The sequence below is a fragment of the Streptomyces sp. NPDC012474 genome, assembly GCF_042955185.1.
Taxonomy (GTDB): Bacteria; Actinomycetota; Actinomycetes; order Streptomycetales; family Streptomycetaceae; genus Streptomyces; species Streptomyces cahuitamycinicus.
On the sequence record NZ_JBIBEP010000017.1, the window covers coordinates 1 to 114155 of the forward strand.

Annotated in this window: 100 protein-coding genes and 4 pseudogenes (1 of these 104 running past the window's edge); 55 read left to right on the forward strand and 49 right to left on the reverse strand. The window is 70.8% G+C overall.

Going from position 1 to position 114155, the window contains the following annotated elements:
- Positions 1-545: 545 nt before the first annotated feature.
- Complete coding sequence (locus tag ACFY9S_RS30205; RefSeq protein ID WP_391134388.1) at positions 546-1199, reverse strand: hypothetical protein; 654 nt, start codon at positions 1197-1199, stop codon at positions 546-548.
- A gap of 117 nt (positions 1200-1316) precedes the next feature.
- Between ACFY9S_RS30205 and ACFY9S_RS30210 the strand changes: the two genes are divergently transcribed.
- The gene (locus ACFY9S_RS30210; protein WP_391134391.1) at positions 1317-1964 is read left to right on the forward strand and encodes a TetR family transcriptional regulator; all 648 of its coding nucleotides are present in this window, start codon (positions 1317-1319) and stop codon (positions 1962-1964) included.
- Between the two features lie 485 nt (positions 1965-2449).
- Positions 2450-5626: a glycoside hydrolase gene (locus ACFY9S_RS30215; RefSeq protein WP_391134394.1), complete on the forward strand. Its 3177-nt coding sequence runs from the start codon at positions 2450-2452 to the stop codon at positions 5624-5626.
- 49 nt (positions 5627-5675) lie between these two features.
- Here the strand turns inward: ACFY9S_RS30215 and ACFY9S_RS30220 are convergent, their stop codons facing one another.
- Positions 5676-7130, reverse strand: a complete 1455-nt coding sequence (locus ACFY9S_RS30220; RefSeq protein WP_391134397.1) for a glyceraldehyde-3-phosphate dehydrogenase — start codon at positions 7128-7130, stop codon at positions 5676-5678.
- 157 nt (positions 7131-7287) lie between these two features.
- Here ACFY9S_RS30220 and ACFY9S_RS30225 point away from each other — a divergent pair, with 157 nt between their 5' ends.
- The 4 genes from ACFY9S_RS30225 to ACFY9S_RS30240 all read left to right on the forward strand — a co-directional run bounded on the left by ACFY9S_RS30225 (position 7288) and on the right by ACFY9S_RS30240 (position 12024).
- A complete protein-coding gene (locus tag ACFY9S_RS30225) occupies positions 7288-8154 on the forward strand; it encodes a hypothetical protein (RefSeq protein ID WP_391134400.1) in 867 nt (288 codons plus the stop codon).
- Between the two features lie 176 nt (positions 8155-8330).
- Positions 8331-8768 (forward strand): transcriptional repressor, encoded by a 438-nt coding sequence (locus ACFY9S_RS30230; RefSeq protein ID WP_391134403.1) that lies wholly within the window; start codon positions 8331-8333, stop codon positions 8766-8768.
- A gap of 75 nt (positions 8769-8843) precedes the next feature.
- The gene (katG, locus tag ACFY9S_RS30235) at positions 8844-11063 is read left to right on the forward strand and encodes a catalase/peroxidase HPI (protein WP_391134406.1); all 2220 of its coding nucleotides are present in this window, start codon (positions 8844-8846) and stop codon (positions 11061-11063) included.
- A gap of 178 nt (positions 11064-11241) precedes the next feature.
- Complete coding sequence (locus ACFY9S_RS30240) at positions 11242-12024, forward strand: carbonic anhydrase (protein WP_391134409.1); 783 nt, start codon at positions 11242-11244, stop codon at positions 12022-12024.
- A 45-nt stretch (positions 12025-12069) separates the two neighbouring features.
- Here ACFY9S_RS30240 and ACFY9S_RS30245 read toward each other — a convergent pair whose 3' ends face one another.
- Both ACFY9S_RS30245 and ACFY9S_RS30250 read right to left on the reverse strand, forming a co-directional pair.
- On the reverse strand, positions 12070-13461 hold the full coding sequence (locus ACFY9S_RS30245; protein ID WP_391134412.1) for a Tat pathway signal sequence domain protein: 1392 nt from the start codon (positions 13459-13461) through the stop codon (positions 12070-12072).
- Positions 13462-13589: 128 nt separating this feature from the next.
- Entirely contained in the window at positions 13590-15308 is a 1719-nt protein-coding gene (locus tag ACFY9S_RS30250) for a VanW family protein (RefSeq protein ID WP_391134415.1), read from the reverse strand.
- A gap of 216 nt (positions 15309-15524) precedes the next feature.
- Between ACFY9S_RS30250 and ACFY9S_RS30255 the strand changes: the two genes are divergently transcribed.
- From ACFY9S_RS30255 to ACFY9S_RS30265, 3 genes are all read left to right on the forward strand, one after another.
- Positions 15525-16790, forward strand: a complete 1266-nt coding sequence (locus ACFY9S_RS30255) for a glycosyltransferase (protein ID WP_391134418.1) — start codon at positions 15525-15527, stop codon at positions 16788-16790.
- Positions 16787-17746 (forward strand): transferase, encoded by a 960-nt coding sequence (locus tag ACFY9S_RS30260; protein WP_391134421.1) that lies wholly within the window; start codon positions 16787-16789, stop codon positions 17744-17746. Before ACFY9S_RS30255 ends, ACFY9S_RS30260 begins: the two co-directional genes overlap by 4 nt.
- 190 nt (positions 17747-17936) lie before the next feature.
- Positions 17937-18596: a YceI family protein gene (locus ACFY9S_RS30265; RefSeq protein ID WP_391134424.1), complete on the forward strand. Its 660-nt coding sequence runs from the start codon at positions 17937-17939 to the stop codon at positions 18594-18596.
- Positions 18597-18789: 193 nt separating this feature from the next.
- Here ACFY9S_RS30265 and ACFY9S_RS30270 read toward each other — a convergent pair whose 3' ends face one another.
- The 5 genes from ACFY9S_RS30270 to ACFY9S_RS30290 form a co-directional block, all read right to left on the reverse strand.
- Positions 18790-19785: an MASE1 domain-containing protein gene (locus tag ACFY9S_RS30270; protein ID WP_391134427.1), complete on the reverse strand. Its 996-nt coding sequence runs from the start codon at positions 19783-19785 to the stop codon at positions 18790-18792.
- A gap of 60 nt (positions 19786-19845) precedes the next feature.
- Positions 19846-20676, reverse strand: a complete 831-nt coding sequence (locus ACFY9S_RS30275; protein WP_391134430.1) for a SpoIIE family protein phosphatase — start codon at positions 20674-20676, stop codon at positions 19846-19848.
- A gap of 105 nt (positions 20677-20781) precedes the next feature.
- The gene (locus ACFY9S_RS30280; RefSeq protein ID WP_391134432.1) at positions 20782-21603 is read right to left on the reverse strand and encodes a DUF817 family protein; all 822 of its coding nucleotides are present in this window, start codon (positions 21601-21603) and stop codon (positions 20782-20784) included.
- 27 nt (positions 21604-21630) lie between these two features.
- Complete coding sequence (locus ACFY9S_RS30285) at positions 21631-22245, reverse strand: hypothetical protein (protein ID WP_391134435.1); 615 nt, start codon at positions 22243-22245, stop codon at positions 21631-21633.
- A 20-nt stretch (positions 22246-22265) separates the two neighbouring features.
- On the reverse strand, positions 22266-23264 hold the full coding sequence (locus ACFY9S_RS30290; protein ID WP_391134438.1) for an inorganic phosphate transporter: 999 nt from the start codon (positions 23262-23264) through the stop codon (positions 22266-22268).
- 137 nt (positions 23265-23401) lie between these two features.
- Here ACFY9S_RS30290 and ACFY9S_RS30295 point away from each other — a divergent pair.
- The 3 genes and pseudogenes from ACFY9S_RS30295 to ACFY9S_RS30305 all read left to right on the forward strand — a co-directional run bounded on the left by ACFY9S_RS30295 (position 23402) and on the right by ACFY9S_RS30305 (position 26237).
- Positions 23402-24012 (forward strand): annotated as a pseudogene (locus tag ACFY9S_RS30295) (DUF998 domain-containing protein).
- A gap of 77 nt (positions 24013-24089) precedes the next feature.
- The gene (locus ACFY9S_RS30300; protein ID WP_391134441.1) at positions 24090-25295 is read left to right on the forward strand and encodes a beta-1,3-glucanase family protein; all 1206 of its coding nucleotides are present in this window, start codon (positions 24090-24092) and stop codon (positions 25293-25295) included.
- Positions 25296-25565: 270 nt separating this feature from the next.
- Positions 25566-26237, forward strand: a complete 672-nt coding sequence (locus tag ACFY9S_RS30305; RefSeq protein ID WP_391134444.1) for a hypothetical protein — start codon at positions 25566-25568, stop codon at positions 26235-26237.
- 86 nt (positions 26238-26323) lie between these two features.
- Here the strand turns inward: ACFY9S_RS30305 and ACFY9S_RS30310 are convergent, their stop codons facing one another.
- Positions 26324-26749: a DUF6003 family protein gene (locus ACFY9S_RS30310; RefSeq protein WP_391134447.1), complete on the reverse strand. Its 426-nt coding sequence runs from the start codon at positions 26747-26749 to the stop codon at positions 26324-26326.
- A 250-nt stretch (positions 26750-26999) separates the two neighbouring features.
- Complete coding sequence (locus ACFY9S_RS30315) at positions 27000-27755, reverse strand: restriction endonuclease (protein ID WP_391134450.1); 756 nt, start codon at positions 27753-27755, stop codon at positions 27000-27002.
- A gap of 360 nt (positions 27756-28115) precedes the next feature.
- Between ACFY9S_RS30315 and ACFY9S_RS30320 the strand changes: the two genes are divergently transcribed.
- Positions 28116-28505 (forward strand): hypothetical protein, encoded by a 390-nt coding sequence (locus tag ACFY9S_RS30320; protein WP_391134453.1) that lies wholly within the window; start codon positions 28116-28118, stop codon positions 28503-28505.
- A 123-nt stretch (positions 28506-28628) separates the two neighbouring features.
- Here the strand turns inward: ACFY9S_RS30320 and ACFY9S_RS30325 are convergent, their stop codons facing one another.
- Entirely contained in the window at positions 28629-29900 is a 1272-nt protein-coding gene (locus ACFY9S_RS30325) for an alpha/beta fold hydrolase (protein ID WP_391134853.1), read from the reverse strand.
- 131 nt (positions 29901-30031) lie between these two features.
- Between ACFY9S_RS30325 and ACFY9S_RS30330 the strand changes: the two genes are divergently transcribed.
- Positions 30032-30649: a WHG domain-containing protein gene (locus ACFY9S_RS30330; protein WP_391134456.1), complete on the forward strand. Its 618-nt coding sequence runs from the start codon at positions 30032-30034 to the stop codon at positions 30647-30649.
- Between the two features lie 43 nt (positions 30650-30692).
- Here the strand turns inward: ACFY9S_RS30330 and ACFY9S_RS30335 are convergent, their stop codons facing one another.
- From ACFY9S_RS30335 to ACFY9S_RS30345, 3 genes are all read right to left on the reverse strand, one after another.
- On the reverse strand, positions 30693-30944 hold the full coding sequence (locus tag ACFY9S_RS30335; RefSeq protein WP_391134459.1) for a hypothetical protein: 252 nt from the start codon (positions 30942-30944) through the stop codon (positions 30693-30695).
- Between the two features lie 179 nt (positions 30945-31123).
- A complete protein-coding gene (locus ACFY9S_RS30340; protein WP_391134462.1) occupies positions 31124-31645 on the reverse strand; it encodes a DUF4232 domain-containing protein in 522 nt (173 codons plus the stop codon).
- Positions 31646-31835: 190 nt separating this feature from the next.
- On the reverse strand, positions 31836-32804 hold the full coding sequence (locus ACFY9S_RS30345) for a WYL domain-containing protein (protein WP_391134465.1): 969 nt from the start codon (positions 32802-32804) through the stop codon (positions 31836-31838).
- Between the two features lie 136 nt (positions 32805-32940).
- Here ACFY9S_RS30345 and ACFY9S_RS30350 point away from each other — a divergent pair, with 136 nt between their 5' ends.
- Positions 32941-33336, forward strand: a complete 396-nt coding sequence (locus ACFY9S_RS30350; protein ID WP_391134856.1) for a Rid family hydrolase — start codon at positions 32941-32943, stop codon at positions 33334-33336.
- A 69-nt stretch (positions 33337-33405) separates the two neighbouring features.
- Positions 33406-33891 (forward strand): DUF488 family protein, encoded by a 486-nt coding sequence (locus ACFY9S_RS30355; RefSeq protein WP_391134468.1) that lies wholly within the window; start codon positions 33406-33408, stop codon positions 33889-33891.
- A 71-nt stretch (positions 33892-33962) separates the two neighbouring features.
- Here ACFY9S_RS30355 and ACFY9S_RS30360 read toward each other — a convergent pair whose 3' ends face one another.
- Positions 33963-34709: a dienelactone hydrolase family protein gene (locus ACFY9S_RS30360; protein ID WP_391134859.1), complete on the reverse strand. Its 747-nt coding sequence runs from the start codon at positions 34707-34709 to the stop codon at positions 33963-33965.
- A gap of 656 nt (positions 34710-35365) precedes the next feature.
- Between ACFY9S_RS30360 and ACFY9S_RS30365 the strand changes: the two genes are divergently transcribed.
- The 3 genes from ACFY9S_RS30365 (at position 35366) to ACFY9S_RS30375 (ending at position 37297) form a co-directional block, all read left to right on the forward strand.
- Positions 35366-36133 (forward strand): methyltransferase domain-containing protein, encoded by a 768-nt coding sequence (locus ACFY9S_RS30365; protein WP_391134471.1) that lies wholly within the window; start codon positions 35366-35368, stop codon positions 36131-36133.
- Between the two features lie 142 nt (positions 36134-36275).
- Positions 36276-36971 (forward strand): hypothetical protein, encoded by a 696-nt coding sequence (locus tag ACFY9S_RS30370; protein ID WP_391134474.1) that lies wholly within the window; start codon positions 36276-36278, stop codon positions 36969-36971.
- A 32-nt stretch (positions 36972-37003) separates the two neighbouring features.
- A complete protein-coding gene (locus ACFY9S_RS30375; RefSeq protein WP_391134477.1) occupies positions 37004-37297 on the forward strand; it encodes a hypothetical protein in 294 nt (97 codons plus the stop codon).
- Positions 37298-37321: 24 nt separating this feature from the next.
- Here the strand turns inward: ACFY9S_RS30375 and ACFY9S_RS30380 are convergent, their stop codons facing one another.
- Together ACFY9S_RS30380 and ACFY9S_RS30385 are read right to left on the reverse strand one after the other, a co-directional pair.
- A complete protein-coding gene (locus ACFY9S_RS30380) occupies positions 37322-37495 on the reverse strand; it encodes a hypothetical protein (protein ID WP_355835261.1) in 174 nt (57 codons plus the stop codon).
- Positions 37496-37516: 21 nt separating this feature from the next.
- A complete protein-coding gene (locus ACFY9S_RS30385) occupies positions 37517-38092 on the reverse strand; it encodes a dihydrofolate reductase family protein (protein WP_391134480.1) in 576 nt (191 codons plus the stop codon).
- Between the two features lie 173 nt (positions 38093-38265).
- On the opposite strand from ACFY9S_RS30385, the gene ACFY9S_RS30390 reads away from it, so the two are divergent.
- Positions 38266-39363, forward strand: a complete 1098-nt coding sequence (locus ACFY9S_RS30390; RefSeq protein WP_391134483.1) for a barstar family protein — start codon at positions 38266-38268, stop codon at positions 39361-39363.
- 87 nt (positions 39364-39450) lie between these two features.
- On the opposite strand, the pseudogene ACFY9S_RS30395 reads toward ACFY9S_RS30390, so the two are convergent.
- A pseudogene (locus tag ACFY9S_RS30395) lies at positions 39451-39624 on the reverse strand (NAD(P)-dependent oxidoreductase); the annotation flags it as partial.
- Here ACFY9S_RS30395 and ACFY9S_RS30400 point away from each other — a divergent pair.
- Positions 39599-39769, forward strand: a pseudogene (locus tag ACFY9S_RS30400) (TetR/AcrR family transcriptional regulator); the annotation flags it as partial. The pseudogenes ACFY9S_RS30395 and ACFY9S_RS30400 overlap by 26 nt on opposite strands.
- A 26-nt stretch (positions 39770-39795) precedes the next feature.
- Here the strand turns inward: ACFY9S_RS30400 and ACFY9S_RS30405 are convergent.
- Positions 39796-40329: a GNAT family N-acetyltransferase gene (locus tag ACFY9S_RS30405; protein WP_391134486.1), complete on the reverse strand. Its 534-nt coding sequence runs from the start codon at positions 40327-40329 to the stop codon at positions 39796-39798.
- A gap of 122 nt (positions 40330-40451) precedes the next feature.
- On the opposite strand from ACFY9S_RS30405, the gene ACFY9S_RS30410 reads away from it, so the two are divergent.
- From ACFY9S_RS30410 to ACFY9S_RS30420, 3 genes are all read left to right on the forward strand, one after another.
- Positions 40452-40847 (forward strand): GNAT family N-acetyltransferase, encoded by a 396-nt coding sequence (locus tag ACFY9S_RS30410; RefSeq protein ID WP_391134489.1) that lies wholly within the window; start codon positions 40452-40454, stop codon positions 40845-40847.
- A 779-nt stretch (positions 40848-41626) separates the two neighbouring features.
- A complete protein-coding gene (locus ACFY9S_RS30415; RefSeq protein WP_391134492.1) occupies positions 41627-43708 on the forward strand; it encodes a SpoIIE family protein phosphatase in 2082 nt (693 codons plus the stop codon).
- 164 nt (positions 43709-43872) lie between these two features.
- Positions 43873-46023, forward strand: a complete 2151-nt coding sequence (locus tag ACFY9S_RS30420; RefSeq protein ID WP_391134495.1) for a SpoIIE family protein phosphatase — start codon at positions 43873-43875, stop codon at positions 46021-46023.
- Positions 46024-46050: 27 nt separating this feature from the next.
- On the opposite strand, the gene ACFY9S_RS30425 is transcribed toward ACFY9S_RS30420, so the two are convergent.
- Positions 46051-47238 (reverse strand): type III polyketide synthase, encoded by a 1188-nt coding sequence (locus tag ACFY9S_RS30425; RefSeq protein WP_391134498.1) that lies wholly within the window; start codon positions 47236-47238, stop codon positions 46051-46053.
- Between the two features lie 775 nt (positions 47239-48013).
- Between ACFY9S_RS30425 and ACFY9S_RS30430 the strand changes: the two genes are divergently transcribed.
- Positions 48014-49993, forward strand: a complete 1980-nt coding sequence (locus ACFY9S_RS30430) for a glycosyltransferase (RefSeq protein WP_391134501.1) — start codon at positions 48014-48016, stop codon at positions 49991-49993.
- On the opposite strand, the gene ACFY9S_RS30435 is transcribed toward ACFY9S_RS30430, so the two are convergent.
- Entirely contained in the window at positions 49956-50870 is a 915-nt protein-coding gene (locus ACFY9S_RS30435; RefSeq protein WP_391134504.1) for an NAD-dependent protein deacetylase, read from the reverse strand. The two genes, ACFY9S_RS30430 and ACFY9S_RS30435, sit on opposite strands and share 38 nt — an antisense overlap.
- A gap of 179 nt (positions 50871-51049) precedes the next feature.
- Between ACFY9S_RS30435 and ACFY9S_RS30440 the strand changes: the two genes are divergently transcribed.
- The gene (locus ACFY9S_RS30440) at positions 51050-51328 is read left to right on the forward strand and encodes a GlsB/YeaQ/YmgE family stress response membrane protein (RefSeq protein WP_391134507.1); all 279 of its coding nucleotides are present in this window, start codon (positions 51050-51052) and stop codon (positions 51326-51328) included.
- A gap of 88 nt (positions 51329-51416) precedes the next feature.
- Here the strand turns inward: ACFY9S_RS30440 and ACFY9S_RS30445 are convergent, their stop codons facing one another.
- The 9 genes from ACFY9S_RS30445 to ACFY9S_RS30485 form a co-directional block, all read right to left on the reverse strand.
- On the reverse strand, positions 51417-52238 hold the full coding sequence (locus ACFY9S_RS30445; RefSeq protein WP_391134510.1) for an endo alpha-1,4 polygalactosaminidase: 822 nt from the start codon (positions 52236-52238) through the stop codon (positions 51417-51419).
- A complete protein-coding gene (locus ACFY9S_RS30450) occupies positions 52235-52897 on the reverse strand; it encodes a spherulation-specific family 4 protein (protein WP_391134513.1) in 663 nt (220 codons plus the stop codon). The genes ACFY9S_RS30445 and ACFY9S_RS30450 overlap by 4 nt, the downstream gene beginning before the upstream one ends.
- Positions 52894-53796, reverse strand: a complete 903-nt coding sequence (locus tag ACFY9S_RS30455; RefSeq protein WP_391134516.1) for an NAD-dependent epimerase/dehydratase family protein — start codon at positions 53794-53796, stop codon at positions 52894-52896. Before ACFY9S_RS30455 ends, ACFY9S_RS30450 begins: the two co-directional genes overlap by 4 nt.
- A 7-nt stretch (positions 53797-53803) precedes the next feature.
- Positions 53804-54517, reverse strand: a complete 714-nt coding sequence (locus ACFY9S_RS30460; RefSeq protein ID WP_102908350.1) for a sugar phosphate nucleotidyltransferase — start codon at positions 54515-54517, stop codon at positions 53804-53806.
- A 68-nt stretch (positions 54518-54585) separates the two neighbouring features.
- Positions 54586-55587 carry a GDP-mannose 4,6-dehydratase gene (locus ACFY9S_RS30465; RefSeq protein ID WP_391134519.1) on the reverse strand — a complete coding sequence of 334 codons (1002 nt, stop codon included), beginning with the start codon at positions 55585-55587 and terminating at the stop codon, positions 54586-54588.
- Positions 55588-55639: 52 nt separating this feature from the next.
- Positions 55640-57058: a hypothetical protein gene (locus tag ACFY9S_RS30470; protein WP_391134522.1), complete on the reverse strand. Its 1419-nt coding sequence runs from the start codon at positions 57056-57058 to the stop codon at positions 55640-55642.
- Positions 57055-58575: a GT4 family glycosyltransferase PelF gene (gene pelF, locus ACFY9S_RS30475; RefSeq protein ID WP_391134525.1), complete on the reverse strand. Its 1521-nt coding sequence runs from the start codon at positions 58573-58575 to the stop codon at positions 57055-57057. Before pelF ends, ACFY9S_RS30470 begins: the two co-directional genes overlap by 4 nt.
- Positions 58576-58672: 97 nt before the next feature.
- Positions 58673-60796 (reverse strand): hypothetical protein, encoded by a 2124-nt coding sequence (locus tag ACFY9S_RS30480; protein ID WP_391134528.1) that lies wholly within the window; start codon positions 60794-60796, stop codon positions 58673-58675.
- A gap of 400 nt (positions 60797-61196) precedes the next feature.
- Positions 61197-61724, reverse strand: a complete 528-nt coding sequence (locus tag ACFY9S_RS30485) for a hypothetical protein (protein WP_391134531.1) — start codon at positions 61722-61724, stop codon at positions 61197-61199.
- A 540-nt stretch (positions 61725-62264) separates the two neighbouring features.
- Between ACFY9S_RS30485 and msrA the strand changes: the two genes are divergently transcribed.
- Positions 62265-62774 (forward strand): peptide-methionine (S)-S-oxide reductase MsrA, encoded by a 510-nt coding sequence (gene msrA / locus ACFY9S_RS30490; RefSeq protein ID WP_391134534.1) that lies wholly within the window; start codon positions 62265-62267, stop codon positions 62772-62774.
- A gap of 293 nt (positions 62775-63067) precedes the next feature.
- Complete coding sequence (locus ACFY9S_RS30495) at positions 63068-64021, forward strand: GNAT family N-acetyltransferase (protein WP_391134537.1); 954 nt, start codon at positions 63068-63070, stop codon at positions 64019-64021.
- A 17-nt stretch (positions 64022-64038) separates the two neighbouring features.
- Here the strand turns inward: ACFY9S_RS30495 and ACFY9S_RS30500 are convergent.
- A pseudogene (locus ACFY9S_RS30500) lies at positions 64039-64221 on the reverse strand (ABC transporter ATP-binding protein); the annotation flags it as partial.
- Positions 64222-64381: 160 nt separating this feature from the next.
- Between ACFY9S_RS30500 and rph the strand changes: the two are divergent.
- Positions 64382-66979, forward strand: a complete 2598-nt coding sequence (rph, locus tag ACFY9S_RS30505; protein ID WP_391134540.1) for a rifamycin-inactivating phosphotransferase — start codon at positions 64382-64384, stop codon at positions 66977-66979.
- 189 nt (positions 66980-67168) lie between these two features.
- Here the strand turns inward: rph and ACFY9S_RS30510 are convergent, their stop codons facing one another.
- Positions 67169-67534, reverse strand: a complete 366-nt coding sequence (locus ACFY9S_RS30510) for an anti-sigma factor antagonist (RefSeq protein ID WP_391134543.1) — start codon at positions 67532-67534, stop codon at positions 67169-67171.
- A gap of 168 nt (positions 67535-67702) precedes the next feature.
- On the opposite strand from ACFY9S_RS30510, the gene ACFY9S_RS30515 reads away from it, so the two are divergent.
- The gene (locus tag ACFY9S_RS30515; protein ID WP_391134546.1) at positions 67703-68161 is read left to right on the forward strand and encodes an ATP-binding protein; all 459 of its coding nucleotides are present in this window, start codon (positions 67703-67705) and stop codon (positions 68159-68161) included.
- A gap of 43 nt (positions 68162-68204) precedes the next feature.
- Here the strand turns inward: ACFY9S_RS30515 and ACFY9S_RS30520 are convergent, their stop codons facing one another.
- From ACFY9S_RS30520 to ACFY9S_RS30530, 3 genes are all read right to left on the reverse strand, one after another.
- The gene (locus ACFY9S_RS30520) at positions 68205-68714 is read right to left on the reverse strand and encodes a hypothetical protein (RefSeq protein ID WP_391134549.1); all 510 of its coding nucleotides are present in this window, start codon (positions 68712-68714) and stop codon (positions 68205-68207) included.
- Between the two features lie 360 nt (positions 68715-69074).
- Positions 69075-69278 carry a hypothetical protein gene (locus ACFY9S_RS30525; RefSeq protein ID WP_391134551.1) on the reverse strand — a complete coding sequence of 68 codons (204 nt, stop codon included), beginning with the start codon at positions 69276-69278 and terminating at the stop codon, positions 69075-69077.
- A 161-nt stretch (positions 69279-69439) separates the two neighbouring features.
- Positions 69440-73093 carry a LamG-like jellyroll fold domain-containing protein gene (locus ACFY9S_RS30530; RefSeq protein ID WP_391134554.1) on the reverse strand — a complete coding sequence of 1218 codons (3654 nt, stop codon included), beginning with the start codon at positions 73091-73093 and terminating at the stop codon, positions 69440-69442.
- A 470-nt stretch (positions 73094-73563) separates the two neighbouring features.
- Here ACFY9S_RS30530 and ACFY9S_RS30535 point away from each other — a divergent pair, with 470 nt between their 5' ends.
- The 12 genes from ACFY9S_RS30535 to ACFY9S_RS30590 all read left to right on the forward strand — a co-directional run bounded on the left by ACFY9S_RS30535 (position 73564) and on the right by ACFY9S_RS30590 (position 85809).
- Positions 73564-74592 (forward strand): substrate-binding domain-containing protein, encoded by a 1029-nt coding sequence (locus ACFY9S_RS30535; RefSeq protein WP_391134556.1) that lies wholly within the window; start codon positions 73564-73566, stop codon positions 74590-74592.
- A 126-nt stretch (positions 74593-74718) separates the two neighbouring features.
- A complete protein-coding gene (locus tag ACFY9S_RS30540; RefSeq protein WP_391134558.1) occupies positions 74719-75960 on the forward strand; it encodes an extracellular solute-binding protein in 1242 nt (413 codons plus the stop codon).
- Positions 75961-75970: 10 nt separating this feature from the next.
- Positions 75971-76954, forward strand: coding sequence for an ABC transporter permease subunit (locus ACFY9S_RS30545; protein ID WP_391134561.1), 984 nt, complete (start codon positions 75971-75973; stop codon positions 76952-76954).
- Entirely contained in the window at positions 76951-77775 is an 825-nt protein-coding gene (locus tag ACFY9S_RS30550) for an ABC transporter permease subunit (protein WP_391134564.1), read from the forward strand. Before ACFY9S_RS30545 ends, ACFY9S_RS30550 begins: the two co-directional genes overlap by 4 nt.
- An 82-nt stretch (positions 77776-77857) precedes the next feature.
- Complete coding sequence (locus tag ACFY9S_RS30555) at positions 77858-79594, forward strand: trehalase family glycosidase (protein ID WP_391134567.1); 1737 nt, start codon at positions 77858-77860, stop codon at positions 79592-79594.
- 104 nt (positions 79595-79698) lie between these two features.
- Positions 79699-79866 carry a hypothetical protein gene (locus ACFY9S_RS30560; RefSeq protein ID WP_184853584.1) on the forward strand — a complete coding sequence of 56 codons (168 nt, stop codon included), beginning with the start codon at positions 79699-79701 and terminating at the stop codon, positions 79864-79866.
- 191 nt (positions 79867-80057) lie between these two features.
- On the forward strand, positions 80058-80798 hold the full coding sequence (locus ACFY9S_RS30565; RefSeq protein WP_391134570.1) for a methyltransferase domain-containing protein: 741 nt from the start codon (positions 80058-80060) through the stop codon (positions 80796-80798).
- Positions 80799-81012: 214 nt separating this feature from the next.
- Positions 81013-81447: a hypothetical protein gene (locus ACFY9S_RS30570; protein ID WP_391134573.1), complete on the forward strand. Its 435-nt coding sequence runs from the start codon at positions 81013-81015 to the stop codon at positions 81445-81447.
- A 56-nt stretch (positions 81448-81503) separates the two neighbouring features.
- A complete protein-coding gene (locus tag ACFY9S_RS30575; RefSeq protein ID WP_391134576.1) occupies positions 81504-82739 on the forward strand; it encodes a CoA transferase in 1236 nt (411 codons plus the stop codon).
- An 85-nt stretch (positions 82740-82824) separates the two neighbouring features.
- Positions 82825-84000: an acyl-CoA dehydrogenase family protein gene (locus ACFY9S_RS30580; RefSeq protein ID WP_391134579.1), complete on the forward strand. Its 1176-nt coding sequence runs from the start codon at positions 82825-82827 to the stop codon at positions 83998-84000.
- Between the two features lie 26 nt (positions 84001-84026).
- Positions 84027-84809: an electron transfer flavoprotein subunit beta/FixA family protein gene (locus ACFY9S_RS30585; protein WP_391134582.1), complete on the forward strand. Its 783-nt coding sequence runs from the start codon at positions 84027-84029 to the stop codon at positions 84807-84809.
- A 34-nt stretch (positions 84810-84843) separates the two neighbouring features.
- Positions 84844-85809 carry an FAD-binding protein gene (locus ACFY9S_RS30590; RefSeq protein WP_391134585.1) on the forward strand — a complete coding sequence of 322 codons (966 nt, stop codon included), beginning with the start codon at positions 84844-84846 and terminating at the stop codon, positions 85807-85809.
- A 79-nt stretch (positions 85810-85888) separates the two neighbouring features.
- Here the strand turns inward: ACFY9S_RS30590 and ACFY9S_RS30595 are convergent, their stop codons facing one another.
- Both ACFY9S_RS30595 and ACFY9S_RS30600 read right to left on the reverse strand, forming a co-directional pair.
- Positions 85889-86383 carry a flavin reductase gene (locus ACFY9S_RS30595; RefSeq protein ID WP_391134588.1) on the reverse strand — a complete coding sequence of 165 codons (495 nt, stop codon included), beginning with the start codon at positions 86381-86383 and terminating at the stop codon, positions 85889-85891.
- The gene (locus ACFY9S_RS30600; protein ID WP_391134591.1) at positions 86380-87561 is read right to left on the reverse strand and encodes an acyl-CoA dehydrogenase family protein; all 1182 of its coding nucleotides are present in this window, start codon (positions 87559-87561) and stop codon (positions 86380-86382) included. The genes ACFY9S_RS30595 and ACFY9S_RS30600 overlap by 4 nt, the downstream gene beginning before the upstream one ends.
- 251 nt (positions 87562-87812) lie before the next feature.
- Between ACFY9S_RS30600 and ACFY9S_RS30605 the strand changes: the two genes are divergently transcribed.
- Positions 87813-88763: a helix-turn-helix domain-containing protein gene (locus ACFY9S_RS30605; protein ID WP_391134594.1), complete on the forward strand. Its 951-nt coding sequence runs from the start codon at positions 87813-87815 to the stop codon at positions 88761-88763.
- 2 nt (positions 88764-88765) lie between these two features.
- Here ACFY9S_RS30605 and ACFY9S_RS30610 read toward each other — a convergent pair whose 3' ends face one another.
- From ACFY9S_RS30610 to eno, 6 genes are all read right to left on the reverse strand, one after another.
- Positions 88766-89632, reverse strand: coding sequence for a 3-hydroxybutyryl-CoA dehydrogenase (locus ACFY9S_RS30610; RefSeq protein ID WP_391134597.1), 867 nt, complete (start codon positions 89630-89632; stop codon positions 88766-88768).
- A gap of 220 nt (positions 89633-89852) precedes the next feature.
- Entirely contained in the window at positions 89853-90758 is a 906-nt protein-coding gene (locus ACFY9S_RS30615; RefSeq protein ID WP_391134600.1) for a LysR substrate-binding domain-containing protein, read from the reverse strand.
- Between the two features lie 88 nt (positions 90759-90846).
- Positions 90847-91956: an alcohol dehydrogenase catalytic domain-containing protein gene (locus tag ACFY9S_RS30620; protein WP_391134603.1), complete on the reverse strand. Its 1110-nt coding sequence runs from the start codon at positions 91954-91956 to the stop codon at positions 90847-90849.
- Positions 91957-91990: 34 nt separating this feature from the next.
- Positions 91991-92548, reverse strand: coding sequence for a carboxymuconolactone decarboxylase family protein (locus ACFY9S_RS30625; RefSeq protein WP_391134606.1), 558 nt, complete (start codon positions 92546-92548; stop codon positions 91991-91993).
- Positions 92549-92590: 42 nt separating this feature from the next.
- Complete coding sequence (locus ACFY9S_RS30630) at positions 92591-93595, reverse strand: VOC family protein (RefSeq protein ID WP_391134609.1); 1005 nt, start codon at positions 93593-93595, stop codon at positions 92591-92593.
- A 59-nt stretch (positions 93596-93654) separates the two neighbouring features.
- The gene (eno, locus tag ACFY9S_RS30635; RefSeq protein WP_391134612.1) at positions 93655-94965 is read right to left on the reverse strand and encodes a phosphopyruvate hydratase; all 1311 of its coding nucleotides are present in this window, start codon (positions 94963-94965) and stop codon (positions 93655-93657) included.
- Between the two features lie 405 nt (positions 94966-95370).
- Between eno and ACFY9S_RS30640 the strand changes: the two genes are divergently transcribed.
- Positions 95371-95937 (forward strand): NAD(P)H-dependent oxidoreductase, encoded by a 567-nt coding sequence (locus ACFY9S_RS30640; protein ID WP_391134615.1) that lies wholly within the window; start codon positions 95371-95373, stop codon positions 95935-95937.
- 680 nt (positions 95938-96617) lie between these two features.
- Here the strand turns inward: ACFY9S_RS30640 and ACFY9S_RS30645 are convergent.
- Positions 96618-97649, reverse strand: coding sequence for a substrate-binding domain-containing protein (locus tag ACFY9S_RS30645; RefSeq protein ID WP_391134618.1), 1032 nt, complete (start codon positions 97647-97649; stop codon positions 96618-96620).
- Positions 97650-97790: 141 nt separating this feature from the next.
- On the opposite strand from ACFY9S_RS30645, the gene ACFY9S_RS30650 reads away from it, so the two are divergent.
- Positions 97791-98615, forward strand: a complete 825-nt coding sequence (locus ACFY9S_RS30650; protein WP_391134621.1) for a fumarylacetoacetate hydrolase family protein — start codon at positions 97791-97793, stop codon at positions 98613-98615.
- Positions 98616-98709: 94 nt separating this feature from the next.
- Here the strand turns inward: ACFY9S_RS30650 and ACFY9S_RS30655 are convergent, their stop codons facing one another.
- The gene (locus tag ACFY9S_RS30655; RefSeq protein WP_391134624.1) at positions 98710-99978 is read right to left on the reverse strand and encodes an MFS transporter; all 1269 of its coding nucleotides are present in this window, start codon (positions 99976-99978) and stop codon (positions 98710-98712) included.
- A 758-nt stretch (positions 99979-100736) separates the two neighbouring features.
- Between ACFY9S_RS30655 and ACFY9S_RS30660 the strand changes: the two genes are divergently transcribed.
- Genes ACFY9S_RS30660 through ACFY9S_RS30670 form a run of 3 tightly spaced genes read left to right on the forward strand, consistent with a single transcriptional unit; the run spans position 100737 to position 103376 of the window.
- The gene (locus ACFY9S_RS30660) at positions 100737-101741 is read left to right on the forward strand and encodes an NAD(P)-dependent oxidoreductase (protein ID WP_391134627.1); all 1005 of its coding nucleotides are present in this window, start codon (positions 100737-100739) and stop codon (positions 101739-101741) included.
- Positions 101738-102799: a phosphotransferase gene (locus ACFY9S_RS30665; RefSeq protein ID WP_391134630.1), complete on the forward strand. Its 1062-nt coding sequence runs from the start codon at positions 101738-101740 to the stop codon at positions 102797-102799. Before ACFY9S_RS30660 ends, ACFY9S_RS30665 begins: the two co-directional genes overlap by 4 nt.
- A gap of 46 nt (positions 102800-102845) precedes the next feature.
- Entirely contained in the window at positions 102846-103376 is a 531-nt protein-coding gene (locus ACFY9S_RS30670) for a cupin domain-containing protein (RefSeq protein WP_391134633.1), read from the forward strand.
- 88 nt (positions 103377-103464) lie between these two features.
- On the opposite strand, the gene ACFY9S_RS30675 is transcribed toward ACFY9S_RS30670, so the two are convergent.
- From ACFY9S_RS30675 to ACFY9S_RS30685, 3 genes are all read right to left on the reverse strand, one after another.
- Positions 103465-104682 carry a GNAT family N-acetyltransferase gene (locus ACFY9S_RS30675; RefSeq protein WP_391134636.1) on the reverse strand — a complete coding sequence of 406 codons (1218 nt, stop codon included), beginning with the start codon at positions 104680-104682 and terminating at the stop codon, positions 103465-103467.
- 331 nt (positions 104683-105013) lie between these two features.
- Positions 105014-106165 carry an alpha-lytic protease prodomain-containing protein gene (locus tag ACFY9S_RS30680; RefSeq protein ID WP_391134639.1) on the reverse strand — a complete coding sequence of 384 codons (1152 nt, stop codon included), beginning with the start codon at positions 106163-106165 and terminating at the stop codon, positions 105014-105016.
- Positions 106166-106472: 307 nt separating this feature from the next.
- Positions 106473-108728 carry a SpoIIE family protein phosphatase gene (locus ACFY9S_RS30685; protein ID WP_391134642.1) on the reverse strand — a complete coding sequence of 752 codons (2256 nt, stop codon included), beginning with the start codon at positions 108726-108728 and terminating at the stop codon, positions 106473-106475.
- A gap of 191 nt (positions 108729-108919) precedes the next feature.
- On the opposite strand from ACFY9S_RS30685, the gene ACFY9S_RS30690 reads away from it, so the two are divergent.
- From ACFY9S_RS30690 to ACFY9S_RS30720, 7 genes are all read left to right on the forward strand, one after another.
- Complete coding sequence (locus tag ACFY9S_RS30690; protein WP_391134645.1) at positions 108920-109138, forward strand: hypothetical protein; 219 nt, start codon at positions 108920-108922, stop codon at positions 109136-109138.
- A gap of 150 nt (positions 109139-109288) precedes the next feature.
- The gene (locus ACFY9S_RS30695; RefSeq protein WP_391134648.1) at positions 109289-110374 is read left to right on the forward strand and encodes an S-(hydroxymethyl)mycothiol dehydrogenase; all 1086 of its coding nucleotides are present in this window, start codon (positions 109289-109291) and stop codon (positions 110372-110374) included.
- The gene (locus tag ACFY9S_RS30700) at positions 110374-111009 is read left to right on the forward strand and encodes an MBL fold metallo-hydrolase (RefSeq protein ID WP_391134651.1); all 636 of its coding nucleotides are present in this window, start codon (positions 110374-110376) and stop codon (positions 111007-111009) included. The genes ACFY9S_RS30695 and ACFY9S_RS30700 overlap by 1 nt, the downstream gene beginning before the upstream one ends.
- Before the next feature lie 374 nt (positions 111010-111383).
- Positions 111384-112214, forward strand: coding sequence for a dihydropteroate synthase (folP, locus tag ACFY9S_RS30705; RefSeq protein ID WP_391134654.1), 831 nt, complete (start codon positions 111384-111386; stop codon positions 112212-112214).
- Positions 112215-112383: 169 nt separating this feature from the next.
- On the forward strand, positions 112384-112746 hold the full coding sequence (locus ACFY9S_RS30710) for a bifunctional 3-phenylpropionate/cinnamic acid dioxygenase ferredoxin subunit (RefSeq protein ID WP_102910345.1): 363 nt from the start codon (positions 112384-112386) through the stop codon (positions 112744-112746).
- Positions 112743-113906 (forward strand): FAD-dependent oxidoreductase, encoded by a 1164-nt coding sequence (locus ACFY9S_RS30715; RefSeq protein ID WP_391134658.1) that lies wholly within the window; start codon positions 112743-112745, stop codon positions 113904-113906. The genes ACFY9S_RS30710 and ACFY9S_RS30715 overlap by 4 nt, the downstream gene beginning before the upstream one ends.
- A gap of 92 nt (positions 113907-113998) precedes the next feature.
- Positions 113999-114155: the 5' end (the start) of an SRPBCC family protein gene (locus ACFY9S_RS30720; RefSeq protein WP_391134661.1), read on the forward strand. The gene runs 974 nt beyond the window's last position; the window shows 157 of its 1131 coding nt (coding positions 1-157); its start codon is at positions 113999-114001; its stop codon lies beyond the right edge, outside the window.

Below are 114155 nucleotides of genomic sequence, written 5' to 3' on the forward strand. Positions count from 1 at the left end.
CAGGATCTCGGGGGGGAGACGTACTGTTACTTGCATACTAAGATGTTCGTATCACGTTTGAGCCGGTCCACGTCTCGTCCCGTTGGGGGGGGGGGGGCCCGCGCCCCGGGGGCGCCCCCCCCACCGCCCTGTGCCGAGGATCTCGACGCCGAGGGACGACTCGCCCGTCACGCCGCAGAGGCCCCTTCCAGGGGGAAGTGGCAGGCGGCTCCGTGAAGCGGCGCATCGGGCGGTGGCTGGGAACGGTTCGGCGCCCAGGTCACGCACGCGCGGGGGCACCGGGACCGGAACCGGCTCCGGAGGGCGGGTCGGCCGGTGACGGGAGTTCACCGGTGAGCAGCAGCAGCACACGCCGCCTTCGGTCGGCGCCCCGCCGGCCACGGGGGGGCGTGGCGGACAGCAGAGCCTCCGCGACGAGAAGAGCGCTGGCGCAGAGATGGCCGAGCCGCAGATACGAGCGACCCGCTGCATCCGATGCGCCCGTTCGGCATCTTCCCGATCGCCGCAGCGAAATACCTCCGGGCGGCGCACCCGAGCAGCGCGCGCTAGTTCGCCACGCTGTCGAGCAGCCGGCTGTAGCGCAGGCGCAGCGCCCGCTCCATGCTGCCGAGTGCGGCCGCCGCCCCGAGAGTGATGTTGAGCCATAGCGGGAGATGGAGAGGCGAGTCGAAGCTGCCGATGCGTGCGGCGACCGGCGGAATCTCGGAAACCGGTTCCGCGATCTGCAGGATGAGAAGGGCGGCGCCGACGAGAAGCGCGAGCAGCGAGCAGGAGCCGATCGCACGACTGAGCGCCGGGTGGTTGCGGACGAGGCGGGCACGACGCCCTTCCGCCGACGCAGGGTCCGGAGTGAGCTGACGCTCGGCGCCGTCCGGTGTGACGTAGTGGCAGCGCTTGAGTCCGAAGCCGCTCATCGCCACTTCGATCGACCCGCCCGGCACAGGGAAGACCGCGGGGATTTTCGACTCGGCGTGGAGCCTGCCGTCCAGATAGAGATGGGCCTTGACGTTGCCCGAGGATTGGTTCTGCCAGTGCCGTACATCCACGGCGTACGTCGGCGGACGGTCGCCGGCCTGCGCCGGCTGCATGTATAACAGGGCGCGGCCAGGCAGCTGCCACCAACGGAAGGGCTGAAGTGGGCGTCCGTCTCCCGGTTGTACGCGCCGTAGTGCCCTGCGCCGCCGTCGCTCCTTGAACATCTCCCAGCCTCTCGTGCGCCCGCCAGAACACGACACTAGTACGCTGTGCTAGTGCCCTCCGGGCCAGAGTAGCACGTTGTACTAGTACGGCGTATTAACACGATGGGTGGAAGAACTGTGACAGAGAAGGAACCCAAGGCCGGCGCCCGGGGCCAAAGGGGCACCCGTGACAGGATTCTTGCGGCGGCCGCGGAGATGATCGCGGAGAACGCTGGTGCGACCCTGAGCGTGCGGGCGGTCGCGGCGCGGGCCGGGGTGAGCACCGGATCCCTCAGACATTTCTTCCCGACGCAGCGTGAACTGCGGGACGCGGTGCTCGCCGGCATCTACGACGTGGTGGTCTCCGGGGAGTGGATCCAGGACCGTTCGGTTCCGGCGCGGGACCGGCTCGTCCACCGTCTCCGAGAGGTCATGGCCCCCGCCGGTGTGGGGGAGCAGGCGCGACAGACATGGGGCAAGGTCTACGAGGCGTTCATCGCCCCCGAGCCGACCGACGCGCTACGGGCCGCCTACCACGCCATGGACCAGGAGGGGCAGCGCCGAATCGAGTCCTGGCTGGCGGGTCTCACGCAGGAAGGTGCTCTGGCCGCCGGGGACAACAAGCGCCGTGCGCGGTTCCTGACGACCGTACTCAACGGGCTCCTGACCGAACGGGCGTTCCCTACTGAGGAGTCGACCCTGCTCTCCGAGACGGAGACCCTCTACATGGCCGTCGACAGCATCCTCAAGCCGGACCACCAGGAGGCCGGCCAGGGCCTGTTGTGAAGGTGCCGGTCACCCGCACTCGACCACGCGCCGTTCACCTGGCGTCCGTCTCGGTCGGACTGGGGCACTCGGCCGCCTCCCGGCCCCGAGCAGTTTCCTCGTGAGCGGCGGCTCAGCGGAGAACGCCCGCGCCAACGAGGCCCCATGAGTCGTCGCCTCACCCAGGCTGCGACCGCGGACCGTCGTCGAGTGACCGCATAGCGAACCGTCGGAGAAACGGCGCCCGTCAGCCGGTGCTCCCCGCGAAGACGGGCTCCCACCTGCTCTGCAAGCCACTTCACGCCGTGCGCTGCCGTGATGGTGGCCCGCGCCACCCTGCCCGTCGCCGTGTGGACGATCATTCTTGGGGTGCCCGGCCGGAACACGTCAAGGGGTGTGCGTCGGTTCTCAACTCGTCCCACCTCTTGACGTGTTGATTGCCGTCCTAAAACATTCGGGAAACTCGATTGGTTCTGCGCGGTTCTGTTCGCTCTCGAAGGGAATTCATGTCCAGCAGACATCGCCTCGCCCGGGTGGCACTGGCGATCACCGTCCCCCTGGCGCTCGGTGCGGGCCTCATGGCCGTGCCTCCCGCCGCCGCTGCCGCCGACCCGCCCGCGAGTGCGGTTACGGTTCGGATCGACCCGTCATACCGGCAGCAGGAGTTCGAAGGGTGGGGGACGAGCCTCGTCTGGTTCGCCAACATCACCGGCCGCTACCCCGAACCCATCCGGCAGAAGCTCGCCGACATGCTGTTCGGCAAGGACGGACTCCGCCTCAACATCGCGCGCTACAACATCGGCGGCGGCAACGCCCCTGACGTCCGCAAGGACTACATGAAGACCGGCGCGACGATGGACGGCTTCTGGAAAGCCCCCGAGGGCACCACGAGGGAGGACACCGACTGGTGGAACCCCGACGACCCCGAGCACTGGGACTGGTCCGCCGACTCCGGCCAGCGCTGGTGGGTGGACCGCGTCAAGGACAAGGTGACCCGCTGGGAGGCGTTCAGCAACTCACCGCCCTGGTTCCAGACCGTCAGCGGCTACGTATCCGGCGGCTTCGACGCGAACACCGACCAGATACGGGCGGACCGCGTCGACGACTTCGCCACCTACCTGGTGAAGGTCACCGACCAACTGGAGAAGAAGCACCGCATCAGCTTCGACACCATCGCCCCGCTCAACGAGCCCAACACCAACTACTGGGGTACCCAGATCGGCGCCGACGGGCAGCCCACCGGCGGCCGCCAGGAGGGCGCGCACGCCGGCCCCGAACTCCAGCAGAAGGTCGTACTGGCCCTGCAGCGCGCATTGAAGAAGGCGCGAACCGGCGCCAAGATCTCCGCGATGGACGAGACCAACCCCAGCACCTTCGTCCGCAACTGGAACGCCTACGACGGCACCGCCCGCGCCGCCGTCGACCAGCTCAACGTCCACACCTACGGCACCGGCATGCGCACCAGCGCCCGCGACAGCGCCAAGGCCGCGGACAAACCGTTCTGGATGAGCGAGGTCGAGGGCACCTGGGGAACCGGCACCGACTTCACCGGCATGGAACCGGGCCTCGGCATCGCCACCCGCGTCGTCGAGGACATGCGTGAACTGGAGCCCGACGCCTGGGTGTTGTGGCAGCCGATCGAGGACTCCATCCCGCAGGCGCAGGCCGGCAAGAACTGGGGCAGCATCCACGTCCCGTTCAACTGCACCGCCGAGGACACGCTTCGGACCTGCCCGGTCAAGGCCAACACCAAGTTCCACACCCTGCGCAACTTCACCCACCACATCCGCCCCGGCGACCACTTCGTCAAGGCCGACGACCCCTCCAGCGTCGCCGCCGTACGCAAGTCCGGCCGCGGAGCGACGGTGGTGCACGTCAACAACGGCACCACCGAGCGTGGGGTGACCGTGGACCTCTCGAAGTTCCGGCGGGTCGCCCCCGGCGCCACCGTGACCCCCGTGGTGACCAGCGCCGGCGGTGCGCTCGTCCGGGGCACGCCCGTCAAGGTGAAGAACGACTCGGCCACCGTGACCGTCCCGGCCAAGTCGGTCACCACCCTCCTCGTCGACGGCGTCTCCGGCACCGCCGAGGACGCCGCACTCGTCCAGGACGGCCACGTCTACCGCCTCCAGGGCACCCAGAGCGACAAGTCCCTGGCACCGTCCGCCGAGGGCGACGGCGTCGTCGTCCGTACGGCCGACCCGGCCGCCAAGTCCCAGCTGTGGAGGGTGAAGCAGCTGACCCGCGGCGAGGGCAACCGTGAGCGCTACGCCCTCGTCAACGCCGCGAACGGCAGGCACCTGGCCGTACGCGACGACGAGGCCGTACTCGAAGACGGAGCCACACCGGCCGCACAGTGGATCATGTCCACCACCGGCGACGGCACCTGGACCTTCGTCAACGCCGCGACGGGCCGCCTCCTCGACGTCGTCGGGCAGTCGACCGCGGACGGAGCCCGCGTCTCGGCCCACCTTCCGACCTCCAACGCGAACCAGCGCTGGGGCGTGACCGACGAGACGGTGCTCCGTACGCAGCCGGCGAAGGCGTTCACCGTCCCCCGCCATGCCCCCGAACTGCCCGGGACCGTGACGCCCGTCTTCCGCGACGGCGCCCGCGGAGCGCTCCCCGTGCAGTGGACGCTGCCCTCCGAGTCACGCTGGCGCAAACCCGGAACGGTACGCGTGAAGGGCCGGGCCACCGACGCCCTCGGCCGGACCGTCCGGGCCGAAGCGGTGGTCACCGTGGACACCATCGCCTCCACCCTCCCGGCCCGCGCCAAGACCTACACCGGCGGACGGCCCGACCTCCCCGCCACGGTCACCGGCGTGGGACGGCACGGCGGAACCGCCGAACTCCCGGTCACCTGGGAGCCCGCACCCGCAGGCGCCTTCGACGCCACCGGCGTGGTGACCCTGCGCGGCACGGCCCGGATCCCGGGCGCGGACACGGCCGCGGCGACCGTACGCGTCCAGGTCTCCGCACCCCGGGAGACCGACGCCGCGCGCGGCGAGGGCGTGACGGTCGGCGCCACCTACACCGAGAGCGGTTACTCCGCCGAGCGCCTGCGCAACGGCACCACGTCCGAGAAGGCATGGTCGAACTGGAGGTCCGGCACCAAGAACCCCGCCGACACCATCACCTTCACGCTGCCGGAGGCCCGCGATCTGACCCGGGTCGTGACCCACTTCCACCGCGACGGCGCCAACGTCAGCTTCGCGGAGTCCCTCAAGGTTCAGGTGCGGGATGCCGACGGCACCTGGTCCGACGCGAGCGACCAGGTCGCCGTCGGCACCGAGGGGACACCGGTGGTCGACGTCCCGGTGCGCGCGGCCGGCCCGGCGACGGGCGTGCGTGTGGTGATGACGGCCCGCCCGGGCGGCTACATCACCCTCGGGGAGATCGAGGTCCACGCCAAGGCGCCGGGCATCTCCGCGGACGCGGCAGCCGCGTCGGTCGAGCTGGACGGCGAGCCCCTGGCCGGTTTCGACCCGGACCGGACGACCTACCGGGTGGCGGCCGACCGACCGGACCGGGCCCGGATCACCGCCACACCGCGTGACCCCTACGCGAAGGTGACGGTGAGCAAGGACGCGGCCGGGGGCAAGAGGGCCCACATCGTCTCCGTGACCAGCGAGGACGGCTCACAGACGCGGGAGTACAGGATCGAACTGACCCGCCGCTGAACACACGGAAGCGCGGGGCCCGCACGCCCCGCGCTTCCCTGTTCCGGGATCAGACCGCCGGAGCCGGGTACGTCGGGTACTCCACGCCGGACACGTGCTGCACGACGCGGATGACCTGGCACGAGTAGCCGAACTCGTTGTCGTACCACAGGTAGAGGATCGCGTTGTCGCCGTCGACCTTGGTGGCGCCGGCGTCGACGATCGAGGCGTGGCGCGAGCCGATGAAGTCGCTGGAGACCGCGTCGGGCGCCGTGGTGAAGTCGATCTGGCGCTTGAGCGGTGAGGTCAGGGAGACGTCACGCAGGTGGTCGAGAACCTCCTCGCGGGTGGTCTCCCGGCCGAGCCGCAGGCTGAGGATCGCGATCGAGACGTCCGGGACCGGCACGCGGATCGAACTGCCGGTGATGGGCGCCTTGAGGTCGGGCAGCGCCTTGGCGACGGCGGAGGCGGCACCGGTCTCGGTGATGACCATGTTGAGCGGCGCGGACCGGCCGCGGCGGTCGGCCTTGTGGTAGTTGTCCAGCAGGTTCTGGTCGTTGGTGAACGAGTGGACCGTCTCCACGTGGCCACGCTGGACCCCGAACTCGTCGGCCATCGCCTTCAGCGGGGGGACGATCGCGTTCGTGGTGCAGGACGCGCAGGACAGGATCTGCTCGTCCGGCTTGATCGTGTCGTGGTTGACGCCGTGCACGATGTTGGGGACGTCGCCCTTGCCGGGCGCGGTCAGCACGACCTTGTCGATACCGGGGCGCAGGTGCTCGGACAGGCCCTCGCGGTCGCGCCACTTGCCGGTGTTGTCGATGAGGATGGCGTCCTTGATGCCGTACGCCGTGTAGTCGATCTCGGACGGGTCGTTCGCGTAGATCACCTTGATCGCGTTGCCGTTGGCGACGATCGTGCTGTTCGCCTCGTCGACGGTGATGGTGCCCTGGAACTGGCCGTGGATCGAGTCGCGGCGCAGCAGCGAGGCACGCTTGACGATGTCCTCTGCGGCCCGCCCGCCCCCACCGCGCACGACGATGGCCCGCAGCCGCAGACCGTTGCCCGAGCCGGACTTCTCGATGAGCAGCCGGGCGACGAGCCGGCCGATGCGGCCGAAGCCGTAGAGGACGACGTCCCGGCCCTCACGGCGCTCGATCTTGCTGGCGCCCGTGGCACCGGCGACGGCCTCCGCGGTGAACTCCGCGACCGACAGGCCGCGGTCGTCCTCGCGGTACGTGGCGGCGAGCATGCCGATGTCGATCTGGGACGGCCCGAGGTCGAGTTCGGCGAGGGTCTTCAGGAAGGGCAGCGTCTCGGTGACCGAGAGCTCCGCACCGGCGATCTGCCGGGCGAAACGGTGGGTCTTGAGGATGCTGACCACCGACTTGTTCACCAGGGAGCGGCTGTGCAGCAGGACCGTCACGTCCCGCTCCCGGTGCAGCTTCCCGATGATCGGGATCATCGACTCCGCGATCTCCTCGCGGTTCTTCCAGTTGGTGAACGAGTCGTCGTTGAGAGTCACGAATCCATCTTTCGAGCTAGGCGGCGCTCATATGTTAAACCGTCGATTTCCTGATCATGAACGGGGGCCTCCGACGCGTTCGGCGGCCTCTCCGCGCGCCCCTCGGGGCAGGTCTTGAGATGATCAAAAGAGGATTTTCCATGCGAAAGGGGTGCATATGGACTACGACTCTGTGGCCGACGAGCTGTACGCCCTGCGCCCGGAGGAGTTCACCGCCGCCCGCGCCTCCGCCGTGGCCTCCGCCCGTACCGCCGGTGACCGGGAACTCGCCCAGCGGATCGGGGCGTTGCGCAAGCCCAGCCTCGCCGCCTGGGTCAGCAACCTGCTGGTCCGCAGCAGCCCCGGGGAGGTCGAGCCCCTGCTGCGCCTGGGGGAAGGGCTGCGGCAGGCGCACCAGGACCTGGACGGCGCACAGCTGCGTGAGCTGAGCCGCCGGCAGCACGCGCTCATCCGCGCCCTTTCCCTGCAGGCCCGGCAGCTCGCCGAAGAGGCCGGTCATCCGATCGGCGAAGGCGTGCAGCGCGAGGTCGAGAACACCCTGCACGCCGTCCTGGCCGACCCCGAGGCCGCGCGGGCCTGGGCGGGCGGCCGCCTGACCAAGCCGCTGAGCGCGGCCGTCGGCTTCCCAGCCGTCGCCGAGGCTGCCCGGCCGCGGCGCCCCGAGCCCGCTCCCGCCCGCTCCCGCCCGGACAGGAAGACGAGCGAGCAGCAGCGACGCCGACTGGACCGGGCCCGGAAGGACGCCGAAGCGGCCGAGCGCGAGCTGCGGGACCTGCGCGACGAGGCCGCGGCCGCCGGACGGGCGGCCGGAGACGCGAAGCAGCAGGTGGACGCCCTCCAGCGGCGCGTGGAGGAGCTGACCGGCGAGCTGGAACGGGTCAGGAGCGAACACCAGCAGGCTCGCTTCGCCGAACGGACGGCCCGGGAACGGGCGCGCACGGCCGACCGCCGGGTCCGTGAGGCCGGCCGTAAGGCGTCGACGGCCACCGCCCAGCTCGAACGCCTGACCTCATCGGACGCGTGATCGACGGACCGGCGCGGCGGTGCGTACCCCCTCACGCCCCCCGACGGGCCATCATCCGACTGTGACTCAACTCACACCCGCCGGTGGGCCGTCCCACGCGGCCACACACGCACGACACCAAAATTGAACCGTTCGTTTTCTTGAACCGCTCGTGTTTATGTGGCTAGGTTGTCCGCATGACCGCATCCGGGACCCCGACCACCGCCGAGGAACTGCGCGGTGCCGGCCTGAGGGTGACGGCCGCCCGCGTCGCGCTGCTCGACGCCGTACGGGACGGCGACCACCTCGGCGCCGAGGCCATCGCCTCCGAGGTGCGCGGCCGCGTGGGCCACATCTCCGTCCAAGCCGTCTACGAGGGGCTGCACGCACTCACCGCGGCGGGACTGATACGCCGCCTCGACCCACCCGGCAGCCCGGCCCTCTACGAGGGGCGGGTCGGCGACAACCACCACCACCTCGTGTGCCGGTCGTGCGGAGCCGTCGCCGATGTCGACTGCGCGGTCGGCCATGCTCCCTGCCTGACCGCGTCCGACGACCGCGGCTTCGCCGTCGACGAGGCGGAGGTCATCTACTGGGGCCTGTGCCCCGCCTGTTCCACCGCTCGCAGTTCCTGAGCGGGATCCACCCGAGCGCTCCTGAGCACGTGATCCACCCGAGCACCGTGATCCACCCCGTCCGGAAGGATTTCCATGACTGAGAACCACGACGCGATCGTCACCGACCCCAAGTCGGAGGAGGCAGGAGGCGGCTGCCCCGTGGCCCACGGCCGCGCCCTGCACCCGACCCAGGGCGGCGGCAACCGGCAGTGGTGGCCCGAGCGGCTCAACCTGAAGATCCTCGCCAAGAACCCCGAGGTGGCCAACCCCCTCGGTGAGGACTTCGACTACGCCGAGGCGTTCCAGGCCCTCGACCTCGCCGCCGTGAAGAGCGACATCGCCGAGGTACTCACCAGCTCGCAGGACTGGTGGCCGGCCGACTTCGGCAACTACGGCCCGCTGATGGTCCGTATGGCCTGGCACAGCGCCGGCACCTACCGCATCAGCGACGGTCGCGGCGGCGCCGGCGCCGGTCAGCAGCGGTTCGCCCCGCTCAACAGCTGGCCCGACAACGGCAACCTCGACAAGGCCCGCCGTCTGCTGTGGCCCGTGAAGAAGAAGTACGGCCAGTCCATCTCCTGGGCCGACCTCATGATCCTCACCGGCAACGTCGCCCTGGAGCAGATGGGCTTCGAGACCTTCGGCTTCGCCGGCGGCCGCGAGGACGTCTGGGAGCCCGAGGAGGACGTGTACTGGGGCCCCGAGACCACCTGGCTCGACGACAAGCGCTACACGGGCGACCGCGAGCTGGAGAACCCGCTCGGCGCCGTCCAGATGGGTCTCATCTACGTCAACCCCGAGGGCCCCAACGGCAACCCGGACCCGCTCGCCGCGGCCCGCGACATCCGTGAGACGTTCCGCCGCATGGCGATGAACGACGAGGAGACCGTCGCCCTGATCGCCGGCGGCCACACCTTCGGCAAGACCCACGGCGCCGGCCCGGCCGACAACGTCGGCGCCGACCCCGAGGCCGCCTCCATGGAGGAGCAGGGCCTGGGCTGGCGCAGCACCTACGGCACCGGCAAGGGCGGCGACGCCATCACCTCCGGCCTGGAGGTCACCTGGACGAGCACGCCGACCCAGTGGAGCAACGGCTTCTTCAAGAACCTCTTCGAGTTCGAGTACGAGCTCGAGCAGAGCCCGGCCGGCGCCAACCAGTGGGTGGCCAAGGACGCCCCGGAGATCGTCCCGGACGCGCACGACTCCGCGAAGAAGCACCGGCCGAAGATGCTCACCACGGACCTGGCGCTGCGCTTCGACCCGATCTACGAGCCCATCTCCCGCCGGTTCTACGAGAACCCGGAGCAGTTCGCGGACGCCTTCGCCCGCGCCTGGTTCAAGCTGACCCACCGTGACATGGGCCCGAAGTCGCTGTACCTCGGCCCGGAGGTCCCGGCGGAGACCCTGGTGTGGCAGGACCCGCTGCCGGAGGCCGAGGGCGAGGCCATCGACGCCGGCGACATCGAGACCCTCAAGGCCAAGCTCCTGGAGTCGGGTCTGTCCGTCTCGCAGCTGGTGTCCACGGCGTGGGCCTCGGCGTCCACCTTCCGCGGTAGCGACAAGCGCGGCGGCGCCAACGGCGCCCGGATCCGCCTCGAGCCGCAGCGCGGCTGGGAGGTCAACGAGCCCGACGAGCTGGCGCAGGTCCTGCGGGTCCTGGAGGGCATCCAGCAGGAGTTCAACTCCGGCGCCAAGAAGGTCTCCCTGGCCGACCTGATCGTCCTCGGCGGCACCGCCGCCGTCGAGAGGGCCGCCAAGGAAGCCGGTTTCCAGGTGCAGGTCCCCTTCGCCGCGGGCCGTGTGGACGCGACGCAGGAGCACACCGACGCCGAGTCGTTCGAGGCGCTGGAGCCGACCGCCGACGGGTTCCGGAACTACCACGGCAAGGGCAACCGCCTGCCGGCCGAGTTCCTGCTGCTCGACCGGGCGAACCTGCTCACCCTGAGCGCCCCCGAGATGACCGTCCTGGTCGGCGGCCTGCGAGTACTGGGCGCCAACTACCAGCAGTCCCAGCTCGGCGCCCTCACCAAGACGCCCGGCTCGCTGACCAACGACTTCTTCGTCAACCTGCTCGACCTGGGCGTCGAGTGGAAGTCGACGACCGAGGACCAGACCACGTTCGAGGGCCGCGACGCCGCCACGGGCGAGGTCAAGTGGGCCGGCTCCCGCGCCGACCTGGTCTTCGGCTCGAACTCCGAGCTGCGCGCCCTGGCCGAGGTCTACGCGAGCGACGACGCGAAGGAGAAGTTCGTCAACGACTTCGTCGCGGCGTGGGTCAAGGTCATGAACCTGGACCGGTTCGACCTGGTCTGATCACCTCCGCATGACAGGACGCCCCGGGCCGTCGGCCCGGGGCGTCCCGTGTCCTCTCGGGAGGCGTTGCCTGAGGGACCGTCAACAACCGTTCAAGGTAAGAACATCACTTACCCAACTCTCACCATGAAAGGGCAAGGAAGGCGACCGCGCCCGGAGCCGGGCATACGTTCGGGCCGTGAACACTGATTCCGCTGCCCCCAGAGGCGCCGGCCGTGCGCCGCACCCCTTCGCCGCCGCACGGCCCACCACCGGCGGTACCGTCCGCCGCACCCTTCTGCGCACCGCCCTGACCGGGGCCGCAGCGCTCGGCGCGGGCCTCGGCGCCGCCCGGCCGGCAACCGCCGCCACCCCGAACCGGGACGCACCTCCGAGGCCCGCCACCCCCGCGGAAGCGCTACGGGAACTGGCCGCGGGCAACCGCCGCTGGCGCGCCTTCCGGGAACGCCACCCGCACGAAGACCCCACCCTGCGCCGGACGCTGGCCACCGGCCAGCACCCCTTCGCGGTCGTACTCGGCTGCATCGACTCGCGCGTGCCCCCGGAGCTCGTCTTCGACCAGGGCCTCGGCGACCTGATGACGGTGCGCACCGCCGGTGAGGTGCTGGACGAGGCCGTCCTCGGCAGTGTCGCCTACGGCGTCCTGGAACTCGCCATACCCCTGGTCGTCGTCCTCGGGCACCAGTCGTGCGGCGCGGTCCGGGCCGCCGTCGAGGCGGAGCGGTCCGGGACGCGACTGCCCGCCCACATGCAGTACCTCGTCGACCAGATAGGGCCGGCCATCGACCACGGCAAGGAAGGGGACGCCCGGATCGACGCGACCGTGAGCGCCAACGTCCGGCTCGTACGCTCCCGGCTGGCCGCGGAACCCGAACTGGCCGCCAGGATCGGCACGGGCGAGCTGGCGATCGTCGGTACCCGCTACGAACTGACCACCCAGGCGGTCCACCGCCTGGCCTGACCACCCGCCCGGTCCGCTGCACGCGACAGCGGACCGGGTCGTGCCTCACGCCCGCAGCGGGTTGTACCGCGCCGCCGCCATCAGGTACCAGGCGGTCGCCCCCGTGTGCCGGTACGGGTAGTAGCCGAAGCCGAACCCGGTGTCCAGGGGGCTGCTCGCGGACACCACCCCGCAGCGCTCGGGCAGCGCCTTCCCGCCGACGGTCTGACCGCCGCCCAGCAGGTCCTGGGCCTGCTCGGTGGACGCGATCAGCCGCCGGGCGCGCGCCTCGTCGCCCCGCGCCCCCCTGTCGCGCAGCGCGAGCGCGAGGTGGGCCGTCCCCTCGAACCACACGCCGTTGCGGTCGGGCCTGGGCTGGCCGGCCGCGATCGGGGCGTCCTCGTTCGCGAGGAGGCTCGCCGAACTGAAGGTGACACCCTCGTACGACTGCCCCGCGGGCACCGTGCTGTTGGGGCGTCCGGAGTGGTCCGTGACGGCCAGCTCGGCCGCGGCCCAGTCCAGGGAACGGGAGTGGTGGCGGGAGCCGAGTGCGAGGTGCGTCCAGGTCTGGGTGTCCTCCGGGACCGGGGACTTGTTGACGGTGACACCGTCATTGGTGCCGGTGTAGAAGAAGCCGCCGGCCGGCTCCCACATCCGTCGCACGAACGCCTCGGCCCGCCCCCGCCGTTCCAGCCACACCCGGTCGCCGGTGAGCCGGGCGAGCCGGCCGAACAGGCAGACCAGGTCGGTGTTGTGCTCGGTCGAGGTGAACGGCAGCTTCTGATCGGCCCCGTCGACCCCGAACTTGAAGCCGCCGAGGGGCTCGTCGGTCCGGCCGTTCCGCTCGATCCACTCGCCGATCCGCACGGCACCGTTCAGGAAGCGGCGCGCCCCGGTACGCCGGGCGAGAGCGCTCAGCGCGATGCCCGCCCAGGCCATGTCACCCACGGCGGTGCCGGTGAAGCCGAACTGCGTCCCGACGTTGACGGTGCCGTCCGCCCGTACGAAGCCGTCCGGCTGGAGCGAGCCGTCGTAGAAGGTGTACGGCCCGACGTTGTAGGCCTGCCGGAGCCTGCCGTCGTCGTACGCCGGGTCGTGGCCCTGGGCATGGAGCAGCGCGTCGCCCAGCGCCTTGGCCCTGTCCAGGCCGGCTGAGGTCCGGGCCGCGAGGTGGGCGAGGACCGCGAGGGCGTTGTCGTAGGTGAACGCGGTGCTGAACAGGCCGGCCTGGTCGGTGTAGCTCTGGGCCAGACGAAGGGTGCCGTGGTCGGGGTAGGCGTCCATGGCGGCGGCGAGGAAGGCCAGTCCCCGGGCCGGGGCCGATGCGGGGCGCGCACCGGCGGCACCGGCCGCGACGGCCTGCCCCGAGCCGGCGGCGGTGAGCCCCGCGGCACTGATGCCGAGTCCGGCACCGATGAGCGAACGCCGGCTGAGCGCCGGGCCTTGTCTACCAGTCATGGATCTCCCTTGAGAGCGCTCTCAACCAGTGCGCGCTTATTGTGCTGGCGCTCCGCTGCGGGGTCAACGCTCTGTTCGCAAGGGCGGGTTGGGCAGGAGGCGCCGGGGGGAAATCGAACGCTGGGCGATTACTCGCAGACGATCTCGTCACGCGGGGTGTAGTGCGTGCGGTACGGCTCCCGCTTCACTTCCCGGCCGTCGTCGTAGAAGACCCGCTCCACGGTGACGTCGAACCCTTCGAGCGGTGTCTGCGGGACGCACTCCTCGTCGTCGCTCACCTTCTTCTCCGGCTTCTTCACCTCGGTGCGCGGGCCCGTGACCGACTTGATCTCGTCGTACTTGCGGGTGCCGAGGAAGGAGACGGTGACGGAGGTGTCCGTCGACTCGGCCTGGATGTAGACGGCGTTGCCGGAGTCGTTGGCGAACCGCAGGTCCAGGCTGCCCCAGGCGACGGTCGCCTCGCGGCCCTCCGGGTAGCGCTCGATGTAGAACGAGTGCGCTCCGTGCTCCACGGGCTTGAGCCCGGCGAAGAACAGCGCGTTGTACACCGTCGTCGCCACGGACGAGACGCCGCCGCCGGACGCCTTCGTGAACTTGTCGTCCAGGATGATGATGCCGTCCATGAAGCCGTTGGCCTCGGTGCGCTCACCGACGGTCCGGTTGAAACTCCAGGTCTCGTCCGGCATGACGACGGAGCCGTTGATGAGCTCCACCGCCCGGCCTATGTTCTTCGTGCGGTACTCGGCCGGTTCGAAGTCGACGGTGAAGGAGGACATCTTCTCCGTCAGCCCCAGCTCAGCGGCGTTCGCGCGGGTCACCTCCGGCCGGGTCTCGCTGACCTCCACATTGCCGCTGCGGGCGGCGCCCGACTCGGTGAGCAGTGGCAGCACGGCCTTGCCCAGCGCCTTGTCGGTGACCGACCGGCCCACCGTGGCGTCCTCGGCCACCACGGCCTCGTCGCCCTTTGGCCGCAGCGTGGCGTTCTCGGCGGTCGTGGTGATGTCGTCCAAGGGGCCGGCCACGGACGGCTCGGTGCGCAACCCCTTCACGTCGAGCTTGGGTCTCAGTGTGCCGCCGCCGTCCGGCCGCATGGTCAGATGCTCGCCCAGTGCCTCCTGGCCGACGGTGAAGCGCCGGCCGGCGGCGGTGAGCGTGACGGGGCCCGACATGGCCGGGTCCGCGAAGGTGCGTACCGCCCGCTCCACCTCGTCGGCGGTGACCTCGGGCCGGGTCTCGCGGGCGGGCAGGGCCGTGGCCGTACGGGTGTCCCCGCGCCGGAAGGAGTCGCGCAGGGGCCGGACCGCGGCGTTCACGTCCAGCGCGTGCCCCGTCCGCGGTGTGACCGCCTTCACCTGGCCGTCGTCGAACGCGACGCCGCCGTCCCTGACCTTCTGGTCGAGGCCCTTCGCCAGCTGCCCGAGGGCAGCCCGGGCCTTGTCCTCGTCGAGGCTCACGACCGGCTCGATGTCGCCGCCCGAGCGGAAGAACCCGCCGAACACGCTGACCGGATCGGCGCCGGTGCGCGCCGCCCGGTCGACGGTCCCCTCGACGTCGTAGGAGAGGCCCGCGCGCTCCGGATCGACACCGCCCGCTCGGTCCCCGACCTTGACGGGCAGCTCCCGGGCGCCGGCCGCGCCCAGCTCCCGATCCAGCTTCCGCACCGCCTCCGCGCGGCTCAGCCCCCCGATGTCCACCCCGCGCACGGTCGTGCCCGAGTCGATCTGGCCGCCCGTGAGGAGCAGCCCGGCGAGATACAGACCACCGGCCCCCACGGCCAGCGCGCCACCGGCCAGGGCGACGGGCGGGAGGGAGGTGATGCGCGGGACGAGGGCCGTACGGGGGCGCATGGGGCTCCAGACGATCGATACGAGGGTGCACCCGATGACGCGACGATGCGCGGGCAAACACATCAAGTTATCCACACATCAGGGGCGAACCGGTATGGCCCAGACCACTTATGTCCGAGATCATTCCGGAACCGGCCGGACCGGCCCGCCGCGGGGCACGGGCACAGAGTGGTAACGACGAACAACGGTCGGGTCGTTGACACGGTCTAGGCCACCATGAAGATCTCTTTCCTGATTCACAACGCCTACGGAATCGGAGGCACGATCACCACCACGTTCAACCTGGCCGGGGCCTTGGCCGAACGGCACGACGTGGAGATCGTCTCCGCGTTACGCCACCGGGAACACCCCAACCTCGTCCCGGATCCACGCGTGCGGCTGCGGGCGCTGGTGGACCTGCGCAAGGAGGCGGACCATCCGCTGCACCAGAGACCTGCGACGGTGTTCCCGCCCGCCGAGTACCGCCACCACCAGTACAGCGAGCTGACCGACCAGCGCATCGGGGAGTGCCTCGCAGCTCTCGACGCCGATGTCGTCATCGGCACCCGCCCGGGTCTCAACGTGCACATCGCCCGCCAGGCCCCGGAGCACGTCCTGCGCGTCGGCCAGGAGCACCTCACGCTCGACAACCACTCGCCGCGGCTGCGCACCGCCCTGCGCCGCGCCTATCGCCGCCTCGATGTGATCACCACCGTCACGGAAGCGGACGCCGCCGCCTACCGGCGCAAGATGTGGCTGCCCGGCGTCCATGTGGAGGCGCTCCCCAACAGCGTCCCCGACCCCGCCCTGCCTCCCGCCGACAGCACCGCCAAGGTGGTGATCGCCGCGGGCCGCCTGGTGCCGGTCAAGCGCTACGACCTCCTCATCGAGGCGTTCGCCCAGGTCGCCGCCGTGCACCCGGACTGGCAGCTGCGCATCTACGGCAAGGGCGAGGAGCAGCCCCGGCTGCGGGAGCTCATCGAACGGCTCGGGATGTGGAACAACGTGTTCCTGATGGGGGCAGCCACCCCCATGGAGGCCGAATGGGCCAAGGGCTCGATCGGCGCGGCCGCGTCGAACTTCGAGCCGTTCGGCATGACCATCGTCGAGGCGATGCGCTGCGGACTGCCCGTCGTCAGCACCGACTGCCCCTACGGCCCCGGCGAGATCATCGAGGACGGCACCGACGGCAGGCTGGTGCCGGTCGGGGACCGTGACGCGCTCGCCGCTGCCCTGCTGGAACTCGTCGGCGACGACGAGCGCCGCCGCCGCATGAGCCGGGCCGCCCTGGACAACGCGCGCCGCTTCGCTCCCGGCCCCGTCGTCGCCCAGGCCGAACGCCTGCTGGAGACCGCTGCCGCGGCCAGGAGCACCGGCCGGACGGCCACCCCGCAGCACCACCGCACCCAGAGCGCCCTGACCGGCCGTGGCCACGCCGCCCGCGACGCCGCCCACGCCGCTGCCGCCGGCGTACTGCGCTCGATACGGAAGGGAAGCCGATGAGCACACCGGAGGACAGGACGCCGGGCGAGCCGCGTGAGGGCGTGACGCCGGCCACACAGCAGGTGCCGCCGGGCACACCGCGGGAGGACGTGATGCCGGGCGTACCCCGTCGGGGGGCGACGCCGAGCACCCCGCACACCACGACGACGAGTCCGCAGCACGGCTCTCATCTGCGCGTCGACTGCGCGATCGACATCGACGGCCGGATCACCTTCCGTCTGCCGCCGATGCCCGGCGCGCATCCCCGGCTGCTCCTGCGGCTGCGTCCCAAGAAGGGGCGTCCGGAGACGATCCGACACCTCCTCGACCTGGAGTCCGACCGGTCCGACGGTCACCGGCACGCCGTACTGGAACCGCACCCCGTCCTCGACGAGGGCCGCTGGGACCTGTACCTGCTGCCCGAACCCGATGCCGAGCGCCTGCGGCTGCGCCCCGGCCTGCGGGATCTGCGCAGCCTCGTCGACGGCCACCTGCGCGACCGTCCCGCGCCGGTCGCGGTCAGGATCCCGTACGTCACGAAGGACGGCTTCCTGGCCCTGAGGGCATGGCGGCGCACCGCCCACGCGGAAGCCCGCGCCATCGACGTCACGGACCGGGGCGTGACGGTCACGGCCCGCCTGCACGGTGCCGAGCTCCACGCGGACGCCACCGTGCGTCTGCGCCTGCGCGGCACCGACACCGTACGGACCCTCCGCCCCCGGACCGACGACGACGCCCGGGGCTTGTCCTTCACCGTCGGCCCCGGGGACCTGGCGGGCGACGGCGGGGGAGCGGTCCGCGTCTGGGACGCCTTCGTCCGCCCCACGGACGGAGCACCGCCGATCAGGGTCGGCCGGCTGCTCGACGACCTGGCGGACCGCAAGCACGTGTACGTCTACCCGGCGACCGAGACGGACGGTTCCGCCATCCGCCCCTACTACACCGTCGACAACGACCTCGCGATAGAGGTGACGTAAGGCCGATTCGCCGAAATGCCCGAAATGAAAATCCCTGGAGTTTCGGATGGTCGTTTCGGTGATGCGCCGCGACAGCGATGTGTGGATTTTGTGCAAAGCGGCGGCAAAAGGGGTCAGGGCCTTGTTCTCAACGGCCGCAAATCGGAAGGGGACTTGCGGCCATAACCAAACTCAAGTACCTAGATGAATCATGAACCTGTTCAACCGCGTTGTGCCGTCCCGCCGGCAGGCACAGCTCCCCCCACAGCGCCCCATCGGCGCACCGGCATCCTCCACTGCCGTGCTGCCGAACCCCAACCTGGCCGAACTGTCCGGTGAATGGGTCGTCGACCCCGCGCACAGCCGGATCGGCTTCTCCGTCCGGCATGCCATGGTGACCACCGTGCGCGGTTGTTTTCTGGAGTACGAAAGCCGGCTCTACTTCGACGCGTACGACCCCACACGGTCACGGGCCGACATCACTCTGTTCACCTCCAGCGTGGATACCGGGGTGGAGCAACGCGACGCGCACTTGGTGGGCCGTGACTTCCTCGACGCCGCGACCTATCCGCGTATGCGCTTCACCAGCACGGGGGTGCAGCAGACGGGCGCCGACCTGTTCAGCATGTCGGGGGAACTGACCATCAAAGGGGTCTCCCGTCCCGTCGTACTCGAAATGACCTACATCGGAAATGTCACCGACCCCTTCGGCTACGACCGGGTCGGCTTCGACGGCACCACCACCATCAACCGCTCGGACTGGGGCCTGACCTACAACAGCAGGCTGGCCGAGGGCGGCGCGATGGTGAGCGAGAAGGTGCGCCTGCAGCTCGACATCGCTGCCATCCGTACGCCGTCGTCGGGCGGCTGAGGGCGCTTCACGACGCCGCGTCGGCCCCGGCCACGCCCCGGAACGTGGCCGGGCCGAGCGTGAGTACGCCGTCGCCCAGGGGGCTGCACCGCACGCCGCACCGGCCGCGCAGGGCCCGCTGCGCCCCCCCCGATGCTCACGTCCATCCACACGCAGGGCCGGGCGGTGCACACCGCCCGGAGGCTTCAGCCCATTACTCCCGCCGCCCGGGTCCGCGGTCCTCGAGCGGAGCCCGGCCGTCCGCCGACTCGCCCGCGGTCAGGTGCTCCAGAACCTCGACCAGTTCCTGGCAGGCGCGCTCCACGGAACGCCGGGTGTGGATCTGCTCGGCGATCACCGCGGACAGGATCAGGGCGGTGAGTGCCATCGCCCCGTTGAAGGCCTGCAGCTTCATCATCACCTCGACGCGCCCGAGCCGTTCGAACGGTCCGACCCGGTCGGTCGCCGCCACCGTGGTCATGACCGAGGCGAACAGAGCGCAAAGCAGGCTGCCGGCCAGCTGGAACCGCAGAGCCGCCCAGATCAGCAGGGGGTAGACCAGGAACAGCAGACTGACGGAGCTGTGCGCGGCCAGGGGCACGAGGCAGCAGGCGATGACCGCGAGCCCCACGGCCTCCTTCCAGCGCGACAAGGGCAGCGGCAGACGCACCCGGGACAGCAGGAGCAGCACCGGCGTGACGATGAGCACGCCCATCGCGTCACCGACCCACCAGGCCAGCCAGACCGCCCAGAAGCCGGGCTGTTCGATCTGGTCCGTGGCGAGCAGAGTGCCGGCGCCGGTGGTCGCGCTGATCAGCATCGCGGCGAACGCGCCGAGGAAGACCAGGGCGAGACCGTCCCGCAACCGCGCGAGGTCGGTGCGGAAGCCGGCCCGCCGCAGCAGCAGGTACCCGACGACCGGGGCGGCCGTGTTGCCCGCCAGGACGCAGAGAGCCGACGGCGTCAGGGAGGTGAGGGACAGGATGACGAAGAAGGCGCCCAGCGCGATCCCCGGCCAGCAACGCAGCCCCAGGATCAGCAGGCAGGCCACCGAGAGGCCGGTGGGCGGCCAGATGGGGGTGACGACCGCCCCCTCCACGACCAGTTCCCGCAACAGCCCCAGCTGCGCCGATCCGTAGTAGCAGGCGGCGACGGCCAGCGTCTGCAGAGCGACGACGACCGGCGTACGCAGATCCTGGCTACCCACCACAGCAGCCATGAGACACCGAGGCCGCCGCCCCGGCGAGGTGGGGGTGTGTGTCGTGCGGCCCTATGGCTGAGCGTCCGGCCCGTCGAGGCCGACCACCAGGACGGCGGCGTCGTCGTCGTGCCCCACACGCTCGGCCCCCTTGATCACGGCAGCCGCGAGCGCGTCCACGTCCATGCCCGCCACCGCCGCGATGCCCGCGAGCCGTGTCACCTGGTCCAGGCCCTCCTCCAGCCGCATCGACGGGCCCTCCACGACACCGTCCGTGAGCAGGACGAACACGCTGCCCGTGGTGAGCTCGTACCGCGTCACCGGGTACGGCATCCCCGCCTGCACGCCGAGGGGCGGCCCGCCCTCGTCCTCGGTGACGCCGGACTTCCCGTCGGCCGTGGCCCAGACGCAGGGCAGATGGCCCGCCCGCGCGCTCTCCAGCACCCCGGCACACGGGTCGAGCCTCATGAACGTGCAGGTGGCGAACAGGTCGGAGCCCAGGGACAGCAGCAGATCGTTGGTCCGGGCCAGCACCTCGCCCGGTTCACCGGTGACGGAGGCCAGCGCCCGCAGCCCGGCCCGCACCTGCCCCATGAAGGCCGCGGCCTCGATGTTGTGGCCCTGTACGTCACCGATGGCCAGGCCGATCCGGCCGTCGCCCAGGGTGAAGGCGTCGTACCAGTCGCCGCCCACGTTGAGGCCCTGGCACGCGGGTGTGTAGCGCACGGCCAGATGCAGCCGACGGGCGACGGGCAGGTCCCGCGGCAGCATGCCGCGCTGCAGTGCGATCGCCAGCTCGACCCGGGACCGCTGCATCTCGGCCTGCGCACGCGCCTGAGCCGTCAGGGCCCCGAGCCTGGTCAGCAGCTCGTCGCCGTCGTCCGTCGGGCCGGTGCGGGACATTGATCACTCCGGCGGGGATGGCCACGGCAGGTGACGACCCGAGAAGGCAAATCACCTGATTTACGTCCATAGGATGATATGCAGGTGAACGCTTCCATGACGACTTCACACGGTCCGGGAGCCCTCGCCCAGCCGGCGCTCCGCCTCGGGATCCGTCCGCCGCCCCACCGCCGCCAGCACGAACGTCACACTGATGAGCAGCGCCCAGGCCCCGAACTTCTCGACCCCCACCGGCTCCCAGCCGTGCTGCTGATACGGATAGCGCCAGGCGCCGACCAAGGTCGCCACATTCTCCGCCACCCACAGGAAGAACCCGATCAGCACGAACGACAGCGCCAGCGGCATCCGCCGGCGCACCCCGCGCACCGTGAAGCGCACCGACGTCCCCAGCGTGACGGCCACGAGCAGCCCGGCCAGCACCCAGCGCGCAGAGGGCAACCAGTGGTGGCTGAAGAAGTTCACGTATATGGCCGCGGCGACCACGGCCGTCGACCGCGGCCGGTACCGCACGAGCCCCAGATCGAACAGATGCCAGGCCCGGCAGACGTAGCTGCCCACGGCCGCGTACAGAAACCCGCCGTACAACGGGACACCGGCGAACTTGAGCACGGCCGGCTCCGGGTAGTTCCAGGAGCCGAGCGCCACCTTCACCACCTCGAACGCCAGCCCGATGACATGACAGACGGCGATGACCGCGATGTCCCGCTCGCTCTCCCAGCCACGGGCCCAGAACAGCAGCGTGAGCAGAACACCGTAGAAGACCAGCAAGTCGTAGCGTGCCACGGGCAGTTCGGGCAGCAGCGCGGACACGGCCACGCCGGACAGCAGGGCCAGGGCGAAAGCGCAGGCCCGCGTCTGTGTCCAGGCGAACGCGAGCAGCTGGCGAACCGGTGCGGCCAGGGGGCCGGCGACGCTTGCAGGGATCATGGTGCCCTGTAGGACGGGCCGGTGCGCCTACCGGTTGCAGTGCACCTCCCTGCTCGGAGCCGGGTCGCCCGGGCACGTACGTGCCTCGGTCACGGCCTGTCGCAACAGCAGGCACAGCAGCCGATCGGCCTCCGGCGCCGCACACAGCACGCGGAGCGCCTGCTCGAGGCACCGACGCCCCGGCCCGCGCCACCACAGCAGATCGGCGCTCCGGGCCGCCCGGCCACCCGCGGGCGCGCCGGCGAGTCTCTCCGCCCTGCGTCGGCACGCACGGCCGTTCCGCGCCAGACGCCGCGACGCGGGACGCACCCGGCGGGCCGCATCGACGACCGTGCCGACGAGGAGCGGCGGGTAGTCACGGCCCGCGGGGCGGGCGTCTGCGAGGTCCGCGGCCAGCGGCCACAAGGCGTGCCGGGCGTCGTCTCCGACGCTGTCGTTGACCACCCGCGCCAGGGCCGCGAGCGCCGGGTGCGTCCCGGCCGGGCTGTCGGTGAAACGGCCGGTGGCCAGCAGGCCGGCGGCCTCCATCAGGCAGGCACCGTCGTCCGGGTGCAGATGGGCGAAACGCCCCGGCGCCGGAAGGCCGGCCGGGACGCCGGCGGGCGACTCCACGGACGCCCGGCGGCCGGGAAGAGCGATCACGGGGCGGCCTCCGGCTGTGCTCACAGAGGGGTGACGGCGTGCAGGAAGAGGTAGAGCGCCGCGGCCGGGATCCCCGCACCGGGGAACGTGAGGATCCAGGCGGTGCCGATCGAACGGGCCACCTGCCAGCGTACGTCGGAGAAGCGCCGGGTGGCACCGGATCCCAGAATGGCGGCGGTGATGGTCTGCGTCGTGGAGATCGGCGCCTTCACCAGGAACGCGGTCGTGTACAGGACGGCCGCGGCAGCGGTCTCGGCGGCGAACCCGCGCGGCGGATCGAGGTGCACGATGCGCCGTCCCAGGGTGGTGATGATGCGCCGCCCGCCGGTGTACGTACCGGCCGCCATGGCGGCCGCCACCGCGGCGATCACCCACACCGGCACCGAGAAGCCGTCCTGCCAGCCGGCCGTGACCAGCGCCAGCACGATGACCCCCATGGTCTTCTGCGCGTCCTGCAAGCCGTGCCCCAGCCCCATGGCGGCGGCCGAGACGGTCTGCGCCACGCGGAACCGCCGCGTGGTACGCCGGGGCGCCGAACGGCGGAACGCCCACAGGATGCCGGTGTGCAGCAGGTACCCGAGCACCACGCCGACCAGTGGGGACAGCAGCATCGGCAGGATGACCTTGTCCAGGATGCCCGACCAGTGCACCGTGGCGGAGGCGGCGAGCGCGGCACCGACCAGCCCGCCGATCAGCGCGTGCGAAGACGAGGTGGGCAGCCCCCGCCACCACGTGAACACGTTCCACCCGATCGCGCCGATGAGCGCGCACAGGACCAGCAGCAGCCCTGAAGTCGCCTCGGGCGCCCCGATGATGCCGCTGCCGACGGTCTGGGCGACTTCGGTCCCGAGGAAGGCGCCGAAGAAGTTCATCACCGCGGCCATGGCGAGGGCCACGCGCGGCGTCAGGGCCCTGGTGGAGATGGAGGTGGCGATCGCGTTCGCGGCGTCGTGGAAGCCGTTGGTGAAGTCGAACGTCAGACCCACGACGATGATCAGCACCACGAGTGTCAGCTCCATGCCCGATCACCTTCCGACGCCCGGCCGCACGCCACCATCGTGCGCTCCCCGGGCGGAGAGGGCTGTGCGACTACGCCACGCGGGGCGAGCCGCCCGACAAATCCGAGGACACGGGTGCCCCGTTCTACGGTGTCCCGATGCGATCTGTTCCTGTATGGGCGCTGGTGTCCTCAGGGTGTGCGCCCATCTTCCTGATCATGGTCTGGCTGGTGGCGGCGTCGCTGCAGGGCCCCCCGTACGATCCCGCCGCCCAGACGATCAGTGTCCTGGCGGCGCCCGGGAGTTCGGGGTCCTGGGGATGACGGCCGCGTTCATCGCGCTGGGGTTCCGCCATCTGATGACGGCCTGGGGCCTGCGCCCGGCCGGGACCGCAGGACGGGTGGCGCTGGCGGCCGGAGGAGTGTCGGCGCTGGCCGTGGCCATGTTCCCGGTGCCGAGCAGCGGCGGCTCCCAGAGCCACGGTTCTGTGGGCGCCGTGGCCTTCGCCCTCCTGGCGGCATGGCCCGTGCTGGCCGCACGGGCCGGTACCGCCGTGCCGTGGGGTCTGCGGCCCTTGCCCTCCCTCGGAGCGACCGCGCTGATGGCGGGCGGCGCGGCCTGGTTCCTGATCGAGCTGCACCTCCGCGGCGTGGCCGGCGTGGCCGTGAGGACCCTCCAGTCGGTCTGGCCCTTCGTGGTCGTCCTCTCCTGCCTGCGCGGATCCCCGCGCGACGGCCGCCCGAGCTGGCCGAGCCGCCCAAGGGATTGACAGGTACGGACCAAGCGGCAACTCTGAGAGCGCTCTCAAAGTTTTCGAATCGGCCAACTGCCGAACGGAGGCAGCGCGTGTTGCGAACTCTCAGGCGCCGGGCCACGGCCGCGGGGCTGTCCCTCGCCGCGGTCCTCGCCGGCTCACTGCTGGCGACCGGAACGGGCGCTCAGGCCCACGCCGCCGTCCCGGCGACGATCCCACTGAAGATCACCAACAACTCGGCCCGCGGCGAGCAGTTGTACATCTACAACCTCGGCACGGAACTCTCGACCGGCCGGCAGGGCTGGGCCGACGCGGCCGGCACCTTCCACCCCTGGCCGGCTGGCGGCAACCCGCCGACCCCCGCCCCCGACGCCTCGATCCCGGGCCCGGCCGCGGGACAGTCGGCCACGATCCGCATGCCGAAGTTCTCCGGCCGCGTGTACTTCTCCTACGGCCGGAAACTGGTCTTCAGGCTCACCACCGGAGGCCTGGTCCAGCCGGCCGTGCAGAACCCGGCCGACCCCAACCGGGACATCCTGTTCAACTGGTCGGAGTACACGCTCAACGACTCCGGCCTGTGGATCAACAGCACACAGGTCGACATGTTCTCCGCTCCCTACGCGGTGGGAGTGCAGCGAGCCGACGGCAGCACCGCGAGCACCGGCCGGCTCAAGCCCGGCGGATACCACGGCTTCTTCAACGCCCTCAGGGGGCAGCCCGGAGGCTGGGCCAACCTGATCCACACCCGCTCCGACGGCACCGTACTGCGCGCCCTGTCGCCGCTGTACGGCCTGGAGACCGGCGCCCTGCCGGCCGGCGTCATGGACGGCTACATCAACCGCGTCTGGCAGAAGTACTCCACCTCGACCCTGACGGTCACCCCGTTCGCCGACCGGCCCGGCACGAAGTACTACGGCCGGGTCTCCGGCGGCGTCATGAACTTCACCGACGGCTCCGGTGCCGTCGTCACCAGCTTCCAGAAGCCGGACGCCTCCTCCGTCTTCGGCTGTCACCGCAGGCTCGACGCCCCGAACGACCAGGTGCGCGGGCCGATATCGCGCACCCTGTGTGCCGGCTTCAACCGCTCCACGCTGCTGGTCAACTCACGTCAGCCCGACTCCGACGCCGCCGACTTCTACAAGGACAACGTCACCAATCACTACGCGCGCAAGATCCATGCGCAGATGGCGGACGGAAAGGCGTACGCCTTCGCCTTCGACGACGTGGGCCACCACGAATCGCTCGTGCACGACGGAAACCCGCGCCAGGCCTACCTCACGCTCGATCCCCTCAACTGACCGGTCCGACAACGCCGCCGGCTCCGCGAACCGAACGCGGTGCCGGCGGCTTCGCCGTTTCCACCTGCCGGCCCGCGCCCAGGCCGATCGGGTGACCACGAAGTTGGCTGTTCATCAGTTTTGAAATCAATTACAACTTTGCCATCTCTTGGTGTAGCTCGACAGGTGATTACGTGAGCCTCATTGGCATCACCTGTTTACCCCAACCCCTGCCAGAACAAGGGCCGTTGTGGTCACATCCCCCCCACGCACTGGTGAGAGGCACCGACGATGACGATGAACCACGCCCTGCGGTACGGCAGCCGTACGCTCGCGCTGGCGGCGACCGCACTCGGGGTGATCGCGACGGCGGTCCCGGCCGCCGCCGAGGAACAGCCCACCGCGGAACAGATCCTCGCCGACTGCGCTTCCGGAGAAGGCAAGTGCAGCTTCAATGCACCGCAGCTGGGCAAGGCCTACCTCGGTGAGCCCCGCCAGGTCTCCGATCTGCTCTTCAACTGCACCGACTCGCCCGCATCCCAGTCGATGTCATGGGCCGACACCGTCGGCTCGTCCCACTCGGTGGGTGGCTCGGTCACCGTGGGCGGCGGTATCGAGGGCATCATCACGGCCAGTGTGACCGCGACCTACAACTACACCTGGCAGAGCTCCCGCACGGAGACGAGTTCCTTCACCGTCACCGTGAAGCCGGGAGAAGTGGGCTGGATCTCCCGCGCCCAGGTCATGCAGCAGATATCCGGCACATGGCAGACCCACTACGACGACCGGAAGTGGGACCACTACTACTGGTTCGTGCCCGACACCGTCACCGGCCCGGCCCCGAACGGCACGGACGGCAAGCACAGCGCGGTCGTGGTCAAGTCCCGCAAGATGACGGCCGACGAGAAGAAGCTGTGCGCCGGCGGCTCCACCCAGGGCGAGGTCTTCACCCGCAGCCGCTGATCGGGCGGGCCCGCCTCGGCAGCCAGGCACGGTGACGAACCGGACCCGTCAGACGGCTCGCGTCCGACGGGGTGCCCGCGGCATCGTCAACTGCTCGCGGCGGCGGTCACCGTGGCGGGATCCACCCCGGTCAGTTCGACGATGCGGTGCGGTGCCACACCGGCGGCCAGCGCTCGTCCGATCAGGCCGTCCCGGCCGCCCGCGCAGTCGCGGTAGGCGAGCAGTTCCTCCTCGACCCGGGCCAGCGGCTCCGGTGCCATCCGGTGGCGGAGGCGGTTCAGCTCCTCCTCGCTCAGCGGGACGGGCAGCCGTTCCGCTCCCTCGGGCACGGCCGCCCTCTCCTCCGGCGGCAGCAGACGCAGGTGCGGCGAGGTCGGTGTGCTTCCCTGAGCGTCGAGCCAGGCGCGCACCGCGGGAGTCTCCATGCACGCGAGGTCACCGACGGCCGCCGGAACCACACCGAGTTGCGCGGACGCGTCGTCAAGCAGGAACAGGTAGGCGTCGTCGGTCATCCTCGGCTCCTTCTCACCAGGGTGCTGATCGACATCCCATTACCCCGCCGCGCCCGGAATACCGCCCGATCACCACCGACAGGGAAGTCCTCCGGATACGCGCGCTCACTCGGGGGCGGCGGCGCGACGCCGGGTCTCGGTGAGGTGGGTTTCCATGGACGAGGCGAGGACGAGCACGTCCCTGGACTCGTCGGCCGGCGGGCGGGGGTCCAGTCCACCTCGTCCTGGCTGAGAGGTGCCGGCCCAGGGATCACCGCGCAAGACTGCCACGCCCCCCGCCGCTCGGGGCCGCTTCCCATGGCCGGGGACCCGTGCCGTCCGTCCAGGCCTCCAGCGTCTCCCGGTCCACGCACACGATCCCGCACTGCCCGGCGTACTCCATCGCCGGCGCTGTGAAGTCACTCGTGCTGACCAGCACGGCTATGTCGGCCTCGTGCACGCTGAAGCACGTACCGCCGAAACGCTGCAGATCCTGTGAGCCGACCCGGTGGGACTCGCCGTACTGCTTGCACTGGATGACGACGCGGCGCCCGTCGGACGTCGCAGCCACGACGTCGGCACCCAAGTCCCCGGCGCCTCCCACGACGTCGACACCCGAGCAGCCGTCCCGTTCGCAGAGTGCCGCGATCGCTTCCTCGAACTCCTCCGGTGTCAGGGCGTCGTAGTCGACGACGGTCTCGGCGGTCGCCCGCTGACGGGGGACCGCCGGAGCCTCCAACTCCTCGGCCGCCTCCCTGGCCGCCTCGTCGAGTGCTGCGGCGGCCCGGCGTGCCACTCCCGCGACGCGCACCCGGCGCCGTAGGCCCAGACAACCCGCGACACCTGTCACCACCAGGACGAACACCCAGGCAGGACGCTGCTCGACGGTGCTCGCCGCCACGCGGGCGGCCAGGCCCAGGACACTCACGGCCACTGCGAGAAACACGAAGAACAAAGCCGTCGACCGGAGATCGAACCCGTACCGGCGGCGCCTCACGAACGGAGTGCGCTGTGGAGGCACTGTCACGACATCCCCCCTCCTGTGGGACCAACAGCAAGATCACTCCCACCGTGTTCCCGAGATCACCGGCTTCACCGCCACCAGCGCCCCGCGGTCCGCTCGCTCACGGACCCCGTGCGGCGTGTAGAGGCCGAGCATCCGTGCCCCGACGCCGTCGCGGCAGCCGGCTCGCGGAACGGGCGGCGGGCCGTTTCGGCCGGGGCTCCCGACCCCTCGGCAAGCGGCGCCAGGAAAAGTCGCAGCGACCCTGCACGTACGGAGGCGGGGAGATAGGGTCATCCGCATGGGAAACGTGCGTTCGACAGGGCCGACGGGCTTCAGGTAGCCCGCCAGGAGATACCTGGCGGTTGCTGCGATCGGAGTCCCGTGACCCGCACCGCCCACCACCTGCCCGCTTCACGCAGCCGCAGCGCACCCGACCGCTCGCCAGGAGATCCCTGGCGCTCCGTGATCCTCTACGACCTCAGGTACAGCGCGCGCACCCTCACCGATGCCGTACGACAGTCCAGACGGCCCCAACCTCGCAAGGTCCGCAGGACAGTTGCGATCTACTCGTTCCCCCGGCATCAGCGGGACCGCTCGGTGGCCGAGTGGTCAGCGACGGAGGAACGCCGGGCGCGGCAGCGGCTGCGAGCCCAAGTAGGCGCTCTCCTGCGGATGGTGAATTCCACCGCCGACGAACTCGCGCTCCGCGCGGTGGACACGATGGACATCGTGCCGGCGCGTCATCGGCGCGGCTCGCTCTGGCTCGCGTGACCGCCGACCCGCGTCGGAGCCGAAGCAGCCGGTCAGTCGATCGGGACGCCGGGGGCGAGGATGTGATGGGGGTCCAGGGCGTCCTCGGTGATGATCCCGAGCGCACCGACGGGCTGCGCACTCTCACTTGTGGTCGCGCAGGAAAGCGGGGATCTCGTCGCGAGTCGGACGGTTCGGCAGTGGTGCCGGCTTGTCCTGAAGGAAGGCGGTGATGACGGCGGCGGCACGGTCATCGTTGTCGTCCAGGCCGTTCCACATGTGGTGTCCGACCCCCGGCATGACGTGCGTCCGCTGGACGGCGGGGTCTTTGGCGAGGATCTCGGTCGCCCATCGGCGGACCTGTGAGGAGCACTCGGCGATCATCAGCATCGCGGGGGTCCGGGACCGCTCGAGCCGCGGCGCGATGGAGGGCGAATCCCTGATCGTCTGCTGGACCCGGAGGCTGGCGGCGGCGCTGAACGAGAAGTTCTGGGCGGTGTCCTCGACGGGGATGCGGTGGGCGTCGCGCGCGCAGTAGGCGGACGCCGTGTCGCTGCCGAGGTCGGCGGCGGTGAAGGCGTTGTCGCCCTCGGCCTGCCCGATCAATCCGGTGTCGGGGGACAGCAGTCCGAGTCGCATGAGACCGAACGCCACGGCGTACCGGGGGAGGTGCGTCGAGCGCGGTCCGGTCATGGTCGGTGCCAGGTTCCGTGCGGACTTCCGTCCCTTGGGCCCCGTGATGCGCGCGGTGGGCCCGTCCATCGGCCCGGGATCGGCGATGACCGCCCGGTGCAGGCGTGCGGCGACGCTCGGCTCCGCCAGGGCTCGGGTCAGCACGACTCCGCCTGAGGAGAACCCGAGAACATCGACTTCGCCCTTGTCCAGGCGGTCCACGAAGGCGCCGAGGTCACGGACCGACCTGGAGATCGAGTACTGGTCCATGGGCAGCAGGTCACTCCGGCCACCGCCGGCCTGTTCGTAGGCGTAGACGTCGTGGCCCCGGCGGGCCAGGAGCTGGAGGAACCGGTGGTCGAGCACCGAAATGCCCCGCACCGGGCCGCCGTTGATGTACACGAGCGGGACGGGGCGCCGGGGGCCGGTGTCCGCGGGCGGGTAGTGGTACACCGCGACCCGGCTGCCCGTGGCCAGGCTCCAGTGCTGCGTCGCGACGAACGGCAGGGCGGGCGGGTGCTGCCGTGTCGTCGGTACGGTCGGGACGCAGACCGTCGCCGTCAAGGCCGCCGCGACGACCACCGGCAAGAAGGTCAGCGACCGCGCCCGGCGGCTGCGGCGCCGCCCCCGCCATATCGCGAGGGCTGCCCCGACCCCAAGGGCCGTCAGCCATGCGGCCCAGCCCGAGCCTGCCCCGTCGGTGAGGGCGATCAGTGCGACGAAGAGGACGACCAGAGCCGCCACGGCGGCCAAGGCCGGCAATAAGCGCCCCGTGGCGCGGACGAGACGTGGGACGGACATGGGCACGACGGACCTCCATGGGTTTGATAACGCTGTTTCAAAACGACGTTATCAGAGGAGGTAGGCTGTCGGTCGTGGGTAGGCCGAAAACGAACGACCACGCCGTCAGAGAGCGGCTCGTGGCGTGTGCGACCGAGATGCTCGCCACGCGTCCGCGGGAAGCGGTCACCGTCCGGGCCGTGGCCGCCGCTGCCGAGACGTCGACAACGGCGGTGTACTCCCTGTTCGGCGGCAAGGACGGATTGATCGGCGCGGTACGTGACAGAGCCGTCGCCGGCCTGTTCCAGGAGGTCTCGGCGGTGCCGGCCTCCGCGGATCCTCTGGCCGACCTCTTCGCGCTTGCCGTCGCCTACCGTCGCTGGGGGCGCGGCCACAGCCACCTGTACACGGTGCTGTTCGGCGGTGTGCAGTCCTTCGACCCGTCGGGCGAGGTCGGTGTCGACGACCCGATCCGCCCGCTCCTCGCGGCGATCGATCGCGCGGTGGCGGAATCCGTCCTCGCCGGCGAAGCGACGTCGATCGCTCTGTCCGTCTGGGCGGCCATGCACGGACTCGTGACGCTCGAACTGGCCGGTGCCCTCGACGCCGCCACCGCGGAGGCCGCGTTCCGGTCGACGATGCACGCCACGCTCCGCGGGTGGACGACCCCTGCGGTGTTCACCAGCCTGCGCCGAGCTGAGCCCGCTCCCTGACGGAGCGGACGCGGGCGCGCTCGGGCCCGGACCCCGGTGGCGTTCAGGCGGTGCGATGGATCAGGACGACGTGGTCGGTGGCCTCTGCGGTGCGCCCGTCCGGTCCGGCGACGATACGGTGGGGCGGGTCGGCCCGCTCGACGGTCCATGTCTCCGGGTCGAGGTCGATTCCGGCGGTGACCTCCCGCGGCCCCGAAACCGTCTCGGTGAGGCGGGCGTTGGGCCGGGAGTCTCGGCTGCCGACCGGGCCGCGTAGACGCCGTCCCAGAAACGCGAGCGCTTCGGTGGCGCTCATCAGGCCTCCTTGCGTGGCCAGACGCTCAGTCTCGCCACGCGCCCAACGCGCCCAACGCGCGGCACGCGCGGCACGGGGTCTTGCCGACACGGCAAGGCCGGCCCTGTGCGGTCGAGGAAACGGCCGTGCCCCCGGCCGAGGATGTGTCCCTGGGCCGGGGGCGGCTGCCGCCGCGGGCGTCAGCCGGAGAAGGGGACCGCGTCGGCCGGGTCGGCGTGCCAGTTGGTGGCGACGGGCCGGTCGACCGTGGCGGTCTCGGGGAGCGTGAGGGTGACGGCGTTTGATTCGTCGCCCGCGACGGCGAGGTGGAGGAAGTCGAACTGCCTGCCGTGGTCGTCGTTCGTGGTCTTGGGGTTGATGCCGGCGTAGGCGGCGGTGGAGCCGGACAGAGTGACCCTCTCGCTGACAGCGTGCTCGGCCGGCGACACCTCGGTGTCGGCGGCGGAGCCGAAGGAGGCGGAGGGGAAGACGCCTTCCAGGTAGCAGGTCACGCCGGACTTGGCCTTGGCGGTGACGAGGAAGTAGCCGCCCGCCTGCGTCTTCGAGCTGACCTTGTAGGTCAGGTCCTTGGTCACGCAGGCCCGCACGGCGCTGCTTCGGCTGTCGGCAGTGGCCGAGGCGGTCGCGGTGGCGGTGACGGCCACAGCGGCGAGCGCGGCCAGGGCGAGGCGGGCGGACGGGGCGGTGAAGCGCGAGCGCATGCGAGATCTCCAGAGTGCGAAGTGGGTTGTCCGGCGAGCCGCTCGGACGACCTCAGCCTGTTCCGCGATGCGTCCCGGCCGCCACGGCAGCCGGTCACTTCGGGACGCCGGAACGCTGGAACGGGTGCTGACCAGGACAAACGCCGGCAGCCTGGAACGGCATGCCGGGATGCGAAGGGACACTGGCCCCTCAACCGTCCGCGTACCGGGCGGCCATCGCGGCGGCGCGGTCGCGCAGGGAGGTGCGCAACGCCCCTGGAGTGAGGGCTTCCGCGTCCGTGCCGAGCTGCCACAGCGCCCACTCGGCGTGCCGTAGATCCTGGAACGTCACCTCCAGCCGCAGCCGGCCGTCGGTGTCGAGCTCCGCGGTACGGACGGCCACCGCGCTGTTCAGCAGTTCTTCCCGACGCTCCGGGTTCACCCGGACCAGCACGGCGATGTGGCCGCTGGACAGGAACTGTGCACTGCGCTCCCGCCAGATCCGGTCCAGATCGACCCGGTCGGGCCGCTGCGCCGGTTCGGGGAGTTCCTCGGCCGCCAGCACCCGCGAGAGCCGGTAGGTGCGGTCCGCGCCGGATCTCGTGGCCAGCAGGTAGCCCCGGTCGCGCACGGTGACCAGGCCTATCGGGTCCACCGTCCGCCACCGCGGTGACTGGTCCGTGGCCGCGTAGTGGATGCGCAGCTTGTGTCCGGCGAGCACCGCGCGCCGGATCTTGAACATGGTCGCGTCGGGGACCTCCTCGGTGACCACCCGGCGTGAGAGCAGGTCGGTCTCCGGCTCGACGAGAAAACGCCGGGCCGCGTCGCTCGCGGTGGCCTGATGGCCTTCCGGCAGCGCGTCGACCACCTTGCGCATGGCCGACGCGAGGGCCGAGCCGAGGCCGAACACCTGCTCGCCGCGCCCCGATCCGGCGGTCAGCAGGGCAAGGGCCTCGTCGTGGTTCAGGCCGGTGAGCTCGGTCCGGAAACCGGGCAGCAGCGCGAACCCGCCGTGCCGGCCGCGTTCGGCGTAGACCGGGACGCCGGCCGCGGACAGCGCCTCGATGTCGCGCAGCACCGTGCGGGTGGACACCTCCAGTTCGCGGGCCAGCGTGTCCGCGGTCAGCCGACCGCGCTGACGCAGCAGCAGCACCAGCGAGACCAGCCGATCAGCGCGCATGCGAGGACCTTAACGAATACATGACCAAGGGTGTCGTGATTCGTTGGAAGGCTCTTCAGCAGCGACGTCGACGACGGTGGCAACCGCGCCGTTGGACGTACGCACTCCCCATGACCCGAATGGAGCGGATGTGGCAGTGGAAAGAACGCCGGTCAACCCGGTGACGTGGTCGGCCGAGATGGGGTTCAACCAGGGTGAGGTCGTCTCCGGGCACACCCGGACCCTGTACTGCTCCGGACAGACCGCGATGAGCGGCGACGGCGAGCCCCGGCACGACGGTGACATGGCCGCGCAGCTGGCGCTCAGCCTCGACAACCTGGAGGCCGTGCTCGGCAAGGCCGGCATGTCCCTCGCGAACCTCGTCCGGCTCAACGTCTACACCACCGACGTCGATCTTCTCTTCCCGCACTACGGCGTGCTGGCGTCGCGGCTGGGCGCCGCCGGGGTGGCACCGCCCACCACGATGCTCGGGGTGACACGGTTGGCCGTCCCGGGCCTGATGGTGGAACTTGAGGGGACCGCCGTCGCGTGATGCGACCTCGCCGCTTGTGCTGCTCGTGCCGGCCGCACCGGCACGAGCAGTGAGCAGATGGGTGGGCCGATGCTCAAAATGGTGACGATCGGCGTCTACGGCTTCGACCGCGCCTCGTTCCTGCGCCGACTGCGGCACGCCGACGTCCGCCGCCTGCTCGACGTACGTCAGCGCCGCGGCGTCCGCGGACCCGAGTACGCCTGGGCGAACTCACTGCGGCTGCAAGCGGCCCTCGCCCACGCCGGGATCGCCTACGAGCATCACCCCGAGCTCGCCCCGACCACCGAACTGCGCCACCTCCAGTACGCCGAGGACGACCGCCAGGGGGTCGGCAAGCGCTCCCGCCGCGAACTCGCCGCCGAGTACACCCGCCGCTACACCGCCGAGATCCTCGACCATGCCGACCTCACACCGATCCTGTCGGTGCTGCTCGACGGCGGCACCGCGGCGCTGTTCTGCGTCGAGAGCGATCCGGGAGCATGCCACCGCTCGCTGATCGCCAGGCGACTGGCCGAGCGGCACCACGTCACGGTCGAGCACCTGCGCCCGTGGTGAGGCGAGCCGGGTGCCGACGGGGTGGGCTTCATGAGCCCGGCCCGTGCCCTGCCCGCGACGTCGACCGGGTGTCAGCCACCGGTCAGGGTGCGTCCGAGGAGGGGAAGCAGGTCGTCCCAGTGGCGTTGGAGTGCGGAGGGATCGAAGGCGTCGGTGTCGGACATCGTGAAGCCGTGGACCGTGCCGGGATAGATCTCGGAGATGTAGGTGACACCTGCGGCATCCAGCGCACGGTTGAGCTCGCCGAGACCCTCGGGCGTCAGGTCGGACTCGGCATGGCCGAGATGGACCTCGGCGGTGAGCCCGGACAGGAGGCGGTGCAGCCCTTCGGGCCCGTCGACCGCGACGGGCCCGTGGAACCCGGCGACGGCGGCCACCCGGTCGGGGTGGGCCGCGGCGGTGCGCATCGCCAGGAGTCCGCCGATGCAGTAGCCGGTCACCGCGACCGGTCCGGCCCCGACCTCGGGCCGGGTGGTGAGGAACTGGAGGTAGGCCTCGGCGTCTCGCAGGACTCGTTCGGTGCCGTGCGCCTCGATCATGGGCATCAGCCGGGCGAAGACCGCGGGCCGGACCTCTTCTCCGATGTGCTCGGGGAGTTCGATCAGCGGTGCCGGGCCGTGCCGGTAGAAGACGTTGGGGACAAGCACGTAGTACCCGTGCCCCGCGAGTTCGCAGGCCATCTCCCGCAGCACGGGCCGGATGCCGAAGCCGTCCGGGTACATCAGCACCCCGGGGTGCCGTTCGCCGTCGTCGGGATGGGCGGCGAAGGCGTCGGCCCGGCCGTCCTCGGTGGGGATCAGCAGTGTCTGGGTGGGCAACATCGTCCCGTCGTGAAAGCTCAACTGGCGTTAGTGGCACTAACGTTCCTGGCTCGGCGAACGTACATCGTCAGTGGGACCAATACAACGGACAGGGTCGGGGCCGTGATCAGAGCCGCAGCAGCCGCCGACCTGCCTGATGACGGCGCGCTCAAGACGCCCGACCGGCTGCGTCGGCGGGCCGCCGACTGCTGTCGCACCTGACCACGCGGTCGGACCGGCTGATCGCCGACGGGTTGACCCGGGCCGACGCCCGCAAGTGGCACTGCGCCGTGCTCGCCCCGCTGCAGGAGTACGGGCCGACCGGCCAGGCGGAGCTGAGCGGACGCTCCGGCATCACCGCAGCGACATGGTCGGGGTGCTGAACGAACCGGCCGGGCGCGACCTCGTCGAGCGGGCGCCGGATCCCGGCGACCGGCGCCGCAACGTCATCACTCCACCCGGGGCCGCCACCTACGCCGCCTGGACGAGGTCCTGGACGACCTCCAGGACCAACTCCTCGCACCACTGAGCCGGGCCGAACGCGACCAGTTCGTGCTGCTGCTCACTCGCTTGCTGGAGCACCACACCCGGGGCTCCTCAGCCGCGTTGAGCCCGAACGCGGCGGGTCTCCCCGGGCGCTCGTCCCCGGAAGGCGGTGTGCCAGGATGCTCGGCATGTCTGGTCGTGCGCTGAGCTTCGGAGGGGTCGCGGAAGCCTACGAGCGGTTCCGGCCGGGGTACCCCGTGGAACTGTTCGCGATGGTGATGGCGTACGCGGGCCGTCCGGTCCCCACTGCCCTCGAGATCGGTGCCGGGACGGGCAAGGCAACCCGGCTGTTCGCTCAACAGGGAATCGCGGTCACCGCGACCGAGCCCGACGGGTCCATGCTCGCCGAGCTGCGCAAGCACGTGCCGGCGAACGTCGCAACGGTGCGAGCCGCGTTCGAGGACCTGCGGCCGGGGGAGCGGTACGGGCTGGTCTACGCGGCGGCAGCGCTGCACTGGACGAACCCGGAGGGCCGGTGGCCACGCATCGCCGCGCTACTGGAGCCGGGGGGCGTGTTCGCCTCGTTCGGCGGGCCGTTCCGACCGGCCGACGCGGCCGTGCAGGAAGCCGTTGGCGCGGCGAGGGCACCGTTCCTGGAGAGCGACGAGATTCCGTCCCCCGACGGGACCCCTCCGGATCATGAGATGCAGTGGCCCGGCAGCGAGCTGCAACGGTCCGAGTGGTTCACCGACGTCCGACAGGCCGTGATCGAGCGGCAGGTGACGATGACCGCCCACGACTACGTCGGGCACCTTTCGACCGTCTCGGCCTATCTCGTCCTGCCGGCCTCGGCGCGAGAGCAGGCGTTCAGCCGGATCAGGCAGGTCCTCCCGGACACGGTCGAGATGACCGCCGACCTCACCGTCCATCTCGCGCGTCGGCGCCACGAGGACTGATCACGGCACCACCTTCGGCCTGGCCGCCCGGACGCCCGCCCCCTGGGCCGAGTCCGTCGCAGAACCCGGGGGACGGAAGAGCACAGCTGATAGCCTGCGATCTTCGCCGGTCATCCGGTCGGAGTCCCCCCGGCAGGTCGCCATGTCTCGCCACCGGCAACAGCTCGCGACAGCGCTCGACGCCCTCGATCGCGCCTTCGCCTCTGAAGGGCCCTTCGCCGTCACCGGATGCACTCACTGCTACGGCGACCAGGACCTGGCCGCGCTCTCCGGACCGCTCGACCTGATAGCCGACGACCTGCTGTCCGCCGTCGCGGCGGAGGTCCCCAGCCACTGGGACGACTTCCCGCGTCTCTACCGTCGCCTCGCCCCACGCATCGTCCGCCTCGCCGTCACCGGCAGGCTCCATGTCGACGAGAACCTCATCGCATCGCGCCTGGTCGCAGCGGGGTGGACCACCTGGGACGCGCCGCTGACCAGCGCACTTCACGAGGTCTGGGCCGCTTGGTGGCAAGCTGCCCTGCACGCCCGTCCCGGTCCCGTCTCCATCAGGGAGATCCTCAGCCTCATCACCGTGGCCACCGGTGCCCTGCGCCCCTGGCTGGACATCTGGACCGACACCCGCACCGAGACGGCCGACACGCAACTGGCCGAACTCGTCGACGACGTGCTGGTCGAGTACGAGATCACCGAGCTGCGCATGGGCTTCTACGACGAGTACGACGCCTCCGCCGAGCTGCTGAGCTGGCTCCTGACCGAGGTGCGCGACCGTGCCGACGACGCCCGCCTCGACGAGCCGTACCTCGTCGACACGATGCGGGAAATCGGCGAGGGCTGATAGGCGGCACGGATCGGGGTACCTGCGTCGGCATGGCTACCGAAACCGATCACGCCGAATCCGTACGAGCCCTGCGGCAGCTGCGCCGGATGCGCACGTTCTACGCCGGGGGCGCCGCCCTGTGGGCCGTGTCGGCCGGGTCGGCCGGGTGGGACGACCCCGGCAGCAGGCAGATGTGGATTTCCGTGGTGTTCCTGGTGGTCTTCGCCGCGCTGCTGGGCATGACGTCGATCTGGCTGAGGCGTCAGCGGGCCGACCACTCGGCCGAGCCCGTGCACCACGCCGCTCCCCGCAGGCCGGCTTGGCGTCGCCACGCCAACGCCTAGGCGTGCTGTCACGGCACAGCACACCTAGGACGGACGGAAGTCGCCCGGGCGGTCGCGGCGGAGTTCCTCGTACCGTTGGGCGTAGGCGTCGAGTGCCTGGTGAATCGTGCAGCCGAACGTCTCGCGGATCGTCGCGATCGCGGCGATGCTCCGGTGCGCCAGGATGTCGTGGTCCACGCTCGCGGGCAGTCGGTCCATGAGCGCGAGGCTACCGGGCGGTCAGTGGAGGGTGGGGCGGTAGACCAGCTCTTGGATGTGACCGTCGAGCGTCCGGTTCCCGACCAGCTCCAGGTCGAAGTCCGCCGCGTCCTGGAAGATCCGGTCCAGCCCGGTCCGGCCGGTGATGACGGGGAAGAGCGTCACCTGCAGGCGGTCCACCAGTCCGGCCGCCATCAGCGCGCGGTTCAGCGACAGGCTGCCGTGGGAGCGCAACGGCACCGCGGACTCCTCCTTGAGCCGGGCGACGACCTCGACGGCGTCACCGCTCACGACCGTCGCGTCGGGCCAGTCGAGGGGACCTTCCAACGTCCTCGACACCACCGTCGCCGGCAGGTTCCGCATCCGCGTGACCCATGGGTCGCGCACGTCGGATTCCTCGGTGCTCGCAGCCAGCATCTGTGCGAAGGCCCGGTACGTGTTGGCCCCGAAGACCATCCGCTGCTCCTCGCCGTAGAGGGCGAGGCGGTGGTCGAGCAGCTCGGGGCCTTGCTTGCCCCAGTAGCCGGTCCAGTCGGCGCCGGCGGCGCCGTAGCCGTCGAGGCTGGAGAAGACGTCGAAGGTGTAGGTGGCGGCCATGTGGCTCTCCTCGCGTGCGGTCGACCGGCGGGACGGACGGGCGGTCTTCTTGGGATGCGTTTCGGTGACCGTCGCACCCATGGACCCGACGCGCTCCCGAAACTCATCGCTCTGCCCACCACACGTGGCCCACAACCGCTCGAAAGGCGGAGACAGAGGGACCTGATCAGGGCATGATTCCCACCGTGCATGGAGGCAGGGGACACGGCGGTCAGGGGCGGTACGCCCTGACGGAGTCGGAGCACGGCCACATCTGGGGGGTCTGTGCCGAGGTGGAGGGACTGTTCAGGGAACCCAGGCGCGCGACCTACGAACTCTTCGGCTGGGTGCCGGACGGTGCGGCGGTGCGTGGCTGGGTCGCATGCCGGGTGTGGCTGGTGCCGGAGGACAGGACGACCGACCCCTGGCTGCTGGAGGACGCGGAGAGCCTCGGTCAGCGATCGCGAACGGATGCTCTGGTGCTCACGGGCGTGGACGACTACATGGGCCCTCCGGAGGGATACCGGGCTCCGGTCCGTCTGCACGACGGGTACCGGTGGCTGGGCTCGTGCCGGGAGTTCACGCGCGTCCTGCCGGAAGAGCAGGCCGCTCCCTCGCTCGTCCTGCGGGGCCTCTCGCCGGGTGACCGGCTGCGGCAGGCACTGGCGAAAGGCACCCGGCGCGCACTGGATTTGGACGAGGCCTGGCTGGAGATCCGGGACGACAGCGGCGAGCCGCTCACCGACCGGCTGCTGCGCCCCAGGGTCCGTGCGTGGCGCCGGTCCTCCCACGGGCCGGATCTGATCGACCTGGAACTCGGCGACGAGCTCGGCAGACCCGTCCCCGGATACGCCCGTCCCGTCTGGGACCGCTGGCTCGTTGGCCCGCCGGAAGCCCCCGGCGCCTGGGCCGGCCTGGATACCCGGCAACGCGAGGCCTGGCTCGAACTCGTCCGCGAACGGGGCTGCCGACTCCAGCACCGGGACGGTCCGGCGGGACAGCTGTACGAGCTGGACGGCCGGCACATCACCGACGAGCCGAGCCTCTACCTGGCACTCGGCGAGGCCGTCAACGGGCCGGGAGGATACTTCGGCGGCTGCGTGGACGCCCTCGAGGACTGCCTCCGGGGCAATTTCGGGTACACCGGCCCCGCCACCCTCCGTTGGCGGGACGTCGCAGCCGCCCGCGAACATCTCTCCCACGTCCTGAACCCAGAGGGCGAACCGTACGACCTGGTCTCCCTGGTGCTCGAAGTCCTGACCGAGGGCCGGATGCGTGTCACCTTCGCCTGAATGCGGGTCAGCTCACAACTCACCGGCCCCGTACTGCGGCTCTCCTTGCGCGCGTGCGCCCATGAGCAGCCGTGGTTTCCGCCCAGCCTAGGCGGACGTGCCGGCGATTCCGTCCGCCGCAACGGGTGTTCCGTCGGTCCTGGCCTCCAGAGCGCGCAGGACGGCCGCCATGTCCTCGCCGCCGTGGCCCCGTCGGACGGTCTCGGTGTAGAGGGCGTGGCACACGTCCAGAAGCGGGATGGGCGTGCCCGAGGAACGGGCCGGAGCACTCGCCACGCTCATGATCAGCAGCTTGGAGGGGGCGATCCTGCTCGCCAGGGCCGAGCGTGACGTCCGGGCCCTGACCACCGTGGCCCGGGAGCTCGGCCCTGTCCTCGACGCGGCCGTGCGCGGGAAGGGCCGTTGACCGACCGGCTGGGGGCCGCGCCGGTGCTACCCCTCGTACTGCGTGAGGTCGATGCCGTACACCGCGAGGTCATGGCCGGTGACGGGGTGCTCTGCTGTGTCCTCCTGCTCCATGCCGAGCTTGCCGAGTACGTTCGCGGAGGCACTGTCGCTCGTGCGGCACACGGCTACCACCCGGTCGAGGCCGCGGTCCTGCAGGGCGAACTCCAGGGTGGCCTGCGCCGCTTCCGAGGCGTACCCCTGCCCCCAGAACACCCGCCCGAGCCGCCAGCTGATCGCCACCTGACCGGCGATCCCGGCCGGAGCATCGGCCACGGACAGGCCGACGGCGCCCGCCAGCTCACCGGAGCCCAGGAGTTCGACGGCGAACATCCCGAATCCTTCCTCGTCCCACTCCTCCTCCCAGGTCTCGATGTCCTGGGCGGTCTGCTCCGTGGAGCGCGGCGTGCCGTCGCCGATGTGCTGCATCACCACCGGATCGGCGTGGATCTCGGACAGCGGGACGAGGTCGTCGTCGAGCCACCGGCGCAGGAGAAGACGGGGTGTGCGGATGTCGGTCATGATCCCATCTTGCCGACGCGGCGGTGGGATCGCGAACCGCGGCCCCATACCCCGGCGGTGAGCGGGGCCGGTGGAGCGCCAGGCCACGATGCCGGACCTGGTGTGAACACCACGATCTGAGCGTGACGATCGCATACGAGTGGCGGGCAGAGTTCGACAACGCTGCTCTCAACGCGCTGCACGCGGACGGCTTCGGCCATCCGTCCGCCGAGACCGACTGGCGAGAGCGACTTGAGCGCCACGGCCTCGGGTGGGTCTGTGCCCGGGAAGGCGGTTCGCTGATCGGTTTCGTCAACGTCGCCTGGGACGGCGGAGTTCACGCCTTCGTCCTGGACACGGTGGTCGCCCCGCACCGCCGTGCGGAAGGTGTGGGTGCCGCCCTGGTCGCCACCGCGGCTCGCGAAGCCCGTGCCGCGAACTGTGCCTGGCTCCACGTCGACTTCGAGGAGCACCTGCGTCCCTTCTCCTTCGATGCCTGCGGGTTCAAGGAGACGACAGCCGGTCTGATCGCCTTGTGACGCACCACGACCGCCGAGGCTCATGGGCCACCCGGTCCCCGTTCCCGCACCCCTTGGGGGTACGACCGGGCCCGCCATCGCGAGGAGCAGCACGGCCGCCGCGATGACGAGCAGCGCCCGCCCCGTGCCCAGCGGCACCAGCAGCAGCGTGCCGAGCACACCGCCGCTGAAGATCCCGCCCACCGTGGCCGTCCACCTGGTCCTGGCCAGCCGCTGCTTCGCCGTCATCCCGCGCAGCGCCGCCCGGGGGCGTCTCAGCACGTCGTTGACGAGCTCGGCGATGGCCGTCTGGCTCAGCAGTGTCGGCATGCCCGGCACATGGACGCGCAGGGCGGTGGAGGCACGTACTCCCATGGCCGGCGCGACGAGTGCGACGACCCCGCGGTCGTCCTGGGCGGGAACGGCCCCGGTGCCGTGTCTCGCCAGGGCCAGCACACCGGCGCATGGCCTGCCCCCCGCTCGCACTCCAGCGGCGGGAGCCTCCGGCCCCGGTCACCGTGCCGCCCGGAAGCTGATCTCCTCGGTCCGAGCCGGGACGTGTGGAAGGGTGGAAGGATAAGGAAGGACCCGGCCAGCCGGTCACGCGTGATCTTCGTACCGGTCGCCCCGGGGCGGTGAGGTTCGGCTGCGTACGGCGCTCGCCCGGCGCGTCCCCTGGCCGTTCGCAGGTCGCGTACCGCATCGTGAACGGGTTGCTGACCTGCAGGGAGACCGCCGTGGACGCCTGCTGAGGCGGGCGGGTGCGCCGGTGAGGTCCACAGGCCTAAGGGGCGAATGTGATGAGCCGAGCGAAGCAGCCTCCGGAGTGGGCGGCTGATCAGGACAGGTCGGCTTCGGACCCGAGCGGGCTGATGGACCTGTTGGGCGTCGCCGCGGTGCTGGTGGAGGCCGACGGCCGGATCGACATGTGGAGCCCCCAGGCCGAGGAGCTGTTCGGCTACACCGGTGGCGAAGCGGTCGGGCAGTACGCGGCCGCCCTGCTTCTCCATCCCGAACACCGGCAGGCGGGGTTGGCACTGTTCGCCGAGGTGATGGAGACGGGAAGAGGCTGGGCGGGGTCGTTCCCCGTCCGGCGCAAGGACGGAAGCACTCGGACGGTCGAGTTCCGCAACGTGCGGCTGACGGACAACATCGGCGATCACTACGCGCTGGGGCTGGCCGCGGACAGGGGCACGGTGCGGCAGGTGGAGCGCAAGGTGGCCCTGTCCAGCCAGCTGGTCACCCAGGCGCCGATCGGCCTGTCCGTCCTGGACACCGAGTTGCGGTACGTGGCCGTCAACGGGGCCCTCGCCTCGATGCACGGCGTTCCCGAGGCCGAACACATGGGCCGCCACTTCCGGGAGATCCTGCCCGGCGCGCCCTTCCTGACCGCGGAGAACCAGATGCGGGAGGTCCTGGAGACCGGCCTGCCCCTGGTGGACGAGCAGGTCGTGGGCCGTACCCGCGCCGACCCGGATCACGACCACGCCTGGGCCGTGTCGCTCTACCGCCTGGAGGATCCCAGCGGGCACGTGCTGGGGATCGCCAACGTGGTGGTGGACGTCACCGACCGGTACGAAGCAGCCAGGCAGGCCGACCGGGCCCAGCAGCGCCTGCGCCTGATGGCCGACGGCTCGTCCCGCATCGGGACCACCCTGGAGGTCGGGCGGACCGCCGAGGAACTGGCGGACGTCCTGGTCCCCGACCTGGCCGACATGGTCGCGGTGGACATCCTCGACTCCGTCCTGCGGACGGGCCGCCCGGACCTCGGCGAGGGCCCGCCGGTGTTCCGCGCCCTGGCGGTGAAGACCGCCTACCCCACCGCTGCCGCCGGGGCGATCATCGCGCCCGGCAACCTCACCACCTACCATGCCGACCATCCGGCAGCCCACTGCCTCCGCACCCGCAAGCCCCTGCTGATCACCCACCTCGACAGCGGCGAGCTCAGCCGCATCGCAGCCGACGACGCCACCGCCGGCCTGCTCGCCGAAGCCGGTGTCCACACCGACATGGCCGTCCCCCTTATCGCGCGCGGACAGATCATCGGCGTGATGAGCCTGGCCCGCGCACGCAACCCCCAGCCCTTCGACGATGACGATCTCACCCTCGCCTGCGAACTGGCCTCGTCGGCCGCGCTGAGCATCGACAACGCCGTCCTGCACCAGCACATCCGCAGCGCCGCCGAAACCCTCCAGCGCAGCCTCCTGCCCCGGCCCTCGCCCCGCCGCCCCGGCCTGGAGATCGCCGCCCGGTACCGGCCGGCGCAGGCCTTCAGCGAGGTCGGTGGCGACTGGTACGACGTCCTCCCCCTCGGTGGCGACCGGACCGCCCTGGCGGTGGGCGACGTCATGGGCAGCGGCATCCCGGCCGCCACCGCCATGGGCCGGCTGCGCACCGCCACGTCCACCCTCGCCGACCTCGACCTCACCCCGAGCCGGATCCTCACTCACCTCGACAAGATCACACAGGGCCTGGACCCCTACATCGCCACGTGCGTGTACGCGGTCTACGACCCGCACGATGCCCGCCTGCACGTCGCCTGCGCCGGCCACCTGCCCCCGGTCCTGGTGCGCTCCGGCAGACCACCCGAACTGCTCGACCTGCCCACCGGCACCCCGCTGGGAGTCGGCAGCGGCCCGTTCGAGACCTCGGCCCTGACCATGAACCCCGGCGATCAACTCGTCCTGTACACCGACGGCCTGGTGGAGACCCGCGACGACCCCATCGACCAGCGCCTGGACGACCTCCTGCGCCTGCTGTCCCCGCCCTGCCGCTCCGCGGAGGAGACGTGCGACCGGCTGCTCCGGCAACTCCGCGGTCCCACCGACCACGACGACGTCGCGCTGCTCATCGCCCATGCACAGCCCCTTGCCGGGCTCTGACGACGGCCTCTGCTCGTGACGGCCGGCGTATTCGCGATTCGCCGATCTGTGCGAAGCCGCCCGCGGTGTTATTCAATGAGGTGTGTGGTCGGGGAGCTCGGGGCCCCAACCGCACGGGTTCGCAAAAGCCCCGGCACCGCGCCGGGGATTGCTGAGAGAGCCGCATGGACTCCACACCCTCGCCCTCGTCCTCCTCGGCGTTCGACCTGGTCAGCCGCGCCCTTGGGCGCTACATCCCGCAAGGCGGAGCGGCAACGGCCGACCCGCGGGGTGACCGCGTCATGCGCAGGCAGGTGCCCGACAACCCGGCGGACGGCCCTCAGGAGCAGATCCTCGGCGCGGTCAACCTGGACCGGGACCTGGTCATCACCCGCTGCAACCTGGAAGCCCCCGTGTTCGCGGGTCTGCACGCGCCGCCCGGGCTTCCGTTCGTCGATCTCCTGCCCCCCGGGGACGTACCGACGGTGACCCGGCGGTTGCGGCAGGTCGTGGAGAGTGGTGAGGCGCATGTCGCCCGTATCCAGCGCCTGCGGCGCGGCGACGGGTCGGAGCTGGTGGTCTCGATGAGCATCCTGCCCTCCGCGGCGCCGGAGGGCGGCCTGACGGTCTCCGTGATCGCCATGGCCAGGAGACTGCACCTCTACGCCGCCGAGACCGCGATCGGCACCTCGCTGGACATCGGCGAGACCGCACAGTCGCTGGCGGAGTCCCTGCTGGCCTGGGGAGACGTGGCCGCCGTGGACCTCGATTTCGCCGTGTGGACGGGGGAGGGAGTCTCCGGCAGGGCGCACGGGCGCATCCGGCTACGGCGGGCCGCCCTGGTACCGGACCGGGTGTGGCCCGAGGGGTACATGACTCCGGGCCATGATCTCCCGGGCGACGCGAGTCGCCTGCTGGCGCAGGCGGTGCTGCGCGACGATGCTCCACAGACCATCGTCATACCCGGCGGTGAGGCGGTCGAGCGGGTCTTCGGCAGCCCACACGTGGCGCGTGCTCTGGTGCCCGGTGACCAGTCGGCAGGTGTGGCGTGCATACCACTCGTCCTCGACAGTGCGCCGCCCGTCGTACTGGGCGTGGCGGAGGTCTGGCGGCGCGCGGAATGCCCCTTCCGCGACAGCGAGCTGTTCGACCTGCAGGAGCTGGTCGCCAGAACCGCCCACCACGTCGACCTCGCCCGTCAGCACCAGCGCGAGCACACGCAGGTGCTGGCGTTGCAGCGCCGGCTCCTGCCCCGGGCCGGTGGCGACACCATCGAGATCGCCAGCGTCTACCAGCCGGCCACCCCCGACAGCGCGGGCGTCGGCGGCGACTGGGTGAACAGCTTCCCGCTGCCCGACGGGCGTACCGCGCTGGTGGTCGGTGACGTCGTGGGGCACGGTCTGGGAGCCGCGGCGACCATGGGCCAGCTGAGTATGGAGGCCCGCGCCCTGCTGTCCGCCGGGCTCGCGCCCGACCAGGTGCTGGAGCACCTGGACGAGACGGTGACGGTGCTGGACGACGCGGAGTCCGGGCTGGCGGCCGGCTACAGCGCCCTCGGCTCGACCTGCTGCATCGCCCTCTACGATCCGGTCAGCCACCGGATGACGCTGTCCAGCGCCGGCCACCTCCCCCCGATCCTGGTCTCCCCGGACGGGCGGGCCGGCCCCCTCGCGATCCGCCCCCACCCCGGCTTGGGAGCCGAGTTCGCACTACGCGAGCCGTTCGACGTGTACACCGTCGACGTGCTCCCCGGCTCCGTGCTCGCCCTCTACACCGACGGCCTGGTGGAGGACCCCGCCCTCTCGATCGACGAGGGCATGGGCAGGCTGGCGGACGCGGTGGCCACGGTGCATCCCTGGGACCCCCTGCAGCGGGTCGCCCGGCACGCCGTCTCCGCACTGGCGCCCGCGCCTCAGCGGGACGACGTGACACTGCTGCTCGCGCGCATGATCGGCTACCGCAAGGAGGACACGGCGACCTGGCGGCTGCCCGCCCGCGACGACGCCCCGGCCCGGGCCCGCGAGCAGGTCTCCGCGCTGCTGGGGCGGTGGCACGCCGGCGACGGCACCCGGCACAACGTGACGCTGCTGGTCAGCGAGCTGGTCACGAACGCGGTGCGCTACGCCACCGGCCCCATCACGGTGCGGCTGATCAGGTCCGGACACGGCCTGCTGTGCGAGGTGGGAGACACCGGCAACGGCAGGCCACGGCTGAGGCGTGCCGACCTGCTCGACGACGGTGGTCGTGGCCTGGGCATCGTGCACCGGCTCACCACCCGGTGGGGAGTGCGGTGGACGGACACGGGCAAGGTGGTCTGGGCGGAAGTAGCGCGGTGAGGCGGCACGCACCGCCCCTTAGGCGCCCTACAGCCACTGCCCTTCCAGGGCGGTGGCGGTGAGCCCCGGCGCCGCCGCGTACAGCACGGCGCGATCGCCGGGCTTCCGCAGCCCCGCGTCGTGCGCCCGCCGCAGGATGTCGAAGACGGCGGCGCCTCCGCGGTTGCCGCTGGTGTAGCTGTCCCGGCTGTGGTCGAGGAGCCCCGGCGGCCACGTGTCGGGCATCGTCTGCTCCATGTACTCCAGCACCCGGGTGCCGCCTGGGTGCGCGAGCAGCACGTCGGGGTGCCAGGCGTCGGGGTCGTCCTGGTAGCGGGTGCGCAGCCACTCCCACATCGCGGTGACCGTCTCCTGCACGGCGCGCGGCCCGCGCCGGTCCATCACGAAGTGTGCGCCGTCCGCCCGTGTCTCCAGGCGGTGCAGGTCCTGGGTGCCGGGCAGGGTGTGATGCCAGGCGGCGTCCAGGCGCAGCACCGCCTCGGGCCTCGGGCGGCCGGTGACCACCGCGGCCACGGCGGTGTCGGCGAACAGCAGCCGGACGATCAGGGACTCCAGGGTGTCGTCCGCCGGCTGGTAGGTCGTGCTCAGCGCCTCCGAGATGACGACCAGGACCACCCGGTCGGGGTCGGCGGCCACCAGGTCCGCGGCCAGGGCCAGTGAACGCGTCCCCGCGATACAGGCCCACTGCGTGGCGGGCAGCAGCATCACGTCGTTGCGGAGCCGCAGCCTGTTCGCCAGGGCCATGTCCAGACCCGGCAGTGCCGGAGTGGTGGAGTGACTGGTGATCAGGCAGTCGACGTCCGCGGCATCCAGCCCGGCTGTCTGCAGGGCCCCGCGCGCCGCGCGCTCCCCGTACGCCTGCACGGCCTCCCAGGCCGGCGCGGTGCGCTCCTGGACGGTCTGCGGTGCGGGTATGGACTCGAGAGCGGCGACCACGCGGTCCACGTCCCGCTGGGCGAACCCGTCGCGGGTCAGTGCCTGTTGAGCGGGCTCGATGCCGACGGCGCGCAGGCCGTTGCCCTTGCCGGGCGCGACGGCGGTCTCCAGCGGCAGCATCCAGCCACGGGTCTCGATGCCGGTGCTCGCCGCGATGCCGTCGATGCGCGGCGTCCACGCCGCGTGGGGGTGCCGGTCACGCACCTCCGCCACGATCTCACTGGTCTTCACGGCATGCTCGCCGTGGATCACGGCAGGCGGGCAGAGGTAAGCGGCCATGATGGGGCACCTTCCAGAGGGGGCAGGAGAATGTCACGAGTGCTGTGTCATGGGTCACTTTGGAACGTAGCGCCCAAGAGGATGCCGGTGAGCTCCATTTCGGGATCCGGTGTCCGTTCAGAGCATGGATGTCAAAGGGACATTTCCGCTGTGATGCAGACAACTCCGGCGCACATTGGTCGGGTGACACGGCTCACGTCCGGACCGGCTCCAGTTGGCGCGGAAGTGGCGGAGGAGCGGGGGCTGTTCACCAGGCGGTAGCCCGGGATCTTGCCCTTGCCGAGCGTACCGACGGTGCCGTCGCTCACCCTGCCCGCCACGGACGGGCCCACCGGCGGAGCCACCGTCCCCGCGGAATCCGCGCGCGGCATCGCAGACGCAGTCGCGGCGGGTGCGGGACCGGGAGCCTGCCAGCGGCGCGACGGCATTCCGCTCGCCATCGAACTCGCAGCGGTACGCCTGAGCGCGACGACGGGCGAGGAGATCCCGGAACGCCTCGACGACCGGTTCCGGCTGCGGTCCATGCCGCAGCCGCGCACGTCGGCCCACGCGCCCGAACGGGTGGTTCCCGCACTCCGTCGGCGTAGGAGGACGCCTCACCCGGGGCGGCGGGAGCGGTCCGCGCCGGAAGCTCATGAAGCCGCCTGTCGCTCCGGGCCCTCGGCAGCGTCTCCCACAGCAGCCTGCCCGGCCTCGCCCGAAACCGGACTGCCTCTCTCACCTCCGAACACCCCACGGCCCGGGAGCCCTCATGCCCCGCACGAACCCTCCCCGCGTGAGCGTGATCATCCCCGCGTACAACGCGATGCCGGAACTGACGAAGTGCGTCACGTCCGTCATGGAGCAGACGCTCGGGCCGGACAAGATCGAGATCATCGCGGTCGACGACGGCTCCACCGACGGCACCGGAAGCGAGCTGGACCGCCTCGCGCGGACCTGCGCCGGCCTGCGCGTCGTCCACCGGCCCAACAGCGGAGGGGCCGGTGTCCCCCGCAACACCGGGCTGGACATGGCCGCCGGTGACTACGTCTTCTTCCTCGACTCCGACGACTACCTCGGCCCCGACGCCCTGCGCCGCATGGTGGCGATGGCGGACGAGAACCGCACCGACGTGGTCCTCGGCAAGATGGTGTCGGTCGGCGGGCGTGCCGTGCCGACGGCCGTCTTCTCGCACAACCAGCCCCGGACGGACGTCTTCTCCTCCCACGCCTACCGCACCCTGGGCTGCTGGAAGCTGTTCCGGCGCTCGCTGATCGAACGGCTGGAGCTGAGGTTTCCGCCCTGTCGCAACTGCGAGGACAAGCCGTTCACCGCCGCCGCCTACCTCAACGCCGACGGCATCTCCGTGGTCGCCGACTACGACTGCTACTACTCCCGCAACCGCCGGAACGGCAACAACCTCACCCTCACCGCCGCCGACCTCGTCCACCGCATGGACGGCACCCGCCTGTGCTTCGAAACTGTCGCCCGCTATCTGGACCCCGGGCCGCGCCAGGACCGGATCATGCGCCGTCACGTGGAGTGGGAGCTGTGCGGGCCCCTGCGTGCGCTGCTGCCCCGGGAGAGCGAGCAGCAGGCACGGGAACGCTTCTACCCGCAGTTCCGGGAATGGGCACGGACCTACGTGACCGACGGTGTCTTCCAGATGATCGCCCCGCCGGACCGGCTGATCGTCCACCTCCTGCGCGCGGACCGGTTCGAGGACCTCATGACCGTGGCCCGGAACGCCAAGGCGGACGCCGAGCGCGGCCGCATCGTGGACAAGGGCCGCGTCTACTGGTCCCACCCCTTCTTCCGCGACCCGGCGAAGGCGGTCCCGGACATCTGCTTCGACACCACGGACCGCCTCCCGGTCCACCACGAACTGGCCGAAGCGGCATGGACGGGCGACGGCGACGTGCTCCGACTCGGAGGCCACGCCCGCATCGAGTCCCTGGGCCCCCTCCAGCCCGGCACCCGACTGATCCTGCGCCCGAGCGGCTTCCGCCACCCCGACATCCGTGTACCCGCGACCGTCGGCACCGCCCCGCGGCACGGCGACGACGCGGCAGCCGGCTTCACCGTCGACGTCGACCTGAGCACCGTGGACGCGGGCGCCCCGCTCGGCGGCGGCCTGTGGGACCTCTACCTGGATGTACGCGCTGAGGGAGTCTGCCGGACCGTCAGGCTCCGGCAGCCCCGGACGGACGCGGACGGCCGGAGGGCCGCTCCACCCGAGCGGGAGTTGGCCACCGGTTCCTGGAGCGGGCACGGGCCCACCACCGCACGCCCCTTCCTCACTCCCCACGGCGACTTCTCCCTGGACATCCGGCAGAGCGAGCCCGAGCCGGCGTGCCTCGTGACCGGAATCGCCTGGGACCTCTTCGCACCCGCCACCCTCGTCGTCAGCGGACGGCTGACCGAGGAAGCCGCACACCACCCCGAACCCGTCGCCCTGCGTGCCGAAGAGGACGGGGGCTCGGTCCGCGAGGTGCCCGTGCTGTACACACCGCACGGCAGCCACACCTTCACCGCCCGCATGCCGGTCAGGAACCTGCGCCCAGGACGCTGGACGCTGACCCTCCGCACGGACGACCCGACGAGCCCCCTTCCCGTCCCGAGCCCGAAGGGAAGGTCCGGCACTCGCTGGTATCGCGCCGCCCGGCTCGGCCGCCCCTACTACGCCAAGCCGCTCGCCGGCAGTCCGAAGCGGCCCCTGGTGCTGCGCGTCGCGCCGGTCAGACCGGTTGCGGCCCTCCGTCGACGACTCGGCTGACCGGAATGTCCAGCCGATGCGCGACGGCGCCGAGGGCCGTGCCCAGCGGGAGAGACACCCGCGTGAGGGCGTACTGGTCGCCCCGGGTCTGATCCCGGTTGACGATCAGCACCGGCTTCCCGGCCCGGGCCGCCTGGCGGACGAAGCGGAGCCCGGACATCACCGTCAACGAGGAGCCCAGGACCAGCAGCGAGGCCGCCCCACGGACCAGCTCGCGGCAGTGTTCGACGCGCTGCGGCGGAACCGGTTCGCCGAAGAACACGACGTCCGGTTTGAGGGTGCCGCCGCAGATCGCGCAGGACACCACGCGGAAGCCTGCGACCTGGTCGTCCGTGAGGTCGGCGTCACCGTCCGGGTTGATTCCGGCGGCCATGGGCGCGAACCCCGGATTGGCCTCCTCGAGACGCCGGGCGATTTCGCGGCGCGGACTGAAGGCGCCGCAGGAAAGGCAGACGACCCGGGCCAGGGTTCCGTGGAGTTCCACGACGTCGTCGCTGCCGGCGGCCTGGTGCAGGCCGTCCACGTTCTGGGTGATGACGCCCGAGAGCAGGCCATGCCGACCGAAGGCCGCGACGGCCACGTGCCCGGCGTTGGGACGGGCTCGGCCGAAGGTGCGCCAGCCGAGGTGACTGCGCGCCCAGTACCGGCGCCGGGCCCGGGCACTCGCGGTGAAGTCCTGGTAGGTCATCGGGGTGTGCCGGCTGAGGCTTCCGCCCTCGCCCCGGTAGTCGGGGATGCCCGACTCCGTGGAGATACCCGCGCCGCTGAGCACCAGCACTCCGCCGGTGCTCAGCGCATCGGCGACCGGCTCCGGATCCGATGTGGCCGGCGGCAGGTCCTCGGCAGGGGCCCAGCTCAGGGTGGGACGCATGCGCATGCCGCCAGGGTACGAAAGGACGGCCTCGTGAGGAGACCGCACGCCATCGCCGAGGGCCGACGGGAGGCCGCCGCCCTCGGCCGTGTCTGAGCCGATATCAGGACGGGACGTTTGGCCGGGCGGGATCGGCGTACCCGATGACTTAACACGATCCTTATTCGACGAAGCGGAGACGGACCATGGGCATCATTGCTTGGATCATCATCGGGCTGCTCGCCGGCGCGATCGCCAAGGCCTTGATGCCGGGGAAGGACCCCGGCGGCATCATCATCACCATGCTCATCGGCATCGTCGGTAGTCTGCTCGGCGGCTGGCTCGGCAAGGTGATCTTCGGGGTGGACTCCATCGACGGGTTCTTCGAGCTCTCCACGTGGATCGCCGCGATCGTCGGGTCCCTCATCCTGCTCGCCCTCTACCGCGTCGTCACCGGCAACAGGCGCTCTCACCGCCACGCGTGACCCGCTGAAAGCAGCCACTCCGGACACACCTCGACGGCTCCCTCCCTGTTCACAGGGAGGGAGCCGTCGAGGTGTGTCCGGAGCCCACTCAGCACGGGCGGCGCCATACCCCGAGTCCCGGTCGTTTCAGCATCGACGACAGCCGTAGCCGACGGGACTCGGCACAGAAACCGCTCCGTGGCTCCGTGTACTCCACGTGGAACACCGCCTTGCCCGCCGCGATGAACGGGGAGAGCTCGCCGCACTCGTCGTACTGGGCACATTCCTCGTTGACCGCGAAGTCGAAGACGTCCACGAGCTGGGGAATCTGGGCCAGATCGTTCTTCAGTCCCACCGACAGCCCACGCTCGTGGGCGATCGCCGCGATCATACGGTTGTACCTGAGCTGGTCGCGTGCCGTGAGCGGAAAGCCGGTGTCGTTGCCGTAGCCCTCCACCAGATCGGGTTCCACCGCGTCGAAGCCCTTGTCACGGCACATGTCGAAGCGGCGTTCCATGATCGGTCGCAGGACGGTCAGCCGCCGGATGTCCAGCCAGCGTTCGCCCGCCCACCCGTTGGACTCGCCGAGCACCGACTGCGGGAAGGCGTCCCGGTCCGGCCGGAACCCCTCCCACGCACCCACGTTGACATAGCAGATGACCTTCCTTCCGGCGCGGTGCAGCCGGGCCACGTCCGCCGCGGAGTTTTCGAATCCGTCGATGTCGTAGACGGGCACATCGGCCGAGGCGTCGACCCTGCCGTCCAGTTGCCACTGCCAGGCGAGGCCCGGACGTGGCTTCCACACGGCCCGGGAAGGTGCCGTCGTACCCGGCGGGCCGGCGGATCGCTCGTCGCCGCCGGAGCAGCCCGTCAGTGCGGCGGCGGTCAGGGCGGTGAGCAGGGCCGCGCAGACCGGAACCCGCCGACTCATCGCTCCGCCCCGGTGAGGGCGGGCGTCAACTGGGCCCACGGGTTGGGAGGTTCGCCCGTCACCGGACCGCTGACCGCCGCTCCGCGCTCGTGCGCGGTGCGCACGGCGAGGGGAACGAGGGCCCCGGGCACACCGTAGACGAGGTGGCACAGCCGTTCGGGCGGGTGCCGCGCGGTCCATGCCGGCCGGCTGAATGCGGAGACGTACGTCGACCAGTGGCCCTCGAAGGTGACGGTCAGGTCGGCGAGGCGGGCGTACCCCGGGGCCGGATGGACCCCGGGGTTCAGGACGACCGTCCCCGCACCCAGCCGGCGTACCGCCCGTACCAGGCGGCGGCAGGCCGGCAGCCCGTCCGCGGTCGCCGTCACCCGGTCCAGGAAGCAGCCGTCCGCCGCGTACCACGCCCGGTGCCGGCGCACGTCCTCGGCGATGTCCGCGGGGTCGCGCACCCCGTAGTCGGTGTCGACGTAGCCCAGCAACCGCGCCCCCGCGGCCCGCAGCGCACCGGCCGCGGCGGTGAACGCCGGGTCGGGGACCTCGCCCGGACCGCTCGCCGGGTTGAGGACGACCCCGTAGGTGCGGTCCGCGGCGGTGATCAGCCGGTGCCAGGCACCCGGATCCTCGGCCGGATGGACGTACAGCGGAATCAGCAGGTTCACGGGGCGCGGCCGCCTTCCCACAGCGCGGCCAGCGCGTCGTCGAGCGTGTGGACCGGACGCCAGCCCAGGGCCCGCTCGGCGGTGGTGATGTCGGAACACTGCCACGACACCTGCGCGGAACGGGCGGAGCCGGCGGTGCTCGACGTGGATTCCTCGATCCGGCCATCGAAGCCGGCCAGACCGGCCAGGCCCCGCACCAGGGCACGCACCGGAACCGCCCGGCCTCCGCCGATGTTGAGGACGGGCGGCAGCGGGCCCGCGGCCGTGGCCGCGAGTGCCGCCGCCCGTGCCACGTCGCGCACGTCGACGAAGTCGCGGTGGGCGGACAGGTCACCGAGCCGTAGCACCGGGTCCGGGCCGGGGCCCGCCTCGCGCAGCAGTGCGGCGATCCGGCCGGGCAGTTCGGAGGACGGCGCCCCCGGCCCCACCGGATTGCCCACCCGCAGCACCACCGCGTCCAGGCCGGAGGCGGTCACCGCGACCGTGCCCGCGAGCTTGGTCGCACCGTAGGGGCCGACCGGGCGGGTGGCCGCCGACTCCGACACCGGGGTGCCCGGTGCGCCGGGGCCGTACTCGGCGGCCGAGCCCAGGTGCACCAGGCGGGCGGCCGGGGCCGCCTCGCGCAGCGCGGCGCACAGCACCGCGGGACCGCGGGCGTTGACCTCGGTGAGGGTGACGGCGTCACCGCCGGTCGCGCCCGCGCAGTTGACCACGATGTCGGGCGCGGCGGCCGCCAGGGTCTTCGCCAGCTGCTCCGGGCTGACGCGGGCGAGATCGACGTCGACGTCGGCGGCCGGAGACCGGCCGCCGCCGAGGACCAGCGCGCCCGGCAGGGCGCGCAGCCGCTCGACGACGTGAGCGCCGAGATAGCCGGTGAAACCCAGGACGAGAATGCGCATGACGAGCTCAGGCTCCCTTGAGCAGCAGCGACTTGCGGCTGGTGAACTCCGCGTTGGCCCGGTCGTAGTCGTCCGGGCGGCCGATGTCCAGCCAGTACCCGTCGAAGTCGTAGGCGTGCGGCTGGTTCCGCGCCTTCAGCAGGTCGAGCACCAACTCGTCGAAGCCCAGGGGCAGTCCGGGCGTGTAGCCCTCCAGCGTGGCGCGGGACAGGCCGTAGACACCCATGGAAACGCGGTAGTCCATGCTCGGCTTCTCGGTGAACGCCACGACTCTGCTGGAGTCGGTGGTCAGCACCCCGAAGTCGATGTGCACCTTGCGGGCGTACGTAGCGATGGTCAGCGGAGCCCCGGACTCGCGGTGCCGGCGCAGGACGTCGGCGTAGTCGAGGTCGGTGAGGACATCGCCGTTCATCACCAGGAAGGTCTCGGGCAGACGATCGCGCAGGGTGAGCAGCGGTCCCATGGTGCCCAGCGGGTTCTCCTCGGTGGCGTAGTCGACGGCCAGGCCCCACTGGGAGCCGTCGCCGACGTAGGCGCGGATGATCTCGCCGAGGTGCCCGATGGCGATGGTGCAGGTGGTGAAGCCGGCCGTGGACAGCTGGCGCAGCACGATCTCCAGGATGGCGTGCTGGTCGCCGATGGGCACGAGCGGCTTGGGCAGCGCGGTGGTGTACGGCCGCAGCCGGACGCCCTTGCCTCCCGCCAGGATCACTGCGTGCATGGGGCTCCTCCTTCGTGAACGCTTCGTGGACGTGCGCAGACGTGACGGACGAGAACCGCTGTGAGGTGTCAGATGTTGTAGATGCCGGTCTTGTAGCGGGCGAGGTTGGCCGGGTCGCGGAAGAACTCCACGGTGTGCGCGAGACCTTCCTCCAGGGTGTGGGCGGGCTGCCAGCCGGTGGCCTCGCCGAGCCGGCTCGCGTCCGCGACCAGGCGCATCACCTCGGAGTTGGCCGGACGGATGCGGGCGGTGTCCTCACGCACGTCGAGCGCGGTGTCCATCACCTTGCCGATCAGCGCGACCAGGTCGCCGACCGAGATCTCCCCGCCGGTGCCGGCGTTGAAGGTGCGGCCCACGACCCGCTCGGCGGGCGCGGCACCGACGGCGAGGAAGGCCTGTGCGGTGTCCTTGACGAAGGTGAAGTCCCGGGTGGGACGCAGGTCGCCGAGGGTGATCGTGCGCTCCCCGGCCGCGACCTGCCCGATGACGGTGGGGATGACCGCCCGCATCGACTGGCGCGGCCCAAAGGTGTTGAAGGGCCGCAGGGTGACGACCGGGGTGTCGAAACTGGCGTGGTAGCTGTCGGCAAGCCGGTCCCCGCCCGCCTTCGAAGCGGCGTACGGGGACTGGGTGTTGATGGGGTGGTCCTCGGTGATGGGCACGGTCTGCGCGGTGCCGTACGTCTCGCTGGTGGAGGTGTGCACCAGCCGGGGCGTGCCGAGGGCGCGCACGGCTTCCAGCACGTTGAGGGTGCCGGTGACGTTGGTTTCCACGTAGCTGTGCGGGGCCCGGTAGGAGTACGGGATCGCGATGAGGGCCGCCAAGTGGTAGGCCGCGTCGGCGCCTTCGAGGAGACCGCGGACGGAGCCGGGGTCCCGGACGTCGCCGAGGACGATCTCCACCTGGTCAAGGACGTCCGGGTGCAGGGTCTCCAGCCAGCCGTATGAGGAGAAGGAGTTGTACTGGGCCATGGCCCTGACCCGGTGGCCGGAGGCGACCAGCGCCTCGGTGAGGTGTGAGCCGATGAAGCCCTCGGCTCCGGTGACGGCTGCGAGCGGTGTGGAGGTCAACTGCGGTGTCCCTTCGGATGGGTGGGAGCTGAGCGGGGGTGGGGCGCGGGGCTCAGACGTGCGGGGCGGGCCGGCCGAGCAGCCACAGCGCGCACGCCGTCAGACACAGGGCGGCGGCGCCGCAGCCGAGCGGCAGGGCCAGGGCGGCGCCCGGTGGCAGCTGGAAGAGGACGACCGCTCCGGCCCCGCCTGCTGCCGTCAGACAGATCCCGGCCGACGACCAGGCCGCCCCGAACGCCTGGAGCAGCAGCGCGGTCCACAGAGCGGCCGCGAGCAGCAGCAGGGTGAAGGGGTCGGCGCCGGCGAGCAGGGCCGCGGGCAGCAGTGGGGCGAGATAGGCGAGCAGACAGAGGCCGAGGATGCCGGCCGAGCGCAGCAGGAACCCCGCGGGCGTGACGGTGGCGCGCAGCGCGGAGACCGACAGTCCGCGGTAGCGGTACAGCAGCCATTCCGCCGGCCCCATGCTCAGCGTCAGCACGATCACCGCGTACGGCTCCTCCCTCCCCTCCAGCAGCACCAGCACGCCCGCGGCAAGCCCGAACAGGCCGTACGGCAGGGACCACAGCAGACGGGGCCGGGTCGCGCCGGTGACGGCCGGGGCGGTGAGGGCATCCCGAAGGACCCAGCCGGTGACGGTGAGCGTGGCGAGCAGCGCCAGCAGGGGCAGCCCGGCCCGGAGCACGGGGCCGGGCTCCCACCACGGCAGGACGGCGGCACCCGCGCACAGCGGGCTCAGCGCGGCCAGCAGCAGCCGCTCCCGGCCCAGCACCAGCAGGACTCCGGCCGCCGCCAGGTACGCGGACTGTGCTGCCGCGACCAGGGTCACCGGGCCGCCGCCGGCGGGCACCGCGGCGGCCGTCGTGGCCACCACGGCCCCGACGGGCGCGCCGGCCAGGAGGGTACGGCCCGCCTCCCGGCGTCCGGTCGCCAGCCGCAGGTGCGCACGGTGGCCGAGTGCCTGCCCCCACGCCCAGGAGGCGAGTCCGGCGACGATGAGGGCGGGGGCGTACCCGCCGGCGTTCCACACGGGCGCGGTCAGCAGGTAGGCCAGACCGGGCAGGGCGAACAGCATGCCCCGCAGCAGACAGCGGACGGTGTCGGGGCGCCACGGGTCGGCCGCCGGAGCGGGTTCGGGGAAGGTGCGCGGCACACGCTCGTACAGCGCGGAGGCGAGGGAGAAGAGGTTCGGGTGACCGTACCGTTCATTGATCAGGGAGGCGGACAGGCCCTCCGCCTCCAGCAGCGCGGCCACCTCGTACGGATGGACGGCGGGACCTATGCGGTCGGCGAGTTCGGCGGCGAGTTCACTGACCGCCTCCTCGTCGGGACCGCGCCGGGGCAGCCGGATGGCGAGGGTGGCGTCGTCGAGGGCCCAGCGTGGCCGGCGGCGCGGCGGGCGGGCATCGGCCAGCCGGATGGCCAGCGTGTCCTGCTCGGCACCGCCGGGTTCGAGGGACATCGGCCCGCTCACAGGGCGAGGCTCCCGGTGCCGCGGACGGCCGGGGCGGGCGTCCTGGCCCTCGTGGACATGACCGGCAACTCCGATCTCGGATGGGCCAGTTCCAGGTAGACGGATCGAAAGGTGTCAACGGTCTGCCGGAGGGTGAACTGCTCGATGACCCGCAGCCGGGCCGCCTCACCCAGGGCCCTGCGCCGTCCGGGATCGCCCAGCAGCTCCAGCGCGGCCGTGGCCATCGCCTCCGGATCGCGCGGAGGCACCACGAGCCCGGTGTCTCCGACGGCCTCGCGTACCCCGCCCACGTCGGTGGAGACGGTCGCCCGTCCGCACGACATGGCCTCGATCAGGGTGAAGGGAAAGCCTTCGCTGATGCTGGAGAGCATCACGACGTTCCCGGCGGCGTACGCGTCCTTGATGTCGTCGACGCGCCCTTCGAAGGTGACGGCGTCGGCGTGCCCGAGCTCGGCGGCCAGGGCCTCGCAGCGTTCCCGGTAGGCCTCTCCGCCCCGGGGTGTCCCGCCGAACAACCGCAGCCGCGCCTGCGGGAGCCGGGCGCGTACCAGGACGAAGGCCCGGATGAGGGTCTCCAGATCCTTGATGGGGTCGACGCGGCCCGCCCAGCTGAGGGTCGGGGCGTCCGGTTCTGGTCCGGCCGCCGGGAACGCGGCGGGGTCGACGCCGTTGTAGACCGTGCGGATCGACGCCGGGTCGGCGCCGCCCTCCTCCTCCCACAGCCGGTTGTACCGGTTGCCCGGTGTGATCAGGGCGGCCCTGCGGTAGCTCTCCTGCGCGAGCAGCCGGAAGAAGCCGAGGATCACGGCCTTCACCGGCCAGCGGTAGGGAGCGGTGCGATAGCCGAGGTAGCGCTCGCGCAGGTACACCCCGTGCTCGGTCAACAGCAGCGGTACGCCGTGACGTTCGAGGGCGGCGAGGCCCGGCAGGACGGCGACCCCGCCGCTGACCGCGTGCGCGACCCCGCTCTCGGGTGCCGGGGCCGCCAGCGGGCGCAGTGCGTGCTCCAGCAGGGCGGTCGCGGTGAGCGCGTCGTGCAGGGTCGGTCGGGCCTCGCGGACGGCGAGCCCGGGGCGGTTCCACAGCGCGGTGAGGATGCCGATCGCCCGGTCTCCGCGCAGGAACGGGCTCAGCGTCCCGTCCGACGCGGCGCGTGCCAGCGCGTGCAGGGCGGGCGCGAAGCCGTCCTCGGCACGCGGGTCGAGCAGCGCGGTCAGGAACCGTTCGTAGGCGGCGGCGAGTTGGTTGCGGGCCCGGCCGCGGGGCGGGCGGCCCGCGGGCGGGGCGCCCCACATCGGGACGGACAGCACGCTCGAGACGTGCGCGGGCAGGTCCCAGACGGCCGGCTCATGTCCGGTTCCGGTGACGGCGATGACGTCGAAGGCGAGGTCGGGCATGCCCTGGACGAGCTGGTCGCACCAGACGCTGACGCCGCCGTGGCTGTGCGGGTAGGTGCCTTCGGTGAGCAGGGTGACGCGCGTTGTTCCGGTGTGTCGCGCGCCCTGGGGAACGGGCATCGATGTGCTCCACGGCCGAGGAGTGGGGTGGTTCGGGCCGGTCACGGCCTCCCGCCGGGGCGGCCGTGACCTTCGGTCGGTCTTGGGCGGGTACGCCTCAGCCGTCTGTGGGGTGGCCCACCGGATCGGTGACGCCCGCCGGAACCCGGGTCTTCGGCGCGGGGCGGGTGGCCGGGGCGGTTTCGGCGTCGGCGACCGGAGCGGAGACGGACGCCGGCAGAGTGAGGGCGAGCGGCTCGCCTGTGGAGGGGGTCCAGCCGGACACCGCCCCCGCATACGCCTCGCCGAACGCGGCGCCGGCCAGCGTGGTGCCGGTGGGCAGGGTCGCGGGGGCCGCCAGTCCGTCCGGCGCGTCGACGGTCACGGTGTCGCCGATGCGGTGGGCGGTGACCTCTCCGGCCCGCAGGGCGGCCTGCCATGCGGCCCGGCGCCGGAGTTCGGTGCCGATGTCCCGCATCCGTGGGTTCACGACGGGGGTGTCCTGCGTGAAGAGGGCCTCGTAGCCTTCCAGGACGCCGTCGAGGACGGGGTAGGCGATGCGGTCCTCGGCCAGGTTCGACTGGTGGATGAAGTGCGGCTTGGGGTCGTTGGCCAGGACGTGCCCGAGGGCGATCCGCGTCTCCAGTGGCACGATGTGGTCCGCGTAGCCGGTGGCGGCGTCCAGCGGCGCCGTGAGGCAGGTGGTGGTGGCCGGGTTGTCCTCGCAGATGCCGCTGCCTCCCTGGGCGCGGCTGGTGTAGATCCAGTTGTACTCGTCGACCTGCTCGGCCGCCCGTCCGGCGTTGTAGAAGACGTTCATCGGATAGCGGGGCACGGTGGTGGCCGGACCGACCTGGCGCTGGGCGGGCTCACGGGAGTTGTCGGAGCCGAGCCAGGCGATGTCGTTGTCGTCGAGGGCGAGCGCCAGGTTGGGATTGTCCTCGGGCTGCTGCGGCAGCACCTTCATGCCGGAGTGCTCGCCGGTGACCAACTCGTCGTTCATCAGCGGGAGTCCGGCGCTCTCGCCCCAGACCCGGTTGGTGGCGATCTCGTCGGAGATGTCGTCGCGGCTCATCCACCGGGTGCTGCCGTCGGCGTCGGTCGCGCACTTCCAGGGCACCACGGTCGTGTCCTGCACGCAGCCGAGGAAGGGGTGCGAGTAGGTGTGGTTGATCCACCGGAACTCGCCCCGCCGTGCGATCAGCCGGTCGGCGAGCGCGTCGGCGCCGTTGTTGTCCTCCCGGTGGTCGACGCTGCCGGCGCCGTTGTAGGCGAAGTCGAGAGTGAACTTCTTGTCGTTCTGCCAGTCGACGGCGTGGTCGACGTCGCCCGCCGTCATCCGGATCGGGTCGGGCGTCGCGCTGGAGTCGGTGCAGTCGACGTCGCCGGGTGTGCAGTTGAGCCGGCTGTTCCAGCGGTCGTCGGCGGCGAACACGTCGTCCACGTGGACGGAGAAGTAGTTCCGTGAGGCGCCCAGGTGTACACCGCCGGTCATCCACTCCACGATGCCGCGGGCCAGGAGCCGGAACTGCTGCTGGTACTGGTTGTAGACGAAGGTGACGACCAGCTCGCGCCGACCGTCGTGCCGGTACTCGCCCACCAGCGTGCCCTTGGCCGCCTGCCCGGGGATCGCCGCCTCCACGTACGGGGTGAAGTCGGCCCCCGCCACGGGCTTCGACAGGTAGGCGTAACTCTCGCCGATGGCCGGGTCGTTGTCCTCGAAGGGCACCGCCCCGTCGAGATAGCCGAAGGGGCCCGACCTGCCGGCGGCGGTCACCTCCGCCCGCTTCCCGTCGATGCTGCCGGAGTAGCCCCCGTGGACCGGGTATTGCAAACCGGCTTCGGGACGCGCGTAGGTGTAGGCGTCGACCTGGGGTATGTCGTACGTCTGCTCGTACACCGTGAGCGCCGCCATCTCGGCGGAACCGGCCGGGAACGGGTTGTCGTTGGGCAGCACGACGGCCTGGAACTTCGCGCGAGGCCGGCCGTCGACGGTGTCCGCGAGGAAGTCGGCGTCGATCACGGTCCGGTCGGACTGCGTGAGGTCGATCCGGGTGTACGGCGTTCCGGCCGCGGTCAGTTCGGCGGCTATCGCGTCGGTGGACGGGCCGCCGTCGCTCACCACCAGCACCCGCAGATCGACGCGGGGCGTGGTGTCGGCGTGGGCCGCGCCGGCCGGCAGGCCCAGTGCGGCGATGAGCACGCCCACCGTGAGAACGGTGGTGCGTATGGTCCGCTTCATGCGGTGAGGTCCCCTCCCCGGGCAGGGGCGAGTACGGCTCCCGTGGAGCGGACGCACCCCCTTGCGTGCCGCCGGCGTCCCCCTCAGAAGCCGGTTCGTCACGCATCCGTTCGCGTCACATAGTGATGGCTGTGTGGAGATTTTGCGGTCATGTTGCGGAACATGACGGAAAAGCGCAGGTGTCGAATGGGGTCCATTCGAAAGCGAAGTGAGCCGTTCCTGGTTGCCGGGTGAGGTCGGGCCTGGCTGGCGCGAGAGCCCGGCGCGCTGGTCCGGGCCCTGGGCGGCGTACCGGCGGGCCGGTGGGGCCCGCCGGTGGTGATGCCAGTGGTCCAGACCGGAGTGGCCGCCTGGGCGTGGCGGCTTTCAGGTCACGGCTCGCGGGGCCCGGGACCGGGCGTCAGGGGCAGAGCACTCGCGTCACGGGCGTGTAGACCGGGCCGCCGCTGACGTTGGTGGAGTCGCTGAACTCGGCGTAGAAGTACGAGTAGAAGCCGATGTTGCCGTTGCAGCCGGAATCGGCGGCGACGTCCAGCGTCAGGGTGACCGTACGGCTCTGGCCGGGCGGGATGGTGGCGCCGTAGTTCGCGCCGAGATTGGCCGGGCCGGTGCCGGAGCAGGGGGCGGGGCCGTTCGTGGTGGTCAGGCTGCACCCGGTGAAGCTGTACTTCAGGTCGGGGCGCTGTGTGGTGAGCCAGGTCGGTTCGATCGTCTGGTACACGAACCAGACGTCGTAGGTGTTGTTGTTGGTGATGGTCATCGACAGATTGACCGAGCCGCCGGGCGTGGTGGTGGCGCTGTCGGTGGCGAAGGTCAGCTCCGCCGGTGCCGGGTCGGCCGCGCTCGCGCTGGGGGCCAGACCGAACACGGCGAGGGCGAGAGCGAGGACGGCGGCGAGACCGAAGCGTCTCATCAGGGGTGATCGCATGGCCACGGAGGCTAGGCAGGGGCCGAGCGCAGCGTCTGCACCCAGAGGGAGGCGCCGCTCGTCCCACGGCTGGAAGTGTCCATCGTGTGGAGGGCGCGTGATGAAAGTGTGGCGCCCCGGCAAGGGGGGTGTTCGCCCAGGCAGCCGGTGCGTGAGAAGCCCAGGGTGCGGGGCGGGTGCTGCCGATCGCCGCTGCGGCGCGCAGAAGTGACATTGGCGCGTATCGGACGCGACCGGCCTCTCCGCCGCCTGTGATCACAGGCGGCGACCTCGCGTACGGAGGCGTCCCGGCGTGCGCGGGCACTGTCGACCGCGAGACTGCGGGCGAGGCCGACGGGTCAGGTGCGGTTGGCGGCGACGATGTTCTCGGCGTAGCGGTATGAAGAGTGCGTAGCCAATCGCCACGTCGACGTATCGGCTGTGCATGGGGGAGCCGCCGCGACAGGTCGCATCGTCACCTGCCAAAATGGTGACTGCACGCGGAGGGCGTGTGTGCGAGGCTGGTCCCGTGTGGTATGCGGGCGAGAAGGGTGGTGCGTCATGAGTGATGTCGAGGAGAGGGCGCTGCTTGCGGGTGGCTGCTTCTGGGGGATGCAGGAGCTGATCCGGTCGCTCCCCGGGGTGATCCGAACCCGGGTCGGCTACAGCGGCGACGACGACAAGCCCCACGCCACCTACCGTGACCACGGAAGGCACGCGGAGTCGATCGAGATCGTTTTCGATCCGACCGCCACCGACTACCGCGCGATCCTGGAGTACTTCTTCCAGATCCACGACCCGACCACGAGGGACCGGCAGGGCAACGACATCGGCCTGAGCTACCGCTCCGCCATCTTCTACCTCGACGACGAGCAGCGCCGCGTCGCGCAGGACACCATCGCCGACGTCGATGCGTCCGGGCTGTGGCCGGGCCCGGTGGTGACCGAGGTCGTGCCGGCCGGTGCGTTCTGGGAGGCCGAGTCGGAGCACCAGGACTACCTCCAGCGCTACCCGGACGGCTACACCTGCCACTTCCCGCGCCCGAACTGGCGGTTGCCCAGGCGCGGCTGATCCGGACCGCCGGCGTGGCCGGGGAGGGCTCTGCCCTCCCCGGCCACGCGTCGTTTCGAGGGCAAGGCCGTCACCGTCTGATGCCCACACCATGCCGTCACCGGTGTGACTGGTGACGCGAGGAGGGCAAGCCACGCCGAGGGGAGGGGCGAGCGCGTAGAGCCCCGAGGATTCGTGGAAATACCACTCGTGCCTCGCGCTTGATCCGGGCCTGTGGACCCACGCACACCGAGACCCTTCCACGGCCCAAAACGGTTCGACGGGCCTGCGGCGTCCTGGCACAGTGACGCACCATGGCGAATGCCGAGCAGATGACGGCCGGGGACGTCCGACTCATGCAGGGGCTGGCGCAGCGGGTCACCGCCGCCCGCCCGGACCTGGTCAACAGCGACGCCTCGTACGGTGAGTTGGCCTGGAACTGGGGCAAGGGACATGCCGGTGACGGCGCGAGCTGGCGGCGCCGGATGTGGTTCTCCGGCGAGGACCTGGTGGCATGGGGCTGGATTCACCTGCCGCGCCGGGTGAGGCGGAACGACGGGTCGGTGCACAACATCACCGGCGCCTACCTGGCCTACCAGGTCCATCCCGACCACGCCGGACTGGTCGACCAGGTGATCGACTGGTACGACCATGCGGCGGCGGGCATCGAGCGGACGGTGCTGCCGGGCGCCGCCGACGACTACGCCCTGCAGCGGTGGGCGGCACACGGTTATGGAACCGACCCGGCCGGCCTCGGCGACAAGGGGACCTGGACCCAGCTCAACCAGCGGGACCTCACCGACCTGGAACGACCGGCACTGCCGGACGGTTTCCGGTTCCGCACCGCCGACGAGGCCGGACCCGTAGCCGCTGTCCAGGCCCATCTGGACGCCTGGAAGCCCTCGGCGTACACGTCCGAGAGCTACCAGGGCGTACGGCGGACGGCGGCGTACCGCGGTGATCTGCACATCCTCGTGGAAGCGCCGGACGGGACGATGGCGGCCTCGACCATCATGTGGCTCGACGAAGCGAACAGGAGCGCCGAATTCGAGCCGGTCGGGACGCACCCGGACTACCGGCGCCGAGGGCTGGCAAGGGCGATGCTCCTGCACGGCATGCGTCAGGCGCGGGAGGCAGGGGCCACTCACGCGACGGTGGCGTGCCTGGGCGCGCCGGGCCACCCCCAGGCGCGGGGCCTCTACTACAGCGTCGGCTTCCGGGAGTTGTCGCGGGACGTGCCGCTCCTCAAGACCCCGAGGACCGGCTGAGGCCGGTGACAGCACGACGAGCCGGTCGTCGGCTGGAGTTCACCGGCGATCAGCTCCAGCAGCGTGCCTCTGCCGGTGCCCTTCGGGGCGACCGGGCCCGTGCGGCCGGTCGTGACGGTGAAGGACAGGTCGCTGAAGACCGGGGCGTCATCGGGCCAGGGGAAGGACAGGTTCGAACACACGCCGACGGCGTCGGACATGGAGACGCAAGGCCAACGACAAAGGCAAGGAGATCTTCTCCTTGCCTCTCTCAAGGTATAGCGCACAGAGGGGCTTGCGGCAAGGCCCGGGGGGCGGCGCACAATCGTCGACCGAAGCCACAACCTGCGGAAACGGGGACACGACGTGCGTGCGTCGCAGATGAACGAGCCATACGTGCTGGATCTTCAGGAGGTAGACGAGACACAGATCGCGGTCGTCGGCGGCAAGGGCGCGCATCTGGGCGCGCTGTCGCGGATCCCCGGCATTCGCGTGCCGGGTGGCTTCTGCGTGACGACGCAGGCCTTCCGGCGGATCGTGACGCAAGAGCCGTCGATCGAGGATCTGCTGGATCTGCTGTCCCGCTCGGACCCGGACGACCGGGAGGTGATCCGCACGCTCAGCGCGCGCATTCGCCGGGCCATCGAGGGGATCGCCCTTCCCGGCGATCTCGCGGCGGCGATCACCGGCGCGCTCACCCGGCACGGTGAGCAGGCCGCCTACGCCGTCCGGTCCAGCGCGACGGCGGAGGACCTGCCGACGGCCTCCTTCGCCGGCCAGCAGGACACGTACCTGAACGTCATGGGGCCGACGGCGATCCTTCAGCACATCAGCCGGTGCTGGGCCTCGCTGTTCACCGAGCGGGCCGTCACCTACCGCCGGCGGAACGGCATCGATCACCGCGTGGTCCACATGGCCGTCGTCGTGCAGCGGATGGTCATCCCGGACGCGGCCGGCATCCTGTTCACCGCCGACCCCGTCACGGGCAACCGGAAGGTGGCCACCGTGGACGCCGGCTTCGGCCTCGGCGAGGCCCTGGTGTCCGGCCTGGTGAACCCCGACGTCTTCAAGGTGCGGGACGGCGAAGTCGTCGCCAGGACGATCGCCGCCAAACAGCGCGCCGTTCACGCCCTGCCGGCCGGAGGTACGCAGGAGAGGGCGGTCGACTCCCAGCGGCAGGAGCAGCCGGCGCTGACGGATACGCAGGTCGTGCGGCTCGTCCACCTCGGCCGGCGGATCGAGGCGCACTTCGGCCGCCCGCAGGACATCGAATGGTGCCTGGCCGACGACGGCTTCCAGATCGTGCAGAGCCGGCCGATCACGACGCTGTTCCCCGTCCCCGAGACCGACGACGAGGAGAATCACGTCTACGTCTCCGTCGGCCATCAGCAGATGATGACCGACCCCATGAAGCCTCTGGGGCTCTCCGTGTGGAAGCTGACGGCCATGGCGCCGATGACCGACGCCGGCGGGAGACTGTGGGTCGACGCCACCCGGGCCCTGACGACGCCCACGAGCCGCACGGGCCTCCTCGACCTCGTGGGGAGAGGCGACCCACTGACCAGGGACGCCCTGGAGACCGTCCTCCAACGCGACGATTTCGTCCCGCTGCTCCCGGACCCGGCCGCCGGCGGGCCCCCGGCGGGCGGCACACCCGCCCCGATCGAGACCGATCCGGCGATCGTCACCCGCCTGATCGAGCGCAGCGAGGCGTCCATCGCCGCCCTGCGGCGGGACATCGGCACGAAGACCGGACCGGCTCTGTTCGACTTCCTGGTGGAGGCATTCACGGAGCACAAACGGGTTCTCAGTGATCCGCTGAGCATCCAGGTGATCATGGCGGGGATGGAGGCCACCTGGTGGCTCAACGACAAGCTGCACGACTGGCTGGGGGAGAAGAACGCGGCCGACACACTCACGCTGTCCGCCCCCGACAACGTCACCTCGCAGATGGGGCTGGCGCTGCTCGACGTCGCAGACGTGATCCGTCCGCACCCGGAGGTGGTGACGTTCCTGCGGAACGTCGAGGACGACGGCTTCCTGGACGAGCTGGCGAAACTCGCCGGCGGGACCGAAGCGCGCGACGCCATCGAGACCTACCTCGACCGGTACGGCATGCGCTGCGCCGGCGAGATCGACATCACGAGGCCTCGTTGGCGCGAAGCCCCCAGCACACTCGTGCCGGCGATCCTCGACAACGTCAGGAACTTCGAACCGGGCGCGGCCGAGCGGCGCTTCGAGGAAGGGCGGAAGGAGGCGGAGAAGAAGGAAAAGGAGGTGCTGACACGCCTGCGGGCCCTTCCCGGAGGGGAGAGCAAGGCCGATGAGACCAAGCGGATGATCGACCGGGTCCGGACCTTCATCGGATACCGGGAGTACCCCAAGTACGACATCGTCACCCGCCTCTTCGTCTACAAGCGGGCGCTGCTGGAGGAGGCCGGGCGCCTCGCGCAGGCCGGCGTGCTCCGCGACCGGGAGGACATCTTCCACCTCACGTTCCAGGAACTCCAGGAGGTCGCACGCTCGAACCGGGTGGACGACCGGCTCGTCCGGCAGCGCAGGGAAGCGTTCCGTGCGTACGCAGCGCTCACGCCTCCCCGGGTCCTCACATCGGACGGCGAGAGCGTGAACGGGGCGTACCGGCGCGACGACGCGCCGGACGGTGCCCTGATCGGCCTGCCGGTGTCCGGCGGGACCATCGAGGGACGGGCCCGCGTCATCCTGGACATGGCCCGAGCCGACCTCGAACCGGGCGACATCCTGGTCACCGCCTACACGGACCCCAGTTGGTCCCCCCTGTTCGTCGGCATCGCCGGCCTGGTGACGGAGGTGGGCGGCCTGATGACCCACGGAGCGGTGATCGCACGCGAGTACGGCTTGCCGGCCGTCGTAGGCGTGGACCGGGCCACCCGGCTGATCCGGGACGGGCAGCGGATCCGGGTCCACGGAACGGACGGGTACATCGAGATCCTGTCCTGACAGGCGACTGCGGCAGCGCGGCCACCTGAGGACCGCAGGCTGCCTTCCACCGGATACACCCCTCGCGGCGGCCCTGCTCGGCTTCTGGCGGAGCGGCTCCGGCCGTTGAACCAGCGCTGTCGGCAGGGCCGGACCGAGGGGTACGGGCCGACAGAGCCCGGTCGTAGCGTCACCGCCGGGCGACGCGGCTCAGGAGGCCAGGGCCTGCTCGGTGGTGGGGTGGCAGGGGATGAGGGTGTCGACGCCGACCAGCTGCAGGACACGCAGGACTGATTTCTGAGCGCCGGCGATACGCACCCAGCCCTCCGCGCTGCTCGCCTGCTGGTGTGCGGCGACGAAGACGTTGATGCCGCTGGAGTCCATGAAGGTCACCCCGCTGAGATCCGCGACCGTCCGCGGCGGCACCGCGCCGCTCTCGACCAGCAGAGCCTCGCTGAGCACGTCCTGGACGTCGTGATCGATTTCGCCCCGCAGTGTCACGACCCGGATGCCTCCGGCCATGCGGTGTTCGGCGTGGAGCCGGCCCGGCCGGTCCGCTTTCTCGTGCTGGGACACCTTCTCCTCAACTGTGCTCAGGCTTGCCCGGTCAGAACGTGCGGGGGTTATTCTGCCCCACCGACCCGGCCGGATGCACCCGGGCGATGGTGCCGAACGCATTCGTGTGGCATGCAGGGCCGCAAAACGGGTACCGGCGCGCTGGAACGGGGAGCGAGGGTGAGGCCAGTGGAATCTGCTGCTGACGGTGACGGCTGTACGACGCCGGACGTGCATCTCCTGCGCGTCGGATATGCCTTGGACGGAGACGACAGCTGCATCGCGGACGCCCGCCATCACGCCGCCGCTTTCCTCGACCGGGCGAGCGACGACCAGCACCTGCCCGTTTCCGCCCGCGCAAGAGACCTCACCCAGCTGGTCGTCAGCGAACTCGTCACCAACACGCGCAAGTACGCTCCCGGTCCCGTCCTGCTGGAACTGCGCATCACCGCCCGCACCGTGGAGATCACCGTGTGGGACAGCGACCACAGGATCCCAGCGGCCCGGGCCACCGATCCCGGCAGGATCGGCCAGCACGGCCTGGAGATCGTGAAGGCCGTGGCAGAGGACTTCGAGGTACAGCGGGAGCCGGTGGGCAAACGCATCACCGCCCGGATCGCGCTGGCCGACGGTCCCGGCCACCTGTGACCTGTCCGAGCGCGGACCGGAGGAGTACCTCACAAGGTGCGCGTCAGGCGATCCACGCCTCGCTGCGCCGATGCCGGTGCAACCCCACGGCGGAGAACTCGTCCTCGCCTGCGCTCGCCACTGCTCCCAAGCGGCGTAGCGCTCGGGAGATCGGGCTGCCCGCCGGCGGAAAGGGCTGGTCCTCGTCCACGTGGAGCGGTGCGATCGCGATGGTGCCGCCGTCCCAGGCGGCAGCCCGCTGCTCGCCCACACCGCCGAAGTACTCCGCCTCGACGTACGCCACCGGGGCATGGGCCGACCAGTCGGCGAGTGTCCTCTCGAACCCTCCCGGGAGACGCCGGAACCCCAACGCGCCCGCACCGTTGTCGTCCGTGAGGGTTTCGAACAGTGCGTCGGTCATCGGCATCAGTGACAGGCCCTGTCCGATCGACGCCAGCCTGGCGGTGGACAGGCCCCGAGTGGCAAGACGCAGTGCCCCCTCGTCAGCGATCACCGCCCGCAGGTCGTAACTCATCCCGCGCACCTCCTCGTTGAGGTCCCCATCCTGTCCCACAAGCCAGAGCTCCTTCCCCGCAGGCCCCGGCGTCAGCCGCGGGGCAGGAGCAGGCGGGACAGGGCGGTGGTCGCGAGGAGGGGAGCTGCGACTGCGAGGAGGCCGACGCGCATGCCCGGGAGGGAGAAGCCACCGCCGGCGCCGGAGAGCAGGCTTCCGGAGAGGGCGGCTGCGAGCGCACCGCCGGTACGGCAAAGGGAGTCGAGGAGACCTCAGGCGACGAAGACGCAGAACGGGTGGCCCGCGGGATAGGCGTAGACCCGGAAGGCAGCTGGTGTGCTGATCGTTGCCGTGTCCGGTCGCCGCAGACGAGGCGGGGTCCGCCTCCGTGAACGTGTCGTTCATCCGGCCCGCCCGGCGTCACGCCGCCTTGCCGTGGCGTCGGGAACGCCGGGCCGGGATCCGCCCGGTGGTGGGCGGGCCGGCGTCGTTAACCAGGCGCAGATGGCGCTTTCGGGCGTGGCGGGCCGACGGCGGGCGGCCCGACAAGCGGTCCTCGACGCGGTCCATCACGAACAGCAGTACCCCCAGAGCCGGCAGCAGCAGCACGGCGACAGCGATCACAGCCCAGTCCCTCCCGGTCGATGACACCCGGGTGCCCAAGGAGGCCGCGTCGGCAGCGGTCGGACGTGAAGGTCTGGTGACCACGGTGTGCGGGACGCGCACGGCCCGCCGGTCCGGGTGCGGCCCGGTCCGTCAGGGGTGACGGACCGGGCCTTTTCACCTCAGCGGACCTCCCGCGCGTACGGGGCGACGGTGATCCGGTCGATCAGCGGTGCGAAGCGGGAGCGGAGCAGGACGCCGGGGAAGGTGTCCGAGGCGTAGGTGGTGCCGTCGAAGTTCGGCAGTTCCTCGGAGCGGAAGGCGATCGTGTTCGTCCCCTTCTTCAGCTGGACCGGGACGGTCAGCTCCCAGAAGTTGTTCTGGTGGAAGCTGTGCGGGAAGCCGACGCGCCGCGCGGCACCGCCGTTGACGCTGATGTCGGCGTGACGGGCGAGCGGGTCGGGGTTGTAGTGGGTGGCCTCGGACTGCTCCGGGTTGGAGTAGCGGATGCGCAGCGCGTACAGGCCGGCCCGGTCGGCCGGGACGGTGAACGTCGCGGTGTTGCCGTTGCCGGGGGCCCCGCCGATGCCCGTGATCGCCGTGCCGTCGGTGGCGAGGGAGAGCGGGGCGAGACTGGCCGAGCCGGCGAGCCGGGCGTCCCCCGCCTCGTAGGTGCGCACCGGCAGTGTGCCGTCGGTCGGTGTGACGGTGAGGCGGTCGACGAGGGTCGTGGACGCGCCTCCGGTCACGGTCACCTTGTTGACGCCCCCGGAGAGGGACACCGCCGCACTGCTCCGGCCCTTGGCCAGGCGCAGGACGCCGTGGCCGTTGACGGAGAGCCGGGACCCGGTGCCACCGAGGGTGTCGACCTCGAGGGTGGCCTCGCGGTCGGCCGGCGAGTAGACCCAGAACGTGGCGCTCTGGCCCTTCGTGAGGCGGACCGCGCCCGAGCCGGTGGCCGCCGGCTTCGGAAGGTCGTAGACCGGGCGTGCCCCGCCGGCCGGCCAGGCCAGCTCACCCTCGTACACCTGAGTCCCGGCCGCGGCGCGGGGGAGGGAGAGGGTGAGGCGGTCGACGATGGCGTCGCCCTTGGTGGCGCGCTTGCCGTCGGCGCTCTTCGCGGCGAGCGTCAGGGTGTGCTTGCCCTTGGTCAGCCGCACCTTGGTGTCGGTGTGGTCCCAGACGACCCACTTGTAGCCGAGCGGCAGGTGCAGTTCCCGCTCGCTGTCCGCCTTGCCGTCCACGCGCAGGAAGACGTTGGTGGGGCCCTGTTCCTTGACCTTGTCGAAGGTGTTGAGGGAGTTGGCGAAGACGCTCAGGTCGTAGGTGCCGTCCTCGGGCACGTCCACGGTGAAGTCGAGCGCGACGTCCGAGCCGGTGCGCAGGCCGCCGACGTCGTAGCCGCCCGAGGTGTAGAACTTCGACACGTCACGCGGTGAGCCCTCCGGGCCGTTCTTCGACCAGCCGGACCCCGTGTGCGCGGCGTCCTCCGCCTCGTACGAGGACTGCCAGCGCACGGGCGGGGCCTGCGTGCCCTTCGCTTTCCCGGCAGGGCTGAGGACGACCTCGTAGGCCGAGGACTCCTTCAGCTTCGGCAGGGCGCCGTCGCCGAAGTCGAGGGCGACCGTGCCGTCGTCACCGACCTTCAGGTTCGTCTCCGCGAGGAGTTTCGGGCCGGACGAGTCACCGAGCTGCCCGCTCCACTCGATCTCCCGTACCCAGGCGTGCACGTTCTTGCCGAAGACCTTCTTCGGTACGCCGGCGAAGGTGATGTGGCCCTTGCCGGTGGAGCCGCCGAAGACCAGCCGAGCCTGCTTCCTCTTCTCGTCGAGGGTGGCGACGCCCTGCATGGTGTAGTTCTCGCCGGGGAACGGCGGGGTCACCTTCACCGTGTGACCGCTCATCGAGGCGTACGAGTTCAGCAGCCACCACTGGCCGTTGCCGCGGTTCGACTGCACGGCCGAGTCGGAGAGGTTGCCGTCGATGTTCCAGTACGCGATGTCGGCGTCGACCTTGGACTCCTCGATCGCGGACACCCACTGGATCATCTGGCCGGGCACCGAGGTGTGGTAGTTGAAGGCGTACTCGTTGATGTTGACGGGGAGTTGGGTACCCGCGCGGTCGGTGCCCTTGAACAGGTCCTTCTCCCAGCCCCGGTACTTGGCGACGCTCTGGCGCACGGCCTCCGGGTGGCTCAGCTCGTGCCAGGTGACGACGTCCGGGAGGGTGCCCGCGGCCAGGGTGTGGGTGAGGAAGCCCTTCACCTGGTCGTACAGGACGCTGGTGTTGGGCCCGGCGATACGGGCGTTCGGCATCCTGCCCTTGATGAGCTTGTACGCGTCGTCCCAGGCGGCGAGGAAGTCGTCGGGGTCGTTGAGCCAGCTGACCTTGTTGTAGCTCCACTCGCCGGTGCCGAACATGTTGCCCTCGGGCTCGTTGAACGGCACGAAGACGATGTTGTCCTGGTACTCCTTCGGCAGCTTGAGGACCTGGTCGACCTGCTCGGCGATCTTCTCCTTGTAGAGCTTCAGCTTCTCCGCGGGGGTGTCGCCGGGCCACTGGTACGGGAAGCCGCGGTGGATGTCGGTCATGTAGATGTACACGTCACCGTCGGTGGAGTCGGCCAGCGGCTTCACCACCTCAAGGGCGTCGGCACCGGGGTGCTGCGGACCGTCCTGGGCCTTGGTGGAGACCGTGCGCAGGCCCATGCCCTCCATGAGGTTGTTGGTCGGGACGTCCGGCCCGTACACGCCGTAGAGGGTGCCGGAGGCGCCGCCGTGGAACGCGCCGGTGTCCGAGCCGAGGTCGACGGTGAGCTGCCCCTCGCGGACGACGGTGACGGTGGCCTTCACCGAGCGCCCTGCCGCGGTTCCGGAGACGGTGAAGGTGCCCGGCGCGGCGTACTCGTCGGAGGGAACGGCATCCCAGGTGACGGGCGTGTCGCGGTCGTAGCCGTCGGAGAAGGAGGCGCGGACGGCGGCCGGCAGGGACGGGGCGGTCCCGGTCGTGGTGCGCGCCTCGAAGGACGTCCTGGAGAGCTCCTGCAGGGTGGGCACGGTCCCGACGGTACCGGCGACCTGCTCCGCGCTCAGCGCCGCGTGCCACACGGTGAAGTCGTCGATCGCGCCCTTGAGCAGGGGATCCGGATAGAACGACTTGCCTATGTACCCGGCGGTGGTGGCCGAACCGGCCAGCAGGTCCTTGGCCTTGACGGCGGTCTCGGCGGAGGAGACCGCCACGCCGTCGAGGTAGGTGGTGAGCCGGCCCGCGGAGGTGTCGAGGGTGACGGTGACGGTCCGCCAGTCGGCCGAGGGGAGCGGCGCGTAGCCGCGGACCTGTGCCTCGGCGCCCCCTCCGCCGGTGGTCACGGACGTCTGGAACAGCCCGCTGCCGCTGTGAGGGGTGCTGAAGAGGTAGTTGGTGGTGTCGGTACCCAGGTCGAAGATCCGCTGCCAGGGCGACTTGTCGCCGCTCCATTTCACGCGCGCGGAGACCGTCAGGTCGGCCGAGTCGCCGACCACGGCACGGGGCAGCCGGACGTACGCGCCGCCGGAGTCGGCCGCACCGCCGGGCAGGGCGAGGGCCTTGCCCCCTTCCGTGCCCTCGACGGACCGGGCGGTGGAGCCGTTCACCAGGTCTGCCGTCAGCCCGTTGCCGGAGCTGTCGGTGATCTTCCCGGTCGCCATGTCGTCCTGGTCGAAGGTGTAACGGGCGGCGGGCCGGGGCGCCTCGGCGGCCTGTGCGGGGGCGGCCGGTGCGGCCAGCAGGCCCGCGCCGAGGGCCAGCGTCACGGCGGCCGGGGCCCGTCGCCGGGCGAATCTGTCAGCGGATGGCATGGATGGCGTCCTCAATCCTTGAGTAGGCGATTCCCGCCGGCCGAACTCGGTCGGCTGCTCGTACACGGGGGGTGGCCCGGCGAGGAGAGCGCGGGACTGATCTCTGTCGAATCGGTTCGATGTCACGGGCCGCGGACACGTCGTCGCTTGGGGGATGCGGCAGCTCGTCTCCAGGGGAGGTGCGGAAGGAGCGCGGGTTCGCCGGAAGGATCACTTCGTCGAACCGGTTCGCGAAGCTAGCACCGCGCAACCCGGCCAGCAATCCCTCCGGCACAAGGAAACACGCACCCCCGGGTCGGGCCGGGAAAGTGCGGTGCAGGGTGTTGACAGGCATGCGGGCAGTTCCTACCGTCACTTCACGCGAACCGGTTCGACAACCGGACCTCGCATCCCGCCCCACCCCTCACCCTCGCGACCGGCGCGTGCCTCCTCCTGCGAGGTGTCGAACCGGTTCGAGCAAGGAGCCCGACGTGAACATCGGTGAGATCGCCCAGCGGGCCGGTGTCTCGCGGAGCACCGTGTCGTACGCGCTGAGCGGCAAGCGCTCGGTGTCGGAGGAGACCCGTCGCAAGATCCAGCAGGTCATCGACGAGCTGGGGTACCGGCCCAACGCCAGCGCACGGGCCCTGGCGAACGGGCGGACCAGCACGATCGGCCTGGTCTTCCCGCCGGCGGGCAACCACTACACCGGGATGCAGCTGGACTTCATCGGCAGTGTGGTGGAGGCCGCGGCGGTGCACGACTACGACGTGCTGCTGTCGCCCAGCGGTGCCGACAGCGACCGTTCGTTCCAGCGGCTGCTGGGGGAGCGGAGGGTGGACGGGGCGATCCTGATGGAGATCAGGCTGGAGGACGACCGGGTCGAGCACCTGGCCGAGCTGGACTTCCCCTCCGTCGCCATAGGCCGCACCGCGCATCCGGAGAACGGCTGGTGGGTGAGCCTGGACCACACCGCGCTCGCGGCGGCGTGCGTCCACCACCTCGCCGACCTCGGCCACCGCCGGGTCGCCTTCGTCAACCGGCCCGAGCAGCTGTTGCAGGCCGGGTACGAGTCGGCGCACCGCGGTCTTGACGGCTTCACCAAGGCCGCGGCCGAGCGCGGGCTCACGGTACGGACATACTGCTGCGGGGACGACGCGGCGTCCGGCCAGGCGTGCCTGGAGCGGATCCTCCACGACGACCCGGCCACCACCGCCCTGGTCACGCTCAACGAGGCCGCTCTGGGCGGCCTGTACCGGGGGCTCGCCCGGGCGGGCCGCCACGTACCGCGCGACTTCTCCGTCACCGGCGTCGTCGCGAGCCGGTGGGCGGAGACCGTCACCCCGCAGCTCACCGCGGCGGACGTGCCGGCGGAGGAGATGGGCCGGCGCGCGGTCGACCTGCTCGTCGAGCGGATCGAGCAGCCCGCCGCGCCGGGCCGGCACCATCTGCTCACGCCGCCGATCTCATTGCGGGCCAGCACCGGGCCCGCGACCGGCACCTCCCGCCCCGGAGCCTGACCGCACCGCACACGTCGCTTTCCTGATGACCGAGCACCCGACCCCTCACCCTCGCCGTTCGGAGTGCCCGTCTCCCCCCAGCCATCCCTCCCACGGCACCCGTGTGCCAAGAACGAAGGACCTGCCATGCACAGCTCCTCGAGACGCCGAATCACCGCGGTGGCCCTGTCGACCGTCGTCGCTGTCACCGGTGCCGCCTGTTCCTCCGGCTCGGGCAGCACCGACGCGAAGGGCGCCGACAGCGGCACGTACACCGTCTGGGACCCTTACCCGCAGTTCGCCAAGGGCTCGGCCTGGGTGAAGCTGCTGGACGAGTGCGGCGCCAAGGCCGGTGTGAAGATCAAGAGGACCGGCTTCGACACCAGCGACCTGGCGAACAAGGCGCTGCTGGCCGCCCAGCAGGACAACTCCGCGGACGTCCTCATCGTCGACAACCCCGTGGTGTCGACCCTGGCCGAGGCGGGCGTCCTCACCAGCACCGAGGACAACAAGCTGGACACCTCGAAGGCCGACCCCAACCTGCTCGCCGCCGGCCAGTCGGACGGCAAGACGTACGGCACCCCGATCGGCGCCAACACCCTCGCCCTCTACTACAACAAGGAGGTCCTGAAGGAGGCAGGGGTGGACATCGCCTCGGTCAAGGACTGGAAGTCGCTGACGGCCGCGCTGGCGAAGGTGAAGGCGGCGGGCAAGAAGGGCATCACGTTCTCCGCGATCGGCACGGAGGAGGGCAGCTTCCAGTTCCTGCCGTGGTTCTGGGGAGCGGGCGCGAAGCTGACCGAACTGGACTCCGCCCAGGCCGTATCCGCCCTGTCGCTGTGGAAGGACTGGCTGGGGCGGGGCTACGCCCCCAACTCGGTCATCAACAACACACAGACCACCAGCTGGCAGGAGTTCGCCGGCGGTGACTACGCCTTCGCCGAGAACGGAACGTGGCAGCTCGCCAACGCCGAGAAGGCCGGCTTCGAGTACGGCGTCCTGCCGATACCGGGTGCCGACGGGGGCAGTGCCGCCGCCCCGACCGGTGGCGAGTTCGTCACCCTCCCCGTCCAGGGCGACACCGGCCGCTACACCACGTCCCAGAAGCTGGCGACCTGCCTGACCAGCACCCAGAACCTGTACGACACCGACACCACCCTGTCCTACGTGGCCCCCACCGGCGAGGTGCAGGCCAAGCAGGTGGCGGCGAACGCCGAGCTGAAGCCGTGGGTCGAGGCCGTCAAGGCAGCCAAGGGGCGCACCAGCGACGACCTCGGCACCCAGTACCCGAAGATCTCCGAGCAGTTGTGGAAGGCCGTCCAGTCCGCCCTCAGCGGAGCCAAGTCCCCGAAGGACGCGCTCACTTCGGCGCAGGCAGCGGCCAAGTGACGAGGGTCCGATGAAACAGACGACCCATCCGCCGGACCACCCGTCGGCGCACGTCCGGAACGGGGCGGCCATCGCCGTCCCGCCCCCGGCCCCCGCGCGCGCACGGCGCCGTCCGGCCTCCGAGCAGTGGGCCGCCTGGGCGTTCCTCGCCCCGGTGACCCTCTACCTGACCCTCTTCTACGCCTATCCGCTCTACCGCAACCTCGACCTGAGCCTGCGCGACTACACCGTCCGCTCCTTCGTCCAGGGCAACGCGCCGTTCACCGGCGTCGAGAACTACCGGACCGTCCTCGACGACCCGACCTTCGCCCCCGCCCTGCTCCACACCGCGGTCTTCACCGTCGTCTGCCTGCTCTTCCAGTACGCCATCGGCCTCGCCCTCGCGGTCTTCTTCACCCAGCACTTCCGGCTGTCGGCGACCCTGCGCGCCCTGTTCCTGGTGCCGTGGCTGCTGCCGCTGATCGTGTCGGCGTCCACCTGGTCGTGGATGCTCAACAGCGACTCCGGCATCGTCAACGCGGCCCTGCACGCCGTCGGCATCGGGCCGGTGAACTGGCTGACCTCGCCGTCCTGGTCGCTGACCTCGGTGATCATCGCCAACATCTGGATCGGCGTCCCCTTCAACCTGGTCGTGCTCCACAGCGGCCTGCAGTCCATCCCCGCAAGTCTGTACGAGGCCGCCGCCCTGGACGGCGCGAACGCCTGGCAGCGGTTCTGGCGCATCACCTTCCCGCTGCTGCGCCCGGTGTCCGCGATCACCCTTCTCCTCGGCCTGATCTACACGCTCAAGGTCTTCGACATCATCTGGATCATGACCAAGGGCGGCCCGGCCGACTCGTCGACGACCTTCGCCACCTGGTCCTACCAACTCGGCTTCGGCAACCTCCTGCCCGCCTTCGGGCCCGGCGCGGCCGTCGGAAACCTGCTGGTCGTCGCCGCCCTGGTCTTCGGCCTGATCTACCTCAAGGTCCAGCGAAAGCAGGCGCTGTCATGAACCGACGCACCGGCCGCACGTGGTGGAAGACGGCCCTCGGCCTGCTGCTGACCGCACTCATGCTCTTCCCGGTCTACTGGATGCTCAACGTGTCCCTCACCCCGGCCCGGGACATGCGCAAGAGCCCACCGGACCTCTTCCCCGCCCACGGCACACTGGACGGCTACCGCACCGTCCTCGCCGAGCAGTTGCCCTACCTCGGCACCAGCCTCGTCATCGGTCTGGGAACCGTCGTCCTGACCGTCGCCCTGTCCGCCCCCGCCGGCTACGCCCTGGCCAAGCTGCGCCCACGCGGCGGCGGCATCCTGAACTTCGTGCTCCTGGCGGCCCAGATGATCCCCGGCATCATCATGGCGATGGGCTTCTACGCCATCTACCTCCAACTCGGCCTGCTCCAGTCCGTCCCCGGCCTGATCGTCGCCGACTCCACGCTGGCCGTCCCCTTCGGCGTGCTCATCTTCACCGCGTTCATGTCCGGCATCCCCGGCGAACTGCTCCAGGCCGCGAAGACCGACGGAGCGGGGGCCCTGCGGACCTTTTGGTCCGTCGTCCTGCCGATGAGCCGCAACGCCGTCGTCACGGTCTCGCTGTTCGCGTTCCTGTGGTCCTGGTCCGACTTCGTCTTCGCCGGCACCCTCGTCAACGGCGGCGCCCACGAGCCGATCACCCTCGGCATCTACCACTACATCGGCAACAACAACCAGGAGTGGAACGCCATCATGGCCACCGCCGTCGTGGCCTCGCTGCCCGCCGCGGTCATCCTCGTCCTCGCCCAGCGCTACGTCGCCGCCGGTGTGACCGCCGGGGCCGTCAAGGACTGACCACCTCCACCCTCCCCGCCACGAGTGAGCCGCCTGCCTGCCGGCCGGCCGGTGACCCCTGCTCGAGAAACGAGTCAGCTTCATGACCGCCCCCCGATCCGGCCCGGCCTTCTCCGTCCACGACATCCCGTTCAGCACCCACGGATCCTGGTTCGACATCTCACCCGTCGTGGCGGAGAAGACCTGCGCCGAGGACCTGCACCTCGTCTCGCACCAGAACGGCATGCACGCCGTCCTGCGTCTCGTGCCCCGGGACCCGGCGACGGGAGACCGATCCGAAACCCACGTCGAGACCACCCCGGGCCTGCTCAGCTGGATCAGCACGAGCGGACGCATCGACCTCTCCTACGAGTCGCCCGACACCGTGCGCCTGCGGGGGAGCGGACTCGGCATCAGCGTCGACGCTGCCGCGCGAACGCTCACCCCGTTCAGCGGAACGTACTTCTTCCGCGACCCGGCGGCGGACGCCCACGTGTTCACGTCCTACGAGACCGGACGCCGCTACCGCGTCACCGTGCTGTCCGGCACCCTCACTGAGACCTCCGGTACCCAGGCCCTGGGCAGCGGCCTCCGCGGCCTCGCCGTGACAGCGGAGGCCGACGGCCACTGGGAGATCGCGATCGAGGAACTCGACACCGCCCGACCGCCGTACGCGTCCACGGCGCCGTTCGACGCGGTCACCGAGGCCGCACGGGCCCGGTTCGCGGACTTCGTCGACAAGGTGGCTCCGTGGCGCTCGTCCGCCACCCCCGCCGCCGAACTCGCCGCGTACGTCGTCTGGTCGGCCACCGTACGCCCCACCGGACTGGTCACCCGGCCCGCCGTGCTGATGTCCAAGCACTGGATGGACAAGGTCTGGAGCTGGGACCACTGCTTCAACGCCCTGGCTCTGGCACCCGGTTGCCCCGACCTGGCCCTCGACCAGTTCGCCCTGCCCTTCGACCACCAGGACGACAGCGGCGCCCTGCCCGACTCCATCACCCACTCCGAAGTCCTCTACAACTTCGTCAAACCGCCCATCCACGGCTGGACCTTCGGCCACCTGCGCCGGCGGCTGCCGACACCCCCCGGGCCCGCCGAGCTCGCCCAGACCTACGACCGACTGGAACGCTGGACCGGCTTCTGGCTCACCGCGCGGCGAGCACCCGGCGCCGCCCTGCCCCACTACCAGCACGGCAACGACAGCGGCTGGGACAACGCCACCACCTTCGACCCCGAGCGGGTCATCGAATCCGCCGACCTGGCCGCCTTCCTCGTCCTCCAGCTTCACGAACTGGCCTACTTGGCCGCCGCATTGGACAAGCCTGACGAGGCAAGCCGGTGGACACAGGCAGCCGAGGACACTCAGACGGCGCTGCTCGGCCGGCTCTGGGCCACCGACAGGTTCGTGGCCAGGGGAGTCGGCACCGGGGACACCTGGAGCAGCTCCAGCCTCCTCGAACTGATGCCCGTCGTCCTCGGCGAGCACCTGCCCGCCGACGTCAGCAGCACACTGGCCGACCACATCAAGGCCCACCTCACGCCCTACGGCCTGGCCACCGAACTGCCCACCTCACCGCACTACCTCGCCGACGGCTACTGGCGCGGCCCCATCTGGGCCCCCGCCACCGTCCTCATCGAGGACGGCCTGCGTCGCGCCGGCCACGAACGCCTCGCGGACGACATCAGCGCCCGCTTCCGCGCCCTGTGCGAAACCCACGGCTTCGCCGAGAACTTCGACGCGCTGACCGGAAAGGGCCTGCGCGACCGCGCGTACACCTGGACCGCCAGCAGCTACCTCCTCCTCGCCGAAGCACACGCACACCGAGACGGCCGCTGACCGGGCCGCCCCCGCAAGGTCCGACCGGCCCCTCGCGCCGCCCGGGTGTCCGCGGGCGGAGGCGGGGCATACGGGCTTCACCCCCTTGGAGAGGAGCTCGTCTCATGCTCGGCATAGTCGCGGCGGTGTTGTTCTTCGTGGCGTTCCTGATCAACGCGGCGGAACTCAGCACCAACGATGTGTTCTCTTCGACCAACGTCATGCTGCTGGGTCTGATGTGCCTGGCTCTGCAGGTGGCCGGAGTCGGCGCCGGCTGGGCTCGGCGACGCTGACAGTCGGCCCTGAGGTCCGGTGGCGCCCTGCCACCGGACCTTCGGTTCGCCGGCCGAACACCGGAGTCTCCTGGGTGAGCCCAGGGCACGTCCGGCGGATCATCGGCCGAGCCAAGGCCGGACCGAGGCGAGAGCCGGCCAGTGCCCTGATCGTGTTGACCGCCCCCGACAGGCAGTGCTGGAGTCGGCACGTGGACAGCATCCCCGCCAACCGGCGTCTCTGGAACCAGATCAGTAGCGCCTACCAGCACGAGCACGACCCTCAGATCGGCGCCACACCCCGGTTGTGGGGCATGTACTCCATCCCCGACGCGCACCTGCACGCCCTGGGCGACGTCACCGGCAAGCGCGTCCTCGAACTCGGCTGCGGCGCCGGCCAGTGGTCCAGGGCGCTCGCCGCCGAGGGCGCCACCGTGGTCGGGATCGACCTGTCCGAAGCCCAACTCGCCGCAGCGGCCCGCGCGATGGGAGCGGCACGCTACCCGCTGGTGCAAGGCGCCGCCGAACAACTCCCCTTCGCCGCCGACAGCTTCGACCTGGTGTTCTGCGACTTCGGCGGGCTCAGCTGGGCGCCTCCGCACCTGGCCGTCCCGCAGGCCGCACGCGTCTTGCGCCGAGGCGGGCGCCTGGTGTTCAACGTCGCCAGCCCATGGTTCGAAGCGTGCTACGACGAAGCCGCCAGCCGCGTGACCACGACGCTGCAGCAGGACTACTTCGGGCTGAACGCCATCGCCGAAGGCGCCGGCGCGACCAGCTATCAGCTCACCTACGGCGGCTGGGTCAAGGTCCTGCGCGGCGCGGGTCTCATCATCGACGACCTCATCGAGCCGCGGCCCGAACCCGGAACACCCAACGGCTACAACGAAACCGACCCACCCGACTGGGCACACCGCTGGCCCGCGGAACTGCTCTGGGTAACCCACAAACCGTAAGTTCCGCCGCGCCGAGACGTGCAGGCATCCCCTCCCCGGACAGCACACCCAGTGCCGGCACAGCCTTCTGAGCTGGACATACGGAGCGCTTTTTTCGCGCACAAAGATGCGCCAACCCGTCGTTGACCTCCTCTTCGCGGTGGGGCCAGGGTGATGGGGACATCGGATTCCGATCATCCGGTGTCGGTCACCGAACCGCGTACGGGAGGCCCTGATGCTCCGGACAGAGAGCCGCGAACCCAACAAGCTCAAGGGAGACACCGAAGCGGCTGCCCCTGACATGACGGCGACGGCCGAGCCGCCACCGCCGACGGCCGGCCGCGACCTCTGCTTCCAGCGGTGCCTCTGGTGCGGCACCCCTGCCTACCGTCGCTCGTTCTGCCGTGCCTGTGGAGGCACCACCTTCGAGCGGGAGCGCAGCACCGGCGCCGGGGTCCTCGTTCGCCGTTTCGGCCAGGCCCCGCTCAACACCTGGTTCGTCGCGATGGCCGAGGGCTTCAACCTGCTCTGCCAGGTCACCGGCACGGAACCGGTCGTGGTCGCGGTCGGGGCGAGAGTACGAGTCGTGCGGGGCGCGGCTCCGCGCGGTCAAGGATTTCCCCTGGTCGAACTCACCCACCGCGCGACGTCCTTGGGACGCTGGTGGTGAACGGACCCGGCCCCGCCACGCCCGCCGCCGGCCGGGGCGATCGGAGAGAGCAGCGCATGAGCACGCAGCACCAGAAGCCGGACGGACGGGCCGACGACGCCCGTGCAGCGGGGCGCGGCGCCCTGGACGGCCTGCGCATCGCCGACTTCTCCAGGGTTCTCGCGGGGCCGTACGCCACCATGCTCCTCGCCGACCTCGGCGCCGACGTGATCAAGGTCGAGCGGCCCGGCACGGGAGACGACACCCGGGCCTGGCACCCGCCGGCGGATCAGGACGGCATCTCGACCTACTTCCTGAGCGTCAACCGGAACAAGAGGTCGATCGTCCTGGACCTGACCGAGGAGGCCGGCCGCGCACAGGCACACGAGCTGATCGCCGGCTCCGACGTGCTGGTGGAGAACTTCCGGCCCGGCACGATGGAGCGGCTGGGCCTCGGCCACACGGAGCTCCGCGAGCGGCACCCGGAGCTGATCTACTGCTCCATCAGCGGCTTCGGCAGCGGCGCGGGCGCGGCCATCCCCGGATACGACCTGCTCGTGCAGGCCGTCGGAGGCTTGATGAGCGTGACCGGGGAGGCACACGGGGAGCCGATGAAGGCAGGTGTGGCCCTTGTCGATGTGATCACCGGGCTGCATGCCTCCCTCGGCATCCTGGCGGCCCTCCGGCACCGCGACGCCACCGGCCAGGGCCAACTGGTGGAGGTGAATCTGCTCACCTCGCTGCTGTCGGCCATGGTCAACCAGGCCTCGGCGTTCGCCGTCGCCGGTGTGGTCCCGGGCCGCATGGGCAACGCCCACCCGAGCATCGCGCCGTACGAAACCCTCCCCACCGCCGATCGGCCGATCGCTCTCGCGGTGGGCAACGACCGGCAGTTCGCGGCGCTGTGCGAGGCCGTCGGGAAGCCCGGTCTCGCCCACGACGACCGTTTCCGCACCAACGCGGACCGGGTCGCCCACCGTGTCGAACTGCGTGACATCCTGACCAGGCGGCTCGGTGCGGCGAGCGCAGACCACTGGTCGACCGTCCTGCTCGCGGCAGGGGTGCCCGCCGGACCGGTCAACACCCTCGACGACGCCTTCGCCTTCGCCCGCCGGCTCGGCCTCCCCGGCATCGTCGACATCCCCTGCGCACCCGCCGACAGCGGCGACGGCACACCCTCCCGCCAGGTGGCGCACCCCATCACGCTGAGCGGGACACCCGCGCGGTACCGCCTTCCCCCGCCCGGCCTCGGCCGGCACACCGCGGAGATCCTCGACGGCCCGCTCGACAGCTCCGGCGATGCCTCCAGGTGACGCGGAGCGCGGCCCACGCCGCCGCACGGAGCACCGGCACCTCACCGACCTCGCTTTTCCTACCCTGATGACAAGGAACCCCAGCATGAGCGGCACGCCCCTGAAGGACCCCCTCGACCTGCTCGACATCGCCTCCGTCCTCACCGACGAGGAGCGCGAGATCCAGGCCACCGTCGCCAAGTTCCTCGCCGACCGGGTGCGCCCGCACATCGGCGAGTGGTTCGAGAACGCACACTTCGCCCGCGAACTCGCTCCGGAACTGGGCAAGTTGGGTGTGCTCGGCATGCACCTCGAAGGCTACGGCTGCGCCGGGACGAACGCGGTGAGCTACGGTCTGGCATGCCTGGAGCTGGAGGCGGCGGACTCCGGCTTCCGCAGCTTCGTCTCCGTGCAGGGCTCGCTGTCGATGTACTCCATCTGGAAGTGGGGCTCAGAGGAACAGAAGGAGGAGTGGCTGCCCCGGCTGGCCGCCGGCGAGGCGATCGGCTGCTTCGGGCTGACCGAACCCGACTTCGGCAGCGACCCCTCCGGCATGCGCACCAAAGCCGTCCGCGACGGTGACGACTGGATTCTGAACGGCTCCAAGATGTGGATCACCAACGGCGGCATCGCCGACGTCGCCACCGTCTGGGCACAGACCGAGGACGGTGTCCGCGGCTTTCTCGTGCCCCGCGGCACCCCAGGCTTCACCACGCAGGACATCAAGCAGAAGATGTCGCTGCGCGCCTCCATCACCTCCGAGCTCTACTTCGACCAGGTCCGGCTGCCCGACTCGGCACGGCTGCCCTTGGCAGAGGGCCTGCGCGGACCGCTGTCCTGCCTGAACGAGGCCCGCTTCGGCATCCTCTTCGGCGTCCTGGGCGCGGCCAGGGACTCGCTGCAGACCGCGATCGGCTACGCCGACTCCCGCGTGCAGTTCGGCAAGCCGATCAGCGCCTTCCAGCTCACCCAGCGGAAGCTCACCGACATGTCCGTGTCCCTGGGCGGCGCCGCGCTCCTCGCCGTGCACCTGGGCCGGCTGAAGGACCAGCACCGCATCCGGCCCGAGCAGATCAGCGTCGGCAAGCTCAACAACGTCCGGGAAGCCATCGCCATCGCGCGGGAGTGCCGCACCGTCCTCGGCGCCAACGGCGTCTCCCTGGAGTACTCGCCCCTGCGTCACGCCAACAACCTCGAGTCCGTCCGTACGTATGAGGGCACCGACGAGATGCACACGCTCGTCGTCGGTCAGGCGATCACCGGCCATCCGGCGTTCCGCTGATCATCCGGAACCCGAGGAGGACGACCGTGAACATCGTCGTACTGGTCAAGCAGGTCCCGGACACCAGCGCGGAGCGCACCCTGTCCGGGGCGGACCACACCCTCGACCGCGAGAGCGTCGATCTCGTACTGGACGAGATCGACGAGCGCGCGGCGGAGGAGGCCCTGACGCTGAAGGAGGCCGTCGGAGCCGAGGTCACCGTCGTGTCCATGGGACCCGATGCTGCGCTCGACGCGATCCGCAAGGTCCTGGCCATGGGCGCCGACCGTGGAATCCACATCTGTGACGACAGGCTCCGGGGCGCCGACGTGGTGGCCACCGCGCGAGTGCTGGCAGCGGCCGTGCGGACGGTGGGGGACGTCGGCCTGGTGCTCGCGGGCAACGCGACGACCGACGGGCAGGCGAGCGCGGTACCCGCCATGGTCGCGGACCTGCTCGGCCTGCCGCAGCTGACGCACGCCCGGGAGCTGAACGTGGACGCGGGACGGGTGCGCGCCGAGCGCGAGACCGAGCACGGCGAGACGACGCTCGACGCACCGCTGCCCGCACTGGTCAGCGTCACCGAGAAGATCAACGAACCCCGGTACCCCTCCTTCAAGGGGATCATGGCCGCCAAGAAGAAGCCGGTGCAGACGGTCGGTCTCGACGACCTGTTCCCCGACGCGGACGGCACCGGATTCCGCACCACCCGCACCCGTGTGGTGGAGGCCGTCGCGCGTCCGGCACGGGCGGTCGGCACGCGCGTCACGGACGACGGCTCGGCCGGCCGGCAGCTCGTGGAATACCTGATCGCCCAAAAGCTCCTCTGAACGCCCCGCAAGCCCGACCATGAAGCAGGCACCCATGCCCGATGTTCTTGTCCTCGTCGACCACGACGGGGAACGTGTCCGCAAGTCGACGTACGAACTCCTCACCGCCGCACGGAGGTTGGGTGAACCGGCAGCTGTCGTGGTCGGAACTCCCGGCACCGCTGCCCGACTGGAGGCCTCCCTCGCCCGGCATGGGGCAAGGAGCGTCTACGCGGCCGAATCCGCCGAGGCGGACGAGTTTCTCGCCACGCCGGCCGTCGACGCCCTGGAACTCGCGGTCGGGGAGGCTTCCCCCGCCGCCGTCCTGGTCTCCGCGACGACCGGCGGCAAGGAGGTGGCCGGGCGTCTGGCCGCGCGGCTGGACGCCGGGCTGCTGATCGACGCGGTCGACGTGGACTCGTCCGGCGTGGTCACCCAGGTCGTCTTCGGCGGGTCGTACACCGTGCGCTCACAGGCCACCCATGGCATGCCGGTGATCACACTGCGGCCGGGCGCGTTCGAGGCGGAGGAGTGTCCGGTGCGGGCGGAGGAGAAGAAGCTCGCCCTGCCACCGGTCGCCGTTGAGGCCTGCGCACGCATCACTGCCCGCCGCGGCGCTCTCGCGGGCGACCGTCCTGAACTCACCGAGGCGTCCGTCGTCGTCTCCGGCGGACGCGGGGTCGGCGGAGCCGAAGGCTTCAAGGTGGTGGAGGAGCTGGCCGACGCCCTGGGTGGCGCGGTGGGCGCCTCACGCGCCGCGGTGGACGCCGGCTACTACCCGCACCCGTACCAGGTGGGACAGACCGGCAAGTCCGTCTCGCCTCAGCTGTACATCGCACTGGGTATCTCGGGAGCCATCCAGCACCTGGCCGGGATGCGGACCTCCAGGACGATCGTCGCGGTCAACAAGGACCCCGAGGCGCCGATCCTCGACCTCGCCGACTACGGCGTGGTGGGCGACTTGTTCGCCGTGGTTCCCGAGCTGACCCGGGGCGTGGCCGCCCGCCTGTCGGCCGGCTGAGAGACCCACCACGTTGAGAGCTCCCGCCCCTGTCACGTGCACGGGGGCGGGAGCTCTCGCGTCTGCTGTTCCCTCCCCGTCAGGCGGCCAGGCGCCGAAACCGGCTGCCGTGGAACACCAGCGGCTCCCGGTCGGGTTCGGCCCGCAGAGCGTGAATCTCCAGCAGCACGATCGTGTGGTCGCCTCCGGGGAACTCGGCGTGAACCGAGCAGTCCAGCCAGAGACCGGCGCCGTGGATGTACACACTGCCGCTCTCGGACGCCTCCCAGTCGACGTCTGCGAACCGGTCACCACCCTTGCCCGCCAGCGAACGGCAGACCAGATCCTGCTCCTCGGCCAGCACGCTCAGGCCCAGGCGGCTCTGCGTCCGCAGCTTGGGCCAGGTCGATGAGGTGTCCTGGACACAGACCGACACCAGCGGCGGTCGAAGGGAGACCGGCGTGAACGTACTCGCGGCCATGCCCATCGGCCCGCCCGGACCCAGTGCGCACAGGGCTGTCACTCCGGAAGGGAAGCAGCCGAACGCCTGACGCAGCACGGCGGGGTCCGTCGGTGTCGTCGAAAGGGCGCTCATCGGACGTCCTCCCGACCCGAGAGAACCGCGCCCAGACGGCGCAGCGAGCCGTTGTTGCCCGCGACGTGCTGGGAGACGCAGCGTACGTCGCGCCAGCGGCGCTGCATGGGATGGGAGCCGTAGAGCCCTGAGCTGCCCGACAGGGTCATGAGTTCGTTGAGGAGGCGGATTCCCTCGTGGTGGATGTGCTGGTGGCCGCCGGTGTAGCCGAACCATTCGCGCGCGGTGGGCTCCTCGCCCGCGAGCGCACGGTTCATGACGACGCTGCCGGTCTGCTCCAGCAGGGCGTTCAGCGCCGCCGTGCGGAGGTACAAGTCGGCGAACTTCTCCTGGAAAACCGGATCCTCCCCGATGACGAGTCGGGGATCGAACGCCGGCCGCTTGACGGCGGCGAGTTCGGCCAGATCGTCGAGCGCGCCCTCCAGACAGCCGATGATGACCGCGTCGTGCGACGAGCCGGTGGCGGTGTAAGGCAAGCCGTAGAAAGGAGCGGGGATGTTGTTTCCGCCCACCAGCGGTCCCGTGAACCGCTCGGGCACGAAGACGTCGTCCATCGTGAAGTCCGTGCTCTGTGTGGCGCGCAGACCCACCGCGTCCCACGTGTCGAGAAATGTGGCCTGCTCCGGGCGGAAGAGCGCGACACGCATGTCCGGACGGCCGTCCGGGAGCAGAGGCGCGCCCTCGACCACGAAGCCGGCGAGCATCCAGTCCGGGGTGAACGAACCACTGGCCAGCGGCCAGCGCCCACTGAGGCGGTAGCCTCCCGCGACCTTGGCCGCCCTGCCCTTGGGCGCTATCGCCCCACGGAGCATCAGGTCGGCGCCGTCACCGAATACCTCGTTCCCGAGCGTCTCGTGGGGCAGCGAACGCACGAAGAACCAGGCCATCGAAGCAGCCTGCACGGTCCAGCCGGTGGACCCGTCGGCCCGCGAGATCTCCCGGACCACCCGGGCGCTCTCCAACAGGTCCAGCTGCTCGCCGCCCCATGCCCTGGGCAGGATCATCCGGAACACACCGGCCTCGCGCAGAGCGGCGATGAGGTCCGCCGGGACGGCCCGGGCGGCCTCGGCCTCAGCGGAACGTGCCGCGATCTCGGGCAGGTGTGTCCGGACACGGCCGAGCACACGGCAATGAGCTGCCGGGTCGGATGATGCGGTGGACTCGAGCAATGTTGACATGAAGGATCCTTGGGTGCCTGTGGTAACTGGAAGAGGACGGGACAACGGCCGAGGTGCTCCGGGGCCACTGCTCGCATGATGTGGGGCGTGGCGCAGGACCTGCTTGTGTCCGGGAGCACCGGCAATTTGTGTGGCTGAGAACACTTCCCGCGAGCCGGTTGCAGAACGCCCGCGGGGACTTACGATTCCTCGCCAGGAGTGCCGTCCGAGCCCGTTCCCATGGGTTCCGGCACCGCCGGGAGGAGGACCGCATGCCCCGGATCACGACGCCGAGCGAAGGTACGGCCACCGAGCGACTGGACTGCTGGCGGGACGCCGTGAGCCGCAACCTCGTGCCCCTGGAGGTCCGGCCGCGGGCGAGCGCCGACTTCAGGGCGTCCCTGCACGCCGTGCGGGTCGGTCAGGTACAGATGTCGGTCATCTCGGCCGAGCCGCACACCATCGCGCGCACCCGCCGCCACATCGCATCCGACGCCCCCGACTTCTTGCAGCTGACGGTGCAGCTCACCGGGCGGGGCGTGCTGACCCAGCGGGACCGCCGGGCCGAAGTGGGGCCGGGAGAACTGGTCGTCTACGACACACGCCGTCCCTTCACCTACGACCTCCACCAGTCCCACACCGGTCTCGTGCTGATGTTCCCGCGGACCATGCTGCCCTTGGCGGAGCATGACCTGCTGCGTGTGGCGGCGACTCCGGTGCCCTGCCACGACGGGCTCGGGCAGGTGATCCTGCCTCTCCTGCACGGGCTGGCGCGGCAGATGGAACACCTGGAGTCCCAGGGCACGCCCCGACTCGCCGACAACGTGATCGACCTGGTCGGCACGCTGCTAGCGGAGCACGCGGACGGGGACCGGAGGTCCGAGCTGGGCCGTCCGGACCTGCTCACCGAGCGCGTCCTCGGCTACATGGAGCAGCGGCTCGCCGACCCCGGGCTGAGCCCTGAGGGCATCGCGGCCGCCCACCGCATCTCCCGCCGCTACCTTTACAAGTTGCTGGCGGCGCAGGGCTGCACGGTCTCGGGCTGGATCCGGGCCCAGCGCCTCGCCCGGTGCCGGCGCGACCTCACCGATCCGGCATGGGACCATCTTCCGGTCGGTGCCGTCGGCGGGCGCTGGGGCTTCGCGGATCCGGCCCACTTCAGTCACGCCTTCAAGGCGGCGTACGGCATGAGTCCCCGGGAGGCCCGCGCGTCACGTCGATGACGTCAGGCGGGCTGGTAGTCGAAGAAGCCCTGCCCCGACTTGCGGCCGAGCAGACCCGACTCGACCATGCGGCGCAGCAGCGGGGGAGGGGCGTACAACGGCTCCCGGTACTCGGCGTAGAGCGCTTCGCCTATCGCCGCCACGGTGTCCAGTCCGATGAGGTCGGCGAGGCGCAGCGGCCCCATGGGATGAGCGCACCCGGCCGTCATGCCCGTGTCGATGTCCTCGGCGGTGGCCGTGCCGGAGGCGACCATGCGCACCGCGGCCAACAGGTAGGGAACCAGCAGGGAGTTCACCACGAAGCCCGCGCGGTCCTGCGCGACGATGGTTCGCTTGCCCAGGACGTCGCCCGCGAAGGCCCGTACGCGCCGCTCGGTGCTCTTCGAGGTGTGCAGGGAGGGGACGATCTCGACCAGGGGCATGACGGGGACCGGGTTGAAGAAGTGCAGGCCGATCACCGTCTCCGGACGGCCGGCAGCGGCCGCTAGCCGGGCGATGGGGATCGAGGAGGTGTTGCTGGCGAGTACGGCCGCCGGGTCCGTCACCACGTCGCCCAACTGCCGGAAGAGTGCCGTCTTGGCCCGCTCGTCCTCGACGGCGGCCTCGATGACCAGGTCCGCCCCGCCCAGGCGGGAGAGGTCCCCGGTGACCGAGACCCCGGCCAGGGCGTGCGCGCGGTCCTCGGGCGCGATGGCGCCGCGCTTCTCCGCCTTCAGCAGGGAGTCGGCCACGCCGGCCAGCCCGGCCCGGGCCCTGTCCTCGGTCACGTCGCACAACGTGACCTGCAGCCCGGCCCGGGCGCACACCTCGGTGATGCCCCGGCCCATCTGGCCCGCGCCCACGACGCCCACGTGTCTGATCGCTGTCATCTGTTCCTCCGCCTGTCCCTCGGCCGGGCGGCGGCCGGCCGCCCGGCACGGTGATGTGCCGCCGCGTCGAGCGTAGGCCGGGTGCACCCCCGCTGACCTGCCCGGACAGTGCGTGATCCGCGTACAAACGTGCGCCGGTCGAGGGGCGCGGGCACCTGGCGGTCGACGCATGCGAACAGGGCGTCCGGGCCATGCCGGACGCCTGGGGGAGGCCGATGCTTCAGGCTGTGGCCGTTGCGGCGGCGGCCTCCCGCAGCCGGCGGATCACGCCGCGTACCGCGGGCGAGGTCTCCCCCTTGCGGTAGGCGCCGACCAGCCGGGTGGTCAGCGCCACGTCGGCCAGCGGCCGGTAGGCCACTCCGGGGATCTGGACGCGGCGCAGCGAATCGGGCACGAGGGCAACCGCGAGACCACCGCCCACCATGGTCAGAGCCGCGATGAAGTCCCGCACCGGGGGAGCGCACCGGGGACTGAAACCGCCCTGTTCCGCCACTTCGAGGATCTGGTCGCGGCAGCCGTACTCCTCGTCGAAGTGCGGGGCCACGAAGCACTCGTCGCGCAGTTGTGCCGCCGGGACGGCATCGTACGCCGCGAGGGGCGCTCCGGCCGGCAGTGCCAGGACGACCTGCTCGGTGAGTAGGCAGGTCGCCGTGACCTCGGGTGGGTACTCCGGCCTGAAGCGCAGGAAACCGATGTCGATGTCCCCGCAGGCCAGCGCCTCCAGCTGAGCGGGTGTTTCCAACTCCCGTACCTGTACCGTCAGTTCGGTACGAGGGGCCGCGCACCGGGTGAGGACGTCGGTCAGCACCCCGGAGAACGCCGCGGAGGCGACGTACGCGATCTGCGCGTGTCCCAGCTCCCCACGACCGGCCCGCCGGCCCACCGCCTCGGCCCGGGCGGCCTGGGCGAGGGTCAGCCGCGCCTCTTCGAGGAACAGCCGCCCGGCACCGGTCAGTGCCGGGCGGGTCCGTCGCCCGCGGTCGACGAGCCGCACACCCAGGTGGGACTCCAGTGCTCTGATCTGGGCGCTGAGCGCCGACGGTGCGAGATGCAGACGGTCCGAGGCCCGGGCGAAGTGCAGTTCCTCCGCGACGACGACGAACGACTCCAGCCAGCGCAGTTCCACCGGTACCTCCGTCGTGCTGGGATCACCCCGCGGCGGCGTCAGGGCAGAACAGGACCGCCGCGGGGCGAGTTCGGGCCGTCTTGCGGGTTCAGGGGATCACGACGTAGTTGCTGAATCCACCGTCACGATCCGTCACGCGTCCCGAGATCGCTTCGTTGACCTCGGCGAGCGGGAAGGGTTTGGTGATCAGGTACGACAGGTCCAGGGTCCCGGTCGCCACCATGTCGGCGACTTCCTGGCCCTGCGCGGTACTGAACCAGTTGGAGCCGATCAGCTGGACCTGCTCGTCCATGAGCCACTTCACGTCCACGGGCAGCCGGTCGGCCACCCCGCCGACGTTGACGACCCTGCCGCCGCGGCGGACGCCCTGCATGGAGTCGAGCATCGTCTCCACCGGAGCCTTGGCGCCGAGCGCACTGATGACGAAGTCCGCTCCCTCGCCGCCGGTGCGGGACTTGGCCCACTCCCCGGTGGAGCCCTCGCCCAGTCGCATGATCTCGATCCGGTCCGGCGCCAACTCCTTGACGCGTTTCAGGAGTTCCTCGTTGCGGCCGGTGCCGAGAACCCTGGAGACGCCGGAGGCCAGCGCGAGGAGGGTGGAGGCGACACCGAGTGTGCCCGTGACTCCGTCGATCAGCGCCACCTGGCCGGGGGCGGCCGCGGCGTTCTTGAGGGCGCCGTAGGAGGTTCCGATGTAGCCGAGCTTGCCGGCCTGCTCGAACGTCATGGTGTCGGGGATGTTGACGATCGCGTGCTGCGGTGCGGTCATGTACTCGGCGAAGCCGCCGTAGGGGTAGAGGTCGAAGATCCGCTGGCCGTCGCGGGAGGTGCTGAAGTAGCCGTTCAGGGTGAAGTAGCGGCATCGGCTGAGTTCACCGCCGCGGCACACCTGGCAGCTGCCGCAGGAGCGCAGCGGGCTCACGTAGACCCGGTCGCCGGGCTTGGTGTTGAGCACCGCCTCGCCGACCGCCTCGACCACACCCGCGGGGTCGAGACCGAAGATCGCGGGGAGCCGGGGCAGCGGCTGATGCGGGTACCAGGTGGGCCAGTTGTTGATCACATTGGCCATGTTCGGCACGATTCCGCATGCCTTGACCCGCACCAGCACGTCGGTCGGCCTCGGCGTGGGCACGTCGATCGTGTCCACCGACATCGGAGCACCGAGTTCGTGCAGTCGCGCGGCGAGCATTTTCGCCATGGGAATACTCCTGAAATGATGAGCCGTACGGTGCCTAAACCGGGGAATGGGTGAACGGGTCCGGATAATTGTCTTCCAGGTCGATGTCCAGCAATCCCATGATGCGGACGCCGGAGTTGTACCAGGCGACGGACAACGACAGTTCGACCATCTGCCGGCTCGTCAGGTGCGCGGCGGCGGCCTGCCAGGTCTCCTCCGAGACGTCGACCTGGAGGGTGGACTCCTTGGCGAGTCGCATGACCGCCTTCTCCGTCTCGTCGAACAGGCCGGAGTGCTCGAAGTCGGCCACCGCAGCGAGCTGTTCCCCGGTCAGCCCGGCCTTGAGGCCGTGCGACTGATGATGGGCGACCTCGTACGCCGACCGGGTCGCGTGACCCACGGTCAGGATCGCCAGTTCCCGCAGCCTGGGGCTGAGATCGGCGGCCCGCAGCGAGTTGGCGTAGGTCAGGAAGGCGTCCAGCTGGGTGGGCGCATGGGTGAGGGCGAGGAAGATGTTCGCCGTCGGGACCTTGCGTTCGGTCTCCAGCCGGTCGTACAGCGGCTTCGTCGACTCGTCCGCGTCCTCGCGGCGCAGATAGGGAACTCGTGCCATGGCGTCTCCTAGGGGGCGGTGCGGTGCGGTGCGGGCGGAAGGTCAGGGGAGGGGCTGCTCCAGCAGGAACCGCTCCAGCGACATCGGATTCGGCTGCTCGGCAGGGGGAATCTGCGGCGCGCCGACGAACGGCGACGCCTCGAAGTACCACTTCTCCAGGGCGGGGAGCCCCCAGCGCACATTCGTGCTCAGCGATGCCGCGTCCCAGCGCACCGGCTCGACCTCGGTGTCGATCGTCTGGTAGTGGCTGTTGAAGACCTCGACCCGGTGGCCGTCGGGGTCGCGGAGGTAGGCGAACAGCATCCCGCCGGGACCGTGCCGCCCGGGGCCGCGCTCGACCCCTTCGCCGTAGCCGAGGATGCCCGCCCAGTCGCACGCGGTGAAGATGTCGCGGCTCTCGGAGACGGTGTAGGCGAAGTGGTGCAGCGCGGGCCCGCTGTTCTCGACGATCGCGAGGTCGAGGCACGTGCCCTTGCGGTACATGAACGCGCTCAACAGTTTGTCGCCGTGCTCCAGGTACTCCGAGTTGCGAAATCCCAGCTCGCTGTAGAAGGCGCACAGCTCGTAGGCGTCGGGCGCGAAGATCTGGTAGTGGTCAAGCCGCTGAGCGTGGGCGCCCTTGTAGTGCTGGAAGTCGATGTGCAGCCGCGGCCGGGTCTCCATGTGCGCGCACAGTTCGAGCGGCGTACCGATGGGATCACTGACGTGCAGGGTGCGGCCCTGGTACGGGGCATCCACCCACTCGGCGGGCAGGCCACGATCGCGGAACCAGGCGTACGCGAGATCGAGGTCCTCGTCGAAGAAGACCCGGAAGCCGATCCTCCGGCACGTGCCCGCGCCCTCTTCGTCGAGCTCCAGGACGAGGCTGTGGTGGCAGGCCTCGGCCAGGCCGCGCAGGTAGCAGGTGCGCTCGTCCTCGTCGCTGACGACGAGCCCCAGGGCGTTCACGTAGAAGTTCCGGCTCTCGGCCAGATCGGCGACGGTGAGCCGGACATGGCCGGCGCGGGTGATATTGAAACTCGGGCGCAGATTGACGGGTGGCAGCATGAGGTCTCCGTGCTCCGATCGGCTCTGTATTTCAATGACTGTAATACTTCGAACTGCTCTTACGGCTCGGTGGTGAAAGGCCCGGAATCGGAAAAGGTGAAGGCGGACCATCCGCTGAATTCCGCGGATTCGCCGAGGGACTCCTCGATGCGCAGAACCTCGTTCCACTTGGCCATGCGCTCGGAGCGGGTGAACGAGCCCACCTTGAGCTGTCCCGCGTCCCATCCGACGCTGAGATGGGCGATGGTGACGTCCTCGCTCTCACCGGACCGGGCCGAGACGATGGTGCCGAAGCCGGCGTCCTTCCCGGCCCGCAGCGCCTGGAACGCCTCCGTGACCGTGCCGGCCTGGTTCGGCTTGACGAGGACGGCGTTGGCGGCCCCGCCGGTGGCCGCGGCCTCCACCCGCTTGGCATTGGTGACCAGGTAGTCGTCTCCGATCACCTGGCAGTGGTGGCCGTGGCGCCGGGTGAACTCCACCATGCCCTCGGTGTCGTCCTCGCCCACCGGGTCCTCGACGGAGAGGATCGGATACTGCTCGATCCAGCGGCCCAGCATGTCGATCAGCGCCGTGGTGTCCAGCGTGCGGTCGTCCAGGGCCAGCGTGTACCGCCCTCCGCTGCCGAACTGCGAGGCCGCGATGTCCAGCGAGATGCCGACCTGCGTCGAGGGTGCGAAGCCGGCCTTCTCGATCGCCCGGGTGAGCGTTTCCAGGGCCTCCTCGTTGGAGTCGAACGCGGGCCAGAAACCGCCCTCGTCGGCCACACCCTGGGCCTTGCCCGCCTTGCGCATCAGACCGCCGGCCGCCCGGTAGATCTCCGCGGTCCAGTCGAGGGCCTCGGAGAAGCTGCCCGCCGCAGGGCACACGACCATGAAGTCCTGGACATCGACGCGACGGTCCGCATGGGCACCGCCGCCGAAGATCTGGATCTCCGGCAGCGGGATCCGGACCGGCCGTCCACCCGCCAGGTGCTGCCACAGCGGTACGCCCTGCGACGCCGCGGCGGCGTGCAGGACCGCCATGGACGTGGCGACGATCGCGTTGCCGCCGAGGCGGCCGCGGTCGGGAGTTCCGTCGAGGTCGACCAGGAGCCGGTCGACGGCCTCCTGATCGCTCGCGTCGCGGTCCAGGAGCGCGGGGGCGATCTCGTGGTTCACCGAACCGACCGCCCGCTGGACGTCCAGCCCTCCGAAGCGGCTGCCACCGTCACGCAGGTCGAGCGCCTCGCCCTGCCCCGTCGACGCCCCTGCCGGGGCGATGGCCCGGCCGATCGCCCCGTCCGCCAGATGAGCTTCGACCTCCACGGTGGGGCGCCCGCGGGAATCCCACACCCTGCGGCCATAGAGCTCGGCGATCCGCGCGTCTGTCATTGCGGGGCAACCTTTCGGAGTTCGGGTGATCGGGGCGCCGGGCGGCTACACGGGCCTGCCACCCAGAAGAAGGGGCACTCCGGCAGCGGGCGGCATGTTGATCCGCTGCGGCTCAGTGCGTGCTAACGATAGCGCAATCGTGCGAACGGTCGGGGGTTCTGTCAAGAGGTGAGCGGTGCTGCAAGGCGCGCTTGTCTTGCTGATCTGCGTCACCTTTGGCCCCGCTCCACGTCAATGCTATCGTTCGCACAACCCGTCGGTGAGACTGGGACCCCGCGGAAGAGACTCCGGTGAGCCCGCCCTGTCCTGGACGGACGGACAGCACAGGCAGCGCGGGCTCGCCGGGCCCGATCGCGGCCGACAGGAAAGCGAGCCCTCATGACCCCTGAGCCCTCTGTGGCCCCCATGACCCTGACCACCGTCGTGGCCAGCACGCGTCCAGGGCGCGTGGGACGGTCCGTCGCGGACTGGTTCACCGCACGGGCCGCGCAGTGCGAGCAGTTCGATTCACGCATGGTCGACCTGCGCGAACTGGGCCTTCCGTTCTTCGACGAGCCGCATCCGCCCGCTCTTCAGCAGTACACGCACAACCACACCCGCACCTGGAGCCGTATCGTCGACGCCTCGGACGCGTTCGTGTTCGTCACCCCGGAGTACAACGGAGGCTTCCCGGCCCCGCTGAAGAACGCGTGGGACTACCTCGTCGTGGAGTGGCAGCACAAGCCGGCCGCATTCGTCAGCTACGGAGGCGTCTCGGCGGGCACCAGGGCCGTGCAGATGGCCAAGCAGGTGGTGGCCAACCTGAGGATGCTGCCGATCGGCCCGACCGTGAGCATCCCGTTCGTCGGTGAACACGTCCAGGACGGAGCCTTCCGGGCCGGCAAGCTCCATGAGGCCGCCGCCGAGCACATGCTCGACGAACTCGTGCGCACCGCGACGGTCATGCGGGGGCTGCGGAGGGAAACGTACTGAGGGGCCCAACGTACGGAGGGGCGCCACTGCCCCTGCGGGTTTGTCCCGGACCAGGCCGCGTTCCGGCGAGGCCCGGGGCAGCAGGGCGTGATGCCTGACTGCTGTGGGGCGACATCAAGAGCTTCTTCGACCCCGTCGTGACGGGTTCGCTGCCGGACGCGCGTGTCCCGGACACCTCGGTGGAGGACTGGCAGGCCGTGCTTGATCTGGTGCGGTCGCGGGGGTGGTCGTACGAGTGCTCCGAGGATGGTGTCGTCATCCGGCTGCCGCGCGCTGCGGACATGCTGACCCGCAGCGCCGGCGCCGACGCGGTGCTGCGGGTCCGGCCGGCCCCTGGATTCCTGGTGATCTTTCGAGCGCATGAAGCCGGGGCGATCGACTTCGACTGGGATCTGCGGGAGTCGCAGGGCCAGGTCGGCGTTGATGTGCTGTGCCGCCTGTTGCGGGCGATCGGGCGACGGCTGGGCAAGCCGGTGCTGGTGACCCCGGAGTCGGATCCTCTTCACCCGGTCATTCGGCGTTCGGTGTCGCAACCGACCGAGTGGTGCTGCCGGCGGACTCGCAGCTCACGTGAGCGCCCCGGCCCATGCGGCCGATGCCGGACGCGGCGCGCTCCGCCCTCGCAGCCCTCCGCGCCTCCGTACCCGACTCAGGCGCGGAGGTGGTGCCCCGTCCCCGACTCAGGCGGACCCGGAGGGAGTCCCCCCGTCAGGGGACGCCGTGCTGCCGCGCAGGATCAACGCCCCGGGGGAGACCGCCGTGTACGGGCCGTCGTTGCCCGGCTCGGTCTTGAGCCGGCGAATCATCCACAGCGCGCAGCCGGTGGCCATCTCCTGGATGGGCAGGCCGACCGTGGTGAGTCCGGGACCCCACCAGGAGAACCCGGGCTCGTCACCGAACCCGACCACGGACAGCTCCTGTGGCACCTTCACGCCCTGCCGGGACAGCTCCTCCAGGACGCCGAGGGTGAGCTGGATCGACCCCAGCACCAGCGCGGTGGGTACGTCCGGGCCCGACAGCAGCCGGCGTACCGTTTCGCGGCCGTGGCCGACCGACGACGGCGGTCCCAGCTCAGCGCGCCCGGCGTCGTCCGGCAGGCCGCCTTCACGCAGGGCGCTGCGGAACCCGCGCAGACGCTCGGCGCCGGTGGGCAGCTCCTCGGGGCCGCCGAGGTAGGCGATGCGCGTGTGCCCCTGGGCCACCAGATGGGCCGTGGCCCGGCGCAGTGCCTCCTGGTCGTCCACGCCGAACCACTGCGAACCCAGCGAGGGGTGCCGGCGCAGCAACTGCACATGCGGGAGAGAGCGCAGAAGCTTGACGGACTCGCTGTGCGGGCGCGCGCTGGGCACGATGATGACGCCGGCCACGCGATTCGCGGACAGTTCCCGCAGGTGGCGCAGTTCCGCCGTCCGGTCGTCGTCCGTCTCCGACAGCATCAGCTGGAAGCCCTCGGACTCCATGTTCTTGGACAACTCGTGCGCGATGGTCGAGTAGAAGCTGTTGCGGATGTCGGGAATCACCAGCGCGACCACGTTGCTGGACGCTCCGCGCATCATCCGGGCCGCACGGTTGCCCACGTACCCCATGTCGGAAGCGGCCTGCCTGACGCGGAACTTGGTCTCGTCGCTGATGCGCGGATCGTCGGCCAGCGCCCGTCCCACCGTCGACACGGAGACGCCGAGGCGCTCGGCGATGTCCCTGGTCGTGATCACGTAAGGAGTCTCCTCGACTGACTGGTCCCGCGCCGTCACTTTCCGTATGCCAACGATAGCATCGGTGTTGCGCTCAGTTGCCGTCGAAGGCGAGGGCGCCAAGGCGGTTCGTCACTCTCGTGCTAACGTTAGCACTACTGGATGGGCCGTGCAGCCGCCCGCGGCTGCCTAGTTGCGGAGGTGTCCGTGCGCATCGTCAGATATGCCGTCGGCGGTGAACGTCATTACGGAGAACTCGAATCCGGGGACGTCGGTATCGCCAGATTCGAAGGCGATCCCTATACCGGCTTGTCCCCCACGGGTCACATCGACCAGGCCGACGACGTCGTATTCCTCTCGCCGGTCGATCGGCCCCGGATTTTCGGATTCGCGTACAACTACGCCTCACATGTCGACGAGACCGACCGTGAGATCCCCGAGGTGCCGGTGTGCTTCATGAAGCCGAGTACGGCGGTAGTGGGTCCGGGTGACGCGATCGTGTATCCGTCCGACGGTGAACTCATCCATTTCGAGGGAGAGTTGGTCGTCGTCATCGGAAAGGAGGCCCGCCATGTCAAGCCCTCCGAAGCTCTTGACCACATCCTCGGCTACACCTGCGGCAATGACGTCAGTGACCGCATCGTCCAGCGCAAGGAGAGCGCATTCGGAACACTGCTCATCGGGAAGGGGCAGGACACCTTCGCTCCCCTCGGGCCGGTCATCGCGACGGAACTCGACCCTTCGGGACTCGCGCTGACCACCCGTGTGAACGGCACCGTCATGCAGTCGGCGAGCACGGCCGACCTGCTGCTTCCGGTTCCGGAGATCGTCAGCTACCTCAGCCGCTACCTGACGCTGCTCCCCGGGGACGTGATCATGACCGGCACGCCTTCCGGTGTCGGCCCGATACGCCCCGGGGACGAGGTCGAGGTGGAGATCGAGGGCATCGGCGCCCTGCGCAATCCGGTCGTGGCCGAGAGCCGCTGACCGGCGGGACGCCGGCCGGCGTCCGCAACGACGGGGCCTGCCCACCGCTCGGCGGTGGGCAGGCCCTTGGGGTTTCGGCGGACGTAGCGCAGTGTCAGCGGACCGCGTTGTTGAACTGCGCGGGCCGGACGAACGCCAGGGCGACGACACCCAGCAACGGCAGGAACGTGACCTGGAGCAGTCCTGCCCGGCTCCAGCCGAAGGCCTCCACGAGGGCGGCGAAGAGCAGGCCCGAGAATGCCGCCGGCCCGTAGTAGCCGGTGACGAAGAGGCCGGAAGCGCGCCCGATCTGGGTCGGCCGGACGGCCCGCTGTATCGCGCTGTTGGTGTTGGGATAGATGAAGCCCAGTCCGAAGGCGCCCATGAGGAAAGCGAACACGCACTGCACGCCCACCGTGGCCCGCGTCTCGTAGATGCACACGCTGATGACCGAGACGGCGAGGAGGCTGAGGATCAGCAGGTTGCGCTGGTTCACACGGTCCCCGAGCCAGCCGCCGAGTATGGCCGTCATACCACCGAAGCCGAGGAGGCTCATGGCCAGCGCCGCCTGCTCGGGGGAGTAGTGCAGCGAGCTGATCAGGTACGTCGGATACAGGCCGAGGAACCCGTAGATGGCCACACCGCTGACGACGGCGTGGACGGTCAGGGCGATGGTGTTGCGGTTGTAGGCGGAGACCGGCATGTACTCGTACGTCCTGGTCGACACGGTCTTCTCGACGGAAGTCTCGGTCAGGCCGGCCTTCACGAGGAACAGGGAGGCGGCGGCGATCAGCAGCCCCGCCGTGCCGAACAGATAGAAGGGCGAGTGCCAGGTGCCGTGCATGCTCATGAGTTCGACGCCGATCAGCGGTGCGATGAACACGCCGACGGAGTAGCCCACCCCGATCACGCCGAAGGCGAGGCCGCGCCGGTGGGCGAAGAAGGCACCCATCGCCGCGAAGATCGCCGCGGACTGCATGCCCTCACCGAAGCCCGAGACGACCCGGTACAGGGTCATGTCGGCGAAACCCGTTGCCAGCGGTGTGGCCATCGTGCCCAGGGAGTAGATCACGATGCTGGCGATCAGCACGGTCTTGCGGCGAAAGCGGTCCAGGAGGTAGCCCGCGGGCAGTCCGGCCAGCGCCATGCCCAGGGTGAAGTTCGTGGCCAGCAGCCCTCCCTGCTCCAGGGAGAATCCGTACTCCTCCCGGATGTTGGGGAGCAGTGGAGGGAAGACCTGGCGGTCCATCGCATTGACCATGTAGGAGAGAACGATCAGCAGAAATCCCAGCCCGATCATGGGCTTGGAAAGGGGAAGACGGCTGCTCCCCTCCGTGTCGTCGGCGGGCACTGCACTGGTGTCGACTTGCGCTGCTTGAGTCATTACGGCTCCTGAGGAGGAATGTGCCACGGGGGCAGCGGTGGACGCGTCTGCCGGAACAGGCAGATGCGGCACCGCGGCCGGATGCAGTGAGGCGAGAAAGGGGAGAGCTGAACACGGCTCGGTCGAGCCGGCATTCGACGAGTGATCGCCTACCGGCGAAAGGGGGGGCGATGGGCAGCCGCGCGGTCGGATGCCGCATGCGGAATCGAGCCGTATGTCGCCCGTCGGGGACGTCCGTGGCTATGGCGTCTTCGACAGCCGGATCCCGTGCGGCCCGATGCTCTGGTCACACGGTCGGCATTGCCAGAACGATGAAGGCAAGTTCGGGGCGCGTCAAGATGTGAACGCCGGAATTCTTCCGCGAATCTCGCTTTCCCCTGGACCGCCGGGTCTTTCGGCGCTGGACGGACCACTCCACGGGCGTGGGCGTCCGTTTTCATGTCCTGCTCTTGACGCACGGAAGCCAGCCAGTGCTATCGTTAGCATCACGTGGCTATGACAGAGTGATACGACGTGCCTCCGGCATCTCGTGACCCGTACCCGTGGCGTGGCGCCCCGGCCGACCACAAGTCGGCGAGCGCCGACACCCCACCCCGAGCCCTGCGAACCTCCCCACCCCACCCACGGCGACCGAAGGCCTGATCAGGCGTGACATCGGCCGCCGTCCTGGATGACGATCAAACCTGCCGACCGGACGCGACCGGGCGGGACGCCCGGCCGTCCGCTGCGGCCGCACGATTCTGCGAGGACGACCTGCCATGAAACCACCGAGCCGCCCCGGCACCGTGCTGCTCACCGACTACGCCTGGCCCGACGACTCGGTCGAGCGGTCGGTCATCGAGAAGGCGGGCCACACCCTGGTGACCGGCCCTGCCGAGCCCTCCTCCGCCGGGGCGATCGAGAAACTGGTCGCCGAGCACCGCCCTGCCGGCATCCTGACCTGCTGGGCGCCGGTCTCCGGCACCGCGATCGGAACCTCGCCGGATCTCCGTGTCGTGGCCCGGCTCGGAGTGGGCTTGGACAACATCGCCGTGGACGCGGCCACCGAGCGGGGCGTGTGGGTCACCAATGTGCCGGACTACTGCGTCGAGGAGGTCTCCGACCACGCCGTCGGCATGGTGCTGGCCTGGACGCGCGGCCTGGCCGTCTTCGACCGCGAGGTCCGGTCGGGCCGCTGGGACCCGGCGAGCGCCCGGCTGCGCCGGCTGTCGGCACTGACCTGCGGCATCGTCGGCTTCGGTCGGATCGGACGCGCCACGGCACGCAGGCTCGGCGCGTTCGGCTGCCGCGTCCTGGCCCACGACCCCCACCCGCCGCGGGACGTCCCCGGAGTGGAGATGACGGGCCTCGAGGACCTGCTGCGCCGCAGCGACGTGGTCATTCTGCACCTGCCGCTGACGCCCGCCACTCACCACGTCATCGGAAGCGAACAGCTGGCGCTGATGCGGCCGGGTGGTCTGCTGGTCAACGTCAGCCGGGGTGGCCTCGTGGACACCGACGCGGTGATCAAGGCGCTCGACACCGGGCACCTGGACGGCGCCGCCTTCGACGTCCTGGAGACCGAGCCGGACGTGCCCGCCGGGCTCTCGGCACAGCCCGGGACCCTCCTGACCCCGCACGTCGCCTTCTCCTCCGACGCGTCGGTCATCGAACTGCGCCGCCGCGCCGCCGAGGAAGTCGTACGGATCCTGGCGGGCGAGACACCGGCCCACGCCTGCAACACCCCTCGTGACCTGTCCGCCGGGCCGGGTGACCCGCGATGAACGCGAGCTCCGCGCAGATGGGACCGGCCCACGGGCCCGGCACCGCGCTGACGGACTTCCTGATCACCCAGGGCCTCGCCGAACCGGGCGAAACCGCTCGCTGGACGCCGCTGGCCGGCGGCGTCTCCTCCGACCTGTGGCGGGTGGACCTGCCCGGACGCTCCCTCTGCGTCAAACGCGCCCTCGCCAAACTGAAGGTGGCGGCGGACTGGCAGGCACCGGTGTCACGCAACGCCTACGAATGGGCCTGGATGCGGTTCGCCTCCCAGCTCCGCCCGGACAGCGTCCCCGGCCTGCTGGCCCACGACCCCGGAGCCGGCCTGTTCGCGATGGAGTACCTGCCTCCCGAGCGGTACCCGATCTGGAAGGCACAGCTGCTGGGAGGCGAGGTGCGGGTGACGACCGCGGCGGCCGTCGGGGAACTGCTCGGCGCCCTGCACGCGGCGAGCGCGGCCGACGCGGCCCTCGCAGCGGAGTTCGCCACCGACGACAACTTCCACGCGCTGCGCATCGAGCCGTACCTGCTCGCCACCGCGGCCGCACACCCCATGCTCGCCGACACCGTCCGAGGCCTCGCCGACCGCACGGCCACCACTCGCTCGGCCCTGGTGCACGGTGACGCCAGCCCCAAGAACATCCTCGTCGGCCCGACGGGGCCCGTGCTGCTGGACGCCGAATGCGCCTGGTACGGAGACCCGGCCTTCGACGTCGCCTTCTGCGTCAACCATCTCCTCCTCAAGAGCCTGGTGATGCCAGGACACCGCGGTGAACTCCTGCGCTCCGCCCGCGCGCTGGCCGAGGCGTACACCCGCTGTGTCGACTGGGAGCCGCGACCCGCCGTCGAGGAGCGCGCCGCGACACTGCTCCCGGCGCTGCTGCTGGCGCGGGTGGACGGCAAGTCCCCGGTGGAGTACCTCACGGACGACCGGCACCGGCTGTTCGTACGCACAGCGGCGACGGCCCTGTTGCGGGCACCGGCCCCCACGGTGGCGGACGTCGTGGACGCCTGGGAAACCGCCCTGCCGGCCCCGAACGAAGTCGGCACCCGGTCCGACTGACCCGACCGATGCGCCGGGTCCGACCGACCCGGCCGAGGAGAGACACATGCGCAGAGTCGTCACCGGCCATGACGGGAGCGGCAGGTCGATCGTCGTCAGCGACGGCCCGATCCCGCGGAGCCGGGAGTTCGCCAGCCTGCCGGGCTGGGTGTCCCGGCTGCCCTGGGCCACCGAACCGGGCGAAAAGACCACCCGGACCGGGACGGATCTCACCCCGAACGTCACCAGCCTGCTGCCCGCGCCCGGCGGAACGCGGTTCGTCGTCCTGACCTTCCCGCCCGAATCCGCGCTCGCCGATCCGGCGTTCGACCCTGTCGCCTTCGAACAGGAGCAGCGTGCCGACTCGCCCGGCATCGCCGAACTCATCGAACCCGACGGCATGCACGCCACCCCGACCGTGGACTACGGCATCGTGCTGCAGGGCGAGATCGTCCTCGAACTCGACGACGGCCACTGCACGTCGCTCTCGGCAGGCGACATCGTCATCCAGAACGGCACCCGCCACGCCTGGCGCAACCGCGGCAGCCGGCCGGCCACGATGGCCTTCGTCCTCATCGGCACGGAACAGGGCGACTGACTGCGCCGCCCGGGCAGATGAGTTCCAGTGGCTGACGGGTGCGCGCCAAGCCACGCGCGCATCACTGGTGCCGGATCTGCGGGTGCGGTCAGAACCAATGCAGGCAGTGCGGGGAGCGCTCGGTGCGGAAGAGGGTGTCGGCGAGGGTGGCCGCGCCCGGGTGGTGGGCCCGGATGTGTCCGGCCCGTGCGAGCGTGCTGGGGGCGGTGCCTCCGAGGTAGAGGGAGCCCAGGTCCCTGATGTCCAGGGACAGGTCCGGTTCCCGGCCCGTCGGGACGCAGGTGGCCTTGCCGTCCTGGACGGTCAGCAGGTAGCGGTGGTGTTCGCCCAGGAACGGGTCGTCGATGTCGAGGACGAGCTCGCCGTCCGTGAACCAGCCGCGCGCGGTCAGCGCACGCGGGACGTCCAGCAGCCGCACCCAGAGCCAGTCCATGTCGCCGCTCACCTCGCCCGCGCGGAAGTCCGCGAACTGCCAGCGCAACGGGTGATCGGACGGCACCTGCTTGAACACGATCTTGGAGACCAGATCGTGTTCGAGGGCGAACCGGGCCAGGGCCGTGAACACCGTGTCGTCGGTGGCAATGATCTCGTCCACCGTCAGGGTGCCGGACTCGATCGAGTAGCTGGCGTACCCGTCCGGGACGCCGTCGGCGTCCCGGTGGACAGCGATGTAGCGCGGCGCCGGCGAGATCGGGGGCTGTCCGGCGCGCAGGGCCCACCAGCGGTGTGGCCGGGACAGCGCGCCGGGCTGGGCGCGGCGATACCGGTCGTAGACCTCCTCCAGAATCTCGCCGCACTCGGCCCGGCGCAGCACCCCGACCGAGCCGGTCGCTGCTGCCTCGGTCACTCCGCGCGCCCGGGGAGCGGCGAGGGCTGCCTTGTGGCGCGGCACCTTCAGCTGGGCCGTACAGGTCGCCGGTCCGTAGCCGAACCTGCCGTAGATCAGAGCCTCGGAGGCCAGCAGTACGGAAAGCGACTCCCCGCGGCCGCGCAGCTCGGTGAGCTGATGCCGCATCAGCGCGCTGAGGACGCCCTGACGCCGGTGCGAGGGCAGGACGCCGACGGCGGTCACGCCGGGGGCCGGGACGAGGATCTCACCGGGCAGGGTGAGCTCGAAGCCGTACGTGGCGGCGGTCCCTACGGGCCGCCCGTCCGCCGCCACGGCTAGCAGGCAGCGGTCCATTTCGAGTGCCGACCACCAGAGCCCGCCACCCTCGGTCGGGGTCTCCGGGAAGAGCCCGAACGCGGCATGGAGCGTGTCGACGAAGACGTCGACATCCTTGTCGGTCGTGGGACGGATTTCCATCGTTGCCGCTGCCTCTCGGGGATACCGGCACCACGACTCGTGGTGTCCGGGCCACAGTGCAACGGCAACTCGTGGCCAGGGCAAGTGAATTACGGCCCAGCCCAGGATGTATCTGTCCAACGTGGGCGTCACCGCCCGTTCCTCGGCGGCGGATCCCTTCTTCTTCCCGGCCTCGCACCGGCGGCGTCCAACGCCGTCCCCTGGATCGCGAGGTGGACGTGGGCGCCGTCCAACAGAGGCACCGGTGGTTGATGCAGGCCTTCCCGCACGGATGCGGGGGACGTGCCGTCCGCCGGACAGGACGTCCCCCGCACGGTGCGCCGCTCGGTGGTCAGGCGGTGTGCAGTCTCAGCCCGTACCTGTTGAGGATCTCGTTGACGGGCTGGTGCCAGGTCTCGCCGCCGCTGCCGCAGTTGCCCCAGCCGCCGGAGGTGACGCCCTGGGCCTGGTCACCACTGATGAAGGAGCCGCCGGAGTCACCGGGTTGGGCACAGACGCTGGTCTTGGTCATCTGGTGGACGGCACCCTGGCTGTAGTTCACCGTCTCGTTCTTCGCCAGCACGGTGCCGCAGTGCCAGTGGGTGGTGGAGCCGGAACGGCAGACCGAGGCTCCCACCGGGGCCTCGGCGGAGCCGCGGACGAGCCGGTCGGGAACGGTGCCCCAGCCGAGCACCACCGGTACGGTCCACCAGCCGCTGCCCACGTTCACCCATGCGTAGTCGTTGCCCGGGAACGACGATCCCTGGAAGTTGCCGATGTAGGAACGGTCCCAGCCGTACACGGCCGCGCTCGGCGAGCCGCAGTGCCCGGCGGTGACGAAGCCGCCGTGCACGGAGAAGCCTATGGAGCAGCGGACGTTGCCGGTGTAGTAGGGGTCGCCGCCCACGGTGCCGGCGGCGAAGGTGCGTGGTGTGGCGGGGGTCTGTCGCACCGTCACGGGACCGGCCTTGCGGGCTCGGTCGAGGAATGCGCGGACATCGTTGTCGTCCCGGTGTTCGGCGACGACGTTGACGACGACCTTGTTGGCCTTCGGATCCACGTGCCAACTGCCGACCCCGGCGGGAGCGGACAGGGCGTCGATGCTCTTCTTCGCCGTGTCGAGCTGCCGTGCGTCGTACCGCACGAGGCGTACGGTCGCTCCGGTGGCGCGCACGGCGTCGGCCCGCGCGGCACGTGTGACGGCGACGGTGAGTTCGCCACGGTCGGCGTCGAACCACGAGCCTCCGTAGGAAGAACCGGCGGCGCTGCGCGCCTTGCGTTCGACGGCTGTCGCGGTCTTCTCCGCGGCCAGCCGTGCTTCGGCCCCGTCCCGGGTGAGCCCCAGGTCGCGCTGCATCGCGGACAGGAGCGCGGGGGAGGCGGGTGCTTCGGTGGAGCGGGTGGGAGTGTCCGCTGCGGAAGCGGGCAGGGAGCCCGCGGCGGTCCAGGTGCCGAGCAGGAGGAACGCGGACAGTCCGGTACGCAGAGCTGTGGTGCGTCTCAAGGGATGCCCCTTCGTTGTTCCAGCAGAGTGGGGTGGAACAGCAGAGCTTGAGAGCGCTCTCGTGGTGCGCGCGGCAGAGCCTAGCCGTTGATCATGAAAAGGTCTAGGCCATGGTCGGCCCGTACCCCCGTAACTCCCGCAGGGTGGCCTGAGTTCGGAATCGCAGTGCATGCCCGTTGTCATGAGCTGGGGAGCAGGCCCCACGAGTGGGACGGCACGTGGGCACGGTCCTTGTGCGCACAGACGCAGCTCACCGGAGCCCTCTACGCCCACTGGCCCGAAAGCACCGGGTCAGAGGCTTCTTCGGCTAGGCGAAGGGGAACGTCCCGCCATCCCACTGACCGTCTGTCACGGCAGATGACGCTCCCGGGCCGCCAAGCACCCCGGCGGCCTGGTCCGGTTCGAGGTCCTGCTCCGTCCAGATGCACTTGCCGTCGTGGAGATAGCGGGCGCCCCAGCGCCGGGACAGGGCGGCGACGAGTTGCAGGCCTCGTCCACCCTCGTCGGTGTAACTCGCGTGGCGGATGCGGGGGGTGGTCAGACTTCCGTCGTAGACCTCGCAGATCAGTGAGCGGCTGCGCAGCATGCGCAGGCGGACGGGGTCCTTGGCGTGCCGGACGACGTTGCCGACCAGCTCGCTCACCAGCAGCTCGGTGGTGAGTGCGAGATCACCCAGCCCCCAAGCGCCGAGCTGTTCCCGGACGTACGCCCGGGCCTGTCCGGCTGCCCGGGGATCGTTCGGCAGGTCGAGGGAGGCGACATCATGCGCGGCGGTGCACCTGGCGTGCACGACGAGCAGCCCGGCGTCGTCGGTCGTCGTCTCGTGATCGGGCAGCAGACCCGACACGACCGTGTCGCACAACTCCTCCAGGCACCGGATGTCGGCGTCCACGTCGGCAGCCCCGAAGCAGACGGTGCCGGCCGCGGTGCGGGACAGCAGCTGCCGCAGTTGAGCCAGTCCCTCGTCGGCGTCCCGGGTGGCGGATTCGACGAGCCCGTCCGTGTACAGGACGAGGAGGCTCTCGTCGGGCAGGTGCAGCTGGCGCGTTTCGAAGGGGGGCCTGGCCGCACCCAGCGGCGGGTCGGGTGTGACGTCGGGGCTGTGCACGGTGCCGTCGGGGTGCACGATGACCGGCGGCGGATGCCCGGCCAGGGAGTACGTGCAGGTGCGGGCCACGGGATCGAAGACGGCGTACAGGCAGGTGGCGTAGAAGTCCTCGCCGAGATCGGAGACCAGGTCGTTGAGGCGGCTGAACAGTTCGTCGGGTGGTATCTCCAGATCGGCCAGGGTGCGCACGGCCGTACGCAGCCGGCCCATCGTGGCTGCCTCGGCGATGCCGTGCCCCATGACGTCTCCGATCACCATGGCGACCCGGTCGGCGGACAGGGCGATCAGGTCGTACCAGTCGCCGCCCACCTGCTCGCCGCGGCCCGCGGGCAGATAGCGGGCGGCGGCCCGGGCGGCGGGCAGTCGCGGCAACGTCCGGGGCAGCAGCCCGCGCTGCAGTTCCCGGGCCCGGGCGTGCTCCACGTCGTACAGCCGTGCCCGCTCCAGCGACTGGCCGACCAGACCGCTCAGAGTCGTCAGCAGTGTGCGTTCCTCGTTACTGAAGGACCGCGGTCGGCTGAAGGACACCACGCACAAGCCCACGGCGCGACCGGAGGCGATCATCGGCAGAAAGACCACGGCCTCCTTCGGCGACGCCTCGTTGATGCCCTGCATGGTCGGGTAGCGCCGGGAGATCTCCGCCTTCGCCTCGATGAACCGGGGCGTGCGGGTGCGCAGCACATCGCGGACGGGGAGGTGCGCGGCGAGCGGCATCCCGTCGAGCAGGCCGATGAACTCCCGCGGATACCCGGCGGAGCCGACGACGTGCAGGCGGCCGCCTTCGAGGATCTGGAACACCAGCCCGTCGGCCCCGAAAGGCGGCAGGACGTACGCGGCGACGGCCTCCACGACGTCCCGGGAGGTGACGGCCTCGGCCAGCGCGGCGGTCAACTCGCCCATCTGCACGGACCGCTCGGCCCCGGTCGGCTGCCCGGAGACGGTGGACGAGCCGGTGCCGCCGCCCAAGCGTGCGCCGGCCCACCCGGCCAGCGTGTGCAGCAGGGACCGCTGCGCCTCGTCCGGCTCACCCGGTTCCACCGTGAGCACGGTCAGCACGCCGATCGGCCCCTCGGTGCCGGGGATCGGTATCGCCGTGCAGGCCTCGGAAGCGACACCCGGACGGCCCCCGGCACCGCAGACGAATCGACCATGCTCCAGTGCCTGCGCGGGCGCCACATCCTGCTCGTCGGGCAGGTCGGCCCATGTGCGCTCGCTCTCCGGGGAGAGCCCGGTGGCCGCCACCAGGCGCAGCCGGCCGACGGCACGGTCGTGCCGGTGGACCAGCGCTCCCGTGCCTCCCAGACAGGTGGTCGCCAGCCGGACCACGAGCGCCAGTGTCGCGCCGTCCTGAGTGTCTTCTCCCCAGGCGTCCGCGCCTGCGCCCGCCGCCGACCCGGCCCGCAGGCGATCCGGCTGCTCCCGGTCGCCGGCGGGGCCGGCTGTCTCACCCCTCACCGCGTCTCCTCCTCACCCATGTACAGCGGGGGCGGCGGTCAGGTCTCGATCGAAATATCGCACATAAGTCCATAATAGGGTTTTAGGGGATACGTGCCGTTCCCGTGGCTTCGGTCGGCCGAGGGGGCGGGCGTACGACCGTCCATCCGTCCATCCGTCCGGGACGAAGGGCGGGATCCACCCTCGCTGCCGTGGTCCGGGGCATCGCCGCGTTCCTCCTCCTCTTCGTGATGACCGGCCTGCGCGTCTCCCTGGTGAAGGCGCTGCGCGCGGAGCCGACGGGCGTGCCCGAGCGGGTGAGTGATCAGGAGCGTGCCGCCGGGGCCGACGACCGGATCGCGGGCGAGCCGGCGCCGGGCCCCGGTGTGGTTCCGGCCGGGACCCTGGCGGACCCGCGGCCCGCGAGCTGAGCGTCCGCCGAGTCCCTCCGGTTCCGGCCGACCCCTTGACCCCCGGTGTCCTCCTCCTCGATGCTCAGTTGCGTATAGCGGTGCGTGTATCTGATGAGGCAACTCTAGGAGCAGCGCACCCGCGCGAGTTTCCCGTCTGAGGAGCAGCTCATGGCTCACGAGGTACGTGCCGTCGTCGCCCGGAAGAAGGGCGCCCCGGTTTCCGTCGAGACGATCGTCGTCCCCGATCCCGGTCCCGGTGAGGCGCTGGTCAAGGTCGAGGCGTGCGGCGTCTGCCACACCGACCTCCACTACCGCGAGGGCGGGATCAACGACGAGTTCCCCTTCCTTCTGGGACACGAGGCGGCCGGCCGCGTGGAGGCGGTGGGGGAGGGGGTTACCGGCGTCGAGCCGGGGGACTTCGTCATCCTCAACTGGCGTGCCGTGTGCGGCCAGTGCCGGGCGTGCAGCAAGGGCAAGCCCTGGTACTGCTTCGCCACCCACAACGCGACGCAGCCGATGACGCTGCTCGACGGCACCCCGCTCTCGCCTGCCCTCGGCATCGGCGCCTTCGCGGAGAAGACACTGGTCGCCGCCGGGCAGTGCACCAAGGTGGACCCGGCCGCCCCGGCGGCGGCAGCCGGTCTGCTCGGATGCGGTGTCATGGCGGGCTTCGGCGCCGCCGTCAACACCGGCGCCGTCGGGCGCGGGGACTCCGTCGCCGTCATCGGCTGCGGCGGTGTCGGCATGGCCGCCGTCGCGGGCGCGCGGCTCGCCGGCGCGTCCAAGGTCATTGCCGTCGACATCGACCGGCGCAAACTGGACCGCGCCAAGACCATGGGGGCCACCCACACCGTCGACGGCGCCAAGGGCGACGTGGTGGAGGCGGTGCGCGAACTCACCGGCGGCTTCGGCGCGGATGTCGTCGTCGAGGCCGTCGGCCGCCCGGAGACGTACCGGCAGGCCTTCTACGCCCGGGACCTGGCCGGCACGGTCGTGCTGGTCGGCGTGCCCACCCCGGAGATGAAGGTGGAACTGCCCCTGCTCGACGTCTTCGGCCGCGGCGGTTCGCTGAAGTCCAGCTGGTACGGCGACTGCCTGCCCTCGCGTGACTTCCCGGCCCTCATCGACCTCTACCTGGGCGGCCGGTTCGACCTGGACGCCTTCGTCTCCGAGACCATCGGCCTCGGCGACGTGGAGGAGGCCTTCGAGAAGATGCACGGCGGCGACGTGCTGCGCTCCGTGGTGGTGCTGTGATGGCCGGCGCACCACGCATCGAACACCTCGTCACGAGCGGGACGTTCAGTCTCGACGGCGGTACCTGGGACGTCGACAACAACGTCTGGATCGTCGGTGACGACGACGAGGTGGTCGTCATCGACGCGGCCCACGACTCCGACGCCGTCCTGGAGGCCGTCGGTGACCGCCGGCTGTCGGCCGTCGTGTGCACCCACGCCCACGACGACCATGTGCGGGCCGCACCGGACGTCGCTCTCGCCACCGGCGCGCGCGTCCTGCTGCACCCCGACGACCAGGTGCTGTGGAAGACGGTGCACCCGAACCGGCGTCCCGACGGCCCCCTCGCCGACGGCGACGAACTCCTCGTCGCGGGCATCGGCCTGCGCGTCCTCCACACCCCCGGACACGCCCCCGGGGCCGTGTGCCTGTACGCCCCCGATCTCGGGGCGCTGTTCAGCGGCGACACGCTGTTCGCGGGAGGACCCGGCGCGACCGGGCGCTCGTACAGCGACTTCGGCACGATCATCACCTCGATCGGCGACCGGCTGCTGACGCTCCCCGGCGAGACCGTCGTGCACACCGGACACGGCGACACGACCACCGTCGAGGCGGAAGCCCCGCACCTCGAGGAGTGGGCCGCCCGCGGCTGGTGACACGAGCGCCGCCGTACCCGGCCGGGGTGGCCGAACGCCCTGGGTACTCCGCGTTCGAGCGAGTACCGAGCGCCCACAGACACGGCCCACCCCGGCGGGCCGGCGGTGTCCGGCTTCCGGCACACGGCGTCGAGGTCGTCACCGCCCCTCTTCCACCCGTCTTGACAGTGCCGCACGACCGTCCCCACACTCGTTGCCCATATCGCACATTGTTCCTCTATATGCAACGAGGTCGACAGGCTCATGATGACTCCCGGGCGTGCCCTCGCCGACCCGCCCCTCGCCGACCCGCCCCGCGTCGCATGAGCACCGCCGCCCGGGCCGCTCCCGCCCTTGGCCCGCGAGGTCTTCCCCGTCCTGGCCGGACCCTGGTGATGGGCATCGTGAACGTCACGCCCGACTCGTTCTCCGACGGCGGGCGGTGGTTCGATCCGGAACGGGCCGTCGCGCACGGACTCGCACTGCTCGAAGAGGGCGCGGACATCCTGGACGTGGGCGGCGAATCCACCCGCCCCGGTGCCACACGCCCGCCCGTCGAGGAGGAACTGCGGCGCGTGCTGCCGGTCGTCCGCGCGCTCGCCGCCGCGGGCGCGAAGGTCAGTGTCGACACCATGCGGGCCGAGGTCGCCGCCCGCGCCGTCGAGGCCGGCGCCGCTCTGGTCAACGACGTGTCCGGCGGACTCGCCGACCCGGCGATGCTCCCGCTGATGGCGCGGGCCGGCAGGCCCTACGTGGTGATGCACTGGCGCGGACACTCCGCCGGGATGCAGGCGCACGCCGTATACGACGACGTCGTCACCGACGTCATCGACGAGTTGCGGGTCAGAGTCGAGGCGGCCCTCGACGCCGGGATCCCGCCGGACTGTCTCGTCGTCGACCCGGGGCTGGGGTTCGCCAAGCATCCCGAGCACAACTGGCGACTCCTCGGCCGCCTCCGGAAGGTAACCGCCGCACTCGGCCGGCCGGTTCTCGTGGGCGCGGCACGCAAGGCGTTTCTGGGTCATCTGCTGAGGGACCCGGAGACGGGTCGGCCCCGCCCGGCGCACCTGCGGGACGCGGCCACCTCCGCGGTGTCGGTCCTGGCAGCCGCGCAGGGCGCCTGGTGCGTCCGCGTCCACGACGTCGCCTCGACGGCCGACGCGGTACGCGTGACCGCCCGCTGGGGTCTTGAGGACGCGCCGACACCGCCTTCGCCCCGGTTCTGAGGGGTGTCAAAGCCCTGACCTGCGTTTCCTATGATGCAGGGCGTTGCACATAACGCAACGAAAAATATGGGGCCGAGTGCCCCGTGAACTCCTTGACAAGGGTTTGTGGGCGCCTTCAAACTGGCGTTGCGTTCACCGCAATCCGTTTCGCTATACGCACCGAGGTGTCATGATGATTCCCGCGTGCCGTCTCGTGGATCTGTCCCGAGGCGAGGCCCACAGGCTCGACATCGACCCGCCGGTCTCGGTGTTCCACACCGACGACGGCGAACTCTTCGCCATCGACGACACATGCACCCACCAGGACGCCTCGCTCGCCGACGGCTGGCTGGAGGGCTGCGAGGTCGAATGCCCGCTGCACGCCTCGAAGTTCAACCTCAAGACCGGAGCCGTCGACGCCCCGCCGGCCAAGCTTCCGGTGCGCACGCACGAGGTCTTCGTCGAGGACGGCATGATCTACGTCCGGCTGTCCACGGCAGCCCCGAACCTGCCTCCCTGCATCGCCGCCCGGCTCGCCGGGGGCGTCGCGTGAGGACAGTGGCCGTGGTGGGCGCGTCGCTGGCCGGTCTGTCGGCGGCGCGCTCCTTGCGAAAGCAGGGGTACGACGGGCGGCTGGTCGTCATAGGCGACGAGCTCCACCGTCCGTACGACAGGCCGCCCCTGTCCAAGGAGTTCCTGGCAGGCGGCATCGGCGAAGCCGATCTCGCCCTGGAGCCGGACGACGAGGACCTGCAGGTGGAGTGGCTGCTCGGCGCCCGCGCCGCCGGACTCGACACCACACCCCGCGCCGTGCGCCTCACCGACGGCCGGGAGGTGAGAGCCGACGGCATCGTCATCGCCACCGGCGCTTCCGCCCGCACCCTGCCCGGCATGGATGGCCTGTCCGGTGTGCACACCCTGCGCACCCTGGACGACGCCCGCGCCCTGCGGGACGAACTGGCCCGGGGCGGACGCCTGGTCGTGATCGGCGGCGGCTTCATCGGCGCCGAGGTCGCCTCCACCGCCTGCGCGCTCGGCCTCGACGTGACCATCGTCGAGGCGGCGCCCACACCCCTGGCCGGACCGCTCGGCGCGACCATGGGAAGCATCGTCTCCGGCCTCCACGCCGACCACGGCGTACGCCTGCTGTGCGGCGTGGGAGTCAAGGGGCTGAGCGGCGAGACCCGCGTCGACGCCGTCCTCATGGAGGACGGCCGCAGCATCCCCGCCGACATCGTCGTCGTGGGGGTCGGGGCCAGACCCTGCGTCGACTGGCTGGCAGGCTCCGGTGTCGACATCGACGACGGCGTCAAGTGCGGCGCGGACGGCCGTACCAGCCTGGCCGGGGTGGTCGCGGTCGGCGACTGCGCCTCCTGGTACGACCCGCGCGCGGGCACCCACCGCCGCGTCGAGCACTGGACCGGCGCCCGGGAGCGCCCCGACGCCGCGGTGGCCGCCCTGCTCTCCTGGGGCGAGTCCGAACCGGGCGTACCGAGGCCGCCCTACTTCTGGTCCGACCAGTACGGCGTGAAGATCCAGTTCGCCGGTAACGCGTCCCGTGCCGACAGCGTCACGATCGAGGAAGGCGCCGTCGACGACCGCAACGTCCTGGCCGTCTACCGGCGTGCCGGGCACCCGGTCGCCGTACTCGGGATGAACCAGCCCCGGCTGTTCATGCGCTGGCGCAAGCAGCTCGCGGCCAACACGTCCTGAGAAGGGCGTTGCTCCTTGATCCGACGACGTCCGGTGTAGCTCGTCCCGGCGCGTGCATGCCCGATCCACGACGTTTCTCCGAGGAGTGCGCTGTGACCTCGACCGGCCTGCCGGAAAGTCTCATTGCCACCCTGCCCGGCTCCGCCTACACGGACCCAGGGATCTTCGCCCGGGAGCAGGAACACATCTTCGAGGAGATGTGGTTCTGCGCCGTGCGCTCCGCCGACCTCGCCGGTCCCGGGGCGTTCC

Excerpts from the sequence above, each read along its gene's own strand:
- ACFY9S_RS30440 (WP_391134507.1), top strand. The coding sequence starts at position 51,050 with ATGGGCATCATTGCTTGGATCATCATCGGGCTGCTCGCCGGCGCGATC.
- ACFY9S_RS30545 (WP_391134561.1), top strand. The coding sequence starts at position 75,971 with ATGAAACAGACGACCCATCCGCCGGACCACCCGTCGGCGCACGTCCGG.
- ACFY9S_RS30260 (WP_391134421.1), top strand. The coding sequence starts at position 16,787 with ATGAGCACACCGGAGGACAGGACGCCGGGCGAGCCGCGTGAGGGCGTG.
- ACFY9S_RS30620 (WP_391134603.1), bottom strand. The coding sequence starts at position 91,956 with ATGGCGAAAATGCTCGCCGCGCGACTGCACGAACTCGGTGCTCCGATG.
- ACFY9S_RS30485 (WP_391134531.1), bottom strand. The coding sequence starts at position 61,724 with ATGCGATCACCCCTGATGAGACGCTTCGGTCTCGCCGCCGTCCTCGCT.
- ACFY9S_RS30625 (WP_391134606.1), bottom strand. The coding sequence starts at position 92,548 with ATGGCACGAGTTCCCTATCTGCGCCGCGAGGACGCGGACGAGTCGACG.
- ACFY9S_RS30420 (WP_391134495.1), top strand. The coding sequence starts at position 43,873 with ATGGACTCCACACCCTCGCCCTCGTCCTCCTCGGCGTTCGACCTGGTC.
- rph (WP_391134540.1), top strand. The coding sequence starts at position 64,382 with ATGAACGAGCCATACGTGCTGGATCTTCAGGAGGTAGACGAGACACAG.
- ACFY9S_RS30660 (WP_391134627.1), top strand. The coding sequence starts at position 100,737 with ATGAAACCACCGAGCCGCCCCGGCACCGTGCTGCTCACCGACTACGCC.
- ACFY9S_RS30390 (WP_391134483.1), top strand. The coding sequence starts at position 38,266 with ATGATTCCCACCGTGCATGGAGGCAGGGGACACGGCGGTCAGGGGCGG.
- ACFY9S_RS30550 (WP_391134564.1), top strand. The coding sequence starts at position 76,951 with ATGAACCGACGCACCGGCCGCACGTGGTGGAAGACGGCCCTCGGCCTG.
- ACFY9S_RS30610 (WP_391134597.1), bottom strand. The coding sequence starts at position 89,632 with ATGACAGCGATCAGACACGTGGGCGTCGTGGGCGCGGGCCAGATGGGC.
- ACFY9S_RS30370 (WP_391134474.1), top strand. The coding sequence starts at position 36,276 with ATGTCTCGCCACCGGCAACAGCTCGCGACAGCGCTCGACGCCCTCGAT.
- ACFY9S_RS30305 (WP_391134444.1), top strand. The coding sequence starts at position 25,566 with ATGACGATGAACCACGCCCTGCGGTACGGCAGCCGTACGCTCGCGCTG.
- ACFY9S_RS30445 (WP_391134510.1), bottom strand. The coding sequence starts at position 52,238 with ATGAGTCGGCGGGTTCCGGTCTGCGCGGCCCTGCTCACCGCCCTGACC.
- ACFY9S_RS30695 (WP_391134648.1), top strand. The coding sequence starts at position 109,289 with ATGGCTCACGAGGTACGTGCCGTCGTCGCCCGGAAGAAGGGCGCCCCG.
- ACFY9S_RS30335 (WP_391134459.1), bottom strand. The coding sequence starts at position 30,944 with ATGAGCGCCACCGAAGCGCTCGCGTTTCTGGGACGGCGTCTACGCGGC.
- ACFY9S_RS30275 (WP_391134430.1), bottom strand. The coding sequence starts at position 20,676 with ATGTCCCGCACCGGCCCGACGGACGACGGCGACGAGCTGCTGACCAGG.
- ACFY9S_RS30590 (WP_391134585.1), top strand. The coding sequence starts at position 84,844 with ATGCCCGATGTTCTTGTCCTCGTCGACCACGACGGGGAACGTGTCCGC.
- ACFY9S_RS30340 (WP_391134462.1), bottom strand. The coding sequence starts at position 31,645 with ATGCGCTCGCGCTTCACCGCCCCGTCCGCCCGCCTCGCCCTGGCCGCG.
- ACFY9S_RS30230 (WP_391134403.1), top strand. The coding sequence starts at position 8,331 with ATGACCGCATCCGGGACCCCGACCACCGCCGAGGAACTGCGCGGTGCC.
- ACFY9S_RS30265 (WP_391134424.1), top strand. The coding sequence starts at position 17,937 with ATGAACCTGTTCAACCGCGTTGTGCCGTCCCGCCGGCAGGCACAGCTC.
- ACFY9S_RS30255 (WP_391134418.1), top strand. The coding sequence starts at position 15,525 with ATGAAGATCTCTTTCCTGATTCACAACGCCTACGGAATCGGAGGCACG.
- ACFY9S_RS30460 (WP_102908350.1), bottom strand. The coding sequence starts at position 54,517 with ATGCACGCAGTGATCCTGGCGGGAGGCAAGGGCGTCCGGCTGCGGCCG.
- ACFY9S_RS30605 (WP_391134594.1), top strand. The coding sequence starts at position 87,813 with ATGCCCCGGATCACGACGCCGAGCGAAGGTACGGCCACCGAGCGACTG.
- ACFY9S_RS30670 (WP_391134633.1), top strand. The coding sequence starts at position 102,846 with ATGCGCAGAGTCGTCACCGGCCATGACGGGAGCGGCAGGTCGATCGTC.
- ACFY9S_RS30650 (WP_391134621.1), top strand. The coding sequence starts at position 97,791 with ATGGGCCGTGCAGCCGCCCGCGGCTGCCTAGTTGCGGAGGTGTCCGTG.
- ACFY9S_RS30530 (WP_391134554.1), bottom strand. The coding sequence starts at position 73,093 with ATGCCATCCGCTGACAGATTCGCCCGGCGACGGGCCCCGGCCGCCGTG.
- ACFY9S_RS30560 (WP_184853584.1), top strand. The coding sequence starts at position 79,699 with ATGCTCGGCATAGTCGCGGCGGTGTTGTTCTTCGTGGCGTTCCTGATC.
- ACFY9S_RS30290 (WP_391134438.1), bottom strand. The coding sequence starts at position 23,264 with ATGGAGCTGACACTCGTGGTGCTGATCATCGTCGTGGGTCTGACGTTC.
- ACFY9S_RS30225 (WP_391134400.1), top strand. The coding sequence starts at position 7,288 with ATGGACTACGACTCTGTGGCCGACGAGCTGTACGCCCTGCGCCCGGAG.
- ACFY9S_RS30375 (WP_391134477.1), top strand. The coding sequence starts at position 37,004 with ATGGCTACCGAAACCGATCACGCCGAATCCGTACGAGCCCTGCGGCAG.
- ACFY9S_RS30580 (WP_391134579.1), top strand. The coding sequence starts at position 82,825 with ATGAGCGGCACGCCCCTGAAGGACCCCCTCGACCTGCTCGACATCGCC.
- msrA (WP_391134534.1), top strand. The coding sequence starts at position 62,265 with ATGAGTGATGTCGAGGAGAGGGCGCTGCTTGCGGGTGGCTGCTTCTGG.
- ACFY9S_RS30355 (WP_391134468.1), top strand. The coding sequence starts at position 33,406 with ATGCTCAAAATGGTGACGATCGGCGTCTACGGCTTCGACCGCGCCTCG.
- ACFY9S_RS30205 (WP_391134388.1), bottom strand. The coding sequence starts at position 1,199 with ATGTTCAAGGAGCGACGGCGGCGCAGGGCACTACGGCGCGTACAACCG.
- ACFY9S_RS30250 (WP_391134415.1), bottom strand. The coding sequence starts at position 15,308 with ATGCGCCCCCGTACGGCCCTCGTCCCGCGCATCACCTCCCTCCCGCCC.
- ACFY9S_RS30425 (WP_391134498.1), bottom strand. The coding sequence starts at position 47,238 with ATGGCCGCTTACCTCTGCCCGCCTGCCGTGATCCACGGCGAGCATGCC.
- ACFY9S_RS30380 (WP_355835261.1), bottom strand. The coding sequence starts at position 37,495 with ATGGACCGACTGCCCGCGAGCGTGGACCACGACATCCTGGCGCACCGG.
- ACFY9S_RS30640 (WP_391134615.1), top strand. The coding sequence starts at position 95,371 with ATGACCCTGACCACCGTCGTGGCCAGCACGCGTCCAGGGCGCGTGGGA.
- katG (WP_391134406.1), top strand. The coding sequence starts at position 8,844 with ATGACTGAGAACCACGACGCGATCGTCACCGACCCCAAGTCGGAGGAG.
- ACFY9S_RS30215 (WP_391134394.1), top strand. The coding sequence starts at position 2,450 with ATGTCCAGCAGACATCGCCTCGCCCGGGTGGCACTGGCGATCACCGTC.
- folP (WP_391134654.1), top strand. The coding sequence starts at position 111,384 with ATGGGCATCGTGAACGTCACGCCCGACTCGTTCTCCGACGGCGGGCGG.
- ACFY9S_RS30700 (WP_391134651.1), top strand. The coding sequence starts at position 110,374 with ATGGCCGGCGCACCACGCATCGAACACCTCGTCACGAGCGGGACGTTC.
- ACFY9S_RS30480 (WP_391134528.1), bottom strand. The coding sequence starts at position 60,796 with ATGAAGCGGACCATACGCACCACCGTTCTCACGGTGGGCGTGCTCATC.
- ACFY9S_RS30555 (WP_391134567.1), top strand. The coding sequence starts at position 77,858 with ATGACCGCCCCCCGATCCGGCCCGGCCTTCTCCGTCCACGACATCCCG.
- ACFY9S_RS30540 (WP_391134558.1), top strand. The coding sequence starts at position 74,719 with ATGCACAGCTCCTCGAGACGCCGAATCACCGCGGTGGCCCTGTCGACC.
- ACFY9S_RS30575 (WP_391134576.1), top strand. The coding sequence starts at position 81,504 with ATGAGCACGCAGCACCAGAAGCCGGACGGACGGGCCGACGACGCCCGT.
- ACFY9S_RS30365 (WP_391134471.1), top strand. The coding sequence starts at position 35,366 with ATGTCTGGTCGTGCGCTGAGCTTCGGAGGGGTCGCGGAAGCCTACGAG.
- ACFY9S_RS30405 (WP_391134486.1), bottom strand. The coding sequence starts at position 40,329 with ATGACCGACATCCGCACACCCCGTCTTCTCCTGCGCCGGTGGCTCGAC.
- ACFY9S_RS30675 (WP_391134636.1), bottom strand. The coding sequence starts at position 104,682 with ATGGAAATCCGTCCCACGACCGACAAGGATGTCGACGTCTTCGTCGAC.
- ACFY9S_RS30655 (WP_391134624.1), bottom strand. The coding sequence starts at position 99,978 with ATGACTCAAGCAGCGCAAGTCGACACCAGTGCAGTGCCCGCCGACGAC.
- ACFY9S_RS30280 (WP_391134432.1), bottom strand. The coding sequence starts at position 21,603 with ATGATCCCTGCAAGCGTCGCCGGCCCCCTGGCCGCACCGGTTCGCCAG.
- ACFY9S_RS30455 (WP_391134516.1), bottom strand. The coding sequence starts at position 53,796 with ATGCGCATTCTCGTCCTGGGTTTCACCGGCTATCTCGGCGCTCACGTC.
- ACFY9S_RS30710 (WP_102910345.1), top strand. The coding sequence starts at position 112,384 with ATGATGATTCCCGCGTGCCGTCTCGTGGATCTGTCCCGAGGCGAGGCC.
- ACFY9S_RS30435 (WP_391134504.1), bottom strand. The coding sequence starts at position 50,870 with ATGCGCATGCGTCCCACCCTGAGCTGGGCCCCTGCCGAGGACCTGCCG.
- ACFY9S_RS30385 (WP_391134480.1), bottom strand. The coding sequence starts at position 38,092 with ATGGCCGCCACCTACACCTTCGACGTCTTCTCCAGCCTCGACGGCTAC.
- ACFY9S_RS30630 (WP_391134609.1), bottom strand. The coding sequence starts at position 93,595 with ATGCTGCCACCCGTCAATCTGCGCCCGAGTTTCAATATCACCCGCGCC.
- eno (WP_391134612.1), bottom strand. The coding sequence starts at position 94,965 with ATGACAGACGCGCGGATCGCCGAGCTCTATGGCCGCAGGGTGTGGGAT.
- ACFY9S_RS30495 (WP_391134537.1), top strand. The coding sequence starts at position 63,068 with ATGGCGAATGCCGAGCAGATGACGGCCGGGGACGTCCGACTCATGCAG.
- ACFY9S_RS30310 (WP_391134447.1), bottom strand. The coding sequence starts at position 26,749 with ATGACCGACGACGCCTACCTGTTCCTGCTTGACGACGCGTCCGCGCAA.
- ACFY9S_RS30415 (WP_391134492.1), top strand. The coding sequence starts at position 41,627 with ATGAGCCGAGCGAAGCAGCCTCCGGAGTGGGCGGCTGATCAGGACAGG.
- ACFY9S_RS30570 (WP_391134573.1), top strand. The coding sequence starts at position 81,013 with ATGCTCCGGACAGAGAGCCGCGAACCCAACAAGCTCAAGGGAGACACC.
- ACFY9S_RS30345 (WP_391134465.1), bottom strand. The coding sequence starts at position 32,804 with ATGCGCGCTGATCGGCTGGTCTCGCTGGTGCTGCTGCTGCGTCAGCGC.
- ACFY9S_RS30665 (WP_391134630.1), top strand. The coding sequence starts at position 101,738 with ATGAACGCGAGCTCCGCGCAGATGGGACCGGCCCACGGGCCCGGCACC.
- ACFY9S_RS30245 (WP_391134412.1), bottom strand. The coding sequence starts at position 13,461 with ATGACTGGTAGACAAGGCCCGGCGCTCAGCCGGCGTTCGCTCATCGGT.
- ACFY9S_RS30600 (WP_391134591.1), bottom strand. The coding sequence starts at position 87,561 with ATGTCAACATTGCTCGAGTCCACCGCATCATCCGACCCGGCAGCTCAT.
- ACFY9S_RS30595 (WP_391134588.1), bottom strand. The coding sequence starts at position 86,383 with ATGAGCGCCCTTTCGACGACACCGACGGACCCCGCCGTGCTGCGTCAG.
- pelF (WP_391134525.1), bottom strand. The coding sequence starts at position 58,575 with ATGCCCGTTCCCCAGGGCGCGCGACACACCGGAACAACGCGCGTCACC.